Here is a 114,703-nt window from a genome sequence, read left to right on the forward strand (position 1 = left end):
CGAATTCGAGCTTGCCGATACGCTTGCCCTGAGCGCCGGTGAACGCACCACTTTCATGACCGAACAGCTCCGCCTCGAACAGCTGTTCGGGAATGGCGGCGCAGTTGACCGCCACGAACGGTTTCTTCGCCCGGGGACCGAAGTCGTGCAGGCAGCGAGCGACCATCTCTTTACCGCTCCCGGTTTCGCCGCGAATCAGCACGTTGACCGGCAACTGCGCCAGCTCCAGCACCTGACGTCGCAGGGTTTGCATCATGGGCGAAAGGCCTAGCAGCGTGGCATCGAGTCGGGTGCGGGTGTCGGTCTGCAGGTGCAGGCGGCGGTTTTCCAGGACCAGTGCGCGTTTTTCCAGAGCGCGGCCCAGGCTGCCCAGCAGCGTCTGCGGGGTGAAGGGCTTTTCAAGAAAATCATAGGCACCGTCGCGCATGGCTTCGACCGCCATCGGCACGTCACCATGACCGGTGAGCAGAATGACCGGCAGATCGGCGTCGCGGGTCTGCAGTTCGGCGAGCAGGTCCAGGCCGCTCATGCCGGGCATGCGCACATCGGTAAGAACCACCCCCGCAAAATGCTCCGGCAGGTTCGCCAGACAATCCTCAGCGCGGCTGTAGAGTTGCACGACAAAGCCGGACAGCGACAGCCACTGCTCCACTGCCTCGCGGATGGGCGCTTCGTCATCGACCACAATCACCGAATTCAGCATGGGTTAGGCCTCCGCAGCCTTGGGCAGACAAAAAAAGAACTGCGCACCATTGTCCAGGTTCTCTGCGCTCAAACGACCCCCCAGTTCATGAACGATGGCGTAGGACACCGCCAGCCCCAGGCCAAGTCCGTCACCCACGGCTTTGGTGGTAAAAAACGGATCGAAAATATTCGCCAGATGGGTGTCGGCAATCCCTCCACCACTGTCCGTCACACAAAGCCGCCAGTTGTCGTTTTGCTCTTCGACACGGATTTCCAGGCGCCTGAGCGGTTTATCGCGCATCGCATCCAGTGCATTGCGCAGCAGGTTGATCAGCACCTGTTCAAGGCGGATGGCATCCCCGCGCACCCAGGCCGGGCGGCTCAGGTCCAGCACGCAACTGACCCGCTCTTCGCGGATCCGGGCATCCAGCAGCAACAGCGCTGCATCCACCACGCAGGCCAGGTCCAGTCGTTCGCGCAACCCGCTTGGGCTTTTGCGGGCGAAGGTTTTTAGATGGCCGGTCAGAGCTGCCATGCGGCTCAATTGCTGGTCGAGCAGGGCCAGAGCCTTGTAGGCATCGTCAACGCGGCCATGATCGAGCAGCAGGCGCAGGGTCGCCAACTGCATACGCTGGGCAGTCAGCGGCTGATTGATTTCGTGGGCCAGCGCTGCCGACATCTGCCCCAAGGCCGCCAGTTTGGTCGACTGCACCAAGCCGTCCTGTGCGGTCTGCAGAGCGCGGGTGCGCGCTTCCACCAGCTGCTCCAGTTCTTCGCGGCTGCGCTGACGCAAACGTGCCAGACGCCAGCGCTGATACAGGAACAAGCCGAGGAAGACCAGCGTCAGCCAGGTGCCCGCTGCAGCCAATGCGGCGTTGCGGACGTCTTCGGAAGCCGGCTGGGGTTTGCGCAGCAGATGCAACGTCCAGCCTTCCGGTTGCAGCGGCAGCGACTGCCAAAGGTAATCGGCGGTACCGTCCGGGGCCACCACTTGGCTCAAGTGGCTGTGGGCGTTGAAGGTGCGCAGCGGCTGTTGAATCAGGGGCGTCAGCGGTTGTTTGTCATATTGGCGGGTGCTGCTCAACTCGGCGCGGTCCTGTTCGGACAGGGGCTCAAGCGCGCGATAGCGCCAGCCGGGCTGATTGGCGATGAAGACGATGCCCTTGGCATCGCTGACCAGCAGCAGGTCGTCACCTTGTGCCCAGGTGTGTTCCAGATCGGGAAACTCCAGCTTGACCACCATCGCGCCGATGAACTGCCCGGCATCATCGCGCACAGCACTGGATAGAAAGTACCCGGCAATCCCGCTGGTCACACCCACGGCATAGAAACGCCCGACGCCATTGGCTCTGGTCTGGGTGAAATAGGGACGGAAACCATAGTTGTGACCGACATAACTGCTGGGCAGGCGCCAGTTGCTGGCACCGATTGCCAACCCGTTACGGTCGAGCAGTTCCAGGGTCGAGGAGTGCGCGGCGCCGTTGATCTGCTCCAGTTTCAGGTTGAGTGCCTGGGTGGTCTCGGCGCTGACCGCGCCCTTGAGCGCTTCTCGCAGCTGTGGGTCCAGTGCCAGCACGGCAGGCAGTGCGCGGTAGCGTTCGATCAGGGTTTGCAGGGTATTGGCGTACAGCGACAGCTGGTCCTGCGCTCGTGCGGCGTCGTCTTCGATGGAATGGCGTTGCGCCTGATGCATCGCCAGCGTCGCCGCAACGAGCGCGCCAGCAAGGATCAGCAGCGTATACAGGGCGAGGCGGGCGAAGCGGGGCATGGCGGATGGCCTATCTTCCTGACGGGACTGACACAGGGGGTGACGCCAGTCCCTGTGGGGGCGAGCTTGCTCGCGAGAGGCGCGGCGCAGCCGTTACCAGCGCGCCGCCCCGGGGCCGTTTACAGCAAATTGAACGTCGTCTCCTTAACATCCTCGGAATCCAGGCCAATCATCAGCTTGAATTCACCCGCTTCAGCGGCGTACTGGAGCGACGGGTTGAAGAACTTCAGGTCTTGCTCGGTCACAGTAAAGCTCACGTCTTTCTCTTCGCCGGGCTTGAGCATGATTTTCTGAAAGTTCTTCAGCTCTTTCACCGGACGACTCAGCGAAGCGGCCACATCGCGCAGATACAGCTGAACCACGGTTTCGCCTGCCACTTTGCCGGTGTTCTTGACCTGAACCGTGGCGGTGATCTTGTCCTTGCGGGACATCTTGTTGACCGACAGAACGATGTCCGAGACGCTGAATTGCGTGTAGCTCAGCCCGTAGCCGAACGGGAACAGCGGACTGGTCGGCTCCTCGAAGTAGTTGGAGGTGTAGTTCGAATCGTTTGGACGATACGGCCGGCCGGTGTTCAGATGGTTGTAGTACGCCGGCACCTGACCCACGGAGCGGGGGAAGGTCATCGGCAGCTTGCCAGAGGGGTTGTAGTCGCCGAACAGGACGTCCGCCAGCGCGTTACCGCCCTCGGTACCGAGGAACCAGCTCTCGACCATCGCATCGGCCTGCTTGTTCTCCTCGCCCAGCGCCAGCGGTCGCCCGTTCATCAGCACGATGACCAGCGGTTTGCCGGTGGCCTTGAGGGCCTTGATCAGATCACGCTGACGGCCCGGAAGCACCAAATCCACGCGGCTTGCCGCTTCGTGGGACATGTTGCGTGACTCGCCCACGACCGCAACGATTACATCCGACTGCTGCGCGACCTTGACCGCTTCGTCGATCATCTCCTGCTCGGGACGCCCATCGATGTGCAGCTGATCTTCCATCTTGTCCAGATAAGTGATGGCTTCCTGGTTATCGGTGATATTGGAGCCAGGGGCATAGAGGATTTTCGCCTTGTCGCCGACAGCGTTCGCCAGACCGTCATAGGCGCTGACCGTCTGCCGCGCCAGACCGGCTCCGGACCAGCTGCCGAGCATGTCCACCGAGCTTTTCGCCAGCGGGCCGATCACCGCGATGGTGCCTTGTTTCTTCAGCGGCAGGGTCTCGTTCTCGTTCTTGAGCAATACCACGCTGCGTCGTGCGACATCTCGCGCTTCGGCGCGGTGCAGGCGGTTCTCGGCGTTGCGGTCGGCCGGGTCGTCCACGGCTGCACCGATGCGCAGGTAAGGGTTGGCGAACAGCCCCATATCCCATTTTGCCCCGAGCACTTCACGCACGGCGTTATCGACTTCCTTGACCGAGACTTCGCCGCTCTTGACCAGGGCGGGAAGTTCTTCGCCGTACGCCTTGTCGTTCATGCTGAGGTCCACGCCGGCCTTGATCGCCAGCTTGGCTGCCTCGCGAAAGTCTTTGGCGACGCCGTGATCGATCAGCTCTTTGATCGCGCCATGGTCGCTGATGGTCACGCCCTTGAAGCCCCAGTCCCTGCGCAGTACATCCTGCAGCAGCCAGGCGTTGGACGTGGATGGCACGCCATTGATCGCATTCAGCGCCACCATCACACCGCCGGCGCCGGCATCGATGGCTGCACGGTAGGGCGGCAGGTAATCCTGCTGCATGCGCACCGGGCTCATGTCGACGGTGTTGTAGTCGCGACCGCCTTCGACCGCGCCATACAAGGCGAAGTGCTTGACTGCGGCCATGATGCTGTTGGCTGCCTGGGTGCTGGTGCCCTGAAAGGCGCGAGTCATGGTGGCGGAGAGCTGTGATACCAGATAGGTGTCTTCGCCGAAGCCTTCCGAGCTGCGGCCCCAGCGGGCATCACGCGTAATGTCGACCATTGGCGCGAAGGTCATGTCCACGCCATCGGCTGCGGTTTCAACTGCCGAAACCCGGCCCGCGCGGGTGACAGCATCCATGTCCCAGGTCGATGCCAGACCCAGGCTGATCGGGAAAATGGTGCGTTGGCCGTGCACCACGTCATAGGCGAAGAACATCGGGATCTTCGTGCGGCTGTGGGCGACGGCGGCGTCCTGCATGGCGCGGTTGTCAGGCAGCAGGACCGAGTTGAAGGTGCCACCGATCCGGCCGGCCGCGATTTCCTTGACGATTTCGGACTTCGGCATCTCAGGCCCTATGCTGATCAGGCGCAGTTGCCCGATCTTTTCATCGAGGGTCATCTGCTTCATCAGGTTGGAGATGAATGCATTCTTGGCTTGCAGCGTTGAGGTATTTCTGGCGGGGGTGACAGCGGTTTCAGCCCAGGCGGACTGACTGGCCAACCCAATGACTATACTCAGCAAACACAGCTTATTCATGAATGATTTTCTCAAGGCGCTGGCCGGTAACTCGCGCGGATTACCGGGCGGCCTTTGTTTTTGGTGTGAGACCTTTGGTTTTTATTGTCATCAGGACGAGATGGTCGCTGAACTCCTGACGCATCCAGGCATCAGTAGCGCAGCGAGTTTTATCCGATTGCTGCTGGGCAATCCAGAGCCTGGTGACGTAATGGGCGAAGATTATGCCGGGGATCGTCCGATTTGGCTAAAGTCATGTCTGACGCGGTGACCAACAGAGAACACCAAGGAGTGTGCAAGCCATGCAAATAGAGCGTTACGGACACATTCGGGGCAGTCGTTACAACTTTTCGCTGACACTGCTGATGCTGCTGAGCCTGTTTTTGTCCGGTTGCGGCATCAACAATATCCCCACCTATGATGAACAGGTGAAGGCCGCGTGGGCGCAGGTGCAGAACCAGTATCAGCGCCGGGCCGACCTGATTCCCAATCTGGTGGAGACCGTCAAGGGTTACGCCAAACAGGAACAGGCGACCCTGACTGCAGTGATCGAAGCGCGTGCCAAGGCCACCTCGATCCAGGTTGACGCCAGCACCTTGAACGATCCTGCCAAGCTCAAGCAGTTCCAGGACGCACAAGGCCAGCTTACCGGCGCCTTGAGCCGATTGATGGTGGTGTCGGAACGCTACCCGGATCTGAAGTCCAACCAGAACTTCCTGTCGTTGCAGTCGCAGCTTGAGGGAACGGAAAACCGGATTGCGGTCGCCCGCCGTGACTTCATTGCTGCGGTCGAGAAATACAACACGGAGATCCGTACCTTCCCGGGCCGTCTGTGGCATACGGTGATGTACAGCGATCTGCCGATTCGCCCGAACTTCGAAGCGACCGCCGCTGGCGCCGATAAGGCGCCGGAAGTGAAATTCTGATGAGGGCGGCGCGGCGCGGGGTTCTAGTCGCGTTTCTCGCGGTATGGGTCGCTGCGTTTGCGCAGATGGCCTTCGCGGAACTGAAGTTTCCAGCGCTGAGCGGCCGGGTCGTCGACACCGCCAACTTGCTGGACGAGCCGAGCAAGGAGCATCTGGCGCAGATGCTCCGGGCCCATGAGCAACTGACCACAGAGCAGGTGGTGGTAGTCACGGTGCCCGATCTGCAAGGCAGCACCATCGAGGACTACGGCTATCAGCTGGGTCGAAGCTGGGGCATCGGTCAGCAGGGCAAGGACAATGGCGCGCTGCTGATTGTCGCCAAACAAGAACGCAAGGTGCGCATCGAGGTGGGGTACGGTCTGGAAGATCGCCTCACGGATGCGCAATCCTCAGTGATCATCAATCAGGTCATCATCCCGTCCTTCAAGCAGGGCGATTTCGTCGGCGGCATCAACAAAGGCACCGAGGCCATCGTGCAGGTGCTCGGTGGCGAACCGTTGGCCGAACCTGTGATGGGCGCGTCGGGCGGCGATGAGGTCGAGGATTGGCGGATGAGCCTGCTGTTCTTCGTGCTGTTCGTGGCCGCCGCTTATATAAGCATGCGCTGGGGTGGCGGGATTGGCTTGCTCGGTTCAGGCGGCTCGGGCGGCTTTGGCGGATCAGGTTCGGGCGGTCCACGCTCAGGCGGTATGAGCGGGGGTGGTGGCAGTTTTGGCGGCGGCGGTGCCTCCGGTGGCTGGTAGTCGATAGCTCAATAAGGGTTGTACGCATGGCTTTACTCACTGAAGACGAACAGCAGCAGGTGACCAGGGCCATTGAGGCCGTCGAGCGCGGCACCGATGCCGAACTGGTGACAGTACTGGCTGCCAGCGCCGATGATTACGCTTACGCGCCGCTGATCTGGGCCGGGCTGGTGGCGCTGCTGCTGCCGGGATTGATCAATTTTCACCCCGGCTGGCTCAACGCCAACGAATTGCTCCTGACCCAGATCGCGACATTTATCGTGGTGGCGCTGGTTTGCAGGCTTCCTGCCATCGGTATACGGCTGGTCCCGGCGTCGGTTCGCCATTGGCGAGCGGGAAGTCTGGCGCGGCGGCAGTTTCTGGAGCAGAACCTGCACTCCACGCTCAACGGCACTGGGGTGTTGATTTTTGTCAGCGAAGCCGAACGCTATGTTGAAATCATCGTCGACGACGGTATTGCCCGTCGGGTGGACGACAGCGTGTGGCGATCGATGGTCGATGTGTTCACCCTGCAAGTCAGGCAGGGCAGGATTCTCGAAGGGTTTCTCGGCTGTATCCATTCGTGTGGCCAGGTACTGAGCGAGCAGATTCCGGTAACCCAGCCGCGCAACGAGCTGCCGAACCGTCTGGTGGTGCTGGAATAGCAACGGCGGGTGGCCACTTTTGGCCACCCGCCGCGCTATGGCGCCAAAGATCGCATGGGTCGTCGACAACAATTTCTCTGATCCGGCATCCGATCCACCGCGACGTGGTGGCCGATAATTAAATCCACCCCGGCCCCGCAACCCGCCTAAAATACCCGCCTCGCATTTTTCGTTTCCCGAGGCTCCACCCGATGTCCGCCACTGCACCCAACGCCCTGCCAGCGCCGGATCACCGCGCCCGGTTCCTGAGCCTGCTCGACACCTGCCTGTCGCAGAACTCGCTGATCAAGCTGGTGCTGGCCAAGTACGTCGGCAGCGAGGCAGAACTACAGCGCATCATCATCAAGCCCGCCACGATCAAAGGTCAGCCGTGCCTGTCCTTTATTTACCGCTACAAGACCCGCGACATCACCAAGAATCATCCCCTTGCCCAGGCGCAGGAACTGATTGCCGACCTGCTGCCTGAGTCCTTCAGGAACGCCCATCTGCTGTCGCTCACCGACGAAGTGCAACTGGAGTTCAGCAAGAAGGGCAAAAGCACGTTGTTTAGCAATACATCGCAACAGGACCGTGAAGCGCCTTCGACCGGGCATGATCGTGAGAAGAAGCGCTATCTGGAGCTGAGCCGGCCGTTTCTCACCGATCTGGGCGTGACTAACAAGCAGCACGAGTTGATCCCGGCCATGTCGCGCAAGTGGAAGCAGATCAATAAATTCATCGAAGTGTTTTCCCATGCCCTGGCGACTTCGCCGATCAAACTCGACAAGCCGGTGACGGTGGCTGACTTTGGCTCGGGCAAGGGCTATCTGACCTTCGCCATTCACGATTACCTGCGCAACACCCTACAGGCCGAGGGCAATGTCACTGGCGTCGAATTGCGCGAGGACATGGTCACCCTGTGCAACGGCGCAGCGGGGCGGCTGGAGCATCCGGGGCTGGTGTTCAAATGTGGCGATGTGCGCTCGGTGGCGCCAACCGAGCTGGACGTGATGATCGCGCTTCACGCCTGCGATATCGCCACCGACTACGCCATCCACACCGGCATTCGCTCCGGTGCGTCGATCATCATGTGTTCGCCCTGCTGCCACAAACAGATTCGTTTGCAGATCCAGAGCCCGACGCTGCTCAAGCCGATGCTTCAATACGGTCTGCACATGGGCCAGCAGGCGGAAATGGTGACCGATGCACTGCGCGCGCTGCTGCTGGAAGCGTGCGGCTACGAGACCAAGGTGTTCGAATTCATCTCGCTGGAACACACCAACAAGAACAAGATGATCCTGGCAGTGAAGCGAGCAACGCCAGTCGATCCTGCCGAGCTGTTAGCAAGGATTCAGGAACTCAAAACCTTCTACAACATTCAGGAGCAGTGTCTGGAAACGTTGCTCCGGGCGGACGGTCTGCTCGACTAGACCCGAGTTGCCACGACCGGCGTGGGTGCCAGAACTGCGGTCTTGCGCCCGATGGCCAGCGTCACCACTACGCCTGCGGCAAAGATCCAGGTGATCGGGTCAATGTGCTCGCCAAAGAACACTGCCGAAAAGGCCATGGTGAAGAACAATTGCACCAGCTGGATCTGACTGACCCGCGCGATGCCGCCCATGGCCAGCCCTGCGTACCAGGCGAAAAAGCCGAGAAACTGCGAAAACAGCGAAACGTAACCGAATGCCCACCAAGCGCCCGCCGAAATCGGCCCTTGGTGCTGTGAGGCCAGATAACCGACGGGAACGATCAGCGCCGGCAACGAAATCACCAACGCCCAGCAGATCACCTGCCAGCCGCCCATCTGCTTCGCCAGTCTGCCGCCTTCGGCATACCCCAGCCCACCCACCGCCACTGCGCCGACCATTAAGAGATCCCCGGCCTGCAAATTGCCCGCGCCGCTGATCAGTGCATAACTCAGGACTAAAACGCTGCCCATCGTCGCGCACATCCAGAACGCTTTGGACGGGCGCTCATGGGACAGCCACGCAGCGTAAATTGCTACGAGCAAGGGCTGCAGCCCATTGACCAGAGCGCCGTGGGACGCAGGCAATGTCTTCATCGCCCACGCCGAAAGCACCGGAAAGCCGACGATCACGCCCAACGCCACCACCATCAGCGCCTTGAATTGCGCGCGGGTCGGCCATTTCTCCCGACGCCACAGCAACAGCGCTGCCGCCGGGATCGCCGCGCACAATGCCCGGCCCAGGCCGTTGAGCATTGGGTGGATTTCCTGAACGACAATGCGGGTCATGGGCAGGGTCAGGCTGAAGATCACTACCCCGAGCAATCCCAGGGCCATGCCAGTGTTTTCGCGGGAGGACATGCTGAATCGTGCCTTGTGGTCATGGGGGAGGGAGGGCTCTCATTCAGCCACAGATCGCTGGGCATTCCCCTTAACAGCTGCCAACAGAATCGGCCATACACTTTGCCTTCAGTGAGGCAACGCCGTTGCTGCTGAGGATTTTTTCGCGGCTCGCCCTTTGGCAACGAGTTCAGGTGCAGAAATTGAATGCCATCTTCCTGCAACAGTTCGAAGGGCAAATTGCTGCCATCGAAACCAGCAGGAGAACTATCGTGTCGGTCATCGAAAAATGGGCGTTGCGGGGTGTCGTGGTGTTTTTCGTCGCCTGGATGGCGATCCTGGTCGGTCAATGGTCAGCGCGCGCCGTCAGCGCTATCGGCAACGAGCGGCTGGCCTCTTTGAGCAGTATGCAGCTGCCTGATTCGCCTGCAGCCAGCGTCAATAAACATGCACATGGCAATACAGTTGCGGCGGGTAGTTTGGCGCAAAGTAACCCGTGAGAGGGGCGACATAAGACTGACAGTTGTAGCCCTTTCTATTGCCGGCTCTTACAGGGCCAGCCGCGCAGAGACCTGCGAGCACGTTTGCACCAGGGAAAAATTTTCTCTAGTATTCGCCGCCATGGCTACCGTACACACCGACCGCAACTGGAAGATCAAGATCTATCCGGACGACCATGCCCCACCGCATTTCCATGTGCAGACCCCGGAAGGTGAGTCCTTGGTGCAGATTGACGGTTTGAGAGTGCTGGGCAAGGGGGCCGAGCCCACAGCGCTCAAAGCCGCCTTGACATGGGCCCGAGCTCACACTGCTGAACTGTGGCAGGTGTGGTACGAGCAGAACCGGAGAACCTGAGCAATGCCAAGCAAATTACGTATCGCTGGCGTACAACCTGTTCCAGGTATGCGCGCCCTGATCATCGACTGGAATAACGGCAAGCGCCACACGGTTGACCTTTCGACCTTTCTTGATCAATTCCCCGGCCTTGCTCCGCTCAAGGACGCTGATCTGTTCGAACAGGCAGCGGTAGGGGAGTGGGGCTTCGATGTCGTGTGGGGGGGTGAGCTGGAGGTGGCCGCAACGACGCTGCATCGGTTGGCGCTGGAGCAATCGGGTGAGGTGATGCCGACCCGGGACTTCAAGCAATGGATGGCGAAAAACAACCTGTCGTTGTCAACTGCCGCTGCCGAGCTAGGGTTCACGCGCCGAACCATTACCGCTTACAGCAGCGGGGCGGCGCTGATACCCAAGCACGTTGCGCTGGCATGCAGAGGCTGGGAATACGAGCACCGCTAAAAAACTTGCCCCGTATCTCCACCTTTTTTCTGCCTAACCTCCTTCAACCGCGCCACTGGCACCGACAATTCCGAACTTCCCAGCGGATGGGTCGTCGCGTCGAAGAACTTAAGCTCAATGTTCTGCCCCTCGAACAGCGTGCTGTAGTGGCGTTTCCTGTGTTGAATGAAGGCTTCGCTACGCGGCAGCACCGAGATCGCCAGCGTTTTGGGGCGGGCCTGAAGTACGGCGTTCAGAATGTGCCGGTCCTGTTTTCCCAGCCCGTGGCCGAAGACACACAAGGCGCCTTGGTGTTGCGCCAGTTGGGCGTGGCAGAACGACAGGTAGTCCGAGCCGCGGATGATCTTCATCTTGTCTTCGCTGCGGCCTTCGCAGACGAACAGTGGCACATCATCCAGCGCATTCACGGCAAAGCTGCCCATCAGGGTGCTTTCCGATGATTGCAGCTTGCGCGCCGTACCGTCGAAGTTCTTCACCAGATGCATGCCGCCGTGCAGATACAGAATGCGGGTTGCATGGCTGTCGGTCCGATGCAGATTGAATTCAGCGTCATCGTCGAACAGATCGTCGAAAGGCTGGGCGCCATGCATCACTGCCCAGTAGGCGAGCAGGTCGTAGTTGGTCGAGTAGACCGTCGCATACTGACTCAGGGCTTTGCTGACATGGGCGATGCTCGACGGCTCCATCAATCGCCAGGGAATGTGCGCCGAGCGAATGCCGTGGATCAGCGCTTCCTTGATCGCGAAATAGCGGTTGCGTGGCGATGACGAACTGATGGTCAGCGCCGCATTGACGCGCATCGCGATCTTCAGGCCAGTGAGCACGGGTTCGAAGTTTTCGGTTTCCATCGACTTGAACAGCGCAAGCTCGGTTGGGCTTAGCGGCTTATTGCGAGTGGTTTGCGCCAGTTCGAACAGCGAGTCGTAGGCGAAGTTCTTCCAGACAGCGAGACTCGCACCATTACCCAGCAGCAACCCGGAGCATGGATGGGTTGTCTGCAGCTGGTTCCAGTCGGCAAGTTCGGCATCAAAATCGGTGAATTCCATCGTCTCGCTTCGCTTTCAGGTGAGCAGGTACTGACCAGGGCCAGAACGGAGTGGACTTATAGGAACACAAGCCTGGCTTGTCAACGACACATGCCTTGATCCACCGTCCGGTAGATAGTTCGAACCCGTTCGACAGCCTATAAGAACGTGCCCCGATCTGAGTGCCTGACTCACTGGCGCACCTGCAGCGCCTGACCCTTGCAGCAGCGAAGGCCTGGATTGCATCCGGGCTTTCGCAAGGTTCGAAAGCACGCGGACCCTGAAAATCCTCATGTGCACCGCCCCCTAAACCAGCCGCTCACTGCTGGGCCTTGCGCCAGTTTTCGCCCCGGAAAATCCATAGGAACTCTGCCCTGCGAAGGCTCTCTATCAATACATTCAGAGCTTTTACGACCTTGAAAAGGACCACCTCAATGAATCTCCAACACACCGCTACGCAGGAAATCATTGCCGTCGACAAGCAAGGTCAGCAAGTGCTGTTCCTGGACCCCGGGGATCTCTCAGTGCGCGCTGCAATCACCGGTTTGCCGACCCGCCCGCACGAACTGCTGGTACTTGAAAAACAGCGCAAGGCATACGTACCGATCTATGGCGACGGCGTCCATGGCGACAATCCCAATCCGAATCATCAGGTCGCAGTGATCGACCTCGACACCCGCACGCTGACCGGATTTATCGACACGCTGCCCTATGTGTCCCCACACACCGGGCGTCTGGGGCGCGATGGCCGTGTCTACCTGTGCTGCGAAGACAGCTCCACGATCCTCGTCATCGATCCTGATCAGGATAAGGTGGTCGGGCATATTAAGGTGCCGTCGACGAACATACACAGGCTCACCCCGCTGCCGCATGCCGATCAGTTGTGGGCCGAAAGCGAGGAAGATGGCCAGCTCTACGCCATCAATGTGCATAACGGAACCGGTCAGCTGGCGGCGACCCTGACAATGCCGGGCCCGGTGAACGGCATCGATGCTTCGCCGCTGCACCCTTGGGTCATCGCCTCGGCCGCAGACCGCCCGGTGATCTACGCAGTGGACACTGAGCAACGCCGCGTGCTGCGCACCGTCGAACTTCCGGGACACAGACGCCAGGGACAGGTCGTGCGCTTCAGCCCCGATGGCCGATTACTGGCGGTGCTCGGCGATTTTGAACCGGTGGTGAGCTTTTACGATGAAAACCTGAAATGGCTGTTCAACGCCGAACTGGGTGACAAGCCGTTAGACGGTTGCTTCAGCCCCGCCCAGGATTATTTGCTGGTTGCCAACGAAAATGACGCCACCATCAGCGTGATCGACATCCTCAATCGAAAAACCCTCGGCCATGTGCCGGTTGGGCAGGGTTGCGAAATCCTGGCGTACTTTCAACGTTGAGAGTGGGCGCGGTATCTGCCCGTCACGATGTTGACCGGCGATAACGCTTTTAGGGTGATGGCGCTGGGACGACTCAGGCTAACAGTGCCAGGCGTGCGGGTCACAACGTTCACTTTGGGTTATCGTGTGCCTCGCCATACGGCCGGGAAGGGAGAGGAAAGGACTTGAAAACCATCGTCATTGCAGCACTGCTTTGCCTCGCCGGCTGCAGCGCTTATTCGCAGCCCGGCCCTTACCGGCCAGAGAAAACCGGGCCGGATTTTAACTGCACAATGGACCCTCCGAACCAGCCGGGTTGTCCGTGATGCCCGCGTAAATCGCAGCTTTTGAGCGGGATAGCTGTTGAGGGCGTAGGACTATTCATGACTTTAAATAGGATCGGTCTTGATTGTTCTCGACAGCCCGGTTCCGGGTTGTTTGCATAAAAGTCCCACGCTAGGCTTCGCACCGTCGCTGATATCAGCGACCGGATTTAGCGATCCGAGCCATGCCGCACTGCAAACAACTTGTTTCAAACCTACCATTTGAAGCAGGTTCAATGGCAGCTGTGCGTCGGAGACCTTCGGGTCTGCCGGGTGGTATGGCCGGTTCGCTAACCTTCGCACAGCTGCCACCCTAAACTCTTCAGAGCCACAGGGTGGTAGCTCCAACGTAAGGAGCTGCACTGATGCAGGCATTGTGTTCCTCAAAAAATCCACAACCATCGTCTACCCAAGCAAGGGGAACAAGGCGATGAGCGACTGCTTCGAACCGATCATCTTCACTCGCCACCATCGCCAGCTACGTACCCTCCTGTTGGAGAACCAAGCCTGGTTCTGCCTTCAAGACACCGCCCGCCTCATGGGCAAAGCCCTCGACGAACGCGCCACCTGGAAACTCGACGCAGACCAGCGCCGCACCGTCTGGCTTGAGGCCAACGGCCAGTGCAGCAAACAGCTGCTCATCAGTGAATCCGGGCTATTCACAATGCTGGTCCACCACTACGTCCCTGAAAATCGAGCGCTCCGACGCTGGATTACGCATAACGTATTGCCGACTTTGCACAATAAGTTCGAACCCCACCTGCCAAATCTCAGAGCGATGAACTGGGCGGGCAGCACCGTGGGCCTGCTGGAATGGCAGAGCAAATACTGGGTCCAGCTCAACGACATGCCTGAGTTGCTGATGGAACCTCAAACTCGCCGGATCGGCGGGTTATATCGACGTTTCTTGATGTTGTTAAAGGGGAATTGGCGGGAGCTGTTTGGAATGGGGCGCGGGCGTTATGAGCGTGGCAACTGGAGCGGGTAAAGAGGGTTAACCGTTATTGGTTTCGGCTTTGCTGAAAGGTGGCCGGCCGGCCAGCCAATAAGCCTTCCTATATAACAGAAGACGCCCGCTGGACATAAAGACGCCTAACTATGCGATGCGTGTGCAGCAAATGCTTACGCTAATGGGTATGCCTGTGGTGGATATCCGGAAAGTGGGGATGACTATGCCGGATCTGCGCATGCTCATGAACATGGCTATGTGCACCTGTCCCGCTCCACTCGAAAGAATGTTCGTGCTGATGATGCTCGTCGTGAACGTGGCGATGGCCATGCTTTAAAGGTGCGTGCTGATGCTCATGCGCGTGGCTCTCAGTGAGGTGAAGCCATACTCCCACGCCCATCAAGACGGCGGCTGCCCAAAAAGAAATTGTCACAGCCTCGCCCATCACTAAGATTGCGATGGCGGCACCCAAGAACGGCGCAGTTGAAAAGTAGGCTCCTGCGCGCGCTGAACCAAGGCCACGTAGAGCCAAGACAAAGAGCACCAGACTGACGCCATATCCTAGAAAACCAAGCGCCAGCGTCGGGGCGAGCACTGATAAATCAGGAAGCCGAGATCCCATAAACAGGGCTAACGAACAATTCACCAGCCCAGCTACCAAACCTTTGAACCCTGCCACAAAGAGCGCATCCGTCGCAGAAACCTTGCGTGTCAAATTGTTATCTATGGCCCAGCACAGACACGCCGTGCAGACCGCGAATGGCCCTGACCAGTCATGAGCCTGCATGCTTTCCACAGGCCAGGCTAAAACCACGCCGCCCGCGATAATCGCCACCATGCCGCAAACGATACGGCGATCAGCGTTTTCCTTGAACACAACCCAAGCTAATAACGCAGTCAGCACTGCTTCGAGGTTGAGCATCAAAGACGCCGTAGCGCCGGACGTTCCGGTTAATCCGAACATCAGCGCAACGGGCCCGAGCACTCCCCCGAACGCGATCGCACCGAGCAGCCAAGGCCATTCGGATGGCGCCAGCCCGACCTGTTTCCAGCCACGGTCACGAACAAGACGAACGATGGTTAGACCTAGACCGCTGCCAAGATAGAGAAGGCCTGCGAGTAACACCGGCGAAACGTCGGCCCCAAGCAGCTTGGCAAGCGGTGTGCTGGCACCAAATAACGCAGCCGCGGCCAACGCATACAAAACGCTCAGGTTCATCACTGACTCCGATCCAGGTATCGTGAGGGCCATCATACCCTGAGGCGCACGACTTGCTTTGCTTGCCAAGGTGGATTGGCTGGCCGCTTACGTCCCTTCCGGCATAGAGGCTAACAAAGCGCTTCCACGCGCTCGCACCGCATTGCTAGGCTTTTCCAGCGGTTATGGACAGACGTGCATTGATTACACGCGCGTGCGTGTCTGGGAGCTGAACTGAGTGGTGCGGCTCAGGTAGTAAAAGAGAGGGGATGCAGCGAAAACAGGTGCCTCTAACAAGAGGTGCCACGTGAAACCCTTGAAAAGACTGGAGCGGGTGAAGGGAATCGAACCCTCGTTATCAGCTTGGGAAGCTGGAGTAATGCCATTATACGACACCCGCTTTTGACGCTTTCAGCGGCTGACTTTGTACCAGAAGCGAACGGCAAATTGAAGCTTTAAATGTCTAGCAAGCCAATCCGTGCGTGACGGTCAGGTTCGGGATTCAGTCGCCGAAGGCCAGTCGAACGCCACCGCCGATTGAGCCCGCTGCCAAAAACCCCCACTCATGTTGCAAACGCAGGGTACGTCTGTCCCAGCAGATGGCGCGTTCGGTCGGGTTCTGGCGCTGGGGAGAGGAAGTGCCTCAGGGCGTTGCGGGCGTCCAGGCAGGCGTTTCTGTGTTCCATGTCCAGAAAATGCCCCGCGCTTTTGATGGTGGTGAAGTGGCAGTCATGGATGTGGCGGCTGAACAATCGAGCGTCGCTGGCAGCGGTGTAGGCGTCCCATTCGCCATTCATGAACAGCACGGGCACGTTGATGCGTTTGGCGGCTTTGAGCTGGTTTTGCGTATCAGCGCTCAGCACATGGCTGATGTGGTGGTGCATTTGCGCGTATTCGTGCAGGTCCAGAGAGCTGACGTGCTTGTAGTTGAAGCGCTTGAACAGCGATGGCAGGTGTTGGCCGAGGCTGTCGTGGCCAGTGAGCCGTTGACCATCACGATGGTCTTTTCTGCGGCATCTGTGCGATAGGACTCCGTGTAAACCCGAAACTGACCCTGTAGATCAAGCACTGCGATTTCCGGCCTCATATTCCCTATCTCCTGACGTTAAACAGGTGTGCACAAAATCACGTTGCACGCCTTTCATGACAGGTAGGCGATGCCTTTCAGAAGAGCTGGATTTCTGCAGGCGTCAGCGCGCGGTATTGACCGAGCTCAAGTGCTGGGTCAAGGAGCAGCGGACCCATGCTCTCGCGATGCAGGCGTAGCACTTTGTTGTCGAAGAAGCCGAACATGCGCTTGACCTGATGGTAGCGGCCTTCAACGATGCTCAAGCGTGCCTGATGGCTGCCGATGAGGGTCAGCTGCGCGGGGAGGGTGGTGAGGTTCTCGAAGGCGAAGTAGAACCCTTCAGCGAACTTCTCAAGGTAATGCTCGCCAATTTCCTGCTCGGTTTCGACGTAGTAGACCTTGGGCAGTTTGGTGGCCGGCTGAGTCAGTCGCCGCGACCACTGCCCGTCATTGGTGATCAGCATCAGCCCCGAGGTGTTGAAATCCAGGCGTCCGGCGATGTGAAGCTCGTGCTTGGCGGGTTCGTCGAGCAGGTCGAGGACCGTGGGGTGTTGCGGGTCGGTGGTGGCACTGACGCAGCCTGGCGGCTTGTGCAGCATGAAATAGTGGGCGGGTTTGCCGGCTTGCAAGGTTTCGTCGTCCAGCGTGATCTGACTGAATTCGCGTACATCATGCAGCGGGTCCTTGATCGTCTCCCCGTCAACCCGGACGCGCCCGGCGAGCAGCGCGAGACGCACGTGCTTGCGGCTGAAACGGGGCAGGTTACTGAGAAAACGGTCGAGGCGCATGGCAGGTCGGCGGGCAGGAAAGGCTGCATGTTATGTCAGGTAAGGCTGAACCTGAACTCGAATGAACTCGCTCCCGTCGTCCTTGCGGTCTGGTTGTCCTATGCCGATTCATCAAGGGTAACTTGCCGTGTCTACCAACCCCGCGCAACGCGGACACAGGCACGACTTATTGCGAATCTCCTCGGGCAATGCCGCCAGCACAGCCGGATCGATGGTTTCGGTGAAACACCAGCAGGGCTGATCGACCGTGCGTGGATCTGAAAGCGTGCATCGGTTGCTCTGACCACAGACCGGGCAGATATCAGGGGTGATCGCAGCTGTACTCATGCCGGTTCCGCCATTTCGGTACAGACCTGGTTGCGGCCATTTTGCTTGGCGCTGTACAGCGCCTGGTCGGCACGGCCAATGAGGCTTTGCAAGGTGTCGCCGGGGTGCAGCTCGGTCAGCCCCAGGCTGACAGTCACTTGCAGGGGAGAGCCTGTGAACACGTAGGTGTGCTGCTCGGCCAGCAGGCGAATCTTCTCGGCAACGCGTCGGGCTCCACTGCTGTTGGTGTCCTGAAGCAGGATGATGAACTCCTCGCCGCCCCATCGGCAAATGATGTCGCTCCCCCGCAGGCAGCGTCGGACATCGTCGGCAAAACCCGTCAAGACTTCATCCCCGGCAAGGTGGCCATGGGTATCGTTCAGTCGCTTGAAATGGTCCAGATCCAGCAGCATCGCGGACAATGCCTTATGTTCGCGGCGGGCCTCGGTGACGGCATTCAGCGCGATCCGGTCAAACCCGCGACGGTTGGGCAAGCCGGTCAGGCTGTCGACCATCGCCAGGGCTTCGATACGCAACTGGAAGCGACGGATGACCCGGTTGAGCAGTACCAGCATCAACACCATCACGGCCAGACAGATCGACAGGTTGGCGTACAGCGACTGGCGAATCTCGCCAAGGGCGCCGTCTTCGCGTTTATCAACGAACAGATACCAGTTCATTTCCGGGATGTATTGCACGTTAAGAAAGTGCGCGTGGCCTGACAGTTCGTATCGATAGCTGCCGCTCTGAGGGTTGGGCATTTGCGCCAGCAGGTCTTTGAAATCAGGCAGTTCGCGCAGCACCTCCCCGGCCCTCGCGCCTTGCGGGCCACCCTGGGCCCCGGTCAGCACCAATCGCCCGAAGGGGTCGACGAAATAAACGCTGCGTTGATACCGCGTCTGATAGCGATCAATCAGTTTGGTCACGGCGTCTCCCGTCACGCCGACCCCGGTGGCGCCGATCAAGCTATCGTTATGGTCGAAGACCTTGTAGTTGATGAAGAAAGTCAGATTGTCCTTGTTCGCCAGGTCCGGATCGACGTTGATTTCGTAGGGAGCGCTCATGTCACGCACCCGGTAATACCAGGCATCGCGTGGCTCCTCCGGGCGGATCTGTTTCAGCACGCCTTTGGCCTGGTAATACGTCAGGCTCTGGCTGGAAACGAAGAAGGAGGTGAAGACGCCGTAATGGTCCATGACCTCCTTGAGGTAGTGGGTCATCTGCTGAGGATCTTTTTCCCCGGCAACCGCCCAGTCACGCACGAACCTGTCCTGAGCCATCATCGCGGCGATCAGCACCGGGCGGACCAGGTCTTTCTGAATTTCCGAGTAGAGGGTATCCGACGTCAGCGGCAGTTCAGTGGTGACGATGCTTTCGCGAATGGCATCACGCGATGCGAAGTAGCTGAGCAAGGATGTCGCGAGAAAGCCGCTCCCGAGAAGAATCACCAACGTCAACAGCAGGGAGCGCTGTGAATGGAGCATGGAGCGAGGAAGCATGGCCAGTCCGATTGAATAAGTAAGTAATCCATTGATCGAGACATGCTAGCGTGATGCCACACGATTGCGCCATGACCGCATGCAGTTGCGGCTGACGGCTTAAGTCGTATAGGCAAGCCTCGGCTCTTGGCGCATGCACCTTGTTCTTCGTGAAGGAAAATGAGGTCAATACTACCCCGGTCGTCGGGCAGATACCCCGCGCGCAGACAGGTGACTGGTTGCTGAACAGGCAAGGCGACCCAGAACATTCCATTTGCTGAATGATTGGTGTGCGGCCATAAATACCGGTTTTGCAAGGCAAAGCGCGCGCATTTTTCATGACACCGTCTGGCAGTTTGTGCGTGAACTGGGGCACTGGGCGGGGATCTTGCAGTCTGAGGTTATGTTCCCGGCAGTTGCGGGAACGCCGACCAGCGCCGCTGGTTCGAGCTCTACCGCGGTCCAGGAGGCCGCCATGTATCGACGAAGCTTGCTTACCCTTTTGATGACGCTCTCTCTGGCAGGTTGCTATGGAGGTTATTACGAACAAGAGACCTACACGCAGCCTGTTTACAGTGGCGGCTACGTGGATGACGGTTACCGCCCCTACGCGCCGGCAGCGGTCTATGGCTCATCGGTTTACTACTCGTCGCCGCGTTATTACTCATCACCTGGCTATTACCCGGCGCCACGCTATTACGCGCCGCCCAGGTATTACGCCCCGCCGCCTCGTTATTACGGTCCCGGTCCCGGGTATGGCGGACGCCCTGGCTACGGTGGCGGCCACTGGAATGGCGGGGGAGGCGGCTACAACGGCGGCCCCGGCAATCGTCCTCCACCTCCCGGACCGAGACCGGGCGGCGGCGGCCCCGGTCACGGACCTGGACCTGGACCTGGCTGGAATGGCAACCACGGAGGCGGTGGTGGTGGACCGGCTCCCGGCAGACCCTCTGGCGGCAACCACCGTGAAGACGGCAACTTCGGTCGCGGCGGTCATGGCGGGCCCGGCGGTGGCAATCGCTGAGAACCAACCATAAGTAGCAAGCGTCAAGCTCGTTGTATCATTCAAGCCGTTTTATAAACGGTCTGAGCCGGGAGCTTGGCGCTGCTTGATGTCAGTATTCCGACAAATCCGCCAATGGATGCCGACCTTCCCACGCTTTTTCGAAGTGCGCATCCACCACTGCCAGTGGGATCGCCGCGACGTCCTGCCAGTGCCAGTGTGGAGTCTGATCCTTGTCGATCAACCGTGCCCGAACGCCTTCGCTGAAGTCAGGATGTCGGCAGCAGTTGAGGCTCATGCTGTATTCCATCTGCAGCACTTCGGCCAATGACATGTGGCGCGCCCGGGCGATCTGTTCCCAGACCAGCAGTGCGGTCATCGGGCAGCCTTCGGTGAGGGTCTTGGCAGCTTTGGCTAGCAGCGCATCCTCTGAGTGGAGCTGATGCTTGAGGGCATTCCAAGCGCAGGACGCATCCGCCACATCCAGTAGTTCATCGATCTGCGCACGACGCGGCAGCCATTGCGCCTGCGGCAGTTGTTCCAGCGCCTCTTGTTGCAGTGCCTTGAACAGGCTGTTGAGTTGCACGGCAGTCTGTTCCTGCCAGTTCAGTTGCAACAGGCAGTCGATCAACTCCTCTTGTTGATTGTCCCGCAGGAAGCGGTCGGCCAGACCCAGGTCCAGCGCGTCGCGACCGTTGATGTGGGATCCGGTCAAACCGAGAAACAGCCCCAATTTGCCGGGTAAGCGAGAAAGGAACCAACTCGCGCCCACGTCCGGGTACAGCCCAATGTTGATTTCAGGCATCGCCAGGCGACTGGTGGGTGTCACAACGCGAATACTGGCTGCTTGCAGCAGCCCCATCCCCCCGCCAAGCACGTAGCCGTGGCCCCAGCAAATCAGGGGTTTGGGATAAGTGTGGAGCGTGTAATCCAGGCGATATTCCGCCGCAAAGAACTGCGCGGCCAGCGGCGGGACAGTGCCGGGCTTGCCACGGCCTGCTTCTACCAGCGCACGGACGTCGCCGCCGGCGCAAAAAGCCTTCTCGCCCTTACCGCGCAGCAGTACACAAACGATTTCCGGGTCACTGGCCCAAGCCTCCAGGCGCTCCTGTAAGGCCAGGACCATGGGCAGCGATAACGCATTCAGGGATTTCTCCGCGTCCAGCGTGGCGACGCCCAGACGGGCACCGTCGGTTCCTGTGAGTTCTTCGAATTGCAGATTCATCGTGACCTCGCATGCGTAGAACAGGCTTGCATCAGGGTTGTGAGTCCCCTATATGCCGGGAAGTTGCAATCGGTGAATGCACAGCCGTGCAGGACGTCCATGGTGCGCTGCTCTGGAAATAATCGGCCACAGCCCCTAAAGTCCGCGCATTGTTTTCCCGGATATGACAATGACTGACGACGATCGCATCAAACTTGAGCCCAACTGGAAACAGGCCCTTCGTGAGGAATTTGAAAAGCCTTACATGAGTGAACTGCGTGAGTTCCTGCGCCAGGAACATGCGGCCGGCAAACAGATTTACCCGCCTGGGCCGCTGATCTTCAACGCGCTGAATTCCACGCCGCTGGATAACGTAAAAGTGGTCATTCTTGGCCAGGACCCGTACCACGGCCCTAATCAGGCGCACGGTCTGTGCTTTTCGGTGCAGCCAGGTGTGCCGGCGCCGCCGTCGCTGGTCAACATCTATAAAGAGCTTAAGCGTGACCTGAACATCGACATCCCGAATCATGGCTATCTGCAGTCGTGGGCTGATCAAGGGGTGCTGATGCTCAACACCACCTTGACCGTCGAACGCGCCAACGCGGCGTCCCATGCGGGCAAGGGCTGGCAGCATTTCACCGACAAGATCATCGAAACCGTCAGCGCCCATCAGCCGCATCTGGTGTTCCTGTTGTGGGGATCGCACGCTCAGAGCAAGAAAAAGCTGATCGACGCGTCCAAGCATCTGATCCTCACCTCCGTTCATCCCTCGCCACTGTCGGCCTATAAAGGCTTTCTGGGTTGCGGGCATTTCGGCCTGGCGAACAAGTACCTGCAGCAGAACGGCCTGACGCCGATTGACTGGCGGCTGCCGGAACAGGTCTGAGTCGTCGACTGGCGGTGCAAATCTCTGTGGGAGTGAACTCATCGCGAAGAACCGTAGGCCGCTTGAGATGTATCGGCTGTGCCCGTTTCTCGGGAATAAATTCGTTCCCGCAGAGGCGTGTTATGCGTCAGCCAGGCTGCCGATTCCAGTAGCGAAACAACGGCTCGGCGAGAAACAGCACGAATAACAAGCGCATCACCTGCATCGCCGTGACCAGCGGCACCGATAGTTGCAGTACCTCTGCAGTCAGGCTCATTTCGGCAATGCCGCCGGGCATCATGCCAAGCGTCAATGAGCGCAGGTCCAGATGAGTCGCGGTACTCAAGGCCCACGCGCACAGCGCCGCAATGCTCATGGTCAGTGCTGTCCCGGCCAGAGTTCGCCCGATGAAGGACGGGGCGCGGCGGAAGAAGGCGCGATTGAAATGACAGCCAAGCCCGCTGCCGATCAGCCACTGTCCCATCTGACTGCCACTCTTGGGCAAACCGATGTGCAAATCGAAGCTGATGCTGATCACCGCGCTGACCAGCAACGGTCCAAACAGCCAGGGATTGGGTTGTTTCAACCGCTGCCAGCCACAGGCCCCCAACGCCCCCAGCGCCAACAACAGCACCAGCCACGACCAGTTGACCACCGCCCCATGCACGGGCGGGCCGCCACTGCCCATGAAGTATTTGAAGATCGCCGGAACGCACAGCACCACCGCCAGCACGCGCAGGCTTTGACCCGCCGCGACGTTGCTGAGGATCGCGCCGTTGCGGGCGCCGAGGTTGACCATCTCGCCCGAGCCGCCGGGCATACTGGAGAAAAACGCAGTGGCGCGATCTTCTCCGGTGCGCAGCATCAGCCACACACCGACCACGCTGGAGACGCTGGTCACCAGCGCGCCGAAGAAGATTAGGCCGAAGTGCGAGAGGACTTGTTCGATGACCACGGGGGTAAAGTGCAGGCCGATACCGATGCCTACCACCCATTGGCCGCATTTGCGGCCGCCGGGGATTTCAGCCAGCTGCCACGGGGTCAGGCAACGAACCAGAATGATCGCCAGCAACGAGCCGACCATCCAGGGCAAGGGCCAGCCGACCTGGCTGGCGAGGTATCCCCCCAGCAGGCCGACCAGCGGTGTTCCCCACCATGTCCTGAAGGGCCGGTCAAGCATCGGCCAGTGCGCGCCGCTGAACGCTGCGCTTGCGCCAGATGCGCACCAGTGGCAGTACCAGCATGAGCGCGGTGACCCCCCAGACGCCCAGGGTAATCGGGCTGGACCAAAGGATGTCCAGCGACCCGTTGGAGATCGACAGCGCACGACGCAGGTTCTGCTCCATCAAACCACCGAGAATGAAGCCCAGCAAAATCGGCGACAACGGGAAGTCAAGCTTGCGCAGGATGTAGCCGAAGATGCCGATGCCGACCATCAGGAACAGGTCGAAGGTGGTGGCATGCACCGCGTAGACGCCGATCCCGGTAATGATTGCGATCACTGGCACCAGCGCCCAGTTCGGCACCGACAGAATGCGGGTGAAGATGCGGATCATGGGGATGTTGAGGATCACCAGCATGATGTTGGCGATGAACAACGACGCGATCAGGCCCCAGACGATGTCCGGCTGCTGTTGGAACAGCAACGGACCCGGCGTGATGTTGTACAGCGACAAGGCACCGATCATCACGGCCGTGGTGCCCGAGCCCGGTACGCCCAATGTCAGCATCGGCACCAACGCGCCGCAGGCGGTCGCGCCGATAGCGGTTTCGGGGGCTGCAAGACCGCGCATGTCGCCTTGTCCGAATTTGCCGCTGGCGCCGGCGATACGTTTCTCCGTCATATAGCTCACAGCGCTGGCCAGCGTTGCACCGGCGCCCGGCAGGACACCCATGATGAAACCCATCAGGCCGCAACGAATGTTGACGGCGAATACCGAACTGGCCTCTTTGAAGTTGAACATCATGCGCCCGGTGGCCTTGACCGCTTCCTGGCCGCGATGGGTTTTCTCAAGCAGCAGCAGAATCTCGCTGATCGAGAACAGGCCCAGTACCAGCACCACGAACTGAATGCCATCGGCCAGATGGATGTTGTCGCCCGTGAAGCGATACACGCCGCTGTTGGCGTCGATACCGATGCTCGACAGGAACAGACCGATCAGCGCCGCCACGAAGGTCTTCAGCGGTCGATCGCCCGCCATGCCACCCAGGCAGACAATCGCGAAAACCATCAACACGAAATACTCTGCCGGGCCAAAGGCAATCGCCCATTTGGCCAGCAGCGGTGCGAACATCACCATGCCGCAGGTGGCGATGAATGCACCGATGAACGAACTCCACGCCGACAGCGATAGCGCCACGCCTGCCAGGCCCTGACGGGCCATCGGGTAACCATCCAGAGCTGTCATGACAGTGGATGCTTCACCCGGAATGTTGAGCAGAATCGAGCTGATCCGCCCGCCGTATTCACAGCCCAGGTACACCGCAGCCAGCAGGATCAGCGCCGACTCAGGTGGCAGGCCGAGAGCGAAGGCAATCGGGATCAGCAACGCCACGCCGTTGATCGGGCCCAGACCCGGCAGCAGGCCGACGATGGTGCCAATCAAGGTGCCGGAAAGTGCGGTCACCAGGTTATAGGGGGTCAGCGCGACGCCGAAGCCCTGGCCGAGATAGCCGAGAGTATCCATATCATTTCTCCAGAACGTCGAGCAGGCCGAGAGGCAAGGGCACATCCATCACTTTGTCGAAAAGCACGTACAACAGGATGCTCATCACAGTGGTGATGACGATGCTCGGCAGCCAGCGACCGCCATACAGCCGGGCCATGGGGATGCCGATCAGGATGCTGCTGAGGACAAAACCCAGCGGCTCGAACAGGCCGGCAAATATGAGTAACAGCACAGTGCAGGTGCCGATTTTGATCAGGGTCTGACGGTCCAGCGGGGGCTCGTCTTCGGAGTGTTTGATCGGGGTTGGACGAAACACCATGTACAGCAGCGAAAGGCCCATCAATGTGAGCATCAGCAACGGGAACGCGCGAGGGCCAACCGGTTCGTAGGAAAAGGGAGCCTGATAAGGCAATGCCATGAGTGCCAGGCCGATACAGACCAGCAGCAGCACCAAGGCAAAGAGTCGTTGCAAGACCATGGGAAACTCCTGGGTTGCGCCGCCGCGCAGGCAGCGCAACCCTTAGTCAGTCAATCGAAATCCAGTCAGTTGAATTCAGTCACTGAATCAGGCCGAATTCCTTGGCCAGCATCTTGTAGTCGGCCACCTGTTTCTTCACGTAGGTATCGAGCTCTGGGCCGGTCATGGCGAAAGGGAACAGCTCGCGCTGATCGCGCAATTTGGCGAATTCGTCCGAAGCCAGCAGTTTGTCGAACGCGTCTTTCCACCAGGCGTAGTCTTCATCGCTGACCTTTGGCCCCAGATAGAAGCCGCGTACTACCGGCCAGACGATGTTGTAGCCTTGCTCCTTGGCCGTCGGGATGTTCTTCATTTCCGGTTCGTCCAGGCGCTCTTCGGAGAACACGGCCAGCAGACGCATGTCACCGCTGAGGATGTGCGGCATGGAGTCGGAGATATCGGTGGAGCCCACCTGAATGTGGCCGCCGAGCAGGGCAGTGGCAATTTCGCCGCCACCTTCGAGCGCTACATAACGCAGGTCCCGGGGATTGATGCCGGCAGCTTTGGCGATCAGCGCAGTTTGCATCCAGTCCTGGCTACCAACGGTGCCGCCGGAGCCGATGACCACTTTGCTCGGATCGGCCTTGAGGGCTTTGACCAGATCATCGAGGGTCTTGTAAGGCGAATCGGCTTTGACCGCGATCGCGCCATAGCTGGTCCCGACGGCCGCCAGCCAACGCACGGCGTTCTCGTCGAACTTGCCGAACTTGCCTTGGGCCAGGTTGAGCAACGAACCGCTCGACCAGGCGACCAAAGTGCCCGCATCCGCCGGGCGTTGAGCGACCACAGCGTTGTACGCCACTGCGCCAACGCCGCCCGGCATGTAGGTCACACGCATCGGCTTGGTCAGAATCTTCTCGTTGACCAGCGCGCTTTGCGCCAGTTTGCAGGTCAGGTCGAAGCCGCCGCCCGGCGAGGCCGGCGCGATGCATTCGGGGCGATTGGGCTCGGCCCACAATTGAGTAGTCATCAGCATGCAGCTGGCAGCCACGCAGATACGGCGCAACGATAGGGTCATGGTCAGTCTCCGAAGGAGTTGTTGTTTTTGGAAGCGTCGGTTTATTGATCAGGCGGTCGTTCACAGCATTGCAAGGCTGTGGCGGTCATTCCATCTCGGGAAAACGGGACGTGACGATGCACTGCGCAGCGGGGCGGAGTGTACTCAAAACAGGACGGGATTCAGACGGCACTGTGGCCGGGATATGCAGTGATGGCATCACCGGTGACTCCGATATTGTTTTTATTGTTGAAAACGCATCAAGGCGTTTTTCGTCACGACCCTGAGTGTCACGGATGCGCAATGGTGCGCGATCCTGACGAGTCATGGCCAGATCCTAATCAGCGAAGCTTTCACGAACCTTTCAACTACCTTTCATGAAGCTTTCAGTTAAAGACTTTCGGTAGCCAGCGGAGGCTTTTTCGCCTGTTCGAGCCTTCACAGCGGGCGTCGCGCCTGTAAACTCCGCCTCCACCTGCAACGCCTCACTCGGGAGAAACCGATGCGTGTCCTGCTCGTCGAAGATCATCTGCAACTGGCTGAAAGTGTCGCGCTGGCCCTCAAGAGCAGCGGGTTGACTGTGGACGTGCTGCACGATGGTGTGGCCGCTGACCTTGCGCTGAGCAGCGAAGAGTACGCCGTGGCGATTCTGGACGTCGGCCTGCCGCGCATGGACGGATTCGAGGTATTGGCGAAACTGCGAGCGCGGGGCAAGAACACCCCGGTGTTGATGCTGACGGCGCGCAGCGACGTCAAGGATCGCGTTCACGGGCTGAATCTGGGGGCCGACGATTACCTGGCAAAACCCTTCGAGTTGTCCGAGCTGGAGGCGCGGGTCAAGGCGCTGTTGCGCCGCAGTGTGCTTGGCGGCGAGCGTCAGCAGCGGTGTGGCGCGCTGATCTACGATCTGGATACGCGCCGTTTTACCCTCGGGGACGAAGCCCTCATCCTGACTTCCCGCGAGCAGTCGGTGCTCGAAGCCCTGATCGCCCGGCCGGGTCGGGTGATGAGCAAGGAGCAATTGGCCGCGCAGGTGTTTGGCCTGGACGAAGAGGCCAGTACCGACGCCATCGAGATCTATGTGCACCGTCTGCGCAAGAAGCTCGACGGACACCCCATCGCCATCGTGACATTCCGGGGGCTGGGTTACCTGCTGGAAAGCCGGGATGCTTAATCCGTTCCCTTCGGCGGAAAAGAGCCTGCGCTGGCGCCTGCTGTGGAATCTGGGACTGCTGCTTGTGGTGTTGATGATCGCCAGCGGCATGAGCGCTTACTGGAACGGTCGGGAAGCGGCCGATACGGCGTACGACCGCACCTTGCTGGCATCGGCGCGGACCATTGCTGCAGGCTTGTCCGAGCGCGACGGCAGCCTCAGCGCCGATGTGCCCTATGTAGCCCTTGATACCTTCGCCTACGACAGCGCCGGGCGAATTTATTATCAGGTCAACGACATCAACCAGAAGCTGATTTCCGGCTATGAAAACCTGCCGCCACCCCCACCGGGCACCCCGCGCACCGACGCTTATCCGGCCCTGGCCAAGTTTTACAGCGCCCGTTACCAGGGGCAGGACGTGCGCGTCGTCAGCCTGCTCAAGGCCGTCAGCGAGCCGAACATGAATGGCATTGCCGAAATTCGCGTGGCCGAAACCGAAGAGCAGCGGGTGAGCATGGCCCGCGGGCTGATGGCCGATACCTTGCTGCGTCTGGGGATGCTGGGCAGCGGGGCATTATTGCTGGTGTGGTTCACCGTCAGTGCCGCTTTGCGACCGCTGGATCGCTTGCGCACGGCAGTGGAGGAGCGTCAGCCCGACGACCTGCGCTCCTTGCCACTGGTAGAGGTGCAGCACGAGTTGCGCCCACTGGTCAGCTCGCTCAATCACTTCACCGAGCGCTTGCGCATGCAGTTCGAGCGCCAGGCCCAATTCATTGCCGATGCGGCCCACGAGCTGCGAACACCTCTGGCGGCGTTGAAAGCGCGGGTTGAGCTGGGGCTGCGCGCTCAGGATCCGACTGTTTGGCGCAGCACGCTGGAAAGTGCCGCTACCGGCACCGATAAACTGACCCATTTGGCCAATCAGTTGCTCTCACTGGCACGCATCGAGAATGGCGCCCGCGCTATCGCCGAGGGCGGTGCGCAATCACTTGACCTCAGTCAGCTCGCCCGAGAGCTGGGCATGGCCATGGCGCCATTGGCTTACGCAAGAGGCGTGGCGCTGGCGCTGGAAGCCGAGGAGGCGGTATGGATGCGCGGCGAGCCAACCCTGCTCAATGAATTGCTCAGCAACCTGATCGATAACGCTCTGGCGCATACGCCCCCGGGCGGCAATGTCGTACTGCGGGTGCATTCGCCTTGCGTGCTGGAGGTCGAAGACGACGGCCCCGGCATTGCGTTGCACGAGCGCGACCGGGTCTTCGAGCGCTTCTACCGTCATCAGCAGCAGAGCACGGGAGCAGGGCTTGGGTTGGCCATCGTCGGGGAAATCTGCAGGGCGCATTTGGCGCAGATCACGTTGCATGACGGCGCACAGAGGGGATTGAAGGTGAGGGTCACGTTCCCGATGCCCGAAGGCGAGGCGCGTTAATCGGCAGCGGCGCAAAGCGCAGGGCGTGAGTTGAACGAGGTGGCCTTGCGAAGACGATGCTCATGGATGGATCAATACAGCAGCGTCATGGCTTCGTTCATTTGTCCGATCAACGCGCCGTTGGCCATGTTCAACCCCAGCTGCATGGCCGCAGGCATCGCCAGCATGTCGAGGTTCGGGTAAGGCTTGCCCGTCACATCGTGCACATGAACGGTAGCAACCTGCACCAGATCCACATAGTCGGCCTTGCCGGATGTACGCTCGAAGTTCTGGAACTGGCGCGGAACGATCGACAGTGCGTCGGGAAAATCCCATGAACGCAACAGACGTTCGCCGATGATCGGGTGAATGCGTTCGATCACGTGATTGAGGCTCACCGGGTCAGCCAGCAACTCGAAGTTGTCTTCGGCATACGTCAGGATCGGCAGTACACCGATCAGGTGAACCAAGCCGGCCAATGTCGCCTGGTCAGCTTTCAGATGAGCGCGCTGATGACTGAGCAAGCTGCAGATCCCGGCGACTTGCAGGCTCATTTTCCAGATATCGCGCATCTTGGTTTCGATAACCGGGGATTTGGCGTGAAACATCTGCTCCACGACCAGGCCGATCGCCAGGTTGCAGGTGTAATTCACGCCCAGACGACGAACTGCAGTCAGCACATCACTGACCTCGAAATTCGGACGCAGCAGCGGGCTGTTGACTACTTTGATCAGGCGAGCCGATAGCGCAGTATCGCTACCGATGACCCTGCTCAAGGCCTGGATGCTGATTTCCGAGTCTTCGGCGGCCAGACGGATCTTCATCGCTACTTCAGGGAGGGTTGGCAGAAACAGGGCGTCCTTGTCGATCGCTTTGATCAGGTCTCTCTGCACCTCGTCAGCCATGCTACTCATATCGAATCTCTGGATAAGGCATCGCGTTCAATACCGCTGCCGTGCATGGGCAGGGGCCAGGCAACGGCGGCTCAACGCTGTGTCTCGAGTTTGGCATCCAAAGTGTAGGGCAGTTCGCGCAGTTGCAATGCCGGGCCATCCGCCGCGCCCAGCCGAATGTTGCCATCTTCCACCGCGTCAGCCTGCAGGACTGCCAGCAACTCAATGCCTGAGCCGGCACGGGCGGCAACGACCACATTGCCTACAGCGCTGGAGTGAACCGGGGAGAACAGTGCCGCGCCCGGTTCCGGTACATCGTTGCCTTCGAGCGTCAGACGATACTGGCGGCGCTTTAGCTTGCCCAGATACTGCATCCGCGCAACGATCTCCTGGCCGGTGTAGCAGCCTTTCTTGAAGCTGACGCCGCCAACGGCCTGGAGGTTGATCATCTGCGGAATGAACTCTTCACGGGTTTGCGCGAAGACCTGACCGATACCGGCTTGAATCTGCCCCAGCAGCCAGTCGTTCAATAAGCCTTCGGGCAAATGCGCGGCCAGGCGACTGCGCACGTCCGCCGCCTGTTCGGCGCGCACCCAGAGTTCGGCGCGGGCAGGGGAGACGCGGATGGCGATCAGATCGTTGGCGCGCACCACCGCATCGGTGTCCTGGCCAAGGTCCAGGCCCAGGTTCATCAGGGTGCTGTCGGCATTGCTCAGGCCAAAGCGCGCCCATGACGCGCTTTCGTCGGTGAGTTTGGACTTGGAGAAGACCGCGTACTTTCGCAGATCCAGCAACTGCGGCTCGATCAGTTCATGCGCCATCGCCAGCAGGACGCCGTCACCTTCGAGCAGGATGCGAAAACTTGATTGCATGCGGCCTTTCTGGGTGCAGCGGGCACCGAGCGTGGCCTTGGCATCGCTGAGATAGCCCATGTTGCAGGTCAGTTGGCCTTGAAGGAATTTGCTGGCGTCTGCGCCGCGAACGGCAAGCACACCTTCGTGGGAGAGCGGGCAAAAGAAAGTTGAATCGGCCATGAGTCATCGCAGGGGTAAAAGTCTGGGGCACCATCATAGTGCCCGGCTTGGCTTATGGGTATATCCACGTCTCGATAATGGCTCGGTGTAAAAGCCTGCGACTAAGTGCGGGTACGCCCCAAGGCGAGGCCCCTGTATACTCGCGGCCAAATTCGAGGAGCGCCCCATGGTCGAAGAAATTGAACTCAACCGCCTCTTCTGGCACAGCCGCCGCGGCATGCTCGAGCTGGATGTCCTGCTGGTGCCGTTTGTAAGAGAGGTCTACCCATCGCTCAACGACGTTGACCGCGCGCTCTACGTTCGCCTGCTGACCTGCGAGGATCAGGACATGTTCGTCTGGTTCATGCAGCGCGGAGAATCGGAAGATCCCGGACTTCAGCGCATGGTTCGCATGATTCTGGACCGTGTCCAACCGAAATGATTGTTTCGAATGCCGCTGGCAGCGCTCTTCGGCTCTGCTGACGGCATACGCCGGTGCTCAGGCGCTGGCGCTGATCTCGCTTGTCTTCCTTGAGATTTCTTTCTGGGCCAAATCGGTCGGCGCGTTGGCGTGTCTGCTTCACGGCCTGCATTCGTTGCCGCGATTCATTCTGTTAAGTGACGAAAACGCCTACACCGGCCTGCGACGAGACAGTTGCGGCTGGCACTTGTGGAGTCGTCGTGCCGGTTGGCAGCCGGTGCAGTTGCGCCCCGACAGCATGGCCTTGCCGGGCATCGTGGTGCTCCGGTTTCGTCTCGGCGGCGGTTGGCTGAATCGGCATTGGGTCAGGGCTGTCTGCATTCCAGCGGACGCCATGCCGCCTGAACTGCACCGACGTCTGCGTCTGCGGCTAAAGTTCAGCCGACGTAGGTGGGCGGCACCAGAATAGTGCCAGTCACCCATACGACGTGCTGAACGAGTCGGCTCCTCTCTTGTTATACCGGTTCTATATGGCCACTAGTATGTAAGCATTGGTAACGGCACAATGGCCGGGATTTTATGGCAGCTGTAAGTCACTGCGGTGCCGATTATGCTACAGCGCAGCATCGTGCACACGGTCTGCCGGGCATTTCAAGGTCGAAAAGCAGTTCGAATTGGATCCTACAAGCCTCACCGTATGTGTCTTACGCTCTCCAGCGAAATGTGGGAACTTTTCATAAACCTACACGTTCAATAGAGGGTTGCCGATAAAGGGACAGCGTCGGCGTTTTGCAAGAGGGTTGACCTTCTTGCGCAAGCGCTTTCGACGACAAGATTATTCACGCAGCCGAACCCGGTTCGAGCTGCGTTTTTCGTGCGGGCTACTGACGCTTGCCGGAAACTTGCTTGAAGGGGGGAGAACTTTTGCGCAAAGCCCGAGTCTATGTTTGCAAGCCTGTGAAGCAGCCTCTGCGACACTCCCTTGAGCTCTATGAGGAGTGTTCATGCTAACCCAGGAAGAGGATCAGCAACTGGTCGAACGCGTACAGCGCGGCGACAAGCGAGCCTTTGATCTGCTAGTGGTGAAATATCAGCACAAGATTCTTGGGTTGATCGTGCGATTCGTCCACGACACCCATGAAGCCCAGGATGTTGCACAAGAGGCTTTTATCAAGGCTTACCGTGCGCTGGGGAACTTCCGCGGCGACAGTGCGTTTTATACGTGGCTGTACCGCATCGCCATCAACACGGCGAAAAACTATCTGGTGTCGCGAGGTCGGCGGCCGCCGGACAGCGATGTCAGATCTGAAGACGCGGAGTTCTACGACGGCGATCACGGCCTCAAGGACATCGAGTCGCCGGAACGTGCATTGCTAAGGGATGAGATCGAAGGCACCGTCCATCGGACTATCCAGCTACTGCCAGAAGATTTGCGTACAGCTCTAACTTTGCGTGAGTTTGACGGTCTGAGTTACGAAGACATTGCCAGCGTCATGCAGTGTCCGGTTGGTACCGTGCGCTCTCGCATTTTTCGCGCTCGGGAAGCCATCGATAAAGCCTTGCAACCTCTGTTGCAGGAAACCTGAGACAGCGGCGATAGCCATATGAGAGGAACCGCCATGAGTCGTGAAGCCCTGCAGGAATCGCTGTCCGCGGTGATGGATAACGAAGCGGACGAATTGGAATTACGTCGGGTGCTTAGCGCAATCGACGATGCGGATACACGTGCCACATGGTCGCGTTATCAAATTGCCCGTGCGGCAATGCATAAAGAATTGCTGATGCCTCACCTGGATATTTCGGCTGCCGTATCTGCCGCAATCGCCGATGAGGTCAGTCCGCTGAAGGCCGGCCGCGGCCCATGGCGTACACTTGGTCGTTTGGCTGTGGCCGCGTCGGTTACTGTTGCCGTTCTGGCTGGCGTGCGTCTATACAACCAGGATGAAATTGCGGGCGCCCAACTGGCCCAGCAATCGGCTCAACCTGCCAACATCGCAATGCCTCAAGCTAAAGGCCCTGCAGTTCTGGCGGGTTACACAGAAGGTGAGCAGGCACCCGGTCCTATGGCCAGTGGTGTATTGCAGAACCAGGCCGGCTGGCACGATCAGCGTCTGCCAGGCTACCTGCGTCAACATGCTCAGCAAGCTGCAATGAAAGGCACTGAAAGCGCACTGCCATATGCACGCGCTGCCAGTCTGGAAAACCGTTAAGGAGGATCATGCGCGCCATCCCTCTATTGCCGCTTCTGCTCGGCGGATGGCTGGTCCTTCCAGTTAATGCCGCCGATGCGCAAGACCCGTTAAAGCGGCTTGCGCAAGCAGAGCAGCAGCAAAGCTTCCATGGCACTTTCGTCTACGAACGCAATGAAAGCTTCTCTACTCACCGTATCTGGCATCGCGTCGCTGATGGTCAGGTACGGGAGCGTTTGCTTCAGCTCGATGGCTCTGCTCTGGAGGTCCTTCGCATCAATGGTGCAACCCGATGCGTAAGTGGCACCCTTGAAGCAGGCGTATCAAATGTTCCCGACTCTGCGATCCATGTCTTCGATACTGCGAAGCTTTCGGCATGGTACGACATTAAGGTGGCGGGTAGTTCGCGTGTTGCAGGTCGTCCAGCCACTGTGGTTACCCTCACGCCACGTGATCAGCACCGTTACGGCATGGAGCTGCATCTGGATAATCAAACCGGGCTGCCCTTGAAGTCTCTGCTTCTCAGTGACAAGGGGCAGTTGCTGGAACGCTTTCAGTTCACTGAGTTCGACACCGCAGAGCCACTGACCGATCAGATGCTGCAACCCAGCGCCGACTGCAAGACGGTGGATGTTGCCAAAACCAAGGCTGAACCTCAAAAGCAGCAGGTTGCGTGGCACTCGGATTGGCTGCCGCCGGGATTCGAACTCAGCAGCTCTGCCGCGCGTAAGGATCCGGACTCCAAAGCATTGGTCACAAGCCTCATGTATGACGATGGTCTGGCCCGATTTTCGGTGTTCATCGAACCGGTCAGCGGTGCGACAATGACCGACATTCGCACCCAGCTTGGTCCGACCGTTGCGGTTTCCCGTCGCCTGACCACTCCCAAGGGTGACGCCATGGTGACCGTGGTGGGTGAAATTCCTATCGGGACGGCCGAGCGTATCGCGCTGTCCATGCGTGCCGATGCCGCTCCTGCTGTCACCAGCAAGAATTAACCTGACAGTTGGAAGCCCACTATGAAGAAGTTTTCATATTGGCGTTGCAACCCGCCAGCCAAGCGAATGCTGGCTTTGATCGAGACGCTGAAATGTTTGGTCAGCTTTGCAGGTTGCAAACCCCCTCATTTTTTTCTATAGGTCACAGCCCTTGGCTCTGGCCTTTGTCGTTTGGCTTTCAGAAAGCTGATCGAGAGTAAAACTGGCTAAGAGCGATGCACTGAGCAAGACTGCGATGTGTAGATGCTCCTCGAACCTATCGGTTCGTACCGCTTAACCATGCTCGTTGTGAACGGGAGCCGTATGTCGATACCACGCTTTAAAACTTATTTGTCCTGGATGGCTGCCGTGCTGATGCTCGGTCAGGTCCTCACTGCGCAAGCTGAAGCCTTGCCAGACTTTACCTCGCTGGTGGAGCAGGCATCGCCTGCTGTCGTCAACATCAGTACTCGTCAGAAACTGCCGGATCGTTCGGTGGCCAAAGGGCAAATGCCCGACCTCGAAGGTCTGCCGCCGATGCTGCGCGAGTTCCTCGAACGCAGCATGCCGCCGGGCTCCCGTGCGCCAGGATCCGGTGCCGGCAAAGGTGATCGTCAGCGTGAAGCGCAATCTCTGGGCTCAGGCTTCATCATTTCGGCCGATGGCTTCATTCTGACCAACAACCATGTGATCGACGGTGCCGACGAGATTCTGGTGCGCCTTTCTGATCGCAGTGAAATGAAAGCCAAGTTGATCGGCACCGACCCACGCACCGATGTGGCAGTCCTGAAGATTGACGGCAAGGACTTGCCTACCGTCAAGCTGGGTAACTCCGACAAGCTCAAGGTAGGCGAGTGGGTCCTGGCCATCGGCTCGCCTTTTGGCTTCGATCATTCGGTCACCAAAGGTATCGTCAGCGCCAAAGGTCGCAGCCTGCCGAACGACACGTACGTGCCCTTCATTCAGACTGACGTGGCCATCAATCCCGGTAACTCCGGTGGTCCGCTGTTTAACATGGCCGGTGAGGTGGTGGGCATCAACTCACAGATTTTCACCCGCTCCGGTGGCTTCATGGGCTTGTCGTTCGCTATCCCGATCGACGTGGCGATGGACGTCGCCAATCAGCTCAAGGCCAGCGGTAAGGTCAACCGTGGCTGGTTGGGTGTCGTGATTCAGGAAGTGAACAAGGATCTAGCCGAGTCTTTTGGCCTGGACAAACCAGCCGGTGCCCTGGTGGCGCAGGTTCTGGATGACGGCCCGGCGGCCAAGGGCGGTTTACAGGTCGGAGACGTGATCCTCAGCGCCAACGGCACGCCAATCGTCATGTCCGCTGATCTGCCGCATTTGATCGGTAACCTCAAGGACGGTAGCAAGGCCGAACTGGAAGTGATTCGCGACGGCAAGCGTCAGAAGTTGACCGTCACAGTCGGCGCGCTGCCTGCTGAGGGTGAAGAGATGGGTGCAGCAGACACCGGGGTCGAGCGCAGCAGCAATCGTCTCGGCGTTTCGGTCACCGATCTGACTGCCGAACAGATTAAGTCGCTGGACCTCAAGGGTGGCGTGATCATCAAGGACGTCCAGGAAGGTCCCGCTTCGCTGGTCGGCCTGCAAACCGGTGACGTCATCACTCACCTGAACAATCAACCGATCACTTCGGCCAAACAGTTCACTGAAGTGGCCAAGGGCCTGCCGAAGAATCGTTCGGTATCGATGCGGGTTCTGCGTCAGGGACGTGCCACGTTCATCACCTTCAAACTGGCAGAGTAATCAGCCATAAAGGAAAAAGGAGCGGCCAGACTGCTCCTTTTTTGTATCCGGTTGACTGTCGGTTATCTGTCCTTGCGTGCGAGCGTGACGCCCCAGCCTTCCTTCAGGTACAATTCCCGGCTATTTTTCGGCGGGCAATCGGCCTGCAACCTTTTTCGAGTGTTGATCCGTGAGTGATTTGAGTCATATCCGCAATTTCTCCATCATCGCCCACATTGACCATGGCAAGTCGACGCTGGCTGACCGTTTCATTCAAATGTGCGGTGGTCTGACCGAGCGTGAAATGGAAGCTCAGGTGCTTGATTCCATGGACCTGGAGCGTGAGCGCGGGATCACGATCAAGGCCCACAGCGTTACCCTTTATTACAAGGCTCAGGACGGCATCACCTACCAGCTGAACTTCATCGACACCCCGGGGCACGTGGACTTCACCTACGAGGTCAGCCGCTCGCTGGCGGCGTGTGAAGGTGCGTTGCTGGTGGTCGATGCCGGTCAGGGTGTGGAAGCGCAGTCCGTAGCCAACTGCTACACCGCCATCGAACAGGGCCTGGAAGTCATGCCGGTCCTGAACAAAATGGACTTGCCGCAGGCCGACCCGGAGCGCGTCAAGGAAGAGATCGAAAAGATCATCGGTATCGATGCCACCGACGCCGTGGCCTGCAGCGCCAAGAGCGGCATGGGTGTCGATGAGGTGCTGGAGCGTCTGGTCAAGACCATTCCGGCGCCGACGGGCAATATCGAAGACCCGCTGCAAGCGCTGATCATCGACTCCTGGTTCGACAACTACCTGGGCGTTGTCTCCCTGGTTCGCGTGCGCCACGGTCGCGTGAAGAAGGGCGACAAGATTCTGGTCAAGTCCACCGGCAAGATCCATCTGGTGGACAGTGTTGGCGTGTTCAACCCCAAGCACAGTGCGACAGCTGACCTGAAAGCGGGCGAAGTGGGTTTTATCATCGCTGGAATCAAGGATATTCACGGCGCCCCGGTGGGTGACACCTTGACCCTGAGTTCGACGCCGGATGTGGCAGTGCTGCCCGGCTTCAAGCGCATTCAGCCGCAGGTCTACGCCGGTCTGTTCCCGGTCAGCTCCGACGACTTCGAAGATTTCCGCGAAGCATTACAGAAGCTCACCCTCAACGACTCGTCGTTGCAGTACACCCCGGAAAGCTCCGACGCACTGGGCTTCGGCTTCCGTTGCGGCTTCCTCGGCATGCTACACATGGAGATCATCCAGGAGCGCCTCGAGCGCGAATACGACCTGGACCTGATTACCACTGCGCCAACGGTAATCTTCGAGCTGCTGCTCAAGACCGGTGAAACCATTTATGTCGACAACCCGTCGAAGCTGCCAGACCTCTCGGCCATCGAGGACATGCGCGAGCCGATCGTACGGGCGAACATTCTTGTGCCTCAGGAGCACCTTGGCAACGTCATTACGCTGTGCATCGAGAAGCGCGGTGTCCAGCATGACATGCTGTTCCTCGGTACTCAGGTCCAGGTGACCTACGACTTGCCGATGAACGAAGTGGTTCTGGACTTCTTCGATCGTCTGAAGTCAACCAGCCGCGGTTACGCGTCGCTGGACTATCACTTCGATCGCTACCAGTCGGCGAATCTGGTGAAGCTGGATGTTCTGATCAACGGTGACAAGGTCGACGCCCTGGCGTTGATCGTGCACCGCGACAACGCGGCCTATAAAGGCCGGGCGTTGACGGAAAAGATGAAAGAACTGATTCCTCGTCAGATGTTCGACGTAGCGATCCAGGCTGCCATTGGTGGCCAGATTATTGCCCGTGCATCCGTCAAGGCGCTCAGAAAGAACGTACTGGCCAAATGTTACGGTGGTGACGTTAGCCGTAAACGCAAACTGCTTGAAAAGCAGAAGGCCGGTAAGAAACGCATGAAGCAGGTCGGCAACGTGGAAATTCCACAGGAAGCCTTCCTCGCAGTGCTCAGGTTGGAATAGTCAGGCCCTATGTCACTAAATTTCCCGCTGTTGTTGGTCATTGCCGTATTCGTATGCGGTCTGCTGGCCTTGTTCGATCTGCTCGTACTGGCGCCTCGGCGGCGGACTGCGATAGCGAATTATCAGGGTAGCGTGAGCCAGCCGGATGTTGCTGTCGTTGAGCAACTGAACAAGGAGCCGTTACTCGTTGAGTACGGCAAGTCGTTCTTCCCGGTGCTGTTCATCGTGCTGGTGCTGCGCTCGTTTCTGGTCGAGCCCTTCCAGATCCCGTCGGGCTCCATGAAGCCGACGTTGGATGTGGGCGATTTCATTCTGGTGAACAAGTTTTCCTACGGGATTCGCCTGCCGGTGGTCGATTACAAGATCATCCCGGTCAGTGATCCGCAGCGGGGCGACGTGATGGTTTTCCGCTACCCAAGCGATCCAAGCGTCAACTACATCAAGCGTGTTGTGGGCCTGCCGGGTGACGTCATTCGTTACACCAATGAAAAACAGCTGTTCATCAATGGGCAGCTGGTTGCCAGGCAACTGATTGGTTCGGAGCCGGGCACGCTGGGCAGCGCCGAGCTGTACAACGAGAAACTGGGTGAAGTCGAACACCAGATTCGTCAGGAAATGAGCCGCTATCGCGCGCCGCCTGATCACGAGTGGACAGTGCCGTCTGGTCACTACTTCATGATGGGCGACAACCGCGACAACTCCAACGACAGCCGCTATTGGGACGACCCCAATATTCCCAAGGACGAGCTGGGCATGGTCCCCGACAGGAATATCGTCGGCAAAGCCTTCGCCGTCTGGATGAGCTGGCCCGAGCCCAAGCTGAGTCACCTGCCCAACTTCTCGCGAGTCGGACTGATCAAGTAATGCTGATACGGCGCTGTCTGACAGCGCCGTATGTCATTTCGGCGGACTAGGCTGCGTGGTTCATCTTGCAGACAGCAGGGACAGACTACTCTTGGGGGCACACATGACTTCTGCCGGTTCGCAAAAAGGCTTGTCGTTCACTGGATGGCTGGTGACGCTGGCCGTCGTTGCATTTATCGCGAGCACCGCCGCCAAAGTGGTGCCGCATTACCTCGACTATATGTCACTGAAGAAGATCATCGAGGCCGCCGGTACGGACCGGACGGCGGATATCAGCAACAGTAGCGAGTTTCATGACTATGTGGCCAAGGGCATGCAGGTCAATAACATTCGGGATGTAGATTTGAACAAGGCGTTAAGTGTGACGACGGAGAACAACAGGTTCTTCGCCCATTTGAAATACGAACAACGTGAGCCACTGATCCAGAACATTGATCTGGTGGTCAAGTTTGACCGCGAATTCAGCGTGAGTAAGCCGTGAGTGTGTCATTGAGTCGCCTGGAGCGTCAGCTCGGCTATACCTTCAAGGATCAGGACCTGATGGTTCTGGCCCTGACCCACCGCAGTTTCGCCGGACGCAACAACGAGCGTCTGGAATTTCTCGGTGATGCCATCCTCAATTTCGTGGCTGGTGAGGCGCTGTTCGAGCGCTTCCCCCAAGCCCGTGAAGGCCAGTTATCGCGCCTGCGGGCACGCTTGGTAAAGGGTGAAACCCTGGCCCTGCTGGCCCGTGGTTTCGATCTGGGCGAGTACCTGCGATTGGGGTCCGGTGAACTGAAGAGCGGCGGTTTTCGCCGCGAGTCGATTCTGGCCGATGCGCTCGAAGCGCTGATCGGTGCGATCTATCTGGATGCCGGGATGGATACCGCTCGTGATCGCGTGTTGGCCTGGCTGGCCACCGAGTTCGAAAGCCTGACGCTGGTTGATACCAACAAGGATCCGAAAACCCGACTGCAGGAGTTTCTTCAGTCGCGCGCCTGTGACTTGCCGCGTTACGAAGTGGTGGACATCCAGGGCGAACCGCATTGCCGAACGTTTTTCGTCGAATGCGAGATCACCTTATTGAATGAAAAAAGCCGGGGACAAGGTGTCAGCCGTCGCATTGCCGAACAGGTAGCCGCGGCCGCAGCCCTTATCGCCCTGGGCGTGGAGAATGGTAATGACTGATTCAACTGCAACACGCTGTGGCTACGTCGCCATCGTCGGCCGGCCAAACGTGGGCAAGTCGACGCTGTTGAACCACATCCTCGGCCAGAAGCTGGCGATTACTTCGCGCAAGCCGCAGACCACTCGCCACAACATGCTGGGCATCAAGACCGAAGGGGCCGTGCAGGCGATCTACGTCGATACGCCCGGCATGCACAAGAACAGTGACAAGGCGCTTAACCGCTACATGAACAAGACCGCTTCGGCGGCGTTGAAAGACGTCGATGTGGTGATCTTCGTAGTGGACCGCACCCGGTGGACCGAAGAGGACCAGATGGTGCTGGAGCGTGTGCAGTACGTGACCGGCCCGCTGATCGTTGCCCTGAACAAGACCGACCGCATCGAGGACAAGGCTGATCTGATGCCGCACCTGTCCTGGTTGCAGGAGCAACTGCCGAACGCGCAGATCATGCCGATTTCAGCGCAGCACGGCCATAACCTCGAAGCGCTGGAGAGAGTGATTGCCGAGTATCTGCCGGAAAACGATCACTTCTTTCCGGAAGACCAGATCACCGATCGCAGTAGCCGTTTCCTGGCTGCCGAACTGGTACGCGAGAAGATCATGCGGCAGTTGGGTGCCGAGCTTCCGTATCAGATCACGGTCGAGATCGAAGAATTCAAGCAGCAGGGCAAGACCTTGCACATCCATGCGCTGATCCTGGTCGAGCGCGATGGTCAGAAGAAAATCATCATTGGCGACAAGGGCGAGCGTATCAAGCGCATCGGTTCCGATGCCCGCCGTGACATGGAAGTGCTGTTCGACTCCAAAGTGATGCTCAATCTCTGGGTCAAGGTCAAAGGCGGCTGGTCCGACGATGAGCGCGCCCTGCGTTCGCTGGGTTACGGCGACCTGTAACACATCAAGCAGTACCCCGGCCAAATGTGGGAGCGAGCTGAGCCGTGAAGAGGGGTAGCATTCAGCAGTGATGTTGACTGGTACGCTCCCTTCGCGAGCCAGCTCGCTCCCACAGCAGTTTTACGGTCTTTGTAAAAGCGCGTTCTTCCAACGAGATCGAAATGTCCCCAACCCCGCCAGTCGGCCAGCTTGCTTACGTGTTGCACTCCCGGGCATACCGTGAGACCAGTGCGCTGGTGGATTTCCTCACCCCCCAGGGCCGTTTGCGGGCGGTGTTGCGCAGCGCGCGTGGCAAGGCGGGCACGTTGGCCAGGCCTTTCGTGCCGCTGGAAGTCGAGCTTCGTGGAAAGGGTGAACTCAAGAACGTTGGCAGGATGGAAAGCTCAGGCGTTGCCGCATGGCTTGAAGGCGAAGCATTATTCAGCGGCCTGTACCTCAATGAGCTGCTGATTCGCCTGTTACCCGCCGAAGATCCGCATCCCGGGGTCTTCGAGCATTACGCCGCAACCCTGATGGCCCTGGCCGAAGGGCGCGCGCTTGAACCCCTGTTGCGATCCTTTGAGTGGCGTCTGCTGGACGACCTGGGTTACGGTTTCGCCCTTGATGCGGATATCAACGGCGAGCCGCTGGCGGTCGACGGCATGTACCGCCTGCAGGTGGACGCCGGCCTTGAGCGCGTGTATCTGTTCCAGCCTGGTCTGTTTCAGGGGGCTGAGCTCAGAGCCATGTCCGAGGCAGATTGGAACGCGCCAGGCGCTTTGTCGGCAGCCAAACGTTTGATGCGTCAGGCGCTGGCCGTGCACCTTGGCGGTCGCCCATTGGTGAGCCGGGAATTGTTTCGCAAGCCTTGATGGCAAAGGCCACATTTGTCATTCAGCCGCAGGCGCGAGTCGCCTGTTCAGATCAGTTTTCAGGAGAACGAAGTGACCCACAGCCCCCGCATTCTGCTCGGCGTAAACATCGACCACGTGGCAACGCTGCGTCAGGCCCGTGGTACCCGTTATCCCGACCCGGTGAAAGCTGCGCTGGACGCCGAAGAGGCGGGCGCCGACGGCATTACCGTTCACCTGCGTGAAGATCGTCGTCACATTCAGGAGCGTGATGTACTGCTGCTCAAGGATGTACTGCAGACACGCATGAACTTCGAGATGGGCGTGACCGAAGAGATGATCGCGTTTGCCGAGCGCCTTCGTCCCGCGCACGTCTGCCTTGTCCCGGAAACTCGGCAGGAACTGACCACCGAAGGTGGCCTGGACGTCGCCGGCCAGGAAGCACGGATCAAGGCTGCGGTTGAGCGTCTGTCCGCCATCGGCAGCGAAGTGTCGCTGTTCATTGATGCTGACGAGCGTCAGATCGAAGCCTCGGCGCGTATCGGTGCCCCTGCCATTGAGCTGCACACCGGCCGTTATGCCGACGCCCACACGCCGACCGAAATGGCGGATGAACTCAAGCGGATTGCCGACGGTGTGGCGTTTGGTCTAAGCCACGGCCTGATCGTCAACGCCGGTCACGGCTTGCATTACCACAACGTCGAAGCAGTCGCAGCGATCAAGGGTGTCAATGAACTGAACATCGGCCACGCGCTGGTGGCGCATGCGCTGTTCGTAGGTTTCAAGTCAGCGGTGTCGGAAATGAAGGCATTGATTCTGGCGGCTGCCTCCAAAGCCTAGCAAGCTGTCGCAGCGTGCTTGCCCGCGAGCGGCGGGGTGTCAGCACTGGAAAAATCAGGCTGACTCCCCGGGCTCGCCAGCAAATCGGCTTTATGCTTTGCGCCCTACAATCACTGCACGGCGTGGCGCGGGCAGCCCTTCCATGGTTTTGCTGTGATCGTTCGGGTCGAGGAAGTCACTCAGCGACTGATACCGCATCCATTCGGTGCTGCGCTGTTCTTCGATGGTCGTGGTGCTGACATCCACGCAGCGCACATCGACGAAACCGGCACGGCGCAGCCACAGTTCCAGCGCAGGCACTGATGGCAAAAACCAGACATTGCGCATTTGCGAGTAGCGATCTTCCGGCACCAGTACCTGATGCACGTCGCCTTCGACCACCATGGTCTCCAGGACCAGTTCGCCCCCCTTTACCAGGCAATCCTTGAGCGCGAGCAGGTGATCAATAGGCGACTTGCGGTGATACAGCACGCCCATTGAAAACACCGTGTCGAAACCTTCAAGCCGCGCAGGCAGGTCCTCCAGGGCGAACGGTAGATGCCATGCAGGCAGATCAGGCAGATAACGCTGCATGGCCTGGAACTGGCAGAAAAAGAGCCAGTTCGGATCGACACCTATTACGCTGTCGGCCCCGGCCCCAAGCATGCGCCACTGGTAATAACCGTTGCCGCAGCCAACGTCCAGAATGCGCTTTCCGACCAGGTCCAGATGCGGCGACACCCGCGACCATTTCCAATCCGAGCGCCATTCGGTGTCGATGTGTACGCCAAAGACATCGAAAGGCCCCTTGCGCCACGGCGACAGGCCCATCAGTGCTGCGCGGGTCTGTTGGCCAGTTGCCTCATCGCACTCGGCGTGAAGGATGAAATCGTTCTTGAGGTCGACCCGACTCGGCAGGATGTCGGGCAGAGCATTCAAGGCGCCTTGCCAGCGCTCCAGGTCGCCGTGGCCTTTCTCCATCTTCGCGTCGAGTTGGGCCTGCAACGTTTGGGCCCAGGCATACAGCGGTGTGCCCGCAAGGCGGCGGACCAGAGGCGAGAGATCAATCATGGCAGGGCAATCAGGGAGGCGAAATTAAGGCACTGGAACCAGGGCACGACTTTGGAAAATCCGGCGGCCAGCAGGCGTTGGCGGTGTTGATCGAGGCTGTCGGGCTTCATGACGTTTTCGATAGCGCTGCGCTTCTGGGCGATTTCCAGGTCGCTGTAGCCATTGGCGCGCTTGAAGGCCATGTGCAAGTCAGTCAGCAGAGCGTGCTCTTCACCGTCGTCGAAACGCAGTTTCTCGGACAGGATCAGCGCACCTCCTGGCATCAACGACTGACGGATACGGCCAAGCAGCGCCAGACGTTGATCAGGGGCGATGAATTGCAGCGTGAAGTTCAGTGCGACCACCGAAGCAGGTTGAAATGCCAAGGCAAGGATATCGCCTTCGATGACTTCAACCGGCAGCAGCTCCTGAAACATCGAATCCTGCGCATTCAGGTATTCACGGCAACGCTCGACCATAGCGGTGGAGTTGTCGATGGCGATCACCTGGCAGTCTTCGGTACGTACATGGCGACGCAGTGCCTGTGTGACTGCGCCCAGCGAACTGCCCAGGTCATAAAGAACACTGTGGGGTTGCGCGAACTGCGCCGCGAGCACGCCGAGATTCTCGACGATGGTCGGATAGCCCGGCACCGAACGCTTGATCATGTCCGGGAACACCCGCACCACGTCCTCATTGAAAGCGAAGTCAGGCACCTGCGACAGGGGCTGGGCAAATAGGCGGTCGGGTTGTTGGCTCACGGCGATTCCGATGGAGAGGGCGAGATGGATAAAACCAAAAGTCCGGCATTTTAGCCAATTGTGCCGCGAAGCCGAAACCTCATCTCATCGTTCGCCGATCCCTGACCGCAATCTTCCCTGACCACGGCGGGAAACCACGCATCTATGCTGCCAGGACCCCAGCTCCACCTCTATGTCCCGTTGCGCTTGAGCCAGTGCTTGCGTCAGGCCCTTGCTGTCAAGCCGGGCGCAATAGGCAGGCTTGGCCCGTTCAAAACGCCAGTTGTCATCCAGGCCGCCTGCGTCCACGGCATCGAAGTCTATCTGGTTGAGCAGTTCCGCAACCTGCTGAGTGGCGGCTGCATCGTCGCTGGCAACTGGCAGCGCGCGGCGGTCCTCTGCACCTTGTGTGCGAGCATCGCTGAGCAAGTCTGTGGAATGTTCAGGTGAGCGGGCGGCTGCGGATCACTGAGAGCAAGGCGCTGTTAGCCGCAGCTATCGATGGATTCGGCGTGTTGCAAGGTCCCGCGGACTTCCTGCAGCCAGCCATTGCGGCAGGCGAGCTGGCGCCGTTATTAAGGGAATTTGAAATCCCGGCGCAGCAAATGCACCTGCTTTGCCCGGTCGACCGGCAGCGAACCGCCAAGCTCAGGTGTTTTATCGATGCGGCGGTGGCGTATTTTGCCCCGCCAGAACAGCGATGAGGCGCCTGCTAGTTCACCGTGATCGCACAGTCAAAGGTGCGCTCTGGCCGCACTTCTGGCGCCCACGGCTGTTGATAGACCATTAGCAGATGGCCGGTGCCTGCAGTGGCAGCCTTGTAGCGCCAGACCGACTGACCCGAGGTTCCGACCATGCCGTCGTCTTGCGAAGCGTTGAACACTTCCGGGCCCAACGCGTTGAGGATCGAAGGGGCGGGGTTTTGTATCAGCCAGCGGTGTCCGGTGGTGGGATTGCTGGGGAGCATGAGCATCAGGGTCTGACCGGTCTTGAGGGTGATCGGACAGTCTTTCTGATCTTCCAGCGACACGATCTGTTTCGGCTGTTGGGCACAGGCGGCCAGCAGGGCGAGGCTGAGCGGGGCAAGCAGGCGGGCAGGGGTCATGGAGGCTCCGGTCGTAGGCAACAGATGACCGAGCATAACCGAAGATGGGGGGGATGCTAACCGGGTGTGCGGGAACCAGCGCTGTGAGGCGAGGGTGCTGGCGAAAGTGGCAGTGCAACCGATGAATCCATCGACTGCACGGATGTCCCCTCGAGCACGCTCACGCTCACAGGCTTTGATGCGTCTGTGAGAGCCAGCGCCTTGCTTAGAACAGCACCTTGGCCACGTCCGAGAAGCGTTTGGCGAAGTGCACCGTGATGCCTTCTTTCAAGTAATCGGGCAGTTCTTCGAAGTTGCCCCGGTTCGGCTCGGGCAGAATCAGCTCGAAGATCTTCTGCCGCCGCGCCGCAATAACCTTCTCGCGCACGCCGCCAATCGGCAGTACGTGCCCTGTCAGGGTCAGCTCACCGGTCATGGCCACGCCCTTCTTCGGCGCCTGGTTGCGCGCCAGCGAGAGCAATGCGCTGGCGATGGTCACCCCTGCGCTTGGACCGTCTTTGGGTGTTGCGCCTTCCGGCACGTGAAGGTGAACGAAGGCCTCGTCGAAGAACGCTTTATCGCCGCCAAACTTCGCCAGATTCGAACTCACGTAGCTGTAGGCGATTTCTGCGGATTCTTTCATCACATCGCCCAACTGCCCCGTGAGCTTGAAGCCGCGGTTGAGGGTGTGGATCCGCGTCGCTTCGATGGGCAAGGTAGCGCCGCCCATGCTGGTCCAGGCAAGGCCGGTAATCACGCCGACGCCGGACAGCACCTGCTCGCTGCGGAACACCGGCATCCCCAGCGAGGCCTCCAGATCCTTAGGCCCAAGCTTCACTACCGAATCTGGGTTATCCAGCAGCTTGACTACAGCCTTGCGCACCAGTTTACCCAGCTGTTTCTCCAGTTGCCGCACACCAGCCTCGCGTGCGTAACCTTCGATCACGGCACGTAAGGCACTGTCGCTGATGGTCAGGCTGTTTTTCGACACGCCGGCCTTATTCAACTGCTTGGGCCACAGATGGCGTTTGGCAATGGCGAGTTTTTCCTCGGTGATGTAGCCGGACAGGCGTATCACTTCCATCCGGTCCAGCAACGGTCCGGGGATGGAGTCCAGTGTGTTGGCGGTACAGACGAACAGCACTTTGGACAAATCCAGGCGCAAGTCCAGATAGTGGTCGAGGAATTCGACGTTCTGTTCCGGGTCCAGGGTTTCCAGCAGCGCCGAGGCCGGGTCACCCTGATAGCTTTGGCCCATCTTGTCGATCTCGTCGAGCATGATGACCGGGTTCATCACTTCCACTTCCTTGAGCGCCTGCACCAGCTTGCCCGGTTGGGCGCCGATGTAGGTACGACGGTGGCCCTTGATTTCTGCTTCGTCGCGCATGCCGCCGACGCTGAAGCGATAGAAAGGACGGCCAAGGGATTCAGCGATGGATTTGCCGACGCTGGTTTTACCCACCCCCGGCGGGCCGACCAGCAATACGATGGAGCCAGCGATTTCGCCTTTGTAGGCGCCAACCGCGAGGAATTCGAGGATGCGGCTCTTAATATCGTCAAGCCCGGCGTGATGCTGATCGAGCACCTTGCGTGCGTGCTTAAGGTCCAGCTTGTCCTGGCCGAACACGCCCCACGGCACCGAGCTGGCCCAGTCCAGGTAATTGCGAGTGACCGCGTATTCCGGTGACCCGGTCTCCAGCACCGACAGTTTGTGCAACTCTTCATCGATGCGTTTGCGGGCTTGCGGCGGGAGGGTTTTGCCGGCCAGTCGCTCTTCGAACTGTTCGATGTCGGCGCTGCGATCGTCTTTGGTCAGGCCCAGCTCTTGCTGAATGACCTTGAGCTGTTCCTTGAGGAAGAACTCGCGCTGATGCTCGCCGATCTTGCGGTTTACCTCGGCGGAGATTTCTTTCTGCAAGCGCGCGACCTCGACTTCCTTGCGCAGCATCGGCAGCACCTTCTCCATGCGCCTGAGCACAGGCACGCAGTCGAGCACTTCCTGCAGCTCGACCCCGGTGGCCGAGGTGAGGGCGGCTGCAAAGTCAGTCAGCGGCGATGGGTCGTTCGGGCTGAAGCGGTTGAGGTAGTTTTTCAACTCTTCGCTGTACAGCGGGTTAAGCGGCAGCAGTTCCTTGATCGCATTGATCAGCGCCATCCCGTACGCCTTCACCTCATCGGTGGGCTCGTTGGGCTGGTGCGGGTACTCGACTTCCACCAGAAACGGTGGGCGATGATGCTTGAGCCAGGTTTTGATGCGTACGCGGCTCAACCCCTGGGCGACAAACTGCAACTTGCCGTTCTCGCGACTGGCGTGGTGCACCTTCACCAGCGTGCCGTACTCAGGCAGCGCCTTGGTGTCGAAGTGACGAGGGTCGTCCGGTGGCGTGTCCATGAAGAACAGTGCCAGGGAGTGGTGATCCGATTTACTCACCAACTCAAGCGTTTCAGCCCAGGGCTCTTCGTTGACGATGACCGGCAGGACCTGCGCCGGAAAAAACGGACGATTGTGAATCGGGATGATGTAGACCTGGTCCGGAAGGTTCTGGCCAGGCAGGGCGAGGCGTTTGTGATCTGAGCCGATGACTTCGTGTTCGTGATCGCCGTCATCGGACGGGTGATTGGAGTCAGCTTGCTGGTCGCTCATGGGGCACCTGCATAAATGGAGATGAGGCTTAGATGGGGCGGGCGTGCTCAGGTTTCAATAGTTGTGGTCGATAGCGGTGAATAGGCACGCCATTGAGCGATGCCGTATTGACTCTTCAGAGGCCGGCCGGTAAACCTGATCCTGCGCCCAGAGCGGACATGGACCCGCGCGATCAGCGCTTTGCTCCTCATGTACTCGCCATACGGACGGGCACTCAGATCAGATTCCCCAACAGTGACAACATCCGCCGCCAGGTGTACTTCTTTTCTCCGGCAAAACGTTTCGAATTGCGTCTTCATGGCGGCACGTCGTCTGATCCTGTGCTCTTCGACAAGCTGCGCGTGGTTGTGCTGTGCTGCAATATCCATGACGGGATGTTGGGCTATGTTTATGTAACCGACGATCCCTGGTTCGGCGTGAGCAATGACCAAGGTTTGCTAACGCTCGATCCACTGTCTGAAGGCCACTCTGTGGCGACACTGTGGCACCGACAGGCACCCAAGATGCCGCCTGTGCCAAGAGGCGAAATCGACACTCCGGCCGCGGGCCTGCATCAGCGCTTGAGCATTGCCGTGCAGCCCAAAGGTGATCAAATGCCCGCAGCGCCGCCGCCCAGTGCGTTCGGCGGTGCCTTCAATAAAGCCGCCCATAGATGAAATTACGCACTAGCTTTCAGGCACGCATTGCAGGTGTGCTGATCATCCTGCTATTGATCGTGGTCTCGGCCGTGTTCATCGCCGTGAGGGCTGCGACCCAAGACGCCGTTCGCAAGCAAGCCCGGGCGCAGCTGGAAGTTGGCACGCGGGTTTTCCAGGGCTTGCTGGAAATGCGCGGCAAGCGCCTGCGCGATGCTGTGCAATTGCTCTCCACCGACTTCGGGTTTCGGGAGGCGGTGGCTTCGGCAGATGCGGCGACGATTCACTCGGCGCTGATCAATCATGGTGCCCGCATCAACGCCAATGACATGTTCTTGCTGGACATGGATGGCAAAGTGCTGTCCAGCACCCTGGCACAGATTCCCGAAGGCTCGCCGTTCCCTTATACCCAAGCGCTGCGCGACCTGAAATCGCGCAATCAGTCGATGCTGATCGTGCCCTTGCAAGGCAAACCGCATCTGCTGGTCGAAAGCGTCGTGCTGGCGCCGCTGCAGATTGCGCGGGTCGTCATGGGATTCAGCATGGACGATGATCTGGCGCAGGAGCTGCGTTCGCTCAGCGGCTTGCAGGTTTCTTTTCTTTCGGTCGTTCATCAATTGCCCGGCCAGATCATCAGTACTCAGCCGCAACCCCTTCATGACGGCCTTCGCAGTGTGATGCTAAGTCGCACCGGTGACCCGATGCAGATGACCGAGCATGCTCACCAGCGCTTTCTGAGCGAACGTCTGAGCCTTGGCAATACCGGCGACGGCGATGGCGATCAGGTCGTTGCCTTATTACAGAGTCCGCTGGATCAGGCCATGCAGGCTTTCGCTCCGCTGGACCAGAAACTGTTCTGGATCACTGTGATTGCGATGGCGGGGTCATTGATCGGGACCTTGCTTCTGGCGCGCAGCGTTTCGCTACCGGTGCAGGCCCTGGCGGCGGCTGCCGAGCGTATCGGCAAAGGCGATTACAGCACCCCGGTGGCGCTGGCGCGTAGAGACGAGCTGGGGTTGCTCGCCGGTGCCATCAACTTGATGCAGAGCGGGATTGCCGAGCGCGAGCGGCAACTGGCACACAATGCCCTGCACGACGGGCTTACCGGGCTGCCCAACCGGGCGTTGGTCATGGAGCGTCTGGGCAGTGCGATTACCGCCCGGCGCCCCGTGGCTCTGCTGTATCTGGGGATTGAAAATTTTCGCTCCATCAATGACAGCATCGGCCCGGAAGGTATGGAGCAGCTATTGCAAATCCTCGGTCGCCAGTTGCAATTACCGCTGCGCCTCGGCGATACAGTGGCGCGTCTTTCGGGCAACGAATTTCTGCTGCTGCACAACGCAGGCACCGACAGCGCAGTGGCGGTTGCGGACAGTCTGCAACGGCTGTTGCGCAAGCCGCAGCGGGTCATTGATCACGATATTTCGCTGGATATCTGCATCGGCATCGCGGCATACCCGGCCAACGGTGATTCGCCTTCAGAGCTGGTCACGCGCGCATCCATCGCACGTCAGGACGCCACGCAGTTGCCGGGTCGCCTGCAGGTCTACAAAGACGGCAGCGACCTTGCGCACCAGCGGCAGATCAGCCTGATTCGCGACGTGCGGCATGCTGCGCGCAATGGCGAACTGATGCTGCACTTCCAGCCCAAGCTGGACATCCGCAACGGCGTGGTACGTCAGGCGGAAGCGTTGCTGCGCTGGCGGCACCCGCAGTTCGGAAACGTCTCGCCAGCAGAATTCATCGTTCTGGCCGAGCGCACGGGCAGCATCCAGATACTCACTCGCTGGGTGATGGAAGAGTCGATGCGTCAGCTCGCCGAATGGAACCATCGAGGTCTGCATATACAGCTTTCGGTGAACATTTCTGCCGATGACCTGCTCAGCGACGAACTGGCACCTCGCGTCTCGGACCTGCTAAAGCTGTATCGGGTGCCTGCCGAGCAGCTGATATTCGAGATCACGGAAAGCGCGGTCATGCGCGAGCCTGAGCATGCCTTGAAAGTGCTCAATCGTCTGCGTGGGTGCGGCATCAGCCTGTCAGTGGATGACTTCGGCACAGGCTATTCGTCGCTGGCGCATCTGAAACGTTTGCCGGTGCAGGAACTGAAGATTGACCAATCTTTCGTGCGCAATCTGGACGAGACCAGCGAGGATGCGGTGATCGTCCGTTCAACCATCGAAATGAGCCACAACCTGGGCCTCAAGGTGGTTGCCGAGGGTGTCGAATATGAACACAGTCTGCGCTTGCTGAAGCGCTGGCATTGCGATACCGCGCAGGGTTACCTGATCAGCCTGCCGCTCACGGCTACGGCGTTCGAGGCCTGGATGGCCAAGGCTCGCAGCTTACCGATCTGATGGCCTACGGCGGCTGCGCTACAGTCGGGCTAACCAAACCGGTTTGCTGGGCTTTGGTGGCGATCATCGTGACACCCACAGTGTGCTGAAGGAGGGCTCGGTGGCCCTGCTGTGCTTTGGTAGAAAACCTTATCAATGCGATGGAAGACCAGCCTTCCCCGGCTGTCGCACAGCTCCAGCAGATCCTGCAGGGATTGAGTCAATCGTCAAATCCTGATCCTGCCTTTGATCTTCGTGCGCGCCAGCCCATACGACACAATCGCGGCCTGTATGAGGGAACCCGACGCAGTCGGGCAAGCCAGGAGCAAAGCGGTTTTGGTTACTTTTGGGGCGTTTTTGGCAAAAGTGAACCGTTGTAAAAGCGGAGCCACTCTATACATCGACCCGCTAACGGATATACACACAGAAGCCCGTCCCCCAAAACCACCCACAAAAAAGGCAGTCACCTCACGATGACCGCCTTTTCGCTCTACTGCGCTACTTCAAAACCTGTCCGGCCAAATCACTCCGGCAGTTTGTAGGCAATGATGTAATCCCCCATGCGAGTCCCCAGCGAACCATGGCCCCCTGCAACGATCAGCACGTACTGCTTGCCGTCCTTGCCGGTATAGGTCATCGGCGTCGCCTGCCCACCTGCTGGCAGACGTCCAGCGAACAGCTCTTTGCCGGTTTTCACGTCATAGGCGCGCAGGTACTGGTCCAGCGTACCGGCCAGGAAGCCAACGCCACCTGCGGTCACCATCGAACCACCCATGCTTGGAACACCCACCGGCAGGCCGATTGGCACTGGCGTGTTGTCGCGGCTGGTGCCGTTCTTGTGCTTCCACACCACCTGGTTGGTGGTCAGGTCGACCGCCGCAACGTTACCCCACGAAGGCGCCTGGCACGGCATACCGATCTGCGACATCAGCGGGTGCATGATCACCGCGTAGGGTGCGCCAGTGTTTGGCTGCACGCCGCTGGTTTCGCTTTCACGCTTGCTGCCGGCGTCGACTTTGGCGCGTGGCACCAGCTTGGACACGAAGGCCATGTAGTTGGGGCTGGTGAACATCAGCTGACGAACCGGATCGACAGAAACGGCGCCCCAGTTAAACACCCCCACGTTGCCCGGATAGATGATGCTGCCCTGCTCGGATGGAGGTGTGTATTGGCCTTCGTAACGCAGTTCCTTGAACTGGATGCGGCACAGCATCTGGTCAAAGGCAGTCGCCCCCCACATGGACTTTTCAGTCAGCTCAGGTGGCAGCATGTTCAGTTGCGAGCGTGCCTGAGTCGGCGAGGTGTGGTCGCCCTGAGCGGCGCCCGTCGGCGCAGGGACTTCGTCGATCGGCACGATCGGTGTACCGTCGCGACGGTCCAGCACGTACAGGCTGCCTTGCTTGGTCGGCTGAATCACGGCTGGCTTCACGCCATCCTTGGTTTTCAGATTGATCAGCGTTGGTTGGCTCGGTACGTCCATGTCCCACAGGTCATGGTGGGTGAACTGATAATTCCAGCGCACCTTGCCAGTGTTCACATCAAGTGCCACCAGACCTGCGCTGAACTTCTCGGCGCCAGGCGTACGGTCGGCGCCGTACTGGTCAGGCATCTGATTGCCCAAAGGCAGGTACACCAGACCCAGTTTCTCGTCGACGCTGGCCAGCGACCACATGTTCGGTGCGTTGCGCGAGTAGAACTGGTCGGCCGCGATCGGCGTGGTAGCGTCCGGATTGTTGGCGTCCCAGTTCCACACCAGGTGACCGTCGTGCACGTCATAGGCGCGGATCACCCCGGACGGCTCATTGGTCGACTCGTTGTCGGTCACGTGCCCGCCGATGATGATCAGGTTACGAGTGATCGCCGCGGGGGAGGTGGAGTAGTAACCACCGGCGGTGAACGGGCCGATGTTGGTGCGCAGGTCGATGGCGCCTTTGTTGGCGAAGTCTTCGCAGACCTTACCCGTGTCGGCGTTCAACGCGATCAAACGCGCATCGGCAGTCGGCAGGTACAGGCGACGCGGGCAGGAAGTAGCGATGGCAGTGCCAGCAGCCGACAGCGCGGCAGCAGGTGCGCTTACCTCGGATTTGGCGTAGGTCGCCTCGTCGTAGTAAGAAACCCCACGGCAGGTCATATGCGCCCAGCCAGTGAAGTTTTTGGCGCCTTCTTTGGAAATTTGCGGGTCATACGACCAGATCGTTTTACCGGTGTCTGGATCCAGTGCGAGCACTTTGCTGTGCGGCGTACAGGCATAGACCATGCCGTTGACCTTCAGCGGGGTGTTTTCGTTGGTCAGCTCGACCGGGTCCTCAGCACTCGGCAGATCGCCAGTGCGGATGCGCCAGGCTTCCTGCAACTTGCCGACGTTCTGAGGCGTGATCTGCTTCAGCGGCGAGTAGCGATTGCCGTGCTCGGAGCGACCATAAGCCTGCCATTCGCCATCGGGCATTGGCTGGGGATCGTACGCGACACCTGCATCATCACGGTCCAGGGTGCCTTTGATTTCACCCGGGCTGGTGAACTGGCTGGCAATTGCCGTCAGACCGGCCAGTACCACCGCGATGCTCAAGGCCACAGTTGGCAAACCGCCAGGCTGGCCGTGCAGCACAGGGCGACGGAACCAGGGCAACAGCATGACGATGCCCAGTACGAACCAGAGCGACAGACGTGGCACCAACTGCCACCAATCCAGGCCGACTTCCCACAAGGCCCAGGCCGTGCTCGCAAACAGCACCACTGCGAACAGACCCAGGGCCGAACGGCGGCCCATGATCAGCAGCACGCCGGTGAGGATGAAGCCGATCCCGGTCAGCAGGTAGTACAGCGACCCGCCCAGTGTCAGCAGTTTGATACCCCCGGCCAATAAGGCCAGGCCCATGATCAGAATCACCAGCCCGAGCAAGCTCGGGAGCAGGCGACCCTTACCGAAAGCACCGTCAGTGCTCATAGTGTTGTACTCCGTAACGATTAAGTGGTTGACGCTTGTTCTTTTTCGTTTTGTCGACTCGAACCGTTTGAATCCGCTTCATGAACGCTAGTTCCTGAAATGCGATACAGAAAGGTTAAATAAGCCGATCAGAACGAAAATTGAATCTTTAATCTGAACGCCAGCGCCTCATCGACCGGATGTACACCCCAGTAGATGAACTGATCTGAAATGCGCTCGTGGCTGATGTTGTCGCCTGAAATCGCGACATTTCGGATGGCTTGGCATAAGGCAGTGAATTCTTTTCGAGTTATCGGGCGGCAAGGGCAGCGCTGTTCGCGTCAGTTTCTGGGAAGACGTCGAGGGATGAACGACAAACGCTTCAAGCGATCCAGCGTTTAGGGCGGCGATGATAGGGCCCTAACAATCTTTTAAAAAGTCGAATTTTCAACATGAATCATTGCCGCTTTGGTAACAGTTGCACTCATGCGGGATGACGTTATCCCCTAGCTTTTATAGGGGATAAGCGAATTATTTGACTTGCGAGCGGAATGTACCGTTACAGAAGGCGTACAGATGAAGAGTAAAATGTGCTCCAGCTTGTAGGAATCGGCTTGCTGGCGAATGCATCAGGTCAGGCAACCCATTCGTCGCCAAACCCTCGGTTGGCCAGCAAGCCAGCGCCTCCAGACGGTGTTCACGCCTTTGTCATGCTAAGAGCGTCAGAACGTGGTCCTCAACCCGACCCCGATACTTCGCCCTTGCGCCGGTGCGATGTCGCGCAGGATCGAGCTGGCATAACGTACTGTCTGGTTGGTCAGGTTCTCGCCATTGACGAAGGCCAGCCACTGACTCCCACCCACGTTGAATGTGTAACCGGCGCTGGCGCCCAGCGTGGTGTAGCCGTCGGTGCCGGTCTCGTTGTCCGGCACGCGCCCTTGTGACGCTGCATGCTCGACGTCGATTCTCGCCTGCCATTTGTCCAGCGCCCACAGCAGGCCGCTGTTCAAGCGTAGCGGGGCAATGCGCGGCAGGGCTTCGCCGGTGTTCAGGTTCTTGGCGCGGGTGTAATCGCCTGACAGCTCCAGAGCGAATTTTCCGTATCGGCTTTCGCCCAGTGTCCAGTGGTCCTGCGCCTCAAATCCGGCAAAGCGTGCGCGCACACCGGAGTAGGTGTATTCCGGAATGCCATCCGCGTCTTCCTCAGCGTCGTCGTTCAGCGTACGGCCAGTTCCCAGCAAGCCGATGTAATTGGAGAAGTGGCTGTAGAACACACCAACGCTGCCCTTGTGAGTGCCATTGTCGAAACGTAGCGCCAAGTCGCTGGAGACGGCTTTTTCTTTCGACAGACTGGCATCGCCTACTTCATAGGTGCCGGTGGCGACGTGGGCGCCGTTGGCATACAGCTCGTAGAACGTCGGGGCGCGTTCGGTATACCCAAGCGTCGCCGCCAGCGACCAGACCGGGGTCAACGTATACACCGCACCGGATGAAAGACTCCCTGCGGTGAAACGGCTGGAGCGATCGGCATTGACGAAGCGTTCGTTGCCCTTGCTGTTCGGGGCGACGGTCGTGTGCTCCAGACGACCACCCAGGCTGAGTTTCAAGCGTTCGGTGGCCTGCAATTCTTCGAGAATGAACAGCGCACCCGCGTCGGTAGCGGTCTGCGGCACGAAAGCTTCTTCACCCAGAGCCGAAAATTCGCTACGGGTGACTTGTGCGCCGATCACGCCATTGAGCGGGCCGATGGGTTGATGCCGCGCTTGGACCCGGGTCTCGTAACCCTTGTTCTTGAACGTGGTGCCGACTTCTCCGTCCTCGATCTCCATGTGCTTGTATTCGGTGTAACCGGCATCGAGCTTGACCGAACTGAACGGTCCCGAGAGGTTGCGGATTTCCGAGGCGAAGGCGTAGTGGTCCTGCTTCATGCGGATGCGTACGTCCTGCTCGGCGGGCGATCCGTAATTGGCGTCGTAGTTGCTGTACGAGAGCCCGGCGTAGCCATCCTCCCAGGTGTAAGACCCGCCAATGGCGCCGCCATCCTGACGCCCGTCGCTGTTGCCCAGGCGGTGCTTTTTGTCATTACCATCAGAATCGCGGGCGCGCTCGTCGGCAGTACGCGCGTAGCCGGGAATTTTCAGGTCGTTGAATGCACGGGCATTGGCGTCCAGGTGCAGGGCGAACGTACCGTTGCCGGCCTCCAGTTTGCCTGCACTGCTGCGCGTGGTGTCGGCGCCGCCGTAGCGCAGTTCACCTGCACCCTGGATGCCTTCGATGGCTTCGGTCGGGATGCGGTTGTCGAAGGTGTTGACCACGCCGCCGATGGCGCTACCGCCGTAGAGCAGGGCCGCCGGGCCGCGGACGATTTCGATGCGGTCAACGTTGACCGGGTCCAGCGGCACGGCGTGATCGTAGGACAGCGATGAAGCGTCCAGCGCGCCCACGCCATTGCGCAGCAGGCGAATGCGATCACCATCCAGGCCACGAATGATCGGTCGACTGGCGCCCGGGCCGAAATAGGACGAAGACACGCCTGGCTGTTTGTTCAATGTCTCGCCGAGACTGCCCTTTTGCTGCAGCGTCAGCTCATCGCCGGTCAGTACCGTGCTGGGGGATGCCGACTGACTGCTGCCCAGCGGGTTGGCAGTAATGGTCTGTTGTTCAAGTTCGATGGCGTAAGTCGGGGAGGCGATCAGCAAAGCAGTGGCCAGCGGCGTCAGTCGCCAGACGCAAGATTTGGATGGACGGGACATGCAGCATTTTCCTTGGCAGGGTGAGACTCAAAGATTTAGTTTTCGAATTGTTATAACATAACAACAAAAATGCAATCATTTTGGAAACTGTTGCATGACGACGACCATGCTTGGCGAATGAATCCGTCCCCGCAGGAAGCCGTCCATGATGGCAAGCAAGAGAACGGTGCCAGGTCTTCACACCTTTGCGTGCCTCCGTTAAGGTGCGCACCACGCGAGAGCGTCCCTCTTCATCAGATGCAAAAGGCCCGGCATGACCACACCCAACAACAACCCGCTGCATGGCGTGACGCTGGAGCAGATCCTCAACGCGCTGGTCGAGCATTACGAGTGGTCGGGGCTGGCGGAGCGCGTCGATATTCGCTGCTTCAAGAGCGACCCGAGCATCAAGTCGAGCCTGACGTTTCTGCGCAAGACGCCTTGGGCGCGAGAGAAGGTCGAGGCCTTGTACGTCAAGCTCGCTCGGACCAAACGCTGGTGATCGCAGCACGTTTTAACCTCACCGAGCGTTGAGCCAGATGCCGGGGAAAACATTGCACCTGGCGTGCGCCCAGCAGCGCTATGCCGCTGTGGCGGCGCTGCTTGGCTGGCTCGCACTGGCGGTGCAGCTGTACCTGATCCTGTGGGGGCGGTGGGTCGAGCAGGCCAGCGTGGTAGGCGGTCTGGTGCGGTTTTCCAGCTTCTTTACGATAGTGACCAATACATTGGTGGCGGTGGCGTTGAGCTGCGCCATCACAGACCGGCATTCAGCGGGGCATCGGTTCTTCAGATCGCCCGTGGTCTGCGCGGGCATTACCACCAGCATTCTGTTGGTGGGTATCGCCTACAACCTGCTGCTGCGGCATTTATGGACGCCGCAGGGCTGGCAGAGACTGGCTGACGAACTTCTGCACGACGTCATGCCGCTGGTGTTTTTCGGCTACTGGTGGCTGTTCCTGCCCAAAGGCGTGCTGGGGTTCAAACATGTGCTGGCGTGGATGCTCTATCCGGCGCTTTACTTCATCTGGGTGCTACTGCGCGGGCACGTGTTTGGTGACTATCTCTACCCGTTTCTGGACATCGGCACGTTGGGCGTGGCGAAGGCGCTGGTCAACGCCCTCGGGGTGCTGGCGGGGTTTGTGGGGATTGGCCTGGTGATCCTGTTGATCGACAAATTCGGCGCTCGCCGCCGTAACAGGCACCTGCCGGAGTGAGCTGACCCGCCAGCCGCGAGTCGCGAGTCAGACGCTTGAAGACGCCGAATCCACTCCATGCGAGCCCGATCACGCCTGATAAAGGGCGCGCCGATTATGCCTCGTCTGTCGCGTCCAGCCGCCAGTATCCGGCGGCCTTGACTTTGGCCTCATCGAGCTTGAATTCGTCCAGCAGTACCCGACGAACCTTGCGTGACAGTGCCGATTCAGTCGCCACCCACGTGTAAAGATCACCGTCAGGCAGCGTCAATTGGCGGGCCACTTCCAGCAGGTCCTGTTCGCCACGCACTACCCAGATCACCTCGACCTGTGCCGCGCTCGTCAGCGCCTGACGCTCGGCGGTGTCTTCGATCTCGACCACCACCAAGGCGCGACGATTATCAGGCAACTCCTCCAGACGGCGGGCGATGGCAGGCAGAGCCGTTTCGTCGCCGATCAGCAGATAGCTGTCGAACATATCCGGCACGATCATCGAACCACGCGGGCCGGCGATATGCAGAAACTGACCGGCCTGAGCCTGAGCCGCCCAGGTTGCCGCCGGACCGTGGCCGTGCAGCACGAAATCGATGTCCAGCTCGCCTGACTCGGCGTCATAGCGACGCGGTGTGTAGTCACGCATTGCAGGGCGCGGTCCTTCGGCGTTGGGGCTGGGTACGAAGTTGTCGAGTGCAACCTGTTCTTGCGGCGTGGTGGCGAACAGCAACTTGACGTGATCGTCACTGCCCAGACTGATAAAACCGCTCAGCTCCGGCCCGTGCAGCGTTACGCGGCGCATGCGCGGGGTGATATCGGTGACGCGCAACACCTCCAGCTTGCGACGTTTGATTTCGTGACTGACGCGGTGGATCGATTGCTGCGAATTCATACACACTTCTCCGATGGATTGTGTGGGCCATCGACGACGGCTTTGGCGGTTTCGTTCAGCAGGTCGCGCACGCGGATGATTTCTTCCGGGCTCCAGCGACCGTGGTGCATCTGCAGTGCATGGCGCAGGTTGTGCACCGCCTCGTGAATTTCCGGCGGGCGGTCGTGGCCGCGCAACGAGCGTTTGCTGACATCGATGCGCATCTTCACGCCGTCCAGCGCCACGGCCTGCTCGATAAGGTGCCGCTGACCGGCTTCAGTAATTTGATAGCGCTTCTTGCCACCCTCTGCATCGCCTGCGATCAGCTCGCTTTCTTCCAGAAAGGTCAGGGTCGGATAAATCACGCCGGGGCTGGGGCTGTAGGCCCCGTCGAACAAACCTTCGATCTGGCGAATGAGGTCATAGCCGTGGCAAGGCTGGTCGGCAATCAGCGCCAGAAGCAGCAGTTTCAGGTCGCCGGGGGCGAACACCCGAGGCGCGCGTCCACCGCGTTCGCGACCTGTACGTTTTTCAAATCCATCGCGACCGTCGCCATGGTCACCGAAGTGAGGGCGAGGGTGGTGGGGGTGATCGTGTGAGTGGTCTCTCATCTTTCTTCATCTCTCGTTACAAGTTAGATATACCTTAAGATATATCTTAATGTGTCTGCAAGAGGCGTTAAGACGAACGGTTCTGGTGATGCAGGTCTCGGGTGATGCGTGTGCAGGGCCATCCTTGTGGCACCTAGCAAGCCAGGTAAAAAGCAAGCTGCCCCTCTTCGCTGACCTTCCTGTCTGCCCATGAGGGCCAAAACTATCCGTTACCGCTCGTCCGGAAAGCGGAAGCTGGGTGCAGCACCTGACCGAAAAATAAAATCAATCGAGAACAGTATGTTATTGGTGAGTTGAGTAGGTTTTTCCCTCATCTCGGGATAATCCACTGGCCAGATTAAGCTGCTGAAGAAAACACACAGTGAAATATTTTGAAATATGTTATTGCTAATCTAAAGTTTCGGCGGAAGACTCGGTCCGAAGTAGAAAGTTTTCGTCAAAGGCAACGATGTACGACCTTGCGGGTATGGATGTATTAATCAGAAGGATCTTAACTCACATGCTGATATTCATCAGAAAATGCACAGCACCCAGATGGTCTCTGAATGCATGGCTCGCAGTAAGTCTATGTTTTTTAAGTGCTGTTTATGTTTTACTTTCTAAATATATAAAAATTTTAATGCGTGAACGGCTTGCGCCAAGATGGCGCGCTGTTTTTCCTCGGTATAGCCAGGTTATAGATGGCATTCGGGGATTTTCTAACTAAACGCTTCGGAAGGCAGTATCTAAACACTCGTTTTCTTGATGTAGGAACAGGCAGTGGAGTGCACTTGCTTCTTTTGCGTAAGCTCGGAATACAGGATGTTACAGCTACCGACATATCTGCGGAGGCCGTTCAAGTAGCTCAACTCAACGAGTTCCAGAGCCTGGGTGGCCAGCGTATATGTTTCCTACAGTGTGATTTGTTTACCGGCATCGAGGCGGGGCAAGAGTTCGACGTAATCTTGTTCAATCCGCCGGGCTGGCAGACACCATCCGCAACGTTTCTTGAGGCATTAAAAACCAGCGATGGCACACAAGGGCTAGCTATTGAAGCGATGTTTTATGGTGAACGCACACTAAGACGCTTCTTCGAGCAAGTCCCGAACTATTTGAAGCCAGGGGGAAAGGTAATTATCGGGCTGAACTCATTGGTGGGCATTGATGCGGTTCTGAAAGAGATGTGCGAAGTACAGGATGGCCGATACCAATGTGATTGGTCGCTGAGCGAGCGCCACGAATTCCCGTTAGCTCTTTACACGGAACAGTGGCGTGCGCTGCAACCGCTGATCCGGCAGGAAATAACTCAGTGGGTGAATAATGGCCTCGCCTATTGCCGCTTCACTGAAGAGGGCGAGGTGATGTGGTCGTATGAAATAATCGAACTCGCGTTCACTCCACGGAGTACATGATCATCAAGAAGTCTACGCGCATCGAAACTAGGGCCGGTTTAGTAGCGGCGATAACTTCTAATCTGCTACTTGGATTGTCTTCACTCTATTGGAAGGCTCTTGGTGAACTGTCATCAATCGCCTTGTTGGGCTATAGGGTACTTTTTTCGCTGATGTGCGTGACCTTGGTGTTGGCCGCTTTCAGGAAACTAAAGCCACTGCTGCTAACAATTAAACTGAAAGACCTGTTGCTGCATGGCGCTGCGGCGCTTTTGGTGGCCTGCAACTGGGGTACTTTCATTTGGGCGTCCATCCACGGCCGGGTTCTGGAGAGCGGACTTGGCTACCTGATCGCTCCGATGCTTGAAATCGGCCTGGGCCTGGTTTTCTACCGGGAACCTATCTCAGTAATGAGGGGCAGTGCTCTGGCATTGGTTGTATTGAGCATACTGTTTCTATTTTTGAGCGCGTCCGGTTTGGATTATCGCATATACCTCATTATCGGCTTGACGTGGGGGATGTATGCCTGGTTGAAAAAAATGACTCGTCTAGCCCCTATGGGTGGGTTGTTCGTGGAGTCCTTGTTACTGACGTTCTTGGTTGGCGCTTCGATTTTATATTTTGATGGGTTGCTGACGGTACCCGAAGGGCTGACGTTGACTGCATGGTCGTTACTTATTGGCTGTGGCCTGGTTTCGTTGATTCCTTTGGCGCTGTTTGCATTCGCTGCAAAACGCTTGCCTCTGAGTGCCATGGGATTATTACAGTTCATTCTTCCACTGACTCAGTTTTGCGTAGCTGCCATTTTCTACGATCAAGCAGTTCCCATAGGTACATTTCTTGCGTTTGCCACCATCGCACTGGCATTGCTGCTTGTGATTTTAGAACCACTTCTCAAGAACCTCTTGAGAGTCAAGGGGGTTGCATAAAATGCCTCAAAATTTTGGCACGGTCGTTGTTGGCATGGGGATCATGGGTAGCGCATCGTTGTGGCGTTTATCGCAGCAGGGCATTGGCGTTCTTGGACTGGACTCGGGTGCGCCGATTAATTTACTTGGATCGTCCCATGGGGGCTCGCGAATTTTTCGCCAGGCCTACTGGGAGGGGGGTTATTTACCCATTCTCAAACGAGCAGATAAGGGGTGGCGTCAATTACAGGCGTTAACTGATCGTCGATTATTGAATTTCACTGGAGGATTATTCATTGGTCCCGTGCAATCAGGTGTTGTACCTAAAAGTGCAGCCACGGCCAAGGCGGGTGGAGTGGCCCACCGTCAGATGACGGCACGCCAAGTTGCCGAAGACTTTCCTGCGTTTAACCTGCTTTCGAATAGGGAGGCTGTTTTTGAAGAAGGCGCGTATACCATTGCCGGTGACGATGTTCGACTCGAAATGCTCAATCAAGCGGTTCTCAACGGTGCGCAGCTGCGTTATGGGTGTCGGTTGGAAAAGATCGAGCGGGTTGCCGGCCGCTTGAGTTTGCAACTTTCGGACGGGCAGACTATTGAAGCGGATCGGGTAGTACTAGCTACAGGTGCATCACTGGCGGGTCCACTGATACCGGATCTTGCCGACATCGTACGACCAAGCAGTGTTCCGATTTACTGGTTCAATTATAAGCATAGACAAGAACAGCACTTTACTGATTTTCCGGCGTTTCTATATGAACTCCACGATGGCCGGCTGCTTTACGGTACACCGCAGATTGACCGATCAGAGCCCGGTATCAAAATTGGCTTTCATAATCACCAGCAGAGCGAGCTGGATCTGGCTAATCAGCGACTGCCTGTAAACAAAGCTTTCACTGATGAAATGGCTGAGTGCGTAGCTTCCTTATTCCCTCGACTGTTGGCACAGCCCTACGCATCGAAAAAATGTATTTACACAATGAGTCCTGACGAGTCGTTCTTGATGGGCGAATCCAAGGAGGTACCCGGTGTGTATTACGTTTCTGCATGCTCCGGTCACGGTTTTAAGTTCGCTCCCGAAATCGGTGATTACATGGCCCGTGCAGTGCAAGGAGAACCGTTTGCCGAAATGGCCCCAATGTTCGCCGTAGAGCGTTTTGATAAAGGCGCTCGGTGACCTGTGCGGTTAATCGATTGAGCCGTTGGTTGCTGTTGCGGTTCGCGTTTGAAAACATGCAGCTCGCTTTTATCCCGTTTTTCAGCTCAGATTGCCGCAGAGCAGAAGCGACAAATTGAACTGGGTGACTATATGCAACGCATCCAGCAAACCACACTGAGTAATGTTCTGCTACGGGAGCAATATCGGCGTCGTGAACAAGCTTTCATGGTGCTCAATTATCTCCGTCGTCAGAAGGCGATTGACCTCAAAATCGAACCGATTTTTCTGCCGCATGCCAGCTTTATAGCGGGCCGCAGCCCCCTTTGGCGCTTCACGTCCATCGTTTTGAAAAGGCGAATTGGGCGCATGGTGCGCGCACAGTTTTCGTCCGGGTAAGGGGTGCCGCCAGCATAATGTGCAGTATTCCATTGGATCGACTTTATGAGCAGAGTTGAGTCGTAATCCCTGTACGGGGATTTTCAAGCGCTGGCATATCGCTAAAACTCGGTGACCTCAATAACAGTAGGGAACTCGAACTCCCTTGGCTGGCGTTTTGTATGCGCGTGGATGAGTTTGATCGCGTACATCACTTCAACCAGCGGATCCTCGTTAGAGGTGACGCGAAAACCCAACGCAGCGCTGGCTAGCACAGCAAGCGTGTGTAGACCTTCTCATGGACCGTACACACTGAAGTTTGCGTACACAGGCCGTGCCCGGCGACACCAATAAACACAGGGGCGTACATCGCAGAACGAGCCTATTAAAAACCAAACACTGGATGCACAAAGGGCTCGGAGCAGCAACGCCGAGCCCTTTGATAGATGAAGCAGGCCACACGTCTGCGGTTGTCAGCGTCCCTCTATCGGCTGCCAACGCCGAGGGGCAGGTATTGCCTGCCATTCAGACGTACGACTGGAGTTTCATGAGAATCAGGATTGAGCCACGCTTGCTGCGGGAGGTAGTGCGTTTGCATTACGGTTCTCAGCTTTCCGCGAGAGAAATGGCGAGCTGTACCAGGCTTCCACGTAACGTTTTAAACCGCTGGGCGGGGAGGGGGAAGGATTTGTCAACGGAAGGCGCATGGGCCAGGCGCGCAGCGAATGCGCGCTTCTTGAACAAGTCCCGCAGACATTGATCCTTGAGCAAGAGGTGCTTCTAGTTCAATCCGACGCCAATCGCTTGCACCGCTTTCGGCTGCCCCAGGCGCTTGTTCAACTCCAGCCAGTTGGACAACAGCAGCATGATTCCCAGCCCCAGCAACGCCGTGATCACTCGCATCTGCCACGCGTCATCGGCCAGCGCATTAACCATGTCGGCCAACGGCGCCAGCAGCACGCCCAGGCAGAAGATTTCCAGCGAGTAACGGCCCATACGACAGGCTTGCTGGGCGGGCCAGTTATTCAGCCATGCATGGGAGGACGGCAGGATTTTCGCCACGACGTACACCAGTGCCACGAAGTGCAGCAGGCGCAGCGGCGAGAGGTCGGTCTTGCTGATCGGGTAAATCAGGCCGGTCAACGCCTTGGGCAGCAGGGCGTCGTGCACGGCGGGGAATTTCCACAGCAAAGCGATGGTGCCTGCGAGCACCAGATAAGCCGCCGCAAGCATGAACTGCGGTTGCTGCCAGAGCGGGCGTGTCTGGAGTGGCGCGTTGGCAGGCTTTTGGGTGTACATCGCAAAGGCGCCGCCGAGTACGAAAATCAGCTGCCACGCCACCGGGTTGAAATACCAATAACCGCCGCCTTCATAGGCGCGCAGGTTCCAGCCGAACAACGGCACCATCAGGTACAGCGAAATCGACAGCCCGACCGCGATAGTCGCATTGCGCAACATGACCGGCAGCAGCAGCGGCAGGGCGCCCATCAGCAGGATGTACAGCGGCAGGGGGTCGGTCAGGTTGGGCTTGAAGCGCAGCAGTAATTCGTCCGCCAGCGCTTGCTGGGGATTGCCGACAAAATGTTGCAAACCCATTTCGTGCACCATGTCGCGGGTTTCGACATGGTTATTGGCAACGAAAACAATCCCCATCAGCAGCGTCAGCAGGAAGATGTGCGCCACGTATAACACCCATGTACGGCGCAGGATACGTACGCAGGCGACGACATAACCGTCACGCTGTGCGACGCGGCCATACGCCAGGACAGCGGCATAACCGGCCAGAAACACGAACACCTCGGCGGCATCGCTAAAGCCGAAGTTGCGCAGGGTCAGCTGCGCCAAGGGGTTATCCGGTACGTGATCCCAAAAAATGAAGATCAGCGCCAGACCTCGAAAGAAGTCGATTCGAGGGTCGCGTCCGTTCGTCATGACGGTGAACTCTTTGAAAGTCTGTGTAGAAAAGAGGGTCATATCTGACCTTGGTTCAACACCGGCCAGGGGGGCTGATCGGCGGCGCGCAGGGTGGCGGTTTCGTAACAAAAATGCAAAGGATGCGTATTACAGAATGTCTCCAGCACCGGGCACGCTGCGCTGGGAAGGTTGTGGCGACCGACAGGCGGTCGTGCAGAAGCAATCGCCAGAAGCTTCACTTCAGTGAAAGAGTTTATGATCCGACGCCGAACCGGGTCAGCGGTTGAGCACGACGGCCACAGACATGGAATGTGGATCATGACAGCGCTGCACGGCTTCGCACGCTATTGCCTGGTAGGGCTTTTCAACACGGGCTTGCATGGTCTGGTCTTCTTCGGCCTTCAGCGGCTGTGGGGGCTGTCCCAGGCCAGCAGCAATCTGGTCGGGTTTCTCGCGGCCGTCTCGCTTTCCTTTGTCCTTAACGCGCATTTTACCTTCCACGCCCACCGATCCTGGCGACGTTACTGTGCCTATTGCGCCTTCATGGGGCTTGTGAGCCTGTGTGTCGGCGCGCTTGGAGACGCGCTTGCCTGGCCGCCCATCGCAACGCTGGTGGTGTTCACAGGCATGAGTCTGGTGCTGGGGTTTACCTTTGCCAGGCAAGTGGTATTCGGCCGGAGCGCGCAATGAAAGTCTCCCTGGTGGTACCGCTCTTCAACGAGCAGCATGCCCTGGGGCTGTTCTATCAGGCTGTCCTCGATGATCCGCAACTGCAGCGCTGGTTGATCGAGATCGTTTTCATCGATGACGGCAGCCGGGACGCAACGAATCGCATCGCCAGGTCCCTCGTGGAGGCTGATCCCAACGTCGTGCTGCTGACCTTTTCACGCAACTTCGGCAAGGAAGCAGCCTTGTTCGCAGGCCTCGAACATGCGACTGGCGATGCGGTGATCCCCGTGGATGTCGATCTTCAGGATCCGGTCAGCGTGATTGCGCAACTTATCGAGGCCTGGCGCGGGGGAGCCGAGATTGTTCTCGCCAAGCGTCGGCACCGCAGCGAAGACAGCTTCTTCAAACGACATTCCGCAGCGCTGTTCTACAAGGTCTTGCGCCGGATCTCGACGACGCGGATCGAAGAAAACGTTGGCGACTTTCGCTTGCTTGACCGCAAGGTCGTGGAGGTCATCAAGGGCATGCCCGAGCAGCAGATGTTCATGAAGGGCATATTGTCCTGGGCGGGGTTCGACACCGTCACGGTTGAATACGACCGTGCCCCAAGAGCTGCGGGTATCAGCAAGTTCAGCGTGTGGAAACTGTGGAATCTGGCGCTGGACGGCGTGACCTCATTCAGCACCGTGCCGTTGCGGGTATGGAGCTACATCGGGGGCGCGATCTCGTTTTGCGCTTTGATGTACGCGGTGTGCCTGATGCTGCGGTATGCCATCAACGGAAATCCCGTGCCGGGTTATTCCTCGCTGATGGTGTCGATTCTGTTTCTGGGCGGCATACAGCTGATCGGTATCGGCATCATGGGCGAATACATAGGCAGGATTTACCTGGAGAGCAAGCACCGGCCACGGTATGTGGTGAAGCAAATCATCAGACATGGAGGGCCGGGTGAGTAACGATTTTCCACGCGTTTTGCGTCCCGGCACGCGCTTGTCTGAACCTCTGGGCTGGGTCCTGATTCTGCTGCTGGCCGCAGGGATGCGCTTTTATCGTCTGGACTGGGCCGCCCTTTGGTACGACGAAGCGTACAGCATGGTCATGAGCACTCACCCGCCTGCGCGGATAGGGTCGCTGTCCGGCGCTGACGTGCACCCACCCCTCTATTACTACTGCTTGAAAGGGTGGATCGGGTTGTTCGGCAGTGAGTTGGTGTCCATGCGCGCCTTGAGTGCATGTGCCGGCGTGATCGCAGTGGGCCTCGGGATGTGGCTGACCAGGTTGCTCGCCACGCGACGCGCTACCTTGTTCGCCGGCATATTTCTTGCGCTGCTGCCGATAGCCATTCGCTACAGTCATGAAATGCGTATGTACGCATTACTGAGCGTATGGATGACCGGCGCAACCATTGCGTTGGTGTACTGGGTCAGAAGGCCGGAACGACGGTGGTGCCTGGCCGCGTACTCGGTGTTGGTCGCCGCAGGGCTGTACACCCATTACTTTGCGATGGTCGGCGTCATGACGCACTGGCTGTACTTGCTGACCTTGCCCAAGGCATCGAACGTGCGTCGGCCTGTGCTTCATCCAGCATGGTGGATGGCCAATCTGGCAACCGCTTTGCTGTTCCTGCCCTGGCTACCGGTACTGATCGCTCAACTCGCCCATTCAAGCAATCTGGGCTGGATCAAGCCGGTGACGCTCTACTCCATCCCCTCGGCCCTCTGGCAGTACCTGATTCTGCAAAACGGCACAGCATTGCCTGCACCGCTCTATTGGGGACTACCGCTGGCCCTGATGACCATCTGTGCCTACTGCCTTGCTCGCGACCAGCAACCGCAGCGTGCCGGCAGGCTTCTCGTGATCTATTTCTGGGCGCCGTTGCTGATGATGTGGGTCGTGTCATTGCAGTTTCCGCTGTTCGTGCCGCGTTATTTCCTGTTTTCGGCGCTGGCTTTGCCAATGCTTCTGGGGGTAAGTCTGGACCACCTGATGCGCGATCATCGCTGGCTGACTGTCGTCGGCTTCGTGGCCATGGCGGGCGTCGAAGCGACGGGCATTCACAATCTGTACGGCGAGTACGACTACACCAACGCCGATGGGCGGCCCACCCAGGAGCGCATCGACGCGATTGCAAAGCTGATAAACCAGCAATATCGGCCCGGCGATCAGATCATCCTCCTGAATTACTACTGGTATTCCAGCCTGGTCTACTACAACACCAGCGCCGCAAGGCCTCTGTTATACGTCCCGGAGCCTCGCGCCGATGGTGCGGTATGCATGATTTATTGTCCGTTCACGACGCCTTACGATGCTCAAAGCACAGACTTTTATATCGAGAGTCTCGACCGTCTGTCTCCTGATATCACTCGTGTTTGGCTGGTCGACGGCAGTGACGCGTCTGATTACCTTCTTTCATTGCCATGTCGCTGGCGGCTCGAAGATGTTCAGACACTGGGCGATAACCGTGTGAGGCTGTACGAGGTCGACGCCCCGCTTGACCCCATGAGCAGTAAGCCCTGTCCACCGCACTGACCCGTTCGGCTGGACACCCATCGGCCAATTGCGGGACGGCACACGCGAGCGGATCGCGTTTGCTGCATGTCAGGAGCAAATTCCCGGGATGGATTTTCAGGAAGCGGTACGATGTAAAGCGACGCGCTGGGCTGGCGCGCCTTTTTGCTTCAAAGACCTCGTTTGCGGATCGATGGGGCGGATTCGGGGTGGCACTTGCCATTCGTTACCGAGGCTCGGGCTGAGGTTTGCATCGTTGGGTTTCGGTAATCAGGCGCATGATGTCCTCTTTTCCTTCCTCGTTGCAGCAGCGGATAAGGTGCACCATGCTTCGCTCCTTGGGCGAAAGGGCGATATACCCCCATTGACATGCCTTGAGCTGAAAGGCTTCGTCCCCGCTCACCGGGCGCGCATCGTCGGCTGCGTCATTGAGCGCCTCGACCAATGGCTCCATCTTTTCTTCCAGCAGTTCGCTGTCGACCGGGCCGTCGATACTCTGGATGAAGCGTTCGAGATAGTTCAGTGCGCTTCGTGCATCGACCAGCCGCATATGGCCCGGAAGGGTCAGCTCATAGCGATCTATCAACTGCATTGCACAACCTCCTGGTGATAGTGGGTATTCCATTCCCGACAGGCATCGGGCGGTGCTTTATGTCAGCGGCGCGAACGTTAGCGGCCCTTGAGGTCTGAGCAAAGATGAAAGTTGTAACGGTTACAAAAAAATCGGTGGTTGAAGTCTTATTTTTTGTCACGATATAACGTATCTATTGTTCGTTTGGCTCTAGAGAGCATCATGAAACCCGATATTCATCCCGCCTACCGCCAGGTGCTGTTTCACGACACCGCTGCCGATGTGTGCTTTTTGATCGGGTCGACCGTCGACACTGATCGCACGCATAAGCATAGCGATGGTAATACCTACCCTCATGTTGCGTTAGATGTCTGCAGCGCATCGCATCCGAGGTACACGGGGCAGCAACGCAAGACCACTACAGAAGGCCGTATCGCGGGGTTCAACAAGCGTTTTGCCGGATTTGGCTCCAGATGACGGCTGTATACCCGCGCGTTGGGCCTGCACCCAGTCGCGGTCGTATCGTCTGATACTTGCGCGCTCGAAGATCAGCATTAACGGCGATATCCGGGGCAAAGACCAGCCTCCCGACTTTCTCCTGCATTCCGTCAACCGGATGCCCTCGGGGCTGGACTAAACACGCAAATTGCTTTTAGCTCTGCGACCTGAAATCCAGGAGCATCCCCCTTTGAAAAAGTCAGTCGCCATCGTTTTCGGTGGGCAATCCTGCGAGCATGAAGTGTCGTTGCAATCGGCGCGCAACGTGATCAACGCGATTGATCGCAATAGCTACAGCATTACCTTGATCGGCATCGATAAGCAGGGCCATTGGCTGCGTTTCGACGAGCGCGATTACCTGCAAAACGCCGACGACCCTGCGCACATCAAACTGAGCGGCTCGGGCCGGCCTCTGTCACTGCTGCCGGGGGCCAAGGGGCCGCAATTTGTTGAGGTGGAAACAGCGCTGGAAGTGCCGCGCATCGACGTGGTCTTCCCGCTGATTCATGGCAGTTCCGGCGAAGACGGCTCATTGCAGGGCCTGTTGCGTCTGCTCGACATCCCATGTGTGGGCCCGGATGTGTTGGGCTCAGCGGTGTGCATGGACAAGGACGTTACCAAACGTCTGCTGCGCGATGCCGGGATTGCCGTGGCACCGTTCGCGGTTCTGCACCGGGGTGAGGCGGTGGATTTCGTCAGCGTTTCTGCGCAACTGGGGTTGCCCCTGTTCGTGAAACCGGCGAGCCAGGGCTCTTCGGTCGGCGTGAGCAAAGTGACCGACGAAGCCAGCTATGCTGCGGCCTTGAAGCTGGCGTTCGATTACGACAACAAGGTGGTGCTGGAACAGGGCATCGTTGGGCGTGAAGTGGAATGCGCGGTGCTGGGCAACCATGAACCGCAGGTCAGCGTTTGTGGCGAAGTGGTCGCCAATGATGAGTTCTACGCCTACGACACCAAGTACCTGAATGATGGGCAGGCACGCATCGCGATCCCTGCCGAGTTGCCCGCTGATCTGGCCGACGAAGTCCGCGAAGTCGCGCTGCAGGCCTATCGCGTACTGGGCTGCGCCGGCTTGTCGCGGGTGGATTTCTTTGTCACCGAGGCGCGGCAAATCATCATCAACGAAGTCAACACCCTCCCGGGTTTCACCTCCATCAGCATGTACCCCAAACTCTGGCAAGCCAGTGGTTTGAGCTATCCGCAACTGATCGACCGCCTGATTGTGCTGGCACTGGAGCGCGCCGAGGAGATCCGCGTGCTGAAAACCGAGGTGGTGCTGTGAAGGTTATTCGCATCGCCGCTGCGTTGCTGATCGGGCCTGACGGAAGAACCTTGCTGGTGCGCAAGCGTGGCACTCAGGCCTTCATGCAGCCGGGCGGCAAGATCGATGCGGGGGAGCCCGCTGCCCGTGCACTGGCTCGCGAACTGCACGAAGAGTTGGGACTGCTGATAGAGCCTGATCAGGCGCAGTTTCTTGGGGAGTTTTGCGCCGTGGCTGCCAACGAGCCGGGATTCGAGGTCAATTGCCAGTTGTACCGACTGGACGTGGATCAGGCGGTTGCGCCTGCGGCGGAGATAGAGGAGGTCGTCTGGGTCGATGCGGGTAGCGTCGATCATCTGCATCTGGCGCCGTTGACCCGGGATTCGATCCTTCCTTTGTATCGTTCGCTGGCGCTGGCGCTGGCGTAATGCCCGACGTCTGTGGGAGCGAGCACGCTCACTCCCACAAAAAGGCGTGAGCTCAACGCACCGCGCTTACTCCATCGAGTGTCGAAAACGACGTGTCCTTGGCCGTCAGCAGAAAGTCACGCATGTAAGGCGCATCCAGCATGTCGGCGCGAATGCCGGCGTAGAGCGTGGCGAACAGTCCCTTTTCGCCCAGTCGCTTGGCTTTCACATAGCCGCGCGAACTGTATTCATGCAATGCCCAGTGCGGCATCCCGCACACGCCGCGGCCACTGGCGACAAGCTGCATCATCATTACTGTCAGCTCAGAGGTGCGCACCTGTACCGGCTCGACATCAGCGGGCTCCAGAAAGCGCGTGAAAATATCCAGACGGTCGCGCTCCACCGGGTAGGTGATCAGCGTCTCGCTGGCCAGGTCTTCGGGTACCACGAACGGCCTGCTCGCCAGCGGGTGTTGATTGGCGACGGCCAGCATCGCTTCATAGGTAAACAGCGGCACATAAGTGATGCCTGGTAGATCCACCGGGTCGGAGGTTACCACCAGATCCAGATCACCACGGGCAAGCGCGGGCAGGGGAGCGAAGGCAAAACCGGACGCCAGATCCAGTTCCACTTCAGGCCAGGCGTCGCGGAATTGGTCGATGGTCGGCATTAACCACTGAAAGCAGCTGTGGCATTCGATGGCCATGTGCAGACGTCCGGCGACACCACCGGCCAGACGTGAAATGTCACGCTCGGCACTGCGCAGCTGCGGCAGCACCGAATCGGCCAGTTGCAGCAGGCGCAGTCCGGCACTGGTGAAACGCACCGGCTTGCTCTTGCGCACGAACAAGGGCATCCCCATGCGCTCTTCCAGCTCCTTGAACTGGTGGGACAGCGCTGACTGAGTCAAATGCAGCCTGTCGGCGGCGTCCACGAGACTGTCAGCCTCGCGCAAGGCATGCAGGGTTTTCAGGTGACGTATTTCAAGCACCGTAGCGCTCCATGAATGAATTTTGTGATCGACGAGAAAACAATGAGTTTGTCTCATGTTACGTCCGGTGTCGACAATAGCGCCATATTTTGAATGGAGCAGTTGTCATGGCCTTGGCCCATAACCTTGGATTTCCGCGCATCGGCGCTGATCGCGAATTGAAAAAAGCCCTTGAGGCGTACTGGAAAGGTGATATCGACCAAGCGGCACTGCAAGCGGTGGGACGTGAACTGCGCGCCACTCACTGGCAGTTGCAGAAAGAGGCCGGTATCGACTTGCTGCCTGTAGGTGATTTCGCTTGGTACGACCAGGTTTTGACTCACTCTTTGATGTTCGGGGTGATTGCGGAGCGCTTTTCCAGCCTGCGCGACGACAAAGGCTTGCCGACCCTCGATACCCTGTTCGGCATGGCGCGCGGTGCAAGTAGCGCATGCTGTGGCGGGAGCCATGGCAAGGCGCAATATGCGCAGGAGTTGACCAAGTGGTTCGACACCAACTACCACTATCTGGTCCCGGAGTTCACCCAGGATCAAGTGTTCAAACTAAGTTGGGAGCAACTGTTCGACGAAGTTGAAGAAGCTCAAGCGCTGGGTCACAAGGTAAAGCCGGTGATCATCGGTCCGCTGACTTACCTGTGGCTGGGCAAGGCCAAGGGCGACAGTTTTGACAAACTGGAACTGCTTGATCGCCTGCTTCCGGTTTATGGCGAAATACTTGGGCGCCTGGCCGGTCAGGGTGTGGAGTGGGTGCAGATCGACGAGCCGGTTCTTTGTCTGGATCTGCCCCAGGACTGGAAAAACGCTTTCGAACGCGCTTATCACAGCCTGCAGTATTCGCCGCTGAAAAAACTCGTCGCGACCTATTTCGGCGGCCTCGAAGACAACCTGGGTCTGGCGGTCTCCCTGCCGGTGGATGGCCTGCATGTAGATCTGGTGCGGGCTCCCGAGCAATTGCCGGCACTGCTGGATCGTCTGCCAACTTACAAGGTGCTATCTCTGGGCGTGGTTAATGGCCGGAATGTGTGGCGGTGTGATCTGGCAGCGGCGCGCGCGTTGCTGATCGATGCGCAACTGCGTTTTGCCGATAACCTTTGGGTCGCGGCGTCGTGCTCGCTGCTGCACAGCCCGGTCAATCTGGAGCGCGAAGACGCGCTCGATGCCGAACTGAAAAGCTGGCTGGCCTTCGCCAGGCAGAAGTGCGCGGAAGTCGCGGTCCTCAGCGCTGCGCTCAATGAACCTCAGGCGCCTCACGTTCAAAGTGCCTTTGCCGAAAGTCGCGCTGTACAGCTGAGTCGCCAACACTCGCCGCGCATTCACAAACCTGCCGTACAGGCGCGTCTGGCGGCGATTACGGCAGCGGACAGCCAGCGCCAGTCGGCTTTCGCCCAGCGCATTGAGGCGCAGCGTGCCCGTCTGAATCTGCCTGCATTTCCGACCACCACGATTGGCTCGTTCCCACAGACAGCGTCGATTCGTCTGGCGCGTCAGTCCTGGAAGCAGGGCAGGTTGTCAGCCAACGACTACAACGATGCGATGCGCAGCGAGATTCGCCATGCGGTAGAGATCCAGGAACGTCTGGGGCTGGATGTGCTGGTGCATGGTGAGGCCGAGCGCAACGACATGGTCGAATACTTCGCCGAGCAGCTGGACGGTTATGTCTTCAGCCGTTTTGGCTGGGTGCAGAGCTATGGTTCGCGCTGCGTGAAACCAGCGGTGATCGTTGGTGATTTAAGCCGTCCGCAGGCGATGACCGTCAACTGGATCGAGTATGCCCAAAGCCTGACCGACAAGGTGATGAAGGGCATGCTGACCGGCCCTGTGACCATGTTGATGTGGTCTTTCCCCCGCGAGGACGTGTCGCGCAAAGTGCAGGCACAGCAGCTGGCGCTGGCGATTCGCGACGAAGTGGTCGACCTGGAAAGCGCCGGAATCAAGATTGTGCAGATCGATGAAGCGGCGTTCCGTGAAGGCTTGCCGCTGCGTCGCGCGCAGTGGAGCGAGTACCTGGACTGGGCGGTCGAGGCTTTCCGGCTTTGCGCTTCGGGGGTGCGTGATGAAACGCAGATTCACACGCACATGTGCTACAGCGAGTTCAATGACGTGATCGAGTCTATCGCGGCGATGGATGCTGACGTGATTACCATTGAAACGTCGCGCTCGGACATGGAATTGCTGGAGGCTTTCAAAGCCTTCGATTACCCGAACGACATTGGCCCCGGCGTGTACGACATTCATTCGCCGCGGGTGCCTGACAAGGCCGAGATGGTCAAATTGCTGAGCAAGGCGGTGCAGCGGATCCCGGCTGATCGACTGTGGGTCAACCCGGATTGCGGCCTGAAAACTCGCGCTTGGCCTGAAACCGAAGCGGCGCTAGTCAACATGGTGGCGGCGGCTCGACAGCTGCGCGCGAACTGGCGTAACGCGTAACCCTATGGAAGCTGACTCCATGGTCAGCTCATCGTTTTCAGCAGGCCTCCAAGGCGCGCTTGCTGGCGGCGGTGTTGCCGTACCTGCGAGAACATCGCCAGGGCTTGCCGCATCGCCCAACACCAGGGGGAAACGGTTTCAGGCAGCAAGCTTCAAGGCTTAAGCCCACCGTGTTCAACGCGCGATTGGCTTGAAATTTGACACTTGCCGCTTGAAGCTGCCGGGATGATACGCCGGCTCATGCGCCTGCCGCGTATCCCCATCGTCTCGGCTTCAACGTATCGTGCAAATTCCCTCTTTTGTACGAGATTGCCATGAGCACTGCGCTGAAAATCGATTTCATCTCTGACGTTTCCTGCCCCTGGTGCATCATCGGCTTGCGCGCGCTGGATCAGGCGCTTGAGCATCTGGGAGACGAGGTGCAGGCGCAGATTCACTTTCAGCCGTTCGAGCTGAATCCAAAAATGGGCCCGGACGGTCAAGAGATCTTCGAGCACATCGCCGAAAAATATGGCTCCACCCGCGAGCAATTTCAGGACAACGCTGAAAATATCCGGCAGCGCGGCGCTGAGTTGGGGTTCGTCTTTACGCCGGGCGATCGGCGTATCTACAACACGTTCGATGCCCATCGATTGCTGCATTGGGCTCAACTGGAAGGCAAGCAGCAGGCGTTGAAAGAAGCGCTGTTCACGGCGTATTTCAGCCAGCATGCCGATGTTTCCAGCCATAAGGTGCTGGCCGATCTCGCTCGCAGAGTCGGGCTTGAGATCGGGCGTGCTGAAAAAGTGCTTGCCTCGGGTGAGTACGCCGCAGAGGTGCGGGAACTGGAGCAGCTGTGGGTGTCCCGTGGCGTCAGTTCGGTACCGACGATGGTCTTCAACGATCAATACGCCGTGTCGGGCGGTCAGCCGGTGGACGTGTTCGTTGGCGCGATTCGTCAGATCATCAGCGAGCAGTCAAACGTCATCAATCCTGTTGATGAGCTACGCTGAGCAACGCTGTTGCGAGCAGGCGCGCTCCCAAAAGGCCTTGATGTCCTGAGTGCGCATGGGCAGGGCTCGCAATCTGACGTAACAGAAGTAACAAATTTCTGGTTGCGCTTTAAAAATAACTTGCTCTAGCAAGCTCTTTTCGGATATCAATTTGTACATGATTAAACAGGTTCGTTTTGACAAGAAACAACGCGTGATCGATGAGCTCACCCGCCGCATAGAGACCGGTTTGATGGGATCGGGAGAATTGCTGCCAGGCGAAAACCTGCTCGCTCAGGAGTTCAATGTCAGTCGTGGCACGTTGCGAGAGGCGTTGTCCGAACTCAAGCGCCGTAACTACATTGCGACGCAGATAGGCGTCGGTTCAATTGTGACCTACGACGGTATTTCCCTGGATCAGCACGCTGGCTGGGCGCAGGCATTGGCTGACACGGGTGCCAGGGTCACTACCGAAATTCTGCAATTGATTGCAGTGCAGCGCCCGGACCTTGCCGTGAGGTTCGGCACCGCTGATTTCATTGCGCTGGATCGCCGCCGCACGGCCGCCGGCGGCAGTGTGGTGTCACTGGAGCGGGTGCTGATTCCTGCGCTAAACGGCCTGGAGAATTTGCCGCGCGACGGCCTGATCGACGACTCACTGACCGTGACCATGGCGGCCCATGGCTATGTCGGTGACCGGGGCGATCAATGGATCGGCGCCGAACCGCTCAATCGCGACGATGCCGAATTGATGTCGCGCGAACCTGGCACTGTTTTTCTCAAGGCGAGTCGTACCACGTTCGATCGCCGCCAACGTTTCATGGAGCACGTGGAAAGTTTGCTGGACCCCGTGCATTTTCGACTGCATCTGGCATTTGGATCGTCTACATGACCGCTTTGATCGACACGCGCGACCGTGCTTTGGCCGCATTTTACGGACTGGCCCTGGGCGACGCGCTGGGCATGCCTACGCAATCGCTCAGTCGCAAGCAGATCAAGCAACGCTTCGGCCAGATCACCACATTGACCGCCGCCGACGCCGACCAGCCTATTGCGCCGAACATGGCCGCCGGGTCGATCACCGATGACACCGAGCAGGCCGTGCTCGTCGCGGAGCTTCTGGTGACCGGGGCAGGGCGCATTCAGCCATCGGACCTGGCGCAGGGTCTGATCGATTGGGAAGCGGTAATGCAGGCCAAAGGCTCGCAAGATCTGCTTGGCCCGTCCACCAAGCGCGCGATTGAAATGATTCTGGCAGGCCATACCCCCGAAGAGGCCGGGCGTTTCGGCACTACCAATGGCGCGGCAATGCGCATCGCGCCAGTGGGTATCGCAGCGGACGTGCTCAATGAACAGCGGTTCATCGAATCCGTGATTCAGGCCTGCCAGGTGACACATAACACGACGCTGGGGATTTCCAGCGCGGCGGCCGTTGCGGCCGTGATTTCAGCCGGGATCAATGGCGTCAGCCTCAGCCAGGCACTGGACATCGGTTCACGCATTGCCCTGCTTGCCGAGTCTCATGGGTACTGGATCGCCGGCGCGCGGATCTCGGCCAGAATCGTCTGGGCAAAGCGCCTCTGCGCAGGTGTCAGCAATGACCAGTTGCCGGACTTGATCTACGACGTCATCGGTACCTCGGTGGCGTCTCAGGAGTCGGTCATCTCTGCATTCGCCCTCGCGCATCAAGTCGCTTGCGGCCAATTGCCGGCTTTCGATGCACTGTGCATGGCGGCCAGCCTTGGCGGCGATACAGACACCATCGCGGCCATTCTCGGCGCGATGCTGGGTGCCTCCCAAGGCATGTCGGCCTGGCCGGTCGAACTCATTGAGCAAATCAGGACCGTGAATGGCCTGGCGCTCTCCCCATTGGTCGAGCAGTTGCTGTCTTTACGTACGATCTGACCGACGTTGGCGCGTCCATGTACCGAATTGAATAAGAGATCTCTGCATCGCCCTTAAAAACTGGCGATCCGGGGTTCGCTGACTCTGCGAAGGGATCAAGCGTCCCCTCCGACACGGACGTCGCTTGCTTTGCATACTGCCCACAACCAGAACAAACGGCATCAGGAGCATTCCCATGACATCATCCAACGCCACCCAAGGCGCAGGACAGCTTGAAACACGCGGCATCGAGCCGGTTCCGGAAAACGAGTGCAACGGCCATCCGCTGCAGCTGTTCTGGGTCTGGTTCGCGGCCAATATCAGCATCCTCGGCCTGCCCCTTGGCGCAACCCTGGTGGCCTTTCGCGGGCTGTCGATCGGGCAAGCCATCATCGTGGCGATCCTCGGCGCGGCGGGCTCCTTCGCCGTGGTCGGGGTGATCTCCATCGCGGGCCGTCGAGGTCGCGCGCCGAGCCTGACACTGTCTCGTGCCATTTTCGGCGTACGCGGCAATATCGGTCCGACCATCGTGTCACTGATGTCTCGCCTGGGGTGGGAAACGGTCAATACCACCACGGCGGCGTTCGTGCTGCTGTCGCTGTGCTCCATTCTGTTTGGCACACCGGTCGAGGCCAAAAGTGCGCCAGCCCTTACGCTGCTATTCATTGGCATTTTTGTGCTGCTGACCCTTACGGTTTCGGGGCTGGGACATGCGACGTTGCTGGTCATCCAGAAATGGGCGACTTACATTTTCGGCGCGCTGAATATTGTGGTGGGCGGTTTCCTGATCGCACACATCGATTGGAACGCTGTGTTCAGTGCCGCCCCGGCACCGGTGAGCGCGATGATCATCGGTGTCGGCACCATGGCGGCCGGTACAGGTATCGGCTGGGCCAACGCCGGCGCCGACATGTCGCGCTATCAGCACCGCAGCGTCAGGGCTGCCGGGCTTGTGGCGTCGGCGGCCTTCGGCGCGGGTATCCCGCTGGTGCTGTTGATCACCCTGGGCGGTCTGCTGTCGGTCGGCAACGATCATCTGGCGTCGGCCACCGACCCGATCATTGCCATTCGCGAGCTGCTGCCTACCTGGATGGCTGTGCCCTATTTGATCACTGCCTTCGGCGGCTTGCTGCTGTCGAACAACCTGTCGGTGTACTCGGCGGGCCTGACCACCTTGACCCTGGGCTTGAAGATCAAGCGTGTGCACGCGGTCATTGTCGACATCGTGGCGATCTTCGCCGGTTCGATCTACTTCATGTTGTTCGCCGACAGTTTCTATGGTCCGTTCATTACGTTCATTTCGATGCTGGCGGTGCCGATCACGGCGTGGGTGGGCATCTTCGTTGTCGATCTGATTCATCGCCACGTGTACAGCGCCAAAGACCTCATGGACGTCTCGCCGCGCAGCGCTTATTGGTACAGCGGCGGTGTGGAGTGGCGTGCGCTGGGTGCCTGGGCGCTGGCCATCGTGCTTGGTTTCAGCTTCACCACGGTCGCCACCACACCGGAAAATGTCTTGTTCAAGGGCTTTCTTTCCGACTCCTGGTTCGGTCATAACGGTCTGGGCTGGATTGTGACGTTCATCGTCGCCGGCGGCCTGTACGCCATCCTCGGCGGCTCCCGCGACCGTCGCGTCGTCACCGAAGAGGCTGCTCATGCCCGCTAGATTGCTCTACACCGGCCAGGTCGTCGTTGATCTGGTCATGGCGCTCGATGCCTTGCCGCGCTCGGGGGGCGATGTCCTCGCCAGTTCGGCAACGTTCGAGACGGGCGGTGGTTTCAATGTGATGGCCGCTGCCTGCCGCAATGGTCTGCAGACGTTCTACCTTGGTCGCCATGGCAAGGGCCGCTTCGGTGATCTGGCGCGCCAGGCCATGCTGGCAGAAGGCATCGCCATCGCAGTGCCGGCATCAGACGAACAGGACACCGGGCTATCGGTCGCGTTGATCGAGCCGTCGGCCGAGCGCTCTTTCATTTCTTACGTTGGCGCAGAAGGGGGATTGTCCGGGCGGGATTTGTTCAGCACTGTCGTGCAGTCGGAGGATTACGTCTTTGTCAGTGGCTACAGCCTGCTGCACAAGCATAAGGTCTGGACGCTACTGGAGTGGCTTCGCGAGTTGCCTGAAGGGGCGAGCGTGGTGTTCGATCCGGGTCCGCTGGTGAACACGCCGGACAGCATCGAGATGCAGGCGGTGCTGCCACTGATCACGCTGTGGACCAGTAACGGCGAGGAGGCATTGCGTTTCACTGGCTGCGAAACCATTCCCGATGCGCTGGCTCAACTGGCGCAGTGGCTGAACGATGATGCGCTGATCGTCGTACGTGACGGGCCGCAGGGCTGCTGGATCAGGCAAGGCGGTGACACGCAGCATGTGCAGGGTTTCCCGGTGACCGCCATCGACACCAACGGCGCGGGCGATGCTCATGCCGGGGTGTTGCTGGCAGGACTGGCTGCGGGATTTTCGGCGCATCAGGCGGCTTTACGGGCCAATGCAGCAGCGGCCATCGCCGTCACCCGTTGGGGGCCTGCGACGGCACCGATGGCCGGTGAGGTTGACGCTTTGCTCAAGGCCAGTATCGATTAACCGGTGGCAGCGAATTCATCCGCGCTTGGCCAGTTCAGTCGACACAGGGCCATGGACTGAAACACCTCATCGAGAATGAATTCGCTCTCACTGAGGTCACATTGATTCGCCGGGCCGGTGGCGCTGAAAAGTCACATACCCAAGCGTCAACCGAGCCCGTATTTCTTCACCTTGTCGAACAGGGTGGTCTTGGCCATGCCCAACTCCTGGCTGGCCTGGCTCAGGTTCCCGCCACTGCGTTGCAAGGCTTCAGTGAGCAGATTCTTTTCGAACGCTTCCACCGCTTCAGAGAATCCCAGGCTCTGTGTGCTGACCATCGTCCCGGATTTGTTGAACGCGGGCAGGCCCAGCGCGTAACGCTCGGCGACGTTGCGCAGTTCGCGCACGTTGCCCGGCCAGTCGTGGCTCATCAGTGATGACAGGGTGTGCGAGTCCAACTGTGGCGGTTCGCGATCAAAACGCAGGGAAGAGAGCTGCAGAAAGTGCTCGAACAGTTGCAGGATGTCTTCGCGACGTTCGCGTAAGGAGGGCAGCTCCAGCGTCACGACGTTGAGGCGGTAGTACAGGTCGCTGCGAAACTGACTGGCCTTGCTCAGTTGGTTTAGGTCGGATTTGGTGGCAGCGATCACCCGGCAATCCACGGCCACGCTCTGGTTCGAACCCAGGCGCTCCAGGGTGCGCTCCTGCAACACCCGCAGCAATTTGATCTGCAGGTTGATCGGCATGCTTTCCACTTCATCAAGGAATAGCGTGCCGTTATGGGCATGCTCGATCTTGCCGATGCGGCGCTTGCCGGCTCCCGTGAAGGCATTGGCTTCATGGCCGAAGATTTCGCTTTCGAACAGGTTCTCCGGCAGCCCGCCGCAGTTCAGCGCGACGAATTGATGGGCGTGGCGACGACTGAAGTCGTGCAGGCAGCGGGCGACCAATTCTTTGCCAGTGCCGGTTTCGCCCTCGATCAGCACGTTGGCCGAGGTGTCGGCAACGTTGGCGATCAAGGCGCGCAGGTTCTGCATGGCCGCCGAGCGACCGATGATCTTGCCTTCCAGCGAATCGCGCTCGGCCAGTTGACGCCGCAGCGACCAGACTTCCCGCGCCAGGCCACGTTGTTCCAGCGCACGTCGGGCAGCATCCACCAGCCGCTCGGGGGAGAAGGGCTTTTCCATGAAGTCGTAAGCGCCGTCGCGCATGGCGCCCACGGCCATCGATACATCACCGTGGCCGGTAATCAGCACCACCGGCAAGGTTCGGTCGCGCTCTTTCAGGCGCTTGAGCAATTCCAGCCCGTCCATGCCCGGCAGCCGAATGTCGCTGATGACGATGCCGGCGAAGTTGTCACCCACCATCGCCAGCGCCTCCTCGGCGCTGCCCACGCCCTGGCTGTGAATATCTTCCAGCGCCAGCGCCTGCTGACAGCCCAGCAAGACATGAGGGTCATCTTCGACGATGAGGACGGTCAGTTCAGTGTTCATGGCATTGCTCATCCAAAGCATTTGAAGTCACGGGGGTCGATCACTGATCTTCCTGTAACGGGTGACCAGTGGGGGCGAGCTTGCTCGCAAAAACCTGGTCTCAGGCGCAATAGACCTGTGTACGGACGAGCGCCCTCGCGAGCAAGCTCGCTTACACAGAATTGGAATCTGCCCGCGAACATCATGGGCCGGTTCCAGCAACTTTGACCAAGGGCAGGATCAACACGAACATCGTGCCGCCCTCGGCCGGGTCTTCTGCGTTGAGGCTGCCACCGGCCGCTGCGGCCAGACTGGCAGACAAGGTCAAGCCCAGCCCCAGGCCCTGTTCGCCGGGTTTGGTGGTGAAAAAGGGTTCGAACAGATGCTTGCGTGCTTCAGCGTCGATGCCGTGACCATTGTCACGCACGCGCAGCCGGTAGCGGCCTTCCACCACATCGCCTTGCAGCCAGAGCACCGGCAGCGGTTGAGCCTGCATGGCGTCCAGAGCGTTGCCGATCAGGTTGACCAGAATCTGCTCCAGGCGCGTCTGATCGATTGCCAGCTCGACCTCATCGAACGCCTGATGAAAGTCCAGCGCGCTGCTCTCGATACGCCCGCCCAGCAATTGCAACGCCGCGTCCACGGCCTTGGTCAGCGAGGCCTGGCCTTTGTCTTCGCCGCGTCGGGCAAAGGCGCGCAGGCTGGCGGTGATGCGCCCCATGCGGTCGACCAGATCATTGATGGTTCGCAGGTTGGCGCTCGCGGTGTCCAGCGCGCCGCGCTCGATGAAGCGCACCGTATTGCCCGAAAGCGTGCGCAATGCCGCCAGAGGCTGGTTGAGTTCATGGGCAATACTGGTCGACATCTGTCCGATGGCCGCCAGCTTTCCGGCCTGAACCAGTTCGTCCTGGGCCTGGCGCAATGTCTCCTCAGCCTGTCGTCGGTCGCGAATCTGTCCCTTGAGGCGCTCGTTGCTGGCACGCAGGTCGGCGGTGCGTTCGGTAATCCGACGCTCAAGTTCGTTGTTGGCTTCTTCCAGCGCCTCGCGAGCAGCCAGACGGGTCGAAATCACTTTGCGTCGCTCGTTCCAGGCGATCAGCAGAAACATCGCCAAAGCACAGGCCACGGCAACCAGCATGCCCTGGTTGGCGGCTTCGCGGCGCAGATCTTCCAACGGCGTCAGCAGGGTCAGGTGCCAGGGTGTGTCGGCCAGGTCGCGGGTCTGGGCGAGGTAGCTGACCACGGTGTGCTCGTGGTCAACGCTGCTGTTAGCGGGAAAGGTCAGCTTCTCGATGCCCTCGCCAATCGACTCACGCTCCAGTGGCACCAGTTCATTGAGTGGCCACCAGTAATATTGCAGGCTGCGTGCCAGACGTTCCTTGATTTGCGGGGTCAGCGGCCGAACCGATTTCAAGCGTCGGGCCGGGTCGCTGGACAGAATGATGATGCCGTTTTCGTCGCTGACGAAGGCCTCCAGACGCGCCCGTTGCCAACGCTCTTCCAGGGCTTCGAGCCGGACCTTGATCACCGCGACGCCAATGATCTTGCCTTTCTCCTCAAGCCCGTGAGCCAGGTAGTAACCCGGTTCGCCGTTGGTGCTGCCGATGCCGTAGAAGCGACCGGGCAGGCCGCGGACCGCATTCTGGTAATACGCGCGGAAGGACAGGTCTTCACCCAGATAACTGTCGGCGTCACGCCAGTTGCTGGTCGCCAGCACGCGACCTGTGGTGTCGAGCACGTAGATCGCGCGACTGCGGCTACGGCGATTAAGGCCTTCGAGGTAGTCGTTGACCTTGCCTCGCAGTTCAGGCGACGGGTCATTGAGCAGCTCGGAGACGTTGGATTCGAGCTCCAGTACGCTGGGCAAGTAGTTGTACTTGTTGATTTCGCTTTCGACGGTACGGGCATGTAGCTCCAGCTGCCGTTCGCCGTTTTCGCCGAGGGCCTTTATGCCGTTGGTTTCGCTGTACAGATAGGTGACGTAGCCCAGCGCGATCATCAGCACAATGACCAGCGGTGGCAGGAACAGATGGCGGATCAGGCGGGGTTTCACGGCAAGTGATGGCGGCGCGCTAAGAGGTGGATCGCATTTCATCACAGTCGTCCTGGACCGACCAGCCGGCTGTGTCATTGATGGTGAACACAGGCGGCCGGCGGGTGTTTAGCCCTGTGGGGCTTTGAATCAATCAGTGCTGAAGGATCTTGTTCAGGAAGTGCTGAGCGCGTTCGGAACGCGCGCTGACATCGCCGAAGAACTCTTCCTTGACGCAGTCCTCGATGATCTGGCCCTTGTCCATGAAGATCACCCGGTCAGCCACTTTCCGGGCAAAGCCCATCTCGTGGGTCACGCACATCATGGTCATGCCTTCGTTGGCCAGTTGCACCATCACATCGAGTACTTCGTTGACCATCTCCGGGTCCAGGGCAGAAGTCGGCTCATCGAACAGCATGACGACCGGGTCCATGGCCAGCGCGCGGGCAATGGCCACACGCTGCTGCTGACCACCGGACAGTTGACCGGGGTGCTTGTGCGCATGGGCCGAAAGCCCGACGCGCTCAAGCAGCTGCAAGCCTTTTTTAGTGGCTTCTTCCTTGCTGCGGCCCAGTACCTTGATCTGCGCGATGGTCAGGTTTTCGGTGATGGTCAGGTGCGGAAACAGCTCGAAATGCTGGAACACCATACCGACGCGTGAGCGCAGTTTCGGCAGGTTGGTTTTCGAGTCGCCGATCGAGGTGCCATCGACCACGATGTCGCCTTTCTGGAACGGTTCCAGCGCATTGACGCATTTGATCAAGGTCGACTTGCCGGAGCCGGACGGCCCGCACACCACGATCACTTCACCTTTCTTGACCTCGGTGCTGCAATCGGTCAGCACCTGGAAGTCCCCATACCACTTGTTGATATTTTTGATGGAAATCATACGGCTAACCTTTTTTGCATGAGCATGACCAGACGCGAGGCTGCGAAGCTGATCGTGAAGTACACCAGACCCGCGACGATCAGGAATTCATTGGAGCGGCCAATGATGTCGCCGCTGGAGCGGGCCGAGTTGAGGAAGTCGACCAGACCCACCGTGTACACCAGCGAGGTGTCCTGGAACAGGATGATGCTCTGCTGCAGCAGCAGCGGGGTCATTTTGCGGAATGCCTGCGGCAGGATGATCAAGCGCATCAGCTGCCCGTAGGTCATGCCCAGCGCTTGCGCAGCACCCATCTGGCCACGTGAGATCGATTGCACACCGGCCCGCACGATTTCGCAGAAGTACGCCGCTTCGAACATCATGAATGCCACGACGCACGACGTGAACGCTCCGATCGGAGTGTCTTGCCCTGTGATCCAGCGCAGTACGAACGGCACTGCCAGGTAGAACCAGGTGATGACCAACAGCAGCGGAATCGAGCGGAAGTAGTTGACGTAGGCGCCGGCGATGCGTGACATCCACTTGCTCGACGACAGGCGCATCAGGGCCAGAAGCGTACCAAGGGTAATGCCGCCTACCACGCCCATGACCATCAGTTGCAAGGTCATGACCATGCCGTTCCACAGGCCCGGAATGGCCGGAATGACTCCAGAGAAGTCCATTATTTACCTCCCACGGAAATCAGGCCCGGCACTGCGACTTTCTTCTCGATCAGGCGCATGAGCAGCATCAGGCTCATGTTCAGCGTGAAGTAGATCAGGGTCGCCAGGGTGAACGCTTCAAACAGGTTCGCGGAAAACTCGGCGGTCTGTTTGGTCTGCGCCAGCAACTCCATCAGGCCAATCAACGACGCCACCGACGAGTTCTTGAACACGTTAAGGAATTCGGAGGTGAGCGGCGGGATGATGATCCGGTAAGCCTGCGGCAGTAGCACGTTCCAGTAGATCTGCGGCAGTTTGAAACCCATGGCGCGCGCGGCGGATTCCTGGCCGCGAGGCAACGCCTCGATACCGGTTCGCACCTGCTCGCAAACGCGTGCAGCAGTGAACAGACCCAGGCACACGACCACGCTCAGAAAGGCCGAGGTGGTCGGGTTAAGGTCCTGCTTGTACCACTGCTGCAGATTGTCGGGCAGCAGGTCCGGTACCAGGAAGTACCAGATGAACAGCTGCACCAGCAATGGCACATTACGGAAGATTTCCACGTAAACCGTGGCGATCGTAGACACGATGCGGTTGGGCACCGTACGCATGACCCCGAGCACCGAGCCTAGGGTTAACGCGATGATCCAGGCGACGATGGAGATGCCGATGGTCCAGCCCAGACCGGAAATGTACCAGTCCAGATAGGTCTCGCTGCCAACGCCAGTGGACTTGAAGAACACGCTCCAGTCCCAGTTGTAATTCATCAGGGTCTCCCCTCGAGATCGATCAATGTACAGACACCCGCTTGGGGAAGATCCTTTTCCGCCTGACGTCGAAAACCTCAGGCACACACGATCAGCTTGAAAACCGCAGGTCGAGTGTTCCAAACAAACCAGCAGGTAGTAACAGACGCCTGAGGGAGAGGGCTCCCTCAGGACGTAAGGTTAATCAGGAATCAGATTTTTACGTCCGCAGCCGGCTTGTCGCTCGGATTGGCGATCAACTCTTTAACCTTTTCGCTCATCGGGAAGTTGAGGTTCAGGCTTTTAGGTGGAATCGGGCTTTCAAACCACTTGCTGTAGATCTTGTTGATCTCGCCGGATTTGTACAGACCGACAATGGCGTCATCCACGGCTTTCTTGAAAGCCGGGTCCTCTTTGCGAACCATGCACGCGTAGGCTTCGAAGGACTGTGGAGTGCCGGTGATCACCCAGTCGTCGGGCTTCTTGGCCTTGGCTTCTTCACCCGCCAGCAGGGCGTCGTCCATCATGAAGGCGACAGCACGACCGCTCTCAAGCATCTGGAAGGATTCGCCGTGGTCCTTGGCGGAGATAACGTTCATGCCCATCTGCTTGTCGGCATTCATCGCCTTGATAATGCGCTCGGAAGTCGTGCCGGCGGTGGTCACGACGTTCTTGCCTTTCAGGTCAGCGAAATCGTTGTAAGTCGGCTTGCCATCTTTGTCTTTCTTGACCAGCAGACGTGTGCCGATTTCAAAGATATTGACCGTGAAATCGACCTGCTGGGCACGTTCGGCATTATTCGTGGTGGAACCACACTCGATGTCTGCGGTGCCGTTCTGAATCAGCGGGATGCGGGTTTGCGAGGTCACCAGGTTGTACTTGACGTTCAAGTCAGGCTTGTTCAGGTCTTTCTTGATCGCGTCGACGATAGCCAGCTGGATATCGTGGGAGTAGCCGACCGGGACGCCGGAAGCGTCGGCGATGTAGGAGAACGGAATCGAAGAGTCGCGGTGACCGAGGGTGATGTCGCCCGAATCGTTGATTTTCTTCAGGGTGCCAGTCAGCTCGGCGGCGGACACTGGGGTGCTGATCAAAGCGGCAGCAGCAATGGCTGCGCCCAGAATGTGGGGAACGATACGCATCTATTAATCCTCGACTTTGTTTTTTTTATGGGGCCGGTCGGCCCTTTCGTTTCAGAACGCTACAACGGCGGCCCAATAAGGTGACTCGCTACATCGAAGCAATCGTGATGAGTGTGGAGCATGAGTCATGCCAGATAGGAGGCTATAGATAACCTTCTGTTTCTACAGGTTTTTTTTAAAAAACTTGGGACTTTGAGCGATTTATTGTCCGGGATACCGACTGCGAGAGAGCGGGATGTTCGGAACTCCGAACGCGCAGCGTGAAGGGCTTGATGGTTGATTTATATACCGCACCGGCGTCCGGCCGTTTGTGGAACCTCCCCGAATATTTAGATTCGGTGAACAGAATGACGACCTCCATTATTCCGAAGGACTCCATCGATGCACTTATCGCCAGGCAGGTGCCTGCCTGGATGCGAAATACTTCTGTCGACAAGTTGCGAGCGCTGCATTGCGCATTGCAGCAACAGGAAACCAATGCGCAGCACCTGCATCAGCTGACCGAGCTCATCCCGACGCTGGAGGCCTTCGCCACCCCGCTGCTGGAAAAGGCCATGCAGGACCGGTTTGCCGTGGAAGTCGACGCCCGCCGCAGCGTTGTTCAGTCTGTGCGCAGGCTTGCACAACCAGCAGTAGTGGCAAGCCTTTCCCCACCCTATCGGACCCTTACCACCGAGCAAAACCTGCTCACGGCGGCGCTGCTCAACTTCACCGTAGATGAGACGAAACAAAATGCGTTTGTCCGTTCAACGCTACGCACGGCGTCCAATCAGACGCTGGAGGTCGGGTTCGAGCAGTTTGCTCAGCTGTGTCGTGAGCTTGACCTGGGGGGGCAGTATCAGCGTGCCCTTGGCTCGCAGCTGTGGCCGCAACATGCCGACGGCACTCCCGATGATGCCGCGCGCGCGACGGTGCAAGCATTGTTCGAAGAAGCGCCGCGTGCGCAGTTGGATGTGACGATTCGGCTGGCAGCATTGAAGGGGCAGATAAGCCAGCGTACTTATCGGCGCCTGTTGCCGGTCGCGGCCCGCGATCCGATTGTGCCAAGCGACCCGGCGGTTCTGAGGCCCCGCCAGGTCATGCTGCTGGGCAAGACGATTTTTGGTGTCATCGCCTTTGAGGTTCGAGCAAGTCCGGTCGACGCCTCTATTGAAAGCCTGATCGTCTGGATTCCCGACGACCCGATAGGCGCCCTGCAACTGCACGGTTCCTGGTCAGCGTTTTACCTGGCACTGGGCTTGCGACTGTGTAAGGCGCAGTACCGCGAATTCTTCATGCGCTTCATAGGCGAGCGCGATCGTGCTGCCTTCGCAATGACGTTGAACCAACTGGTCGCCATGACCCCTCCATCGACCGCATTGCAACTGGATGGCCGTCATCGCGCCATCGAACAGCCTTTGTTCCAATACCTGGGTAAACAGCGCATCGACACGATCTTCGAGGATGCCAGGATGCTGGCTGTACCGACCGACGATGAAAACCGCCAGACGCAAGTCGAACGGCAGCAGGCGTACCTGGATGCCGGTCTGAGCCTGCTCAATCTTGCGGGGTTTGTTGTTCCCGGGCTGGGCTTGGCCATGCTTGGCGTGGCGGCTGCGCAGATTGCAGAGGAGGTGTATGAAGGCTATCAGGACTGGCAATTGGGTGACCGTCAGGCAGCGCTGAGCCATCTGTTTAGCGTCGCCGAAAACATTGTTGCAACCGCTGCCTTCTCTGCGGGCGGTGCTGTGGTCGGTCGCGTACTGGAGCGTTCGCGATTCGTCGATGGTCTGTATCCGATATGCACGGAGGCTGGGCGGTTCAAGCTCTGTGCCGATGACCTTGGTGCCTATGAGGTGCAAGACACAGGGCTGGCAGTGGGACAACAGGGCAGGGTCGAGGAGCGCACTCACTTGCGCTTGCACGATGCCACGTATCAGATCAGAACGGACGGGCTCAAAGGCACGACACGGATCGTCCACCCGCAACGTGGCGGCGCCCATGAACCGCTGCTCGAACATAACGGCGCCGGTGGCTGGCGTCATGCAATGGAACAGCCGCATTACTGGAGCGGCGAGGGGCATACGCTTCGGCGGCTGGGGCGACGCTTTTGCGCATTGTCCGATGAGGGCGCCCGCGCAGTGCTACAAAGCACCGGCTTCACCGTAGCGCGCCTGCGCCGTCTGCATGTCGAGAATGCGCCACCGCCTGCACGATTGCTGGATGCTGCGCAACGTTACGAACTGCATGAGCAATTCCCTGCATTGCGCGATGAAGCCTTCGAGGAAGTTTTCGCGTCACGCCAGGTCGTCCCTGACGAGGCGCAACGGCTATTGAGGCGCGATTTCACGAGCCTGACGGCACGCGGCGCGCAGGAAATCGTCGAGCGGGCCAGTGGTGAGCAGGTTGAGCAGATGTTGGCAAACCAGCGCGTGCCGCTGGCATTGGCTGAGCAGGCACGATGGTTGTCACGCGACAGCCGGCTGGATCGGGCTTGTGCCGGCCTGCGGCAGGCGTCCGCGGTTACTGCTGATACCGAAAAGCTTGCGTTGGGCCTTATTGAAAACCTGGCGCCTTGGCCGGCGACGGTGCGGGTGGAACTGCGCGATGGTTCGCCCGGTGGCGCATTGAAAGCGCAGACGGGATCCTTGGAGGCTTCGCAGGTTTTGTACATTTATAAACGTGCGCGTGGTTATCGCACGATGCTTGCACCGGGGCATGCGCAACCCGTTTCGTCAGGCGCCGACAGCCTGATGTCCTCATTGCTTCTGTGTCTGGACGACAGGCAAAAACGCTTGCTGGGCAGCGCTGAGCTGGACGAAGCCGGACTTATCGATGTGCTGGCGCACAAAGCTGGCAGTCAACGCGAGTTGGCGTCGCGCTTGATCGGCCAGACGCCGGTGGGCATAGGGGTGCGGCCGCCGGTTCGGTGGGGTGACGGACGTCTTGGCTATCCGCTCAGCGGCCGTGCCGAGAGCAGTCGACAGGCGATCAGACGAAGCATCCGGGAGGTGTTCCCGGCCATGAGCGATATTGGCCTGGAGAATTACCTGCTCGAAGTTTCGGCGCGCCACGTGGATTTATGGGCGCATGCTCATCAGCTTCATGAGCAGCTGGACGGGCTGCGCGAGGTCTTGCAGCAGTGGCGGGAACAGCATACCGGCGTGTTTGATCGAATGAGGCGGCAGAGGGTTGCCCATGCCCTGCGCCGTTGCTGGCGCCGCGAAATACCAGAACACTTGAACGGCGGATTCGCGCTGAGCATCAATGGCGAGCGGGTGGGCGACCTTCCCGTGCTCCCGGCAGGTATGGAGTTTCCCCATGTCACCCACTTGAGGCTTCGTAATATGTCGCTGACAGAACTTCACCCCGACTTTCTCCAGCGCTTCAGGAACCTGGTCGAACTGGACCTTCGCGATAATCGGCTTAGATCAATTCCCTCAGGCATCGAGCATCTTGCACAACTCCAGCAGCTGCGTCTGACCAACAATCAGATCGCCATGGATGCTGAGAGCAACCGTCGACTGGCAGCCTTGACGCGTCTGCGGCGCCTTGACCTCAGCCACAATCCTTTGGGGCAGGCGCCAGAACTGCAAAGCCTGATGTGCTTGCGTGAAGTCTCGTTGCGGTTCACAGGCTTGACCCAGTTACCCGTGGGGGCGCAGAACCTGCCTTGGGGAGGGATGACCGATTTGCGCAACAATCGACTGCGTCATCTGCGTCAGGACGTACACAGTTTGCGAATCCGTCTTCAGGGGATGGTGGTGCATGACAATCCGCTGACTGAAACGGACACTGCAAGCAGGGAGCAGGCGTCGGAAGCTACCGCTTCCGGCAGCGTGGCCTTATTCCGCCATCGATCAGTCGATGAAGTCACCCGCGAACAGTGGCTGGTCGACTCTGTGGGCGAGGTGCGTACGGCACGTCAGGCTTACTGGTCGATGTTGCGGGATGTGGCTAATTCGGACGACTTCTTTCGTTTCCTTGCCGACTTCGCCGATACCTCGGATTTCCATGCTCACCCTGTGTATTACCGGGCTCGCATCTGGAGGATCATGGAGGCCTGCGCTCAGAACGAAGAGCTGTGCAGCCTGTTGTTTACCCAGGTTTCCGGCCCGCGGACCTGCCAGGACCGCCTCCTGCTGACGCTCAGCCACCTCGAAACCCGCCTCTATGTAAACACCGTGACAGCCGGGCTGCCGATCGCCGAGCAAGAGGAATATTTGATGCGCGTCGGTCGCTCGTTGTTTCGCCTTGATGAAGTGGATCGCGCCGCATCCCGGCACTTAGAGCTGATGCGTCGCCAGAACAGGCTCAACATCGATGACATCGAGGTCTACCTGACTTACAGGGTCCGCTTGGCAGGACCACTCGGGCTGCCCGCACAACCCAACAGCTTGCACTATGAAATGTTCAGCGGGGTCTCGGCAGATGACATCAACAATGCCCGGCTAGCCGTGTTCCGGGCCGAGACCCGGGAAAGCGTCTGCGCGTCGCTGGCTGAACGGGACTTCTGGCAGGAGTACCTTCATAACCGCTATCTGGAACGCTTCGAAGCCATGGCGGAGCCTTTCCACACCCGCCTTGCACTGGCCGAGGAAGCATCACCGCAATCCGGAGAACAGGCCTATGTGGAGCAGAGCAACAGGCTGATGCAGGAAATGAACGCTGCAGAGCGGGCGCTGTTTCTGACACTGACTCAAGAGGCTTACGCACGCTCGCAGATTTGACAAAGGCGACGTTTGAGGCCGCCCGAAAGAACCGCTGATCTGCGGATATTGGGCGGTTTATTGTGTCAGGCGGCTTGCACGCGCGAGCGCCGCAATTGGGCTTGCTGCAGGTATTCCTTGAGCGCCTGTTGTTCGAATCCGGCCAGCGACAGGCCCAATTTGGTCCGCCGCCAAAGGATATCTTCGACCGTGTTTGCCCATTCCTCGTCGCACAGGTAATCCACTTCACCGCTGTACAGTCCGCCGCCCAGATGTTCACCCAGGTCCGTCAGACCTTGCGCGCCCTCGACGATGCGCCAGCTACGAGAACCGTACGTGATCGCCCAGCGCTTGGCCGTCTCGGCCGGTAGCCAAGGGCAACGCTGTTGCAACTCGACAGCCAGTGCCGCAGGTGTGGTCATGTTCTCACCGCCTGGAAGGCTGGCCTTGACGGTCCAGCCCGGTTTCATTTGCGTGAAAAACGGCGCCAGTTGCTGCATGGCCGATTCCGCGAGCTTGCGGTAGGTGGTCAGCTTGCCGCCGAACACCGAAAGGATCGGCGCCTCACCTGCGTCGCCCGACAGCGACAGGGTGTAGTCGCGGGTGATCGCTGACGGGTTATCCGACTCGTCATTGCACAGCGGACGCACGCCTGAGTAAGTGCGAAGGATGTCGGCCCGGCTGAGTTGCTTGTTGAAGTGCTCATTAACGATCTTCAGCAGGTAATCGGTTTCGCCTTCGGTAATCGCCACCTTCGACGGATCGCCCGTGTATTCGCGGTCGGTGGTGCCGATGATAGTGAAGCGTTCCAGATACGGAATAGCGAACACGATGCGCTGATCTTCGTTTTGCAGAATGAACGCGTTCTCGCCCTCATAGAGTTTTGGCACGATCAGATGGCTGCCTTGAATCAGGCGAATCCCGTATTGTGACTCCAGCTTCAGATCTTCGCGAATGAATTTGGCTACCCATGGACCAGCCGCGTTCACCAGCGCCTTGGCGCGAATCGAGAACAGGCTGCCGTCTGCACGTTCCATGTCCAGGTGCCATTGCCCGGCATTTCGACTCGCGCTCACACAGCGCGTCCCGGTATGGATGTGGGCACCATTCTCACGTGCCGCCATCGCGTTTAGCACCACCAGACGCGCATCATCGACCCAGCAGTCGGAATATTCGAACCCGCGGGTAATGTTCGGCTTCAGAGGGCTGTTGCGGTCGAAGCGCAGGCTTTTCGAGGCCGGGAGTTTTTCGCGTTTACCCAGGTGGTCATACAGAAACAGGCCGGCGCGGATCATCCACGCCGGACGCAGGTGCGGACGATGCGGCAACACGAAGCGCATGGGTTTGACGATATGCGGTGCCTTTTCCAGCAACACTTCACGCTCGGCGAGCGCTTCGCGCACCAGACGAAACTCGTAATGCTCCAGATAACGCAGGCCGCCGTGAATCAGCTTGCTGCTGGCTGAAGAGGTGTGGCTGGCCAGGTCGTCCTTTTCGCAAAGGAACACCGAAAGGCCGCGCCCCGAGGCATCCGCTGCGATACCGACGCCATTGATGCCACCGCCGATCACGGCAATGTCGTAAACCTCGGAGAGGGCGGGGGTTGGCAAGGCGCAATGGGCCATCGGGAACTCCTGTCTGGTATCTGAACACACCCGGAGTGCTGCAAATACTAAAGGCGAATTCGAACATTTATGTTCATTTCCGAAAATAGTAACGCAATAACGCATTCCTCACCACTCGGTATTGATTGAAAATACTGATTGGGAAGCGGTCAACGAACAAAAACGAACATCAAGAGGGGCGGGCGATGCTGGATCGCAGCGCAGATGAATGGCTCACGATTCAGCTCGGGCGCAGGACGCCTGTGAAGGCGAATATAGTCGCGCCTACCGTTTGGAGCGTCTGAGACGCCAGCGCCTAAACCACTTCCAGGCGAATCTTGTTTTGCGTCAGCAGTTGCGCCAATGCGGGGACGGGCGGCTGATCGGTGACCAGGCAGTCAATCAGGGTGATCGGACCCAGGCGCACCATGGCGTTGCGACCGAACTTGCTGGAGTCTGCGGCCAGAATGACCTGACGTGCATTGGCGATGATCGCTTGGGATACGCGCACTTCCTGGTAATCGAAATCCAACAGGCTACCGTCCTCGTCGATGCCGCTGATCCCCACCAGCGCGAAGTCGACCTTGAACTGGGTGATGAAATCCACGCTCGCCTGACCCACAACGCCGCCGTCGCGGCGTACGTTGCCACCGGCCAGCAGGACTTCGAAGTCATCCTTGCCGCTGAGGATCGAGGCCACGTGCAGGTTATTGGTGATAATTTTCAGGTGATTGTGATTGAGCAGGGCGCGGGCGATGGATTCGGTGGTGGTGCCGATATTAATGAACAGCGAGGCGTGATCCGGTATCTGGGCGGCAATCGCTTCGGCAATGCGTTGTTTCTCATCGCGCATCTGATCGGCACGCATGGCGTACGCGGTGTTCTCGATGCTGGAATCGTAGGCGGCACCCCCATGGTAGCGGCGCAGCAGGTTCATTTCCGCCAGTTGATTGATATCGCGCCGAATGGTTTGCGGGGTGACGACGAACGATTGGGCCATTTCCTCGATGCTGACATAGCCGCGATCACGGACCAGCTCGAGGATCTGCTGTTGACGGGGTGGCAGATTCATTTTTCTTCCTTCGGGCAATGGCACCCATGATGCCGCAGGCAGCCATTACCTGTCAGCCGGAAAAAGAATCTCCTGTCTGATACGTAGTCCAGCAAACAGCACGGCTTTCCAGCGGTGGTGGTGTGTCAGTCAGCTATTCATCAACTGACGCACCGCTGCCGTTGGCACGCCGGACTGTGTTATGCCGACAAACCTTCCTCCACGTTTTCGTGCGGCTCCCAGTCCCGCGTACGCTCAACTGCCTTGCGCCAGCCGGCGTACAGCTTTTCTTTCTCGACCTCATCGCACTGTGGTTCGAATTTGCGCTCGATCACGGCTTTGTCCTTGAGCTCATCCAGCCCGCTCCAGAAACCTATCGCCAGGCCCGCCAGATAGGCCGCGCCCAGCGCTGTAGTCTCGCGCATTTTCGGGCGCTCGACCTGGGTGCCCAAAATGTCTGCCTGGAACTGCATCAGGAAATTATTTGCCACCGCGCCGCCGTCCACGCGCAACGCCTTGAGGGGTTCGGCTGCGTCCTGTTGCATTGCGTCGAGTACGTCACGGGTCTGGTAGGCGATCGACTCCAGTGCGGCGCGGATGATGTGATCGACTTTCACGCCACGGGTCAGACCGAACAGCGCGCCGCGCGCGTACGGGTCCCAATAGGGCGCGCCAAGACCAGTGAACGCCGGGACCAGATACACCCCGTTGCTGTTCTTGACCTTGGTGGCAAAGTATTCGGTGTCCATGGAGTCATTGACGATTTTCAGCTCATCACGCAGCCACTGCACGGTCGATCCTCCGTTGAACACTGCGCCTTCCAGCGCATACGCCACTTCGCCCCGAGGGCCGCAGCCAATAGTGGTCAGCAAGCCATGACTGGACTTCACTGCGTTCTTGCCGGTGTTCATCAGCAGGAAACAGCCAGTGCCGTAGGTGTTCTTGGCCTGGCCAGGTTCCACGCACATCTGCCCGAACAGCGCCGATTGCTGATCGCCCGCAATACCGGCGATGGCGATGCCGCTCTTGCTGTGGCCGTAGACCTCGGAGGATGACTTCACTTGCGGCAGCATTTCCCGCGGTACATCCAGCACATCGAGCATCCGCTGGTCCCATTTGAGGGTGTGGATGTTGAACATCATGGTGCGCGACGCATTGGTGTAATCGGTGACGTGAACCTTGCCGCCGGTAAATTTCCAGATCAGCCAGCTATCTACGGTGCCAAAAAGCAGTTCGCCACGCCGGGCTCGGTCGCGGCTGCCTTCGACGTGATCGAGAATCCACTTCAGCTTGCTGCCGGAAAAGTAAGGGTCGATCACCAGACCGGTGGTTTCCTTGATGTAGTCCTCAAGCCCGTCGCGTTTGAGTTGCTGACAGATCTCGGTACTGCGACGGCATTGCCAGACCACAGCGTTGTAGATCGGCCGACCGCTGTCTTTTTCCCAGACCACCGTTGTCTCGCGCTGGTTGGTAATGCCGATCGCGGCGATCTGGTTGTGATGCAGGTTGGCCTGGGCCAGAACCTTGGTCATGCAGGCGGTCTGCGTGGCGAAGATTTCCATCGGGTCATGTTCGACCCACCCGGGCTGAGGGTAATGCTGAACGAACTCGCTCTGGGCAGTACTCACCACATTGGCATCGCGGTCGAAAATGATCGCGCGGGAACTGGTCGTACCCTGGTCAAGAGCGATGATGTAGTTCTTGTTGTCGTTGTCGGTCATGTCGATTGCCTGGTGAGGAGCGGGTAGCCGGAACTGCCGTCAGTCTACGTGCGAAAGGGCGTCGGGCGCGTGGAGGATAGTTGCTTAAGGGCCTGATATTCGTATTCGAAAAAATATAGACGTAAACGAACATTGTCAAAGGCCCAAGTGAACCACATCTCCATGCGCGCTGATCGGAAGATTTTAGCTTGCAGGTTGCCGGACACGGGGTGTTTGGAGGGCAAATGGCCTAAAGTAAGCCAGAGAAACAACCTGATTGTCTGGAGTGTTGCATGACCCCCGCATTGGATTTACTGAAAAAGGTTCACGCCGAACACCGTATACACACTTACGAGCATGACCCCAAAGCCGCTTCCTATGGCCTGGAAGCCGTTGAAAAGCTCAATCTGCATCCTGCCCAGGTGTTCAAGACCCTGTTGGCGAGCACGGAGAAGGGTGAATTACTGGTGGCTGTGGTGCCGGTGGCGGGCTCGCTGGACCTCAAGGCGCTGGCTCATGCAGCAGGAGCGAAGAAAGCGGAAATGGCTGATCCGGCCGCTGCGCAACGCGCCACCGGCTATTTGCTGGGGGGCATCAGCCCGCTGGGCCAGAAGAAGAGACTGCGAACTTTCATTGACGAGTCCGCTCAACCGTTCGCGACGATCTTTGTCAGTGCGGGTCGACGCGGGCTTGAGGTTGAGCTGTCGCCTGCGGTCCTTGCACAGCATACCCAAGGGGCTTTCGCGCAGATTGGCCGTGAATGATATGAGAGTTTGCTAGAGATGCCGTTGGTGTACTGAGCCTGTTCGCCAATGGCGAAGTGACGCGCTGCCGGTAATAACCAGTCAGGGGCCTGTTTATGCAGCTTGAATTTCATCAAGTCGACGCTTAGTGATTGCCCCTTCTCAGGCAATCCAGCGACGGCCTATCGGCTTGATGCCTGGCTGTCGGATGAGCTGATGCAGCAATCGCGGCCGACACAATATGCCCAAGTGGTTGACGTGCTCGGTTTGGCCGAGCTGCTTGTGGTACTGGCGTCCGAGCAAGCGGTTCGCAAATACACGCTCGATCTCGCGGCCATTGCCCGGCTGCCCTGCTCCGTTGTGATCGTGACTGCCAGAGGTGACGGTGAACGCTACGATTTCGTCTCTCGCTATTTTGCCCCGGGAATCGGCGTCCCCGAAGATCCGGTGACGGGCTCAACCCACTGCTGCCTGATTCCCTACCGATCTGCGCGTTTGAACAAGTTCAGCCTCACCGCACACCAGAGTTCGGCTCGCGGCGGTGACCTGTTCTGTCGGTTGGAAGGGAATCGAGTGAAGATCGGCGGGTATGCAAAGCTGGTGGCCAGCGGCGTGCTGAGGCTGGGCGAAGCCTGATATTTCTGTTCGCCCCATGGTCCCGCACTGCTGGCTTTCGATTCGATCGACGTCGGTCAGTTTGCTGCATCGACTTGCGTAGCAAAGGCTATCTGCCGACCGGCCTGGACGCTGATCCCTATCGTGTCCCTGACATGTATCCGAGCGTGGCTGGGAAACAAACTCTCCAGCTGTGTACCACTCGGTAGTTGCAGGCGGTATAGCGTCGCGGCGCCCTGAAAGATCTTGCTCATGACCTTGACTTGCAGCGGGCTCTGCGGCGTATAAACGATGTCATCAGGCCGCAGGAGCACATCCATCGCTGTTCCCGCAGCAGCGGTGGCTGAAAGACTGACCTGCAGTGCGCCGAGTTCGGTCTGCACAGATTCGCCATCAATCAACTGCCCGGGGATGAAACAGCCCTGACCCACAAAGCTGGCGACATAAGGCGTGGCAGGGCGATTATACAGGTTATAAGGCGTATCCCACTGTTCCAGGCGACCCTTCTTGAATACGCCCACCTGATCGCTGACCGCGAAGGCCTCTTCCTGATCGTGGGTTACCAGAACGGCGCTGGTGCCGCGCGCTTTGAGGATGTCGCGCACTTCATGGCTCAGGCGTCGACGCAATTCTCCATCGAGGTTGGAAAAGGGTTCGTCGAGTAGCAGCAATTGCGGCTCAGGTGCCAGAGCGCGCGCCAAGGCTACGCGCTGTTGCTGGCCGCCTGAAAGTTCGTGGGGATGACGCTGGCCCAGCGCACTGAGATTAACCAGTTCGAGCATCTCCTGGAGCACTTGCGAAAGGCGCGGGTGATTACGGATGCCGAACGCGATGTTGTCGGCCACTGTCAGGTGCGGGAACAGCGCGTAATCCTGAAACACCATGCCGATCCGGCGTTTCTCGGGCGCAAGCGTGAAGCCACGTCGGGAAATCACCTCGCCCGCCAGTGATATCTCGCCTTCATGCACCCCTTCGAAACCGGCAATGGCCCGCAGCGTCGTGGTTTTGCCGCAGCCTGAAGAACCGAGCAGACAGCCGATGTCACCAGCGTTGAGGTGCAGGTCCAGATTCTGCACCACCCGTTGATCCTGATAACCGCACGCCAGGTTGTGCAGTTTCAGCAACATCGGCTCACTCATGCCGGTTGCAAGGCGGGTGCGACGAGGAATTCCAGCAATGCCTTCTGCGCGTGCAGGCGGTTTTCGGCCTGATCCCAGGCAACCGAACGCGCGTCGTCAAGCAGGTCGTCGCTGATTTCTTCGCCACGGTGCGCTGGCAGGCAATGCATGAACAGCACGTCTTCGGAGGCCTGATCGAGCAGTGCGCGGTTGACCTGGAACGGCTTGAACAACGCGATGCGCCTGGCCGTTTCATCCTCCTGACCCATGGAAGTCCAGACGTCAGTACTGATCAGGTTCGCACCCTTGGCCGCCTCCTGCGGGTCGCGGGTGAGCGTGACCCGATCGCCAGCCAGGGCCAGGAAATGCGGATTGGGTTCGTAGCCTTCCGGGCAGGCGACGCGCAGGTGGAAGTCGAACTGGATCGCAGCTTCTATATAGCTGTTGCACATGTTGTTGCCGTCGCCGATCCAGGCCACGGTCTTGCCTTTGATCGAGCCACGATGCTCAAGGAAGGTCTGCATGTCTGCCAGCAACTGGCACGGGTGCAGATCGTCGGACAGGCCATTGATCACCGGCACCAGGGAGTTGGCGGCAAACTCGGTGAGATTACCGTGAGCGAAGGTGCGGATCATGACCGCATCGACCATCCGCGACATGACTCGCGCGCCATCGGCAATCGGCTCGCCACGGCCCAGTTGAGTGTCCCGGGGCGAGAGAAAGATGGCCTGACCACCGAGCTGAATCATGCCGGCTTCAAATGAAACCCGCGTGCGAGTCGAAGATTTCTCGAAGATCATGGCCAGCACACGGCCCCGCAGGGGCTCGAACAGCACGCCGCGATTTCGCAGGTCCTTCAGCTCAATGCCTCGTTGGATCACGTGGCCCAGTTCATGCGGCGTGTAGTCCATCATCGAGAGAAAGTGCCTTGCGCTCATCATTAACTACCTTGTCTGCAACAGACCGCAGATCCTCAAAGCCGGGTTTTATCGGAAAAACGGGCGAGACCTGCGGCAAAAGCCGCACGGGGGCGACGAATAGGGAAGGCGCGAGGGTATAAGAAAATGTCGCTTCATGCCAAGGCCTGGCGTCTCTGAAAATATTCATCAGACATCCGGTTACTTTAAAGCGACGCGTTTGAGACGCTTTTCATGTAACGAAGTGCTACAGTTCCGTACACGCCAAGGGCAATTAGCCACACCTGCCTGCTCAAGCGGACAGAGGTTTTACACTGCTATATCGGCCGTTGGCAATGAGTGCCCGTTGCGTAACAGTTTCAAAATGCTGCAAGCGCTTATGCGACAGGCTTCACGCCGTGGAAACCGGAACGTTTCCCAAACCTGTGGCGTGAGCTATAAAAGCCGCTTATGTCCTCCAAAAGGGGTGGGGAATGGATTCAAAAGAGAAACAACTGACGGAACTGCTGGGGCTTACGGCTCGTACCCTCACACACCTCACCGCTTCCATGACATCCATGTCGTTCGAGCTGATGCGCAGTGAAGATGAAGTGACCCGCTCTGCCGGTCGGCGCATGATCGACCGCATGGCAACGATCAGCGCCGGTCTGGACGAGCACTGGCGATTGATTGGTGAGCTGACCGGCGTTCAGGTATCCCAGGAACAGGTCGAGACCGTTCATGAGATCCAGCTGCAACGCAAGGTTGTCGCGCCCATCGGTGGCTCGGCCTCCTGAATTCCTCGGGCGAGCTATCGGCTCGCCTGATGCCGCTTGATTCTTGGCGTTGACGTTTGTGGCCAAGCAGTACGGCAGGCTCCATAGGTTTTTTTTCCGTGATCTCGCTGATCGCTAGACAAAAACATGAGGCTGGCGATGACCAAGACGCTCCACCACCGCGCCTGCCATCTCTGTGAGGCTATCTGCGGCCTGACCATCGAAACCACCCTTGAAAACGATCCCTCGGTGCGCATCAGGATGTATAGCCACGTTCTGCTGTTGCCCATTGCCGAGATCGACCATACGGTCGACCTTGCGAATTCCGGCTTGAAGGGCGGTCAGCGGGTTCGCGTCAGTGCCCGGGTCGGGATGACCGAGTCGCGGTGATGAGCAGCAATGACATGATGCCCGGCGTGGTCAGCCTGTCCCACGGCTGGGGCCATGTGGGGGCGCGGGGCGTGCAGTTGGGCATCGCCTGCGACCAACCAGGGCAGAGCGCCAACGACCCGACTGACGAACGGCTGATGGATGGCGTATCTTGCAACGCCGCGTTGAACGGGGTGCCGTTGACGGTCGCTAGGGCATAACGATGGTCATATCGATCAGATCGATTAAAGCCAAGCCCGAGCGTTACGCTAGGGAATCGGTTAGAATGCGCCACCGTGTCGACTCAAACAGTCGTAAAGTTAAGCCGAGGTGCTCCATGGATATCATCGAAACGATCAAAGACCAGATTGCCAAAAACACCATTCTGCTCTACATGAAAGGCGCCCCGAACGCCCCGCAGTGTGGCTTCTCGGCCAAGGCATCCCAGGCATTGATGGCGTGTGGGGAAAAGTTCGCGTACGTCGATATTCTGCAGAACCCGGAAATTCGTGCGAACCTGCCCAAGTACGCCAACTGGCCGACCTTCCCGCAATTGTGGGTTGACGGTGAACTGGTCGGCGGTAGCGATATTATTGCCGAGATGCACGCTGCGGGTGTGCTGCAACCGTTGGTCAAGGCCGCTGTCGAGAAGAATGCGACTGCTTGATCTGGCGGTTGACAAAAAAGCCCCGGTCTTTGGAGATTCGGGGTTTTTTTATGGGTGAAAAAAAGCCCCGCCTGACATAGTGCCAAGCGGGGCTTTTTAGGAAGCGCCTGAAATCAGTCTTCTTCGCCCATCTGCGATTGCAGGTAGTTCTCGATGCCGATCTTACCGATCAGGCCAAGCTGGGTTTCCAGCCAGTCGATGTGTTCCTCTTCGGATTCGAGGATGTCTTCGAGCATTTCGCGGCTACCGAAGTCGCCAACAGTCTCGCAGTGAGCGATCGCCGCTTTCAGGTCCGCGTGACCTTTGCGCTCGATCCTCAAATCGCACTCCAGCATTTCCTGGGTGTGTTCGCCGATAAGAATCTTGCCCAGATCCTGCAGGTTTGGCAGGCCTTCGAGAAACAGGATGCGCTTGATCAACTTGTCAGCGTGTTTCATCTCGTCGATGGATTCGTGGTATTCGTGCTTGCCCAGCTTGTTCAGACCCCAATCTTCATACATGCGCGCATGCAGAAAGTACTGGTTGATCGCGACCAGCTCGTTTCCGAGGATCTTGTTGAGATGCTGGATGACTGTAATGTCGCCTTTCATGATCGAGGTCCTGTCGATGGTGTTCGTATATAGGCCGCAAGTCTGAGCCCCCCATAGACACCTGTCAAACCTAAGTTATTGAATAATAAGTGAAAATAAATAGGAATAAGAATGTTTGTATTCCGCATCTTGGCGCTAAGCGGTTGAATTTCCGGCATAAAAAAACCGGACACTAGGTCCGGTTTGGTGAAATTCGATGAATCAGGCGGCAGAAAATTCTGCGGGGTAGGCGAGGGCGGCGTGAGACGTTTGCAGTTCAGTCAGGGTTTCACGTACCACTTCCTTGGCCAGGCAGGCACATTTCCCACACTTACTGGCGACACCCAAGGTCTCGCGCACTTCACGATAACTGCAGCATCCCTCCATGATTGCTTCGCGGATCTGTCCGTCGGTAACACCTTGGCAAAGGCAGACATACATAAAATAGACCGTCGCTGAGTTATTTGCTCATGTGCGACGGATACTAATGTTAATGAGAATGCTTGTCAAAACTACTTCCCTCACGTTAACGGCAGCCCGATGAGCGGTTGTCCAGCATTGCTTTCTCGGCCACAACGACCGGATCAAGGCAGCAGATTTCCTCTTTGGACGAAAGGAAAGGATAAAAAAACCGGCCATAAGGACCGGTCTCTGTCAGCACGCGGCAGACCTCAATGGTCGAAATCGTGCCAGCCGCCCAACTCTTTCCAGCGATTGACGATCCCGCAGAACAGCTCGGCGGTCTTCTCGGTGTCGTAGCGAGCCGAGTGGGCTTCACGACCGTCGAAGTCAATGTCTGCCGACTGGCACGCCTTCGCCAGCACGGTTTGGCCATACGCCAGGCCAGCGAGGGTGGCGGTGTCGAAACTGGAGAACGGATGGAAGGGGTTACGCTTCATGTCTAGCCGCGCGACGGCGGCATTGAGGAAGCCCAGATCGAAACTGGCGTTGTGGCCGACCAGTACCGCCCGCTTGCAACCATTGGCCTTCAATGCCTTGCGCACACCGCGAAAGATATCGGTCAGCGCGGTTTCTTCGCTCACTGCCATGCGCAGTGGATGATCGAGCTTGATGCCGGTGAACTCCAGAGCCGCCGCTTCAATGTTGGCACCTTCGAAGGGCTCGACGCGGAAAAAATAGGTGTGTTCGGGGAACACGAAGCCCTTTTCGTCCATGCCGATGGTGGTCGCTGCAATTTCCAGCAGCGCATCGGTGGCTGAGTTGAAACCACCGGTTTCTACGTCGACAACGACTGGCAGGTAGCCACGAAAGCGCGCCGCCATGGGATGCCTGGAACCTGTGCCGCCGCCAGAACTTTCCTGTTCGTCGTCGTAATGGTCTTCACTCACGCGTGTTCCTCCAGCAGGCGCCAGCGCAGTTTCTCACCGGCGCGCAGCGGGATTACGGACAGCTCGCCGAATGGCAAGCTGGCAGGGGCGGTCCATTCGTCACGAACCAAGGTGATGGTCTCCCTATTGGCTGGCAAGCCATAGAACGCAGGGCCATTTAGGCTGGCGAAACCTTCCAGCTTGTCCAGCGCGCTCCGCTGTTCGAAGGCCTCGGCGTACAGTTCGATCGCCGCAAAGGCGGTGTAGCAGCCTGCGCAACCGCAAGCGGCCTCCTTGGCATGCTGGGCATGAGGCGCCGAGTCGGTGCCCAGGAAGAACTTGCTGCTGCCCCGGGTGGCGGCGTCCAGCAAAGCGGCTTGATGGGTATTGCGCTTGAGGATCGGCAGGCAATAGAAATGCGGACGAATGCCACCGACCAGCATGTGATTACGGTTGTACAACAAGTGGTGCGCAGTAATCGTCGCACCTACGTTGGCCGAGGCTTCGTTGACGAACTGAACGGCGTCGGCGGTGGTGATGTGTTCGAACACCACTTTCAGCGTCGGGAAGCGCTCGACCACGCGACGCATGTGCTCATCAATGAAGATTTTTTCGCGATCAAAGACGTCGATGTCACCCCGAGTGACCTCGCCGTGAATCAACAGCGGCATGCCGACTTCGGCCATCGCTTCGAGCACAGGGAAGATTTTGTCGACGCTGGTCACGCCGGAGTCGGAGTTGGTGGTGGCGCCAGCCGGATACAACTTGGCGGCATACACGAAGCCACTGGCCTTGGCACTGCGAATTTCTTCGGGCTGGGTCAGGTCGGTAAGGTAAAGCACCATCAACGGTTCGAATCGGCTGCCTTGCGGGCGAGCGGCAAGGATGCGCTGACGATAGGCATCGGCTTGCTCGGCGTTGCGTACCGGAGGCACGAGGTTCGGCATGATGATGGCGCGGCCGAAGGTACGCGCAACATCAGCGACGGTATGGGGCAAAACAGCGCCATCACGAAGATGGATATGCCAGTCGTCGGGGCGCAGGAGGGTCAGGCGGTCGGACATTGGGGATTCCAGGGGGGCAAACTCGCTGGGAATGCTACCGGAAAAGACTCATCCAGGCACTCGCTATCAAGTTTTGCAGCAAGGAACCGATAGACACGTGTAAGCAATAAATTTGTTACGCGGTGATTTTTTTGTGGAGCCTCCCGTGCGCCAGCGATATCTAGCCCTGCTCAGCGTGTTTGCCAGCCTGCCGGCCATGGCTCTCACATTCCAGACGCGTCTGGAGAATATTGAGTGGAAGGTGGACGGCGATCAGTTCGAATGCCGTCTGAGCCAGCCTATCGCTGATTTCGGTGCTGGCGAGTTCGTGCGTCGCGCGGGCGAGCAGGCCACGTTCCGGCTCAAGGCCAATGGCTACAGTCTGGCGTCGGGCTCGGCCACGTTGCTGGCTGCCGCAGCACCCTGGCAGCCGGGCCGTGGTGATTTGAATCTGGGCATGGTCAAGGTCGGCAACGGAGAGATCCCGTTCAACACCAGCCAGGCTCAGGCCACTCGTTTGATCGCCGGATTGATGGAAGGCCGCAGCCCGCTGATTCGTCACTCGTTGCGTGACGGCGGCGGCGCGATGGAAGTGCGTTTGCTGCCGGTCAAGTTCACCAAGGCCTATAGTGATTTTCAGCTCTGCACCGCCAAACTGCTGCCCATGAATTTCGAGCAGGTCCGTCAGGCTGAGATCGGCTTCCCCGGCGGTGGCATCGATCTGGACGCCCAGGCCCGGCGTCGGCTCGATACCGTGCTGGCTTATATGAAGGCCGATCCAAGTGTGAACCGGGTCGAGCTGGACGGCCACTCCGATAACAGCGGAAACCGCCTGACCAATCGCGACCTTTCACGTCGTCGCGCTCTGGCAGTCATGGACTACCTCAAAGCCCAGGGCATCCCGGAAGAACAGATCGCCGTGCGCTTCCATGGCGAGCAGTATCCGCTGGTGCCCAACACCAATAACGCCAATCGCGCGCGCAATCGCCGGGTCAACGTCCATCTGGATCGCATCGCCGAGCAGACGCCGACCCCTGCACCAGCGCCAGCGCCAATACCCCCGCCTGCCGCAGCGCCAGTCCCCCCGCCAGCCACCGCACCCGTGCCCACCGCACCGGCTGGAGCGACTGCGCCAAAAGTCTCTTGAGCATGATTTAGGGGTCGTGTGCCTGACAGCTTCTGTCGCTTCATCGTCAGAAGCTGTCGCGACACTGTAATTTCACGTGTTTGAACGGTAGAATCAGCGGTTTTCCGTACAACGCGTTGGAGTGATGGCATGGCGGACGTTAACAAGGTAGTTCTCGCGTATTCCGGTGGCCTGGATACTTCGGTAATCCTCAAGTGGCTGCAGGATACGTACAACTGCGAAGTGGTGACTTTTACCGCTGACCTGGGTCAGGGCGAAGAAGTCGAGCCAGCACGCGCCAAGGCGCAAGCCATGGGCGTCAAAGAAATCTATATCGACGATCTGCGCGAAGAATTCGTGCGTGATTTCGTGTTTCCGATGTTCCGCGCCAACACTGTCTACGAAGGCGAGTACCTGCTGGGTACCTCCATCGCACGTCCGCTTATCGCCAAGCGCCTGATTGAAATTGCCAACGAGACCGGCGCTGACGCCATTTCCCATGGCGCCACCGGCAAGGGTAACGATCAGGTCCGCTTCGAACTGGGCGCCTACGCCCTTAAGCCAGGTGTGAAGGTCATCGCCCCTTGGCGTGAATGGGACCTGCTGTCCCGTGAAAAGCTGATGGATTACGCCGAGAAGCATGCAATCCCGATCGAGCGTCACGGCAAGAAGAAATCCCCGTATTCGATGGACGCCAACCTGCTGCACATCTCCTACGAAGGCGGCGTGCTGGAAGACACCTGGACCGAGCACGAAGAAGACATGTGGCGCTGGACAGTGTCGCCCGAAAACGCGCCGGACACGCCGCAATACCTGGAGTTGACCTACCGTAACGGCGACATTATTGCGCTCGACGGCGTTGAAATGACCCCGGCTACCGTGTTGGCGACGCTTAACCGTATCGGTGGCGAGCACGGCATCGGCCGTCTGGATATCGTTGAAAACCGCTATGTGGGCATGAAGTCCCGTGGCTGCTACGAAACCCCGGGCGGAACGATCATGCTCAAGGCGCACCGTGCCATCGAGTCGATCACGCTGGACCGTGAAGTCGCCCATCTCAAAGATGAGTTGATGCCCAAATACGCCAGCCTGATCTATACCGGCTACTGGTGGAGCCCTGAGCGTCTGATGCTGCAACAGATGATCGATGCCTCTCAGGCGCACGTAAACGGTGTGGTTCGTCTGAAACTCTACAAAGGCAACGTGATCGTTACCGGTCGCAAGTCCGACGATTCGCTGTTCGATGCCAACATCGCGACCTTCGAAGAAGACGGTGGCGCCTACAACCAAGCAGACGCAGCCGGTTTCATCAAGCTCAACGCCTTACGCATGCGCATTGCTGCGAACAAGAACCGCAAGTTGTTCTAATCTCCATAGTTCGCGCTGGTGCAGCCCCGTCCGGGACTGCACCTTCTTCATCTTTCTTTCGAATGGGCTCCGGTTTAATTGAGCCTGCACGTTGTCGGGCAAACGTTGCGCAGTCTTCCTCAACGTGAAGGAGAGTTTGCCTCGGGTACGATCACCTGCAAAAACCGTCGGATCTAAGCTTCCGGGACGTCGGGAAGTGGTTGAGCAGGACTGTCGAAGAGGGGCGCGCTCTTGAATTCGAAGCGATAGGCTTTACCGATATTCCAGACATCCCGAATACTGAGCTCCAGCAACTGAGCAATTTCGGGCACCGTATAGCCGAGCGTTGAATAGTGCATCGCATGGCCCGCAACGGTGTCGTCAATCGCTGGCGTTTCACGGCTGCGCGACAGTCGTGATCCTCTCACAGGGCGACTGTAAAGAATCTTCAATCCGTTTTCGTTCGCCAGGCGCTTTATTTCCTTACGGTTCATTCGCAATGAATATTGCAATGCCGACACGCCCGCACCTTTCGCAACTAATCCCTTGAGCTGCTCGATCTTTGCACTCAGCAACGCTTGCGCGTCCGCGTCCACTGCGTTTTTCTCGGTCTCATGCTTCGTTTCGCCTGTCTCCCCTTCCGGCACGACATTGATGACGCCGCCCTGAGCTACATATTCCTCTATGGCCTCGGCCAGTTTAAGTGGAGGATTATCAGTTGTTGAAGAAACCCCTGCTTTTTTAGTCATGGTTTATTCCTTTGAACGTGTTGATATATACGACCCTCCAGCAGGCTGGGGTCATTGATCAAATGAGCGTCCCACGTCGGTCAAAGTAAGTTGATTTCAGCCGAACCCGCTCGCGCTATAAAAGTCCAGGCAAGAAGTAAGAAAGCAGTTGTGACAAGTATCAACTAGATAATTGGCGACGTTGAAACGTATGTATAGTTGCCAGGAATGGGTGGCCGGTTGAAGAAAAAAGTAACGATTGAGAATTGGTTTGGCAAGTAAAAAATTGTTTTTTGCTGATTTGCTTTGAATGTTTTTTTCAGGTCTTACATGCGTGTGTTTACGGTCTGTTAGTGCTGTAGTATTTTTCTGCTTTGTAAGAAGTTTGCTGGATTTATAGGGCGGGATGGTATTACGTGGAAGTCGGAAGAGCCATAATTCAGCTGGGTTAATAAGAATAGCTTAATTGATTTTTTTCAGTAATTTAATTTTAAAAAAATTCTCTTTTTTCCATCCGGGGGACTTGTGCTGGATAGACGTTGCGACGCTCCTCAATGCCCTGTCGACGGGCTTCGGACTGGTCTGGATATGGTGTAGGAGGTTTCTTGAAATATATATATATAGAAAAACCCTTTTTTGAATGCGTATTTTTTAATAACGGCAATGGCTCTTTTTGGGTGGGTTGTAATTTGCAATGTTTTATGACTGATGCTGAGTGGCATGTCTGCCAGTTCGGCTTATTCTGACGGTGGTATTTCTCATGTAGGACGATGCCTAATTAATCGCCCGATGCGTGGAAGGCGGGAGGATATAAAATTAATTCTTCTCGAATTATTCATGTGTCGACCCGGCATAATTCACGGGTGGGTTGTATGGCAGCAGCATGCACACTGAAATACGTGAGTTGGCCGGGCAGGCCCGTGTCGACAACAAGGTCGGTGGCCAGCTGGTTGTAATAATTAATTTCAGAACTTTCCAGATTGTGAGTTTCGTATTTTCAAGGAGGTGACCAATTTTCATTCGCCGAGAAAATCGATCACAAGTCTGAAAGTGAAGGTGGATAAGGCGGGTTTTGTAGGATCTTTCTGTTGCTTAAGTGGGAAAGGTCTCTGCCTGCCATTCCGCGGGGAGGAGCGCCATGCAAAGCACTAAACGACTAAGCTATTGTGCGGGCTCTGAAAATTCGAACAGCTAAAGAATGGACTGCACATGAATAAAGTGTTGATCGTGGATGATCACCCGGTCATTCGGCTCGCCGTACGCATGCTGATGGAGCGGCACGGGTACGAAGTCATCGCGGAAACAGATAACGGGGTAGATGCCCTGCAGCTGGCCCGCGAGCATCTGCCGGATATCGTGATCCTGGACATCGGCATTCCCAAGCTCGATGGTCTTGAGGTTATCGCGCGGCTAACGGCCATGACCCTCCCTTTCAGGGTATTGATCCTGACATCCCAGGCGCCCGGGCATTTTTCGATGCGCTGCATGCAGGCGGGGGCGGCGGGCTATGTCTGCAAGCAACAGGACCTGACCGAGCTATTGAGTGCGATCAAGGCAGTTCTATCCGGATACAGCTACTTCCCCAATCAGGCGCTGCACACGGTTCGTTCCAGCCTCGGCAACGCCAGTGAGGCGGAAATGGTCGACCGGCTTTCGGGCCGGGAAATGATGGTGTTACAGCAGTTGGCACGAGGGAAGACCAACAAGGAAATTGCCGATGGCATGTTTCTCAGCAATAAAACAGTCAGCACGTACAAAACACGCTTGCTGCTGAAGCTCAACGCACACTCGCTGGTGGATCTCATTGAACTCGCGCAACGGAATGGACTGGCCTGAAGGCTGGCTGTCATTGCGGTAGCCGTTGTCATCTTGATCGAAATGCAGGTTGCTTCACGTGAATTCATGCTGACAGGCTAAAGCCTCTCAACTGGCAGGGAGGCTTTGAACGGAGGTTGATCAGAGGTCGAAATCGTAGTCTGCCAACTGCTTCTGCAGGCGACGTTCCTCTAGCAGGTTGTCGATAGTGCGGCGCTTGCTGAGGTTTGTTTTCGCAATTTCTACGTGGGCCTGCGCGGCTTCGTCGGCGTCTCCCGAAACGAAGTCGTCATCTACGTCCATCTGCTCTTTGTCAGTGCTCATTAACGTTGACTCCAGCTTGGGCTGTCATTGGCGCACCTTATAGCGACAAACCTTTACCGGGTAAAAAAGATTTTTTCAATCGATCGATCACGTAAAGGACTATCACTCAATCGTATGAGGTTTTTTCCTTGTATTCGCAAAGATCCTCGATCCTGCAGCTGCCACATCGGGGTTTACGAGCCACGCACACATAGCGACCGTGGAGGATTAACCAGTGATGGGCATCCAGCAGGTAATCCTTGGGAACAAATTTCATCAGCCTGTGTTCGACCTCAACGACATTTTTGCCGGGGGCGATCCCTGTCCGGTTGCTGACCCGGAAAATATGGGTGTCCACCGCCATTGCCAACTGCCGGAACGCGGTATTGAGCACCACGTTCGCGGTCTTTCGTCCTACGCCGGGCAAGGCTTCAAGCGCCTCACGGGTTTGGGGTACTTCGCCGCCGTGAAGCTCCACCAGCATGCGGCATGTTTCGATGACGTTCTTCGCCTTGCTGTTATAGAGCCCAATGGTTTTGATGTACTGCGAGAGGCCGTCGACACCCAAGGCGTAAATGGCTTGCGGGGTATTGGCTACCGGGTAAAGCCGCGCCGTAGCCTTGTTGACGCTGACATCGGTCGCCTGTGCCGAGAGGATGACCGCAATCAACAGCTCGAAGGGCGTGTTGTAAGCCAATTCGGTTTTAGGGTCGGGATTATCTTCGTGAAGGCGACGAAAGATTTCCAGACGTTTTGCTGCATTCATGAAGTGGGCTTTCCCTGTGAAACGGTCAGATCGAATGGGGTATCAGGCCAGATGGCTGGCGCGTGAGTCTCTTGCTTCAAGCCTCTTCAGAGCCTGCTCGGCATCATTGACCTCGTCGCTCAGCGTGGCAATCTGTTCAAGTGGCGACTCCGCGGTCTGAGCTTTTTTCAACGCAGCACGGCGCATGGCCAGTTGTATCTTTGCTCGATTAAGGGCTGCTTTGTCTGGCGCTGATATGGCGGCGTCATTTGCCATTGTCTTTTCCCTGGACAAGAGGTTTGCAGTCGCACCTTCCAAGAGCGCTTCGAGTGCGCGCTCAGCCTCGTCATGTTCCTTTTGCAACACCGCCAACCGCGCTGCCTGCTGCGCTATGGGCGGATGGCCGAAGGCTTTGAGTGACTTGTTCAGTTGGGCACGGCTCATCGCGACGTGTGTACGCGCCTGTTTGAGTGCCGCGTCGCTGTTGACGGCCGCCTCTGAGCGCGACCGCTCCAAAGCCGCCTGAATGGTATTGACCTTGGCGGCCGCAGGCGTCTCTGGCTTACGCTCACGCAACATTCGCTCCGCCTGGCGCTGCTTTTCCTGGCGCCAGAGGCGGGCGTTGCGGGCTTCAAAGCGTTGACGTGCTCGACCACGCCTTGCGGCTCGCAGCCCTCGTTGGATCTCGTCGAATGCCAGCCCGCCCACAAGCGGCACCACGTGGGGAGAGGACAGGAGTCGCATGTCGATGCAATCGACCGGACACGGCGCTACGCAGAGGTCGCATCCGGTGCATTCGTCGGTGATCACGGTATGCATCAGTTTTGCGGCACCCAGGATGGCATCCACGGGGCAAGCCTGTATGCACTTGGTGCAGCCGATGCATTCGGCTTCGCGAATGAAGGCGACCTGCGCCGCAGCGCTGCCTCGCCCAGTATCCAGGGCGATCACAGACACGTTCAACAGTTGCGACAAAGCCGCGATGGTTTCATCACCGCCAGGAGGGCATTTGTTGATGGCTTCGCCGCTGGCGATACCTTCGGCGTAAGGCTTGCAGCCGGGATGGCCGCATTTGCCACACTGGGTCTGTGGCAACAGGGCGTCGATACGCTCAATCAGGTTCATGCTTGGACCGGAGACCGGCGGTCCCGGAGAATCGCCGGCCACGCTTACGGTTACTTGATACGCTGGCCTGGCTTGGCACCGCTGTCAGGACTCAGCAGGTAGATCTCTTCGCCGCCCGGACCTGCGGCCATCACCATACCTTCGGAGATGCCAAAGCGCATTTTCCGCGGCTTGAGGTTAGCGATCATCATGGTCAGGCGACCTTCGAGTTCGGCAGGATTCGGATACGCACTCTTAATACCCGAGAAGACATTGCGCTTCTCGTCGCCGATATCCAGGGTCAGGCGCAGCAGTTTGTCGGCACCCTCAACGTGTTCGGCCTTCTCGATCAACGCGACACGCAGATCGATGGCAGCAAAGGCGTCGAAGTCGATTTCCGCCGACAGTGGGTCTTTGCTCAACTCCCCGTTGCCCTGAGCAGCACCGGTGTCGGTGGCGCTGGCTGTCAGGTCTTCACGGGAATCGCGGGTCATGGCTTCCACCTTGGCTGGATCAATACGGGTCATCAACGCCTGGAACGGGTTCAACGGGTGATTGCTGAGCAGGGTCAGGTGATCGTTCCACGTCAGAGGAGCAACGTTGAGGAACTGCTCGGCATCGGCTGCCAGATTTGGCAATACCGGCTTGAGGAAAATCACCAACTGGCGGAACAGATTGATGCCCAGCGCGCAGATCGCCTGAACTTCGTTTTGCTTGCCTTCCTGCTTGGCCAGCGACCAAGGGGCCTTGTCGGCGATCCAGGCATTGGCCCGGTCAGCCAGCCCCATGATTTCGCGCATCGCACGGGCGAAGTCACGGGCCTCGTAAGCCTCGGCGATGCTCGGGGCGGCAGAGAGGAACGCTTCGGTCAGTTCCGGCGCGGCATTGCCGGCCACCAGCACGCCGGCGTTGCCTTTATGAATGAACCCGGCGCAACGGCTGGCGATATTGACCACTTTGCCGATCAGGTCGGAGTTGACCTTCTGCACGAAGTCTTCGAGGTTCAGGTCCAGATCATCCACGCCGCGGCCCAGTTTGGCTGCATAGTAGTAGCGCAGATATTCCGGCGACAGATGCTCCAGGTACGTACGCGCCTTGATGAAGGTGCCCCGGGACTTGGACATCTTCTGACCGTTGACGGTGAGGTAGCCGTGGACATTGATACCGTCCGGCTTGCGGAAGCCTGAACCTTCGAGCATCGCCGGCCAGAACAGCGCGTGGAAGTTGACGATGTCCTTGCCGATGAAGTGATAAAGCTCGGCAGTCGAATCCTTGCTCCAGAACGCGTCGAATTCCAGTCCCGGCGTGCGATCACAGAGGTTTTTGAAACTCGCCATGTAACCAATCGGCGCGTCCAGCCAGACGTAGAAATACTTGCCTGGCTCGCCCGGAATCTCGAATCCGAAGTACGGTGCATCGCGGGAGATATCCCACTGCTGCAGGCCGGAGTCCAGCCACTCGGACAGTTTGTTGGCTACGGCGTCCTGCAACGTGCCACTACGGGTCCAGCTCTTGAGCATGGCATCGAACGCAGGCAGGTCGAAGAAGAAGTGCTTGGAGTCTTTGAGAACTGGAGTCGCACCTGAAATTGCCGATTTCGGATCTTTCAGGTCGGTCGGCGCATAGGTGGCGCCACACTTTTCACAGTTGTCGCCGTACTGATCTTCGGTGCCGCACTTGGGACAGGTGCCCTTGATGAAGCGGTCGGCCAGGAACATTTTCTTTTCCGGGTCGAAATACTGCGTCACCGAACGCGTGGCGATGTGCCCCGCATCGTGTAGACGGGTATAGATCAGGCTCGACAGCTCGCGATTTTCTTCGGAGTGAGTTGAGTGGAAGTTATCGAAATTCACCAGAAAATCGGCAAAGTCGGCGCTGTGTTCGGCCTGTACATTGGCGATCAGTTGCTCAGGGGTGATGCCTTCCTTTTCCGCGCGCAGCATGATTGCCGAGCCGTGGGCGTCGTCTGCACACACATAGATGCACTGATTGCCGCGGTGCTTCTGGAAGCGCACCCACATGTCGGTCTGGATGTACTCGAGCATGTGGCCAAGGTGGATGGAACCATTGGCATAGGGCAGGGCGCTGGTGACGAGAATCTTGCGTGGCTCGGACATGGGGCTCGGCTACTTGAAGTGAAACGAAGATTGGCCACTATAAAGGTCTGAGCGTTTTTTTTCATCCCGCAGTATCCGGTGGTTTCGTATGAATCATGCCGACGTTTCGTGCGTCGGTTCATGTTGCGGCAGCCCCTTCCTACAAAGTGAGCTTGCTCGCGTAGACTGATTTTCAAACATCGTTACGTTAGTGGATGGATAGATCGTTGATGAGCAAGGACCCTCCCATAAGCGCGTCCGCCGCAGCGCCGGGCCGAGGGTCCCGCAAAACCCGCCCCTCCGGACCGGCAGACGCGGTAGGATAGCCACCTGTTTTGCTCACTCTTTTTCGGGAGTAACCCATGAGCGCCGTGAATCGCGCAACGGTGGAAGCCGTCCTACGCCAGTACACCGATCCTTATTTGAATCAGGACCCCGTCAGCGCCGGTTGCGTGCGTGCCGTCGATATTGAGGCGGGTCACGTCCATGTGCATCTGGAACTGGGCTATGCCGGCGACCTGTTCAAGAACGGTTGGGCGCAGATGCTGAAAATGGCTATCGAGGGTCTGGACGGCGTGTCCTCTGCGAAGGTCCAGATAAGTACGCTGATCACCGCGCATAAGGCTCAAGGACAAATTCCAGGGCTGGCCAATGTCAAAAATATTGTCGCGGTGGCATCGGGCAAGGGCGGCGTAGGCAAATCCACTACGGCTGCCAATCTGGCACTGGCGCTTTCCCGTGAAGGCGCGCGGGTCGGCATCCTCGACGCTGATATCTATGGTCCGAGCCAGGGCGTGATGTTCGGAATACCGGAAGGTACCCGGCCAAAGGTCAAGGACCAGAAGTGGTTCGTACCGATCGAGGCCCACGGCGTAGAGGTGATGTCGATGGCCTTTTTGACCGATGACAACACCCCGATGGTTTGGCGCGGGCCGATGGTTTCCGGCGCCTTGTTGCAGCTTATTACCCAGACTGCCTGGAATGACCTGGACTATCTGGTCATCGACATGCCGCCTGGCACGGGTGATATCCAGCTGACTCTGGCCCAGAAGGTGCCGGTCGCAGGCGCCGTCATCGTTACAACGCCGCAGGATCTGGCGCTGCTGGACGCAAAAAAGGGTGTGGAGATGTTCCGCAAGGTCAATATTCCGGTGTTGGGCGTGGTCGAGAACATGGCCGTTCACATCTGCTCGA

104 protein-coding genes, 1 tRNA gene and 6 pseudogenes (2 of these 111 cut by a window edge) are annotated in these 114,703 nt (G+C 58.5%); 60 read left to right on the forward strand and 51 right to left on the reverse strand.

The genetic code is table 11. From position 1 onward, the window contains the following. The 3 genes from EC915_RS06580 to bglX all read right to left on the reverse strand — a co-directional run. Positions 1-703, reverse strand: partial view of a sigma-54 dependent transcriptional regulator gene (locus EC915_RS06580; protein ID WP_133749724.1) — the 5' portion only. 647 nt of this gene lie to the left of the window's left edge; 703 of the gene's 1,350 nt are visible here — the first part of the coding sequence; the start codon lies at positions 701-703; its stop codon lies beyond the left edge, outside the window. 3 nt (positions 704-706) lie between these two features. Next, a complete protein-coding gene (locus tag EC915_RS06585; protein WP_133749725.1) occupies positions 707-2,452 on the reverse strand; it encodes an ATP-binding protein in 1,746 nt (581 codons plus the stop codon). A 119-nt stretch (positions 2,453-2,571) separates the two neighbouring features. After that, positions 2,572-4,872, reverse strand: a complete 2,301-nt coding sequence (bglX, locus tag EC915_RS06590) for a beta-glucosidase BglX (protein WP_133749726.1) — start codon at positions 4,870-4,872, stop codon at positions 2,572-2,574. Between bglX and EC915_RS06595 the strand changes: the two genes are divergently transcribed. The 5 genes from EC915_RS06595 (at position 4,871) to EC915_RS06615 (ending at position 8,573) form a co-directional block, all read left to right on the forward strand. Next, complete coding sequence (locus EC915_RS06595) at positions 4,871-5,122, forward strand: hypothetical protein (protein ID WP_133749727.1); 252 nt, start codon at positions 4,871-4,873, stop codon at positions 5,120-5,122. The genes bglX and EC915_RS06595 overlap by 2 nt on opposite strands. A 31-nt stretch (positions 5,123-5,153) precedes the next feature. Continuing rightward, positions 5,154-5,777 (forward strand): LemA family protein, encoded by a 624-nt coding sequence (locus EC915_RS06600; protein WP_133749728.1) that lies wholly within the window; start codon positions 5,154-5,156, stop codon positions 5,775-5,777. Next, positions 5,777-6,520: a YgcG family protein gene (locus EC915_RS06605; RefSeq protein WP_133749729.1), complete on the forward strand. Its 744-nt coding sequence runs from the start codon at positions 5,777-5,779 to the stop codon at positions 6,518-6,520. Before EC915_RS06600 ends, EC915_RS06605 begins: the two co-directional genes overlap by 1 nt. A gap of 26 nt (positions 6,521-6,546) precedes the next feature. Further along, positions 6,547-7,164 carry a TPM domain-containing protein gene (locus EC915_RS06610; RefSeq protein WP_133749730.1) on the forward strand — a complete coding sequence of 206 codons (618 nt, stop codon included), beginning with the start codon at positions 6,547-6,549 and terminating at the stop codon, positions 7,162-7,164. 191 nt (positions 7,165-7,355) lie between these two features. Continuing rightward, entirely contained in the window at positions 7,356-8,573 is a 1,218-nt protein-coding gene (locus tag EC915_RS06615; protein ID WP_133749731.1) for an SAM-dependent methyltransferase, read from the forward strand. On the opposite strand, the gene EC915_RS06620 is transcribed toward EC915_RS06615, so the two are convergent. After that, on the reverse strand, positions 8,570-9,469 hold the full coding sequence (locus EC915_RS06620; protein ID WP_133749732.1) for a DMT family transporter: 900 nt from the start codon (positions 9,467-9,469) through the stop codon (positions 8,570-8,572). The genes EC915_RS06615 and EC915_RS06620 overlap by 4 nt on opposite strands. Positions 9,470-9,651: 182 nt before the next feature. On the opposite strand from EC915_RS06620, the gene EC915_RS06625 reads away from it, so the two are divergent. The 3 genes from EC915_RS06625 to EC915_RS06635 all read left to right on the forward strand — a co-directional run bounded on the left by EC915_RS06625 (position 9,652) and on the right by EC915_RS06635 (position 10,744). Further along, positions 9,652-9,948 (forward strand): hypothetical protein, encoded by a 297-nt coding sequence (locus EC915_RS06625; RefSeq protein ID WP_133749733.1) that lies wholly within the window; start codon positions 9,652-9,654, stop codon positions 9,946-9,948. 121 nt (positions 9,949-10,069) lie between these two features. Then, positions 10,070-10,303 (forward strand): DUF4160 domain-containing protein, encoded by a 234-nt coding sequence (locus tag EC915_RS24785; protein WP_166650934.1) that lies wholly within the window; start codon positions 10,070-10,072, stop codon positions 10,301-10,303. 3 nt (positions 10,304-10,306) lie between these two features. Then, positions 10,307-10,744 (forward strand): DUF2442 domain-containing protein, encoded by a 438-nt coding sequence (locus tag EC915_RS06635; RefSeq protein ID WP_133749735.1) that lies wholly within the window; start codon positions 10,307-10,309, stop codon positions 10,742-10,744. Here EC915_RS06635 and EC915_RS06640 read toward each other — a convergent pair. Continuing rightward, on the reverse strand, positions 10,741-11,790 hold the full coding sequence (locus EC915_RS06640; protein ID WP_133749736.1) for a DUF4917 family protein: 1,050 nt from the start codon (positions 11,788-11,790) through the stop codon (positions 10,741-10,743). The two genes, EC915_RS06635 and EC915_RS06640, sit on opposite strands and share 4 nt — an antisense overlap. A gap of 413 nt (positions 11,791-12,203) precedes the next feature. Here EC915_RS06640 and EC915_RS06645 point away from each other — a divergent pair, with 413 nt between their 5' ends. Then, entirely contained in the window at positions 12,204-13,160 is a 957-nt protein-coding gene (locus EC915_RS06645) for a WD40 repeat domain-containing protein (protein ID WP_133749737.1), read from the forward strand. 732 nt (positions 13,161-13,892) lie between these two features. Further along, positions 13,893-14,450, forward strand: coding sequence for a Bro-N domain-containing protein (locus tag EC915_RS06650; protein ID WP_133749738.1), 558 nt, complete (start codon positions 13,893-13,895; stop codon positions 14,448-14,450). 139 nt (positions 14,451-14,589) lie between these two features. On the opposite strand, the gene EC915_RS06655 is transcribed toward EC915_RS06650, so the two are convergent. From EC915_RS06655 to EC915_RS06680, 6 genes and pseudogenes are all read right to left on the reverse strand, one after another. Then, a complete protein-coding gene (locus EC915_RS06655) occupies positions 14,590-15,630 on the reverse strand; it encodes a DMT family transporter (RefSeq protein ID WP_133749739.1) in 1,041 nt (346 codons plus the stop codon). Between the two features lie 305 nt (positions 15,631-15,935). Then, positions 15,936-16,009: transfer RNA gene (locus tag EC915_RS06660), tRNA-Gly, on the reverse strand. A gap of 163 nt (positions 16,010-16,172) precedes the next feature. Then, positions 16,173-16,696, reverse strand: a pseudogene (locus tag EC915_RS06665) (alpha/beta fold hydrolase). 77 nt (positions 16,697-16,773) lie between these two features. Beyond that, positions 16,774-17,466, reverse strand: a complete 693-nt coding sequence (locus tag EC915_RS06670; RefSeq protein WP_133749740.1) for a pseudouridine synthase — start codon at positions 17,464-17,466, stop codon at positions 16,774-16,776. Positions 17,467-17,577: 111 nt separating this feature from the next. Beyond that, a complete protein-coding gene (locus EC915_RS06675) occupies positions 17,578-17,793 on the reverse strand; it encodes a cysteine-rich CWC family protein (RefSeq protein ID WP_133749741.1) in 216 nt (71 codons plus the stop codon). Beyond that, positions 17,790-19,271, reverse strand: coding sequence for a sensor domain-containing diguanylate cyclase (locus EC915_RS06680; RefSeq protein ID WP_133749742.1), 1,482 nt, complete (start codon positions 19,269-19,271; stop codon positions 17,790-17,792). Before EC915_RS06680 ends, EC915_RS06675 begins: the two co-directional genes overlap by 4 nt. A gap of 454 nt (positions 19,272-19,725) precedes the next feature. On the opposite strand from EC915_RS06680, the gene EC915_RS06685 reads away from it, so the two are divergent. Beyond that, entirely contained in the window at positions 19,726-20,274 is a 549-nt protein-coding gene (locus tag EC915_RS06685) for a hypothetical protein (protein WP_133749743.1), read from the forward strand. Positions 20,275-20,365: 91 nt separating this feature from the next. Here the strand turns inward: EC915_RS06685 and EC915_RS06690 are convergent, their stop codons facing one another. Next, complete coding sequence (locus EC915_RS06690; protein WP_133749744.1) at positions 20,366-21,478, reverse strand: enoyl-CoA hydratase/isomerase family protein; 1,113 nt, start codon at positions 21,476-21,478, stop codon at positions 20,366-20,368. 169 nt (positions 21,479-21,647) lie between these two features. Between EC915_RS06690 and ung the strand changes: the two genes are divergently transcribed. Beyond that, a complete protein-coding gene (gene ung, locus EC915_RS06695) occupies positions 21,648-22,343 on the forward strand; it encodes a uracil-DNA glycosylase (RefSeq protein ID WP_133749745.1) in 696 nt (231 codons plus the stop codon). A gap of 127 nt (positions 22,344-22,470) precedes the next feature. On the opposite strand, the gene EC915_RS06700 is transcribed toward ung, so the two are convergent. The 5 genes from EC915_RS06700 to EC915_RS06720 all read right to left on the reverse strand — a co-directional run bounded on the left by EC915_RS06700 (position 22,471) and on the right by EC915_RS06720 (position 26,833). Next, complete coding sequence (locus tag EC915_RS06700; protein ID WP_133749746.1) at positions 22,471-23,502, reverse strand: AbrB family transcriptional regulator; 1,032 nt, start codon at positions 23,500-23,502, stop codon at positions 22,471-22,473. Beyond that, positions 23,495-25,009, reverse strand: a complete 1,515-nt coding sequence (locus EC915_RS06705; protein ID WP_133749747.1) for a tripartite tricarboxylate transporter permease — start codon at positions 25,007-25,009, stop codon at positions 23,495-23,497. The genes EC915_RS06700 and EC915_RS06705 overlap by 8 nt, the downstream gene beginning before the upstream one ends. 1 nt (position 25,010) lies before the next feature. After that, the gene (locus EC915_RS06710; RefSeq protein ID WP_133749748.1) at positions 25,011-25,469 is read right to left on the reverse strand and encodes a tripartite tricarboxylate transporter TctB family protein; all 459 of its coding nucleotides are present in this window, start codon (positions 25,467-25,469) and stop codon (positions 25,011-25,013) included. Positions 25,470-25,548: 79 nt separating this feature from the next. Further along, complete coding sequence (locus EC915_RS06715; RefSeq protein ID WP_177413359.1) at positions 25,549-26,532, reverse strand: tripartite tricarboxylate transporter substrate binding protein; 984 nt, start codon at positions 26,530-26,532, stop codon at positions 25,549-25,551. Positions 26,533-26,611: 79 nt separating this feature from the next. Continuing rightward, positions 26,612-26,833 (reverse strand): hypothetical protein, encoded by a 222-nt coding sequence (locus EC915_RS06720; protein WP_133749750.1) that lies wholly within the window; start codon positions 26,831-26,833, stop codon positions 26,612-26,614. Positions 26,834-27,007: 174 nt separating this feature from the next. Between EC915_RS06720 and EC915_RS06725 the strand changes: the two genes are divergently transcribed. Then, complete coding sequence (locus EC915_RS06725; RefSeq protein WP_133749751.1) at positions 27,008-27,679, forward strand: response regulator; 672 nt, start codon at positions 27,008-27,010, stop codon at positions 27,677-27,679. Then, positions 27,672-29,087 carry a sensor histidine kinase gene (locus EC915_RS06730; protein ID WP_133749752.1) on the forward strand — a complete coding sequence of 472 codons (1,416 nt, stop codon included), beginning with the start codon at positions 27,672-27,674 and terminating at the stop codon, positions 29,085-29,087. Before EC915_RS06725 ends, EC915_RS06730 begins: the two co-directional genes overlap by 8 nt. A gap of 71 nt (positions 29,088-29,158) precedes the next feature. Here the strand turns inward: EC915_RS06730 and EC915_RS06735 are convergent, their stop codons facing one another. Next, positions 29,159-29,980 (reverse strand): HDOD domain-containing protein, encoded by an 822-nt coding sequence (locus EC915_RS06735; protein WP_133749753.1) that lies wholly within the window; start codon positions 29,978-29,980, stop codon positions 29,159-29,161. Positions 29,981-30,051: 71 nt separating this feature from the next. After that, entirely contained in the window at positions 30,052-30,993 is a 942-nt protein-coding gene (locus EC915_RS06740; protein ID WP_133749754.1) for a folate-binding protein YgfZ, read from the reverse strand. Positions 30,994-31,159: 166 nt separating this feature from the next. Between EC915_RS06740 and EC915_RS06745 the strand changes: the two genes are divergently transcribed. The 13 genes from EC915_RS06745 to pdxJ all read left to right on the forward strand — a co-directional run bounded on the left by EC915_RS06745 (position 31,160) and on the right by pdxJ (position 42,888). Further along, complete coding sequence (locus EC915_RS06745; RefSeq protein ID WP_133749755.1) at positions 31,160-31,414, forward strand: succinate dehydrogenase assembly factor 2; 255 nt, start codon at positions 31,160-31,162, stop codon at positions 31,412-31,414. Next, positions 31,398-31,862: a protein YgfX gene (locus tag EC915_RS06750; RefSeq protein ID WP_133749756.1), complete on the forward strand. Its 465-nt coding sequence runs from the start codon at positions 31,398-31,400 to the stop codon at positions 31,860-31,862. The genes EC915_RS06745 and EC915_RS06750 overlap by 17 nt, the downstream gene beginning before the upstream one ends. Before the next feature lie 535 nt (positions 31,863-32,397). Beyond that, complete coding sequence (gene rpoE, locus EC915_RS06755; RefSeq protein WP_037014368.1) at positions 32,398-32,979, forward strand: RNA polymerase sigma factor RpoE; 582 nt, start codon at positions 32,398-32,400, stop codon at positions 32,977-32,979. Positions 32,980-33,012: 33 nt separating this feature from the next. Further along, positions 33,013-33,603 (forward strand): anti sigma-E factor RseA C-terminal domain-containing protein, encoded by a 591-nt coding sequence (locus EC915_RS06760; RefSeq protein ID WP_133749757.1) that lies wholly within the window; start codon positions 33,013-33,015, stop codon positions 33,601-33,603. Between the two features lie 8 nt (positions 33,604-33,611). Further along, the gene (locus EC915_RS06765) at positions 33,612-34,580 is read left to right on the forward strand and encodes a MucB/RseB C-terminal domain-containing protein (RefSeq protein WP_133749758.1); all 969 of its coding nucleotides are present in this window, start codon (positions 33,612-33,614) and stop codon (positions 34,578-34,580) included. Positions 34,581-34,889: 309 nt separating this feature from the next. Further along, complete coding sequence (locus EC915_RS06770; RefSeq protein ID WP_372237861.1) at positions 34,890-36,326, forward strand: DegQ family serine endoprotease; 1,437 nt, start codon at positions 34,890-34,892, stop codon at positions 36,324-36,326. A 169-nt stretch (positions 36,327-36,495) separates the two neighbouring features. Then, positions 36,496-38,292, forward strand: a complete 1,797-nt coding sequence (gene lepA / locus EC915_RS06775; protein WP_133749760.1) for a translation elongation factor 4 — start codon at positions 36,496-36,498, stop codon at positions 38,290-38,292. Between the two features lie 9 nt (positions 38,293-38,301). After that, complete coding sequence (gene lepB, locus EC915_RS06780; protein WP_133749761.1) at positions 38,302-39,156, forward strand: signal peptidase I; 855 nt, start codon at positions 38,302-38,304, stop codon at positions 39,154-39,156. A 103-nt stretch (positions 39,157-39,259) separates the two neighbouring features. Next, positions 39,260-39,637 (forward strand): DUF4845 domain-containing protein, encoded by a 378-nt coding sequence (locus EC915_RS06785; RefSeq protein ID WP_133749762.1) that lies wholly within the window; start codon positions 39,260-39,262, stop codon positions 39,635-39,637. Continuing rightward, complete coding sequence (gene rnc, locus EC915_RS06790; RefSeq protein ID WP_133749763.1) at positions 39,634-40,323, forward strand: ribonuclease III; 690 nt, start codon at positions 39,634-39,636, stop codon at positions 40,321-40,323. Before EC915_RS06785 ends, rnc begins: the two co-directional genes overlap by 4 nt. Continuing rightward, positions 40,316-41,218, forward strand: coding sequence for a GTPase Era (era, locus tag EC915_RS06795; protein ID WP_133749764.1), 903 nt, complete (start codon positions 40,316-40,318; stop codon positions 41,216-41,218). Before rnc ends, era begins: the two co-directional genes overlap by 8 nt. A gap of 161 nt (positions 41,219-41,379) precedes the next feature. Beyond that, complete coding sequence (recO, locus tag EC915_RS06800; protein WP_133749765.1) at positions 41,380-42,069, forward strand: DNA repair protein RecO; 690 nt, start codon at positions 41,380-41,382, stop codon at positions 42,067-42,069. Positions 42,070-42,141: 72 nt separating this feature from the next. Then, on the forward strand, positions 42,142-42,888 hold the full coding sequence (pdxJ, locus tag EC915_RS06805) for a pyridoxine 5'-phosphate synthase (RefSeq protein ID WP_133749766.1): 747 nt from the start codon (positions 42,142-42,144) through the stop codon (positions 42,886-42,888). Positions 42,889-42,978: 90 nt separating this feature from the next. Here the strand turns inward: pdxJ and cmoB are convergent, their stop codons facing one another. The 3 genes and pseudogenes from cmoB to EC915_RS06820 all read right to left on the reverse strand — a co-directional run. Next, positions 42,979-43,938 (reverse strand): tRNA 5-methoxyuridine(34)/uridine 5-oxyacetic acid(34) synthase CmoB, encoded by a 960-nt coding sequence (gene cmoB / locus EC915_RS06810; protein WP_133749767.1) that lies wholly within the window; start codon positions 43,936-43,938, stop codon positions 42,979-42,981. Continuing rightward, positions 43,935-44,678: a carboxy-S-adenosyl-L-methionine synthase CmoA gene (gene cmoA / locus EC915_RS06815; protein ID WP_133749768.1), complete on the reverse strand. Its 744-nt coding sequence runs from the start codon at positions 44,676-44,678 to the stop codon at positions 43,935-43,937. The genes cmoB and cmoA overlap by 4 nt, the downstream gene beginning before the upstream one ends. 84 nt (positions 44,679-44,762) lie before the next feature. Next, positions 44,763-45,089 (reverse strand): annotated as a pseudogene (locus tag EC915_RS06820) (hypothetical protein); the annotation flags it as partial. Positions 45,090-45,103: 14 nt separating this feature from the next. Between EC915_RS06820 and EC915_RS06825 the strand changes: the two are divergent. Continuing rightward, positions 45,104-45,361, forward strand: coding sequence for a LysR substrate-binding domain-containing protein (locus tag EC915_RS06825; protein ID WP_256658672.1), 258 nt, complete (start codon positions 45,104-45,106; stop codon positions 45,359-45,361). Positions 45,362-45,369: 8 nt separating this feature from the next. Here EC915_RS06825 and EC915_RS06830 read toward each other — a convergent pair whose 3' ends face one another. Both EC915_RS06830 and lon read right to left on the reverse strand, forming a co-directional pair. Continuing rightward, the gene (locus EC915_RS06830) at positions 45,370-45,762 is read right to left on the reverse strand and encodes a protease inhibitor I42 family protein (protein WP_133749771.1); all 393 of its coding nucleotides are present in this window, start codon (positions 45,760-45,762) and stop codon (positions 45,370-45,372) included. A 205-nt stretch (positions 45,763-45,967) separates the two neighbouring features. Continuing rightward, positions 45,968-48,385, reverse strand: a complete 2,418-nt coding sequence (lon, locus tag EC915_RS06835) for an endopeptidase La (RefSeq protein WP_133749772.1) — start codon at positions 48,383-48,385, stop codon at positions 45,968-45,970. 80 nt (positions 48,386-48,465) lie between these two features. Here lon and EC915_RS06840 point away from each other — a divergent pair, with 80 nt between their 5' ends. The 3 genes and pseudogenes from EC915_RS06840 to EC915_RS25150 form a co-directional block, all read left to right on the forward strand. Next, the gene (locus EC915_RS06840) at positions 48,466-49,041 is read left to right on the forward strand and encodes a methylamine utilization protein (protein ID WP_133749773.1); all 576 of its coding nucleotides are present in this window, start codon (positions 48,466-48,468) and stop codon (positions 49,039-49,041) included. Then, positions 49,038-51,377, forward strand: a complete 2,340-nt coding sequence (locus EC915_RS06845) for an EAL domain-containing protein (protein WP_133749774.1) — start codon at positions 49,038-49,040, stop codon at positions 51,375-51,377. The genes EC915_RS06840 and EC915_RS06845 overlap by 4 nt, the downstream gene beginning before the upstream one ends. A gap of 13 nt (positions 51,378-51,390) precedes the next feature. Continuing rightward, positions 51,391-51,489: pseudogene (locus EC915_RS25150) on the forward strand (DUF3034 family protein); the annotation flags it as partial. A gap of 390 nt (positions 51,490-51,879) precedes the next feature. On the opposite strand, the gene EC915_RS06855 reads toward EC915_RS25150, so the two are convergent. Both EC915_RS06855 and EC915_RS06860 read right to left on the reverse strand, forming a co-directional pair. Then, entirely contained in the window at positions 51,880-54,300 is a 2,421-nt protein-coding gene (locus EC915_RS06855) for a glucose/quinate/shikimate family membrane-bound PQQ-dependent dehydrogenase (RefSeq protein WP_133749775.1), read from the reverse strand. Between the two features lie 701 nt (positions 54,301-55,001). After that, positions 55,002-57,032 carry a TonB-dependent receptor gene (locus EC915_RS06860; protein ID WP_133749776.1) on the reverse strand — a complete coding sequence of 677 codons (2,031 nt, stop codon included), beginning with the start codon at positions 57,030-57,032 and terminating at the stop codon, positions 55,002-55,004. A 253-nt stretch (positions 57,033-57,285) separates the two neighbouring features. Here EC915_RS06860 and EC915_RS06865 point away from each other — a divergent pair, with 253 nt between their 5' ends. After that, positions 57,286-57,513 carry a VF530 family DNA-binding protein gene (locus EC915_RS06865; RefSeq protein ID WP_133749777.1) on the forward strand — a complete coding sequence of 76 codons (228 nt, stop codon included), beginning with the start codon at positions 57,286-57,288 and terminating at the stop codon, positions 57,511-57,513. 37 nt (positions 57,514-57,550) lie between these two features. Continuing rightward, a complete protein-coding gene (locus tag EC915_RS06870) occupies positions 57,551-58,225 on the forward strand; it encodes a Pr6Pr family membrane protein (RefSeq protein WP_133749778.1) in 675 nt (224 codons plus the stop codon). Between the two features lie 94 nt (positions 58,226-58,319). On the opposite strand, the gene EC915_RS06875 is transcribed toward EC915_RS06870, so the two are convergent. Both EC915_RS06875 and EC915_RS06880 read right to left on the reverse strand, forming a co-directional pair. After that, a complete protein-coding gene (locus EC915_RS06875) occupies positions 58,320-59,090 on the reverse strand; it encodes a siderophore-interacting protein (RefSeq protein WP_133749779.1) in 771 nt (256 codons plus the stop codon). Next, positions 59,087-59,680 carry a PadR family transcriptional regulator gene (locus tag EC915_RS06880; RefSeq protein WP_133749780.1) on the reverse strand — a complete coding sequence of 198 codons (594 nt, stop codon included), beginning with the start codon at positions 59,678-59,680 and terminating at the stop codon, positions 59,087-59,089. Before EC915_RS06880 ends, EC915_RS06875 begins: the two co-directional genes overlap by 4 nt. Positions 59,681-60,360: 680 nt before the next feature. On the opposite strand from EC915_RS06880, the gene EC915_RS06885 reads away from it, so the two are divergent. From EC915_RS06885 to EC915_RS06900, 4 genes are all read left to right on the forward strand, one after another. Next, on the forward strand, positions 60,361-61,071 hold the full coding sequence (locus EC915_RS06885) for a methyltransferase domain-containing protein (RefSeq protein WP_133749781.1): 711 nt from the start codon (positions 60,361-60,363) through the stop codon (positions 61,069-61,071). Then, the gene (locus EC915_RS06890; RefSeq protein WP_133749782.1) at positions 61,068-61,979 is read left to right on the forward strand and encodes an EamA family transporter; all 912 of its coding nucleotides are present in this window, start codon (positions 61,068-61,070) and stop codon (positions 61,977-61,979) included. The genes EC915_RS06885 and EC915_RS06890 overlap by 4 nt, the downstream gene beginning before the upstream one ends. Position 61,980: 1 nt before the next feature. Further along, the gene (gene solA, locus EC915_RS06895) at positions 61,981-63,135 is read left to right on the forward strand and encodes an N-methyl-L-tryptophan oxidase (protein WP_133749783.1); all 1,155 of its coding nucleotides are present in this window, start codon (positions 61,981-61,983) and stop codon (positions 63,133-63,135) included. A 132-nt stretch (positions 63,136-63,267) separates the two neighbouring features. Further along, positions 63,268-63,513 (forward strand): hypothetical protein, encoded by a 246-nt coding sequence (locus EC915_RS06900; RefSeq protein WP_133749784.1) that lies wholly within the window; start codon positions 63,268-63,270, stop codon positions 63,511-63,513. Positions 63,514-64,272: 759 nt separating this feature from the next. Here the strand turns inward: EC915_RS06900 and EC915_RS06905 are convergent. Further along, entirely contained in the window at positions 64,273-65,424 is a 1,152-nt protein-coding gene (locus tag EC915_RS06905) for an OpgC domain-containing protein (protein WP_133749785.1), read from the reverse strand. Between the two features lie 300 nt (positions 65,425-65,724). Here EC915_RS06905 and EC915_RS06910 point away from each other — a divergent pair, with 300 nt between their 5' ends. Genes EC915_RS06910 through EC915_RS06920 form a run of 3 tightly spaced genes read left to right on the forward strand, consistent with a single transcriptional unit; the run spans position 65,725 to position 68,604 of the window. Next, positions 65,725-66,096: a GtrA family protein gene (locus tag EC915_RS06910; RefSeq protein ID WP_166650935.1), complete on the forward strand. Its 372-nt coding sequence runs from the start codon at positions 65,725-65,727 to the stop codon at positions 66,094-66,096. Continuing rightward, on the forward strand, positions 66,093-67,031 hold the full coding sequence (locus EC915_RS06915) for a glycosyltransferase family 2 protein (protein ID WP_133749787.1): 939 nt from the start codon (positions 66,093-66,095) through the stop codon (positions 67,029-67,031). Before EC915_RS06910 ends, EC915_RS06915 begins: the two co-directional genes overlap by 4 nt. Further along, positions 67,024-68,604: a glycosyltransferase family 39 protein gene (locus EC915_RS06920; protein ID WP_166650936.1), complete on the forward strand. Its 1,581-nt coding sequence runs from the start codon at positions 67,024-67,026 to the stop codon at positions 68,602-68,604. The genes EC915_RS06915 and EC915_RS06920 overlap by 8 nt, the downstream gene beginning before the upstream one ends. A 205-nt stretch (positions 68,605-68,809) precedes the next feature. Here EC915_RS06920 and EC915_RS06925 read toward each other — a convergent pair whose 3' ends face one another. After that, positions 68,810-69,175 carry a hypothetical protein gene (locus EC915_RS06925; RefSeq protein WP_133749789.1) on the reverse strand — a complete coding sequence of 122 codons (366 nt, stop codon included), beginning with the start codon at positions 69,173-69,175 and terminating at the stop codon, positions 68,810-68,812. A gap of 201 nt (positions 69,176-69,376) precedes the next feature. Here EC915_RS06925 and EC915_RS06930 point away from each other — a divergent pair, with 201 nt between their 5' ends. The 3 genes from EC915_RS06930 (at position 69,377) to EC915_RS06940 (ending at position 71,341) form a co-directional block, all read left to right on the forward strand. Then, a complete protein-coding gene (locus EC915_RS06930) occupies positions 69,377-69,631 on the forward strand; it encodes a type B 50S ribosomal protein L31 (RefSeq protein ID WP_133749790.1) in 255 nt (84 codons plus the stop codon). Between the two features lie 211 nt (positions 69,632-69,842). Beyond that, positions 69,843-70,934 carry a D-alanine--D-alanine ligase gene (ddlA, locus tag EC915_RS06935; protein WP_133749791.1) on the forward strand — a complete coding sequence of 364 codons (1,092 nt, stop codon included), beginning with the start codon at positions 69,843-69,845 and terminating at the stop codon, positions 70,932-70,934. Continuing rightward, positions 70,931-71,341: an NUDIX domain-containing protein gene (locus EC915_RS06940; protein ID WP_133749792.1), complete on the forward strand. Its 411-nt coding sequence runs from the start codon at positions 70,931-70,933 to the stop codon at positions 71,339-71,341. Before ddlA ends, EC915_RS06940 begins: the two co-directional genes overlap by 4 nt. Positions 71,342-71,393: 52 nt before the next feature. On the opposite strand, the gene metR is transcribed toward EC915_RS06940, so the two are convergent. After that, entirely contained in the window at positions 71,394-72,311 is a 918-nt protein-coding gene (gene metR, locus EC915_RS06945; RefSeq protein ID WP_133749793.1) for a transcriptional regulator MetR, read from the reverse strand. A 107-nt stretch (positions 72,312-72,418) separates the two neighbouring features. On the opposite strand from metR, the gene metE reads away from it, so the two are divergent. The 7 genes and pseudogenes from metE to EC915_RS06975 all read left to right on the forward strand — a co-directional run bounded on the left by metE (position 72,419) and on the right by EC915_RS06975 (position 80,177). Beyond that, positions 72,419-74,737 (forward strand): 5-methyltetrahydropteroyltriglutamate--homocysteine S-methyltransferase, encoded by a 2,319-nt coding sequence (gene metE / locus EC915_RS06950; protein WP_133749794.1) that lies wholly within the window; start codon positions 72,419-72,421, stop codon positions 74,735-74,737. 8 nt (positions 74,738-74,745) lie between these two features. After that, a pseudogene (locus tag EC915_RS25155) lies at positions 74,746-74,931 on the forward strand (hypothetical protein); the annotation flags it as partial. Positions 74,932-75,051: 120 nt separating this feature from the next. Next, a complete protein-coding gene (locus EC915_RS06955) occupies positions 75,052-75,729 on the forward strand; it encodes a DsbA family oxidoreductase (RefSeq protein WP_133749795.1) in 678 nt (225 codons plus the stop codon). 157 nt (positions 75,730-75,886) lie between these two features. Further along, the gene (locus tag EC915_RS06960) at positions 75,887-76,600 is read left to right on the forward strand and encodes a GntR family transcriptional regulator (protein ID WP_166650937.1); all 714 of its coding nucleotides are present in this window, start codon (positions 75,887-75,889) and stop codon (positions 76,598-76,600) included. Further along, positions 76,597-77,613 carry an ADP-ribosylglycohydrolase family protein gene (locus EC915_RS06965; protein WP_133749797.1) on the forward strand — a complete coding sequence of 339 codons (1,017 nt, stop codon included), beginning with the start codon at positions 76,597-76,599 and terminating at the stop codon, positions 77,611-77,613. The genes EC915_RS06960 and EC915_RS06965 overlap by 4 nt, the downstream gene beginning before the upstream one ends. A 175-nt stretch (positions 77,614-77,788) precedes the next feature. Then, on the forward strand, positions 77,789-79,258 hold the full coding sequence (locus EC915_RS06970; protein ID WP_133749798.1) for a cytosine permease: 1,470 nt from the start codon (positions 77,789-77,791) through the stop codon (positions 79,256-79,258). Beyond that, positions 79,248-80,177, forward strand: a complete 930-nt coding sequence (locus EC915_RS06975; protein ID WP_133749799.1) for a PfkB family carbohydrate kinase — start codon at positions 79,248-79,250, stop codon at positions 80,175-80,177. Before EC915_RS06970 ends, EC915_RS06975 begins: the two co-directional genes overlap by 11 nt. Before the next feature lie 146 nt (positions 80,178-80,323). On the opposite strand, the gene EC915_RS06980 is transcribed toward EC915_RS06975, so the two are convergent. The 6 genes from EC915_RS06980 to EC915_RS07005 form a co-directional block, all read right to left on the reverse strand. After that, the gene (locus EC915_RS06980) at positions 80,324-81,649 is read right to left on the reverse strand and encodes a sigma-54 dependent transcriptional regulator (protein WP_133749800.1); all 1,326 of its coding nucleotides are present in this window, start codon (positions 81,647-81,649) and stop codon (positions 80,324-80,326) included. 181 nt (positions 81,650-81,830) lie between these two features. Continuing rightward, on the reverse strand, positions 81,831-83,723 hold the full coding sequence (locus EC915_RS06985) for an ATP-binding protein (RefSeq protein ID WP_133749801.1): 1,893 nt from the start codon (positions 83,721-83,723) through the stop codon (positions 81,831-81,833). A 91-nt stretch (positions 83,724-83,814) separates the two neighbouring features. After that, entirely contained in the window at positions 83,815-84,549 is a 735-nt protein-coding gene (locus EC915_RS06990; RefSeq protein WP_133749802.1) for an amino acid ABC transporter ATP-binding protein, read from the reverse strand. Then, complete coding sequence (locus EC915_RS06995) at positions 84,546-85,214, reverse strand: amino acid ABC transporter permease (protein WP_177413360.1); 669 nt, start codon at positions 85,212-85,214, stop codon at positions 84,546-84,548. Before EC915_RS06995 ends, EC915_RS06990 begins: the two co-directional genes overlap by 4 nt. Continuing rightward, positions 85,211-85,957, reverse strand: coding sequence for an amino acid ABC transporter permease (locus EC915_RS07000; protein ID WP_133749804.1), 747 nt, complete (start codon positions 85,955-85,957; stop codon positions 85,211-85,213). Before EC915_RS07000 ends, EC915_RS06995 begins: the two co-directional genes overlap by 4 nt. Before the next feature lie 191 nt (positions 85,958-86,148). Continuing rightward, entirely contained in the window at positions 86,149-87,078 is a 930-nt protein-coding gene (locus EC915_RS07005) for a glutamate/aspartate ABC transporter substrate-binding protein (RefSeq protein WP_133749805.1), read from the reverse strand. Positions 87,079-87,425: 347 nt separating this feature from the next. Here EC915_RS07005 and EC915_RS07010 point away from each other — a divergent pair, with 347 nt between their 5' ends. Further along, a complete protein-coding gene (locus EC915_RS07010; RefSeq protein WP_166650938.1) occupies positions 87,426-91,787 on the forward strand; it encodes an NEL-type E3 ubiquitin ligase domain-containing protein in 4,362 nt (1,453 codons plus the stop codon). A 65-nt stretch (positions 91,788-91,852) separates the two neighbouring features. Here the strand turns inward: EC915_RS07010 and glpD are convergent, their stop codons facing one another. The 3 genes from glpD to glpK all read right to left on the reverse strand — a co-directional run bounded on the left by glpD (position 91,853) and on the right by glpK (position 96,142). After that, entirely contained in the window at positions 91,853-93,391 is a 1,539-nt protein-coding gene (gene glpD / locus EC915_RS07015; RefSeq protein WP_133749807.1) for a glycerol-3-phosphate dehydrogenase, read from the reverse strand. Positions 93,392-93,686: 295 nt separating this feature from the next. Beyond that, entirely contained in the window at positions 93,687-94,442 is a 756-nt protein-coding gene (locus EC915_RS07020) for a DeoR/GlpR family transcriptional regulator (RefSeq protein ID WP_133749808.1), read from the reverse strand. A gap of 179 nt (positions 94,443-94,621) precedes the next feature. Continuing rightward, positions 94,622-96,142, reverse strand: coding sequence for a glycerol kinase GlpK (gene glpK / locus EC915_RS07025; protein ID WP_133749809.1), 1,521 nt, complete (start codon positions 96,140-96,142; stop codon positions 94,622-94,624). A gap of 272 nt (positions 96,143-96,414) precedes the next feature. Between glpK and ybaK the strand changes: the two genes are divergently transcribed. Further along, on the forward strand, positions 96,415-96,885 hold the full coding sequence (gene ybaK, locus EC915_RS07030; protein WP_133749810.1) for a Cys-tRNA(Pro) deacylase: 471 nt from the start codon (positions 96,415-96,417) through the stop codon (positions 96,883-96,885). Between the two features lie 95 nt (positions 96,886-96,980). Then, positions 96,981-97,500, forward strand: a pseudogene (locus EC915_RS07035) (PhzF family phenazine biosynthesis protein). A 56-nt stretch (positions 97,501-97,556) separates the two neighbouring features. Here EC915_RS07035 and EC915_RS07040 read toward each other — a convergent pair. Together EC915_RS07040 and argF are read right to left on the reverse strand one after the other, a co-directional pair. Further along, positions 97,557-98,618, reverse strand: coding sequence for an ABC transporter ATP-binding protein (locus tag EC915_RS07040; RefSeq protein WP_166650939.1), 1,062 nt, complete (start codon positions 98,616-98,618; stop codon positions 97,557-97,559). Next, positions 98,615-99,535 (reverse strand): ornithine carbamoyltransferase, encoded by a 921-nt coding sequence (gene argF, locus EC915_RS07045; protein ID WP_133749812.1) that lies wholly within the window; start codon positions 99,533-99,535, stop codon positions 98,615-98,617. Before argF ends, EC915_RS07040 begins: the two co-directional genes overlap by 4 nt. Positions 99,536-99,987: 452 nt before the next feature. Between argF and EC915_RS07050 the strand changes: the two genes are divergently transcribed. The 3 genes and pseudogenes from EC915_RS07050 (at position 99,988) to grxD (ending at position 101,305) form a co-directional block, all read left to right on the forward strand. After that, positions 99,988-100,290, forward strand: a complete 303-nt coding sequence (locus tag EC915_RS07050) for a hypothetical protein (RefSeq protein WP_133749813.1) — start codon at positions 99,988-99,990, stop codon at positions 100,288-100,290. A 282-nt stretch (positions 100,291-100,572) separates the two neighbouring features. Beyond that, a pseudogene (locus EC915_RS07060) lies at positions 100,573-100,859 on the forward strand (molybdopterin dinucleotide binding domain-containing protein); the annotation flags it as partial. Positions 100,860-100,975: 116 nt separating this feature from the next. Next, positions 100,976-101,305 (forward strand): Grx4 family monothiol glutaredoxin, encoded by a 330-nt coding sequence (gene grxD / locus EC915_RS07065; protein WP_133749816.1) that lies wholly within the window; start codon positions 100,976-100,978, stop codon positions 101,303-101,305. Positions 101,306-101,418: 113 nt separating this feature from the next. On the opposite strand, the gene bfr is transcribed toward grxD, so the two are convergent. The 4 genes from bfr to pyrC all read right to left on the reverse strand — a co-directional run bounded on the left by bfr (position 101,419) and on the right by pyrC (position 104,266). After that, positions 101,419-101,895 carry a bacterioferritin gene (gene bfr / locus EC915_RS07070; RefSeq protein WP_133749817.1) on the reverse strand — a complete coding sequence of 159 codons (477 nt, stop codon included), beginning with the start codon at positions 101,893-101,895 and terminating at the stop codon, positions 101,419-101,421. A gap of 201 nt (positions 101,896-102,096) precedes the next feature. Continuing rightward, positions 102,097-102,315 carry a bacterioferritin-associated ferredoxin gene (locus EC915_RS07075; protein ID WP_133749818.1) on the reverse strand — a complete coding sequence of 73 codons (219 nt, stop codon included), beginning with the start codon at positions 102,313-102,315 and terminating at the stop codon, positions 102,097-102,099. A 230-nt stretch (positions 102,316-102,545) separates the two neighbouring features. Beyond that, a complete protein-coding gene (gene rnt / locus EC915_RS07080) occupies positions 102,546-103,223 on the reverse strand; it encodes a ribonuclease T (protein WP_133749819.1) in 678 nt (225 codons plus the stop codon). Continuing rightward, entirely contained in the window at positions 103,220-104,266 is a 1,047-nt protein-coding gene (gene pyrC / locus EC915_RS07085) for a dihydroorotase (protein WP_133749820.1), read from the reverse strand. Before pyrC ends, rnt begins: the two co-directional genes overlap by 4 nt. Before the next feature lie 145 nt (positions 104,267-104,411). Between pyrC and EC915_RS07090 the strand changes: the two genes are divergently transcribed. Both EC915_RS07090 and EC915_RS07095 read left to right on the forward strand, forming a co-directional pair. Next, positions 104,412-105,392, forward strand: coding sequence for an OmpA family protein (locus EC915_RS07090; protein ID WP_133749821.1), 981 nt, complete (start codon positions 104,412-104,414; stop codon positions 105,390-105,392). A gap of 129 nt (positions 105,393-105,521) precedes the next feature. After that, positions 105,522-106,739: an argininosuccinate synthase gene (locus EC915_RS07095; RefSeq protein ID WP_133749822.1), complete on the forward strand. Its 1,218-nt coding sequence runs from the start codon at positions 105,522-105,524 to the stop codon at positions 106,737-106,739. 173 nt (positions 106,740-106,912) lie between these two features. On the opposite strand, the gene EC915_RS07100 is transcribed toward EC915_RS07095, so the two are convergent. Beyond that, positions 106,913-107,467: a hypothetical protein gene (locus EC915_RS07100; protein WP_256658673.1), complete on the reverse strand. Its 555-nt coding sequence runs from the start codon at positions 107,465-107,467 to the stop codon at positions 106,913-106,915. A gap of 1,188 nt (positions 107,468-108,655) precedes the next feature. On the opposite strand from EC915_RS07100, the gene EC915_RS07105 reads away from it, so the two are divergent. Continuing rightward, the gene (locus EC915_RS07105; RefSeq protein WP_133749823.1) at positions 108,656-109,282 is read left to right on the forward strand and encodes a response regulator transcription factor; all 627 of its coding nucleotides are present in this window, start codon (positions 108,656-108,658) and stop codon (positions 109,280-109,282) included. A 120-nt stretch (positions 109,283-109,402) separates the two neighbouring features. Here EC915_RS07105 and EC915_RS07110 read toward each other — a convergent pair whose 3' ends face one another. The 4 genes from EC915_RS07110 to metG form a co-directional block, all read right to left on the reverse strand. Next, positions 109,403-109,585 carry a PA3496 family putative envelope integrity protein gene (locus tag EC915_RS07110; protein ID WP_133749824.1) on the reverse strand — a complete coding sequence of 61 codons (183 nt, stop codon included), beginning with the start codon at positions 109,583-109,585 and terminating at the stop codon, positions 109,403-109,405. A 106-nt stretch (positions 109,586-109,691) separates the two neighbouring features. Further along, positions 109,692-110,330, reverse strand: a complete 639-nt coding sequence (nth, locus tag EC915_RS07115; protein ID WP_133749825.1) for an endonuclease III — start codon at positions 110,328-110,330, stop codon at positions 109,692-109,694. Between the two features lie 42 nt (positions 110,331-110,372). Continuing rightward, positions 110,373-111,434 (reverse strand): electron transport complex subunit RsxB, encoded by a 1,062-nt coding sequence (gene rsxB, locus EC915_RS07120; RefSeq protein ID WP_133749826.1) that lies wholly within the window; start codon positions 111,432-111,434, stop codon positions 110,373-110,375. A gap of 50 nt (positions 111,435-111,484) precedes the next feature. Further along, positions 111,485-113,530 carry a methionine--tRNA ligase gene (metG, locus tag EC915_RS07125; RefSeq protein ID WP_133749827.1) on the reverse strand — a complete coding sequence of 682 codons (2,046 nt, stop codon included), beginning with the start codon at positions 113,528-113,530 and terminating at the stop codon, positions 111,485-111,487. Positions 113,531-113,871: 341 nt separating this feature from the next. Between metG and apbC the strand changes: the two genes are divergently transcribed. Beyond that, positions 113,872-114,703 carry the 5' portion of an iron-sulfur cluster carrier protein ApbC gene (gene apbC / locus EC915_RS07130; RefSeq protein WP_133749828.1) on the forward strand. It continues 263 nt past the right edge of the window, so 832 of the gene's 1,095 nt are visible here — the first part of the coding sequence; it begins with the start codon at positions 113,872-113,874; its stop codon lies beyond the right edge, outside the window.

Origin of the sequence: Pseudomonas sp. LP_7_YM, assembly GCF_004364435.1 — a bacterium.
In the GTDB taxonomy this organism is placed as follows: domain Bacteria; phylum Pseudomonadota; class Gammaproteobacteria; order Pseudomonadales; family Pseudomonadaceae; genus Aquipseudomonas.

Excerpts from the sequence above, each read along its gene's own strand:
- EC915_RS06585 (WP_133749725.1), bottom strand. The coding sequence starts at position 2,452 with ATGCCCCGCTTCGCCCGCCTCGCCCTGTATACGCTGCTGATCCTTGCT.
- EC915_RS06595 (WP_133749727.1), top strand. The coding sequence starts at position 4,871 with ATGAATGATTTTCTCAAGGCGCTGGCCGGTAACTCGCGCGGATTACCG.
- bglX (WP_133749726.1), bottom strand. The coding sequence starts at position 4,872 with ATGAATAAGCTGTGTTTGCTGAGTATAGTCATTGGGTTGGCCAGTCAG.
- EC915_RS06600 (WP_133749728.1), top strand. The coding sequence starts at position 5,154 with ATGCAAATAGAGCGTTACGGACACATTCGGGGCAGTCGTTACAACTTT.
- EC915_RS06605 (WP_133749729.1), top strand. The coding sequence starts at position 5,777 with ATGAGGGCGGCGCGGCGCGGGGTTCTAGTCGCGTTTCTCGCGGTATGG.
- EC915_RS06610 (WP_133749730.1), top strand. The coding sequence starts at position 6,547 with ATGGCTTTACTCACTGAAGACGAACAGCAGCAGGTGACCAGGGCCATT.
- EC915_RS06615 (WP_133749731.1), top strand. The coding sequence starts at position 7,356 with ATGTCCGCCACTGCACCCAACGCCCTGCCAGCGCCGGATCACCGCGCC.
- EC915_RS06620 (WP_133749732.1), bottom strand. The coding sequence starts at position 9,469 with ATGTCCTCCCGCGAAAACACTGGCATGGCCCTGGGATTGCTCGGGGTA.
- EC915_RS24785 (WP_166650934.1), top strand. The coding sequence starts at position 10,070 with ATGGCTACCGTACACACCGACCGCAACTGGAAGATCAAGATCTATCCG.
- EC915_RS06635 (WP_133749735.1), top strand. The coding sequence starts at position 10,307 with ATGCCAAGCAAATTACGTATCGCTGGCGTACAACCTGTTCCAGGTATG.
- EC915_RS06640 (WP_133749736.1), bottom strand. The coding sequence starts at position 11,790 with ATGGAATTCACCGATTTTGATGCCGAACTTGCCGACTGGAACCAGCTG.
- EC915_RS06645 (WP_133749737.1), top strand. The coding sequence starts at position 12,204 with ATGAATCTCCAACACACCGCTACGCAGGAAATCATTGCCGTCGACAAG.
- EC915_RS06650 (WP_133749738.1), top strand. The coding sequence starts at position 13,893 with ATGAGCGACTGCTTCGAACCGATCATCTTCACTCGCCACCATCGCCAG.
- EC915_RS06655 (WP_133749739.1), bottom strand. The coding sequence starts at position 15,630 with ATGAACCTGAGCGTTTTGTATGCGTTGGCCGCGGCTGCGTTATTTGGT.
- EC915_RS06670 (WP_133749740.1), bottom strand. The coding sequence starts at position 17,466 with ATGCGCCTCGACCGTTTTCTCAGTAACCTGCCCCGTTTCAGCCGCAAG.
- EC915_RS06675 (WP_133749741.1), bottom strand. The coding sequence starts at position 17,793 with ATGAGTACAGCTGCGATCACCCCTGATATCTGCCCGGTCTGTGGTCAG.
- EC915_RS06680 (WP_133749742.1), bottom strand. The coding sequence starts at position 19,271 with ATGCTTCCTCGCTCCATGCTCCATTCACAGCGCTCCCTGCTGTTGACG.
- EC915_RS06685 (WP_133749743.1), top strand. The coding sequence starts at position 19,726 with ATGTATCGACGAAGCTTGCTTACCCTTTTGATGACGCTCTCTCTGGCA.
- EC915_RS06690 (WP_133749744.1), bottom strand. The coding sequence starts at position 21,478 with ATGAATCTGCAATTCGAAGAACTCACAGGAACCGACGGTGCCCGTCTG.
- ung (WP_133749745.1), top strand. The coding sequence starts at position 21,648 with ATGACTGACGACGATCGCATCAAACTTGAGCCCAACTGGAAACAGGCC.
- EC915_RS06700 (WP_133749746.1), bottom strand. The coding sequence starts at position 23,502 with ATGCTTGACCGGCCCTTCAGGACATGGTGGGGAACACCGCTGGTCGGC.
- EC915_RS06705 (WP_133749747.1), bottom strand. The coding sequence starts at position 25,009 with ATGGATACTCTCGGCTATCTCGGCCAGGGCTTCGGCGTCGCGCTGACC.
- EC915_RS06710 (WP_133749748.1), bottom strand. The coding sequence starts at position 25,469 with ATGGTCTTGCAACGACTCTTTGCCTTGGTGCTGCTGCTGGTCTGTATC.
- EC915_RS06720 (WP_133749750.1), bottom strand. The coding sequence starts at position 26,833 with ATGACTCGTCAGGATCGCGCACCATTGCGCATCCGTGACACTCAGGGT.
- EC915_RS06725 (WP_133749751.1), top strand. The coding sequence starts at position 27,008 with ATGCGTGTCCTGCTCGTCGAAGATCATCTGCAACTGGCTGAAAGTGTC.
- EC915_RS06730 (WP_133749752.1), top strand. The coding sequence starts at position 27,672 with ATGCTTAATCCGTTCCCTTCGGCGGAAAAGAGCCTGCGCTGGCGCCTG.
- EC915_RS06735 (WP_133749753.1), bottom strand. The coding sequence starts at position 29,980 with ATGAGTAGCATGGCTGACGAGGTGCAGAGAGACCTGATCAAAGCGATC.
- EC915_RS06740 (WP_133749754.1), bottom strand. The coding sequence starts at position 30,993 with ATGGCCGATTCAACTTTCTTTTGCCCGCTCTCCCACGAAGGTGTGCTT.
- EC915_RS06745 (WP_133749755.1), top strand. The coding sequence starts at position 31,160 with ATGGTCGAAGAAATTGAACTCAACCGCCTCTTCTGGCACAGCCGCCGC.
- rpoE (WP_037014368.1), top strand. The coding sequence starts at position 32,398 with ATGCTAACCCAGGAAGAGGATCAGCAACTGGTCGAACGCGTACAGCGC.
- EC915_RS06760 (WP_133749757.1), top strand. The coding sequence starts at position 33,013 with ATGAGTCGTGAAGCCCTGCAGGAATCGCTGTCCGCGGTGATGGATAAC.
- EC915_RS06765 (WP_133749758.1), top strand. The coding sequence starts at position 33,612 with ATGCGCGCCATCCCTCTATTGCCGCTTCTGCTCGGCGGATGGCTGGTC.
- lepB (WP_133749761.1), top strand. The coding sequence starts at position 38,302 with ATGTCACTAAATTTCCCGCTGTTGTTGGTCATTGCCGTATTCGTATGC.
- EC915_RS06785 (WP_133749762.1), top strand. The coding sequence starts at position 39,260 with ATGACTTCTGCCGGTTCGCAAAAAGGCTTGTCGTTCACTGGATGGCTG.
- era (WP_133749764.1), top strand. The coding sequence starts at position 40,316 with ATGACTGATTCAACTGCAACACGCTGTGGCTACGTCGCCATCGTCGGC.
- recO (WP_133749765.1), top strand. The coding sequence starts at position 41,380 with ATGTCCCCAACCCCGCCAGTCGGCCAGCTTGCTTACGTGTTGCACTCC.
- cmoB (WP_133749767.1), bottom strand. The coding sequence starts at position 43,938 with ATGATTGATCTCTCGCCTCTGGTCCGCCGCCTTGCGGGCACACCGCTG.
- EC915_RS06830 (WP_133749771.1), bottom strand. The coding sequence starts at position 45,762 with ATGACCCCTGCCCGCCTGCTTGCCCCGCTCAGCCTCGCCCTGCTGGCC.
- lon (WP_133749772.1), bottom strand. The coding sequence starts at position 48,385 with ATGAGCGACCAGCAAGCTGACTCCAATCACCCGTCCGATGACGGCGAT.
- EC915_RS06845 (WP_133749774.1), top strand. The coding sequence starts at position 49,038 with ATGAAATTACGCACTAGCTTTCAGGCACGCATTGCAGGTGTGCTGATC.
- EC915_RS06855 (WP_133749775.1), bottom strand. The coding sequence starts at position 54,300 with ATGAGCACTGACGGTGCTTTCGGTAAGGGTCGCCTGCTCCCGAGCTTG.
- EC915_RS06860 (WP_133749776.1), bottom strand. The coding sequence starts at position 57,032 with ATGTCCCGTCCATCCAAATCTTGCGTCTGGCGACTGACGCCGCTGGCC.
- EC915_RS06865 (WP_133749777.1), top strand. The coding sequence starts at position 57,286 with ATGACCACACCCAACAACAACCCGCTGCATGGCGTGACGCTGGAGCAG.
- EC915_RS06870 (WP_133749778.1), top strand. The coding sequence starts at position 57,551 with ATGCCGGGGAAAACATTGCACCTGGCGTGCGCCCAGCAGCGCTATGCC.
- EC915_RS06875 (WP_133749779.1), bottom strand. The coding sequence starts at position 59,090 with ATGAATTCGCAGCAATCGATCCACCGCGTCAGTCACGAAATCAAACGT.
- EC915_RS06880 (WP_133749780.1), bottom strand. The coding sequence starts at position 59,680 with ATGAGAGACCACTCACACGATCACCCCCACCACCCTCGCCCTCACTTC.
- EC915_RS06885 (WP_133749781.1), top strand. The coding sequence starts at position 60,361 with ATGGCATTCGGGGATTTTCTAACTAAACGCTTCGGAAGGCAGTATCTA.
- EC915_RS06890 (WP_133749782.1), top strand. The coding sequence starts at position 61,068 with ATGATCATCAAGAAGTCTACGCGCATCGAAACTAGGGCCGGTTTAGTA.
- solA (WP_133749783.1), top strand. The coding sequence starts at position 61,981 with ATGCCTCAAAATTTTGGCACGGTCGTTGTTGGCATGGGGATCATGGGT.
- EC915_RS06900 (WP_133749784.1), top strand. The coding sequence starts at position 63,268 with ATGCAACGCATCCAGCAAACCACACTGAGTAATGTTCTGCTACGGGAG.
- EC915_RS06905 (WP_133749785.1), bottom strand. The coding sequence starts at position 65,424 with ATGACGAACGGACGCGACCCTCGAATCGACTTCTTTCGAGGTCTGGCG.
- EC915_RS06910 (WP_166650935.1), top strand. The coding sequence starts at position 65,725 with ATGACAGCGCTGCACGGCTTCGCACGCTATTGCCTGGTAGGGCTTTTC.
- EC915_RS06915 (WP_133749787.1), top strand. The coding sequence starts at position 66,093 with ATGAAAGTCTCCCTGGTGGTACCGCTCTTCAACGAGCAGCATGCCCTG.
- EC915_RS06925 (WP_133749789.1), bottom strand. The coding sequence starts at position 69,175 with ATGCAGTTGATAGATCGCTATGAGCTGACCCTTCCGGGCCATATGCGG.
- EC915_RS06930 (WP_133749790.1), top strand. The coding sequence starts at position 69,377 with ATGAAACCCGATATTCATCCCGCCTACCGCCAGGTGCTGTTTCACGAC.
- metE (WP_133749794.1), top strand. The coding sequence starts at position 72,419 with ATGGCCTTGGCCCATAACCTTGGATTTCCGCGCATCGGCGCTGATCGC.
- EC915_RS06955 (WP_133749795.1), top strand. The coding sequence starts at position 75,052 with ATGAGCACTGCGCTGAAAATCGATTTCATCTCTGACGTTTCCTGCCCC.
- EC915_RS06960 (WP_166650937.1), top strand. The coding sequence starts at position 75,887 with ATGATTAAACAGGTTCGTTTTGACAAGAAACAACGCGTGATCGATGAG.
- EC915_RS06965 (WP_133749797.1), top strand. The coding sequence starts at position 76,597 with ATGACCGCTTTGATCGACACGCGCGACCGTGCTTTGGCCGCATTTTAC.
- EC915_RS06970 (WP_133749798.1), top strand. The coding sequence starts at position 77,789 with ATGACATCATCCAACGCCACCCAAGGCGCAGGACAGCTTGAAACACGC.
- EC915_RS06975 (WP_133749799.1), top strand. The coding sequence starts at position 79,248 with ATGCCCGCTAGATTGCTCTACACCGGCCAGGTCGTCGTTGATCTGGTC.
- EC915_RS06980 (WP_133749800.1), bottom strand. The coding sequence starts at position 81,649 with ATGAACACTGAACTGACCGTCCTCATCGTCGAAGATGACCCTCATGTC.
- EC915_RS06985 (WP_133749801.1), bottom strand. The coding sequence starts at position 83,723 with ATGAAATGCGATCCACCTCTTAGCGCGCCGCCATCACTTGCCGTGAAA.
- EC915_RS06990 (WP_133749802.1), bottom strand. The coding sequence starts at position 84,549 with ATGATTTCCATCAAAAATATCAACAAGTGGTATGGGGACTTCCAGGTG.
- EC915_RS07000 (WP_133749804.1), bottom strand. The coding sequence starts at position 85,957 with ATGAATTACAACTGGGACTGGAGCGTGTTCTTCAAGTCCACTGGCGTT.
- EC915_RS07005 (WP_133749805.1), bottom strand. The coding sequence starts at position 87,078 with ATGCGTATCGTTCCCCACATTCTGGGCGCAGCCATTGCTGCTGCCGCT.
- EC915_RS07010 (WP_166650938.1), top strand. The coding sequence starts at position 87,426 with ATGACGACCTCCATTATTCCGAAGGACTCCATCGATGCACTTATCGCC.
- glpD (WP_133749807.1), bottom strand. The coding sequence starts at position 93,391 with ATGGCCCATTGCGCCTTGCCAACCCCCGCCCTCTCCGAGGTTTACGAC.
- EC915_RS07020 (WP_133749808.1), bottom strand. The coding sequence starts at position 94,442 with ATGAATCTGCCACCCCGTCAACAGCAGATCCTCGAGCTGGTCCGTGAT.
- glpK (WP_133749809.1), bottom strand. The coding sequence starts at position 96,142 with ATGACCGACAACGACAACAAGAACTACATCATCGCTCTTGACCAGGGT.
- ybaK (WP_133749810.1), top strand. The coding sequence starts at position 96,415 with ATGACCCCCGCATTGGATTTACTGAAAAAGGTTCACGCCGAACACCGT.
- EC915_RS07040 (WP_166650939.1), bottom strand. The coding sequence starts at position 98,618 with ATGAGTGAGCCGATGTTGCTGAAACTGCACAACCTGGCGTGCGGTTAT.
- argF (WP_133749812.1), bottom strand. The coding sequence starts at position 99,535 with ATGAGCGCAAGGCACTTTCTCTCGATGATGGACTACACGCCGCATGAA.
- EC915_RS07050 (WP_133749813.1), top strand. The coding sequence starts at position 99,988 with ATGGATTCAAAAGAGAAACAACTGACGGAACTGCTGGGGCTTACGGCT.
- grxD (WP_133749816.1), top strand. The coding sequence starts at position 100,976 with ATGGATATCATCGAAACGATCAAAGACCAGATTGCCAAAAACACCATT.
- bfr (WP_133749817.1), bottom strand. The coding sequence starts at position 101,895 with ATGAAAGGCGACATTACAGTCATCCAGCATCTCAACAAGATCCTCGGA.
- EC915_RS07075 (WP_133749818.1), bottom strand. The coding sequence starts at position 102,315 with ATGTATGTCTGCCTTTGCCAAGGTGTTACCGACGGACAGATCCGCGAA.
- pyrC (WP_133749820.1), bottom strand. The coding sequence starts at position 104,266 with ATGTCCGACCGCCTGACCCTCCTGCGCCCCGACGACTGGCATATCCAT.
- EC915_RS07095 (WP_133749822.1), top strand. The coding sequence starts at position 105,522 with ATGGCGGACGTTAACAAGGTAGTTCTCGCGTATTCCGGTGGCCTGGAT.
- EC915_RS07100 (WP_256658673.1), bottom strand. The coding sequence starts at position 107,467 with ATGACTAAAAAAGCAGGGGTTTCTTCAACAACTGATAATCCTCCACTT.
- EC915_RS07105 (WP_133749823.1), top strand. The coding sequence starts at position 108,656 with ATGAATAAAGTGTTGATCGTGGATGATCACCCGGTCATTCGGCTCGCC.
- EC915_RS07110 (WP_133749824.1), bottom strand. The coding sequence starts at position 109,585 with ATGAGCACTGACAAAGAGCAGATGGACGTAGATGACGACTTCGTTTCG.
- nth (WP_133749825.1), bottom strand. The coding sequence starts at position 110,330 with ATGAATGCAGCAAAACGTCTGGAAATCTTTCGTCGCCTTCACGAAGAT.
- rsxB (WP_133749826.1), bottom strand. The coding sequence starts at position 111,434 with ATGAACCTGATTGAGCGTATCGACGCCCTGTTGCCACAGACCCAGTGT.
- metG (WP_133749827.1), bottom strand. The coding sequence starts at position 113,530 with ATGTCCGAGCCACGCAAGATTCTCGTCACCAGCGCCCTGCCCTATGCC.